105 protein-coding genes and 3 pseudogenes (2 of these 108 cut by a window edge) are annotated in these 113,454 nt (G+C 73.6%); 45 read left to right on the forward strand and 63 right to left on the reverse strand.

What is annotated here, in order from left to right; all coding sequences use genetic code 11:
- Positions 1-1,151, reverse strand: partial view of a hypothetical protein gene (locus tag OG823_RS30165; RefSeq protein WP_371483261.1) — the 5' portion only. 112 nt of this gene lie to the left of the window's left edge; 1,151 of the gene's 1,263 nt are visible here — the first part of the coding sequence; it begins with the start codon at positions 1,149-1,151; the stop codon falls past the left edge of the window.
- On the reverse strand, positions 1,144-2,685 hold the full coding sequence (locus OG823_RS30170) for an alkaline phosphatase (protein WP_371483262.1): 1,542 nt from the start codon (positions 2,683-2,685) through the stop codon (positions 1,144-1,146). Before OG823_RS30170 ends, OG823_RS30165 begins: the two co-directional genes overlap by 8 nt.
- Before the next feature lie 241 nt (positions 2,686-2,926).
- On the opposite strand from OG823_RS30170, the gene OG823_RS30175 reads away from it, so the two are divergent.
- The gene (locus OG823_RS30175) at positions 2,927-4,411 is read left to right on the forward strand and encodes an oxidoreductase (protein WP_371483264.1); all 1,485 of its coding nucleotides are present in this window, start codon (positions 2,927-2,929) and stop codon (positions 4,409-4,411) included.
- A 106-nt stretch (positions 4,412-4,517) separates the two neighbouring features.
- Here the strand turns inward: OG823_RS30175 and OG823_RS30180 are convergent, their stop codons facing one another.
- The 6 genes from OG823_RS30180 to OG823_RS30205 all read right to left on the reverse strand — a co-directional run bounded on the left by OG823_RS30180 (position 4,518) and on the right by OG823_RS30205 (position 10,956).
- Positions 4,518-5,540 carry an LLM class F420-dependent oxidoreductase gene (locus OG823_RS30180; protein WP_371483265.1) on the reverse strand — a complete coding sequence of 341 codons (1,023 nt, stop codon included), beginning with the start codon at positions 5,538-5,540 and terminating at the stop codon, positions 4,518-4,520.
- A 58-nt stretch (positions 5,541-5,598) separates the two neighbouring features.
- Entirely contained in the window at positions 5,599-7,230 is a 1,632-nt protein-coding gene (locus tag OG823_RS30185) for an ABC transporter substrate-binding protein (RefSeq protein WP_371483266.1), read from the reverse strand.
- A 120-nt stretch (positions 7,231-7,350) separates the two neighbouring features.
- On the reverse strand, positions 7,351-8,190 hold the full coding sequence (locus tag OG823_RS30190) for an ABC transporter ATP-binding protein (RefSeq protein ID WP_371483267.1): 840 nt from the start codon (positions 8,188-8,190) through the stop codon (positions 7,351-7,353).
- Entirely contained in the window at positions 8,187-9,110 is a 924-nt protein-coding gene (locus tag OG823_RS30195) for an ABC transporter ATP-binding protein (RefSeq protein WP_371483268.1), read from the reverse strand. Before OG823_RS30195 ends, OG823_RS30190 begins: the two co-directional genes overlap by 4 nt.
- Positions 9,107-10,009: an ABC transporter permease gene (locus tag OG823_RS30200; RefSeq protein WP_371483269.1), complete on the reverse strand. Its 903-nt coding sequence runs from the start codon at positions 10,007-10,009 to the stop codon at positions 9,107-9,109. Before OG823_RS30200 ends, OG823_RS30195 begins: the two co-directional genes overlap by 4 nt.
- A gap of 2 nt (positions 10,010-10,011) precedes the next feature.
- Positions 10,012-10,956 carry an ABC transporter permease gene (locus OG823_RS30205; RefSeq protein WP_371483270.1) on the reverse strand — a complete coding sequence of 315 codons (945 nt, stop codon included), beginning with the start codon at positions 10,954-10,956 and terminating at the stop codon, positions 10,012-10,014.
- A gap of 960 nt (positions 10,957-11,916) precedes the next feature.
- On the opposite strand from OG823_RS30205, the gene OG823_RS30210 reads away from it, so the two are divergent.
- Both OG823_RS30210 and OG823_RS30215 read left to right on the forward strand, forming a co-directional pair.
- Entirely contained in the window at positions 11,917-12,774 is an 858-nt protein-coding gene (locus OG823_RS30210; RefSeq protein WP_371483272.1) for a helix-turn-helix domain-containing protein, read from the forward strand.
- Positions 12,775-13,031: 257 nt separating this feature from the next.
- Entirely contained in the window at positions 13,032-13,301 is a 270-nt protein-coding gene (locus OG823_RS30215; RefSeq protein ID WP_371484706.1) for a hypothetical protein, read from the forward strand.
- Positions 13,302-13,520: 219 nt separating this feature from the next.
- On the opposite strand, the gene OG823_RS30220 is transcribed toward OG823_RS30215, so the two are convergent.
- A complete protein-coding gene (locus OG823_RS30220; RefSeq protein WP_371483274.1) occupies positions 13,521-15,017 on the reverse strand; it encodes a DUF4157 domain-containing protein in 1,497 nt (498 codons plus the stop codon).
- 147 nt (positions 15,018-15,164) lie between these two features.
- A complete protein-coding gene (locus OG823_RS30225) occupies positions 15,165-15,596 on the reverse strand; it encodes a PPOX class F420-dependent oxidoreductase (RefSeq protein WP_371484708.1) in 432 nt (143 codons plus the stop codon).
- Positions 15,597-16,160: 564 nt separating this feature from the next.
- On the opposite strand from OG823_RS30225, the gene OG823_RS30230 reads away from it, so the two are divergent.
- The 3 genes from OG823_RS30230 (at position 16,161) to OG823_RS30240 (ending at position 20,315) form a co-directional block, all read left to right on the forward strand.
- Positions 16,161-17,297 carry an LLM class flavin-dependent oxidoreductase gene (locus tag OG823_RS30230; protein WP_371483275.1) on the forward strand — a complete coding sequence of 379 codons (1,137 nt, stop codon included), beginning with the start codon at positions 16,161-16,163 and terminating at the stop codon, positions 17,295-17,297.
- Positions 17,294-18,811 carry an MFS transporter gene (locus tag OG823_RS30235; RefSeq protein ID WP_371483276.1) on the forward strand — a complete coding sequence of 506 codons (1,518 nt, stop codon included), beginning with the start codon at positions 17,294-17,296 and terminating at the stop codon, positions 18,809-18,811. Before OG823_RS30230 ends, OG823_RS30235 begins: the two co-directional genes overlap by 4 nt.
- Before the next feature lie 85 nt (positions 18,812-18,896).
- Entirely contained in the window at positions 18,897-20,315 is a 1,419-nt protein-coding gene (locus OG823_RS30240; protein ID WP_371484709.1) for an aspartate aminotransferase family protein, read from the forward strand.
- 200 nt (positions 20,316-20,515) lie between these two features.
- Here the strand turns inward: OG823_RS30240 and OG823_RS30245 are convergent, their stop codons facing one another.
- From OG823_RS30245 to OG823_RS30255, 3 genes are all read right to left on the reverse strand, one after another.
- Entirely contained in the window at positions 20,516-21,310 is a 795-nt protein-coding gene (locus OG823_RS30245; protein ID WP_371483277.1) for a hypothetical protein, read from the reverse strand.
- Positions 21,311-21,698: 388 nt separating this feature from the next.
- Positions 21,699-22,043 carry a RidA family protein gene (locus OG823_RS30250; protein WP_371483279.1) on the reverse strand — a complete coding sequence of 115 codons (345 nt, stop codon included), beginning with the start codon at positions 22,041-22,043 and terminating at the stop codon, positions 21,699-21,701.
- A 130-nt stretch (positions 22,044-22,173) separates the two neighbouring features.
- Positions 22,174-22,755 carry an HPP family protein gene (locus OG823_RS30255; protein ID WP_371483280.1) on the reverse strand — a complete coding sequence of 194 codons (582 nt, stop codon included), beginning with the start codon at positions 22,753-22,755 and terminating at the stop codon, positions 22,174-22,176.
- Between the two features lie 342 nt (positions 22,756-23,097).
- On the opposite strand from OG823_RS30255, the gene OG823_RS30260 reads away from it, so the two are divergent.
- The gene (locus OG823_RS30260) at positions 23,098-23,361 is read left to right on the forward strand and encodes an RICIN domain-containing protein (protein WP_371483281.1); all 264 of its coding nucleotides are present in this window, start codon (positions 23,098-23,100) and stop codon (positions 23,359-23,361) included.
- A 163-nt stretch (positions 23,362-23,524) separates the two neighbouring features.
- Here the strand turns inward: OG823_RS30260 and OG823_RS30265 are convergent.
- Together OG823_RS30265 and OG823_RS30270 are read right to left on the reverse strand one after the other, a co-directional pair.
- Positions 23,525-24,193 (reverse strand): annotated as a pseudogene (locus tag OG823_RS30265) (serine hydrolase domain-containing protein); the annotation flags it as partial.
- Positions 24,194-24,368: 175 nt separating this feature from the next.
- Positions 24,369-25,301, reverse strand: coding sequence for a DMT family transporter (locus OG823_RS30270; RefSeq protein ID WP_371483282.1), 933 nt, complete (start codon positions 25,299-25,301; stop codon positions 24,369-24,371).
- Here OG823_RS30270 and OG823_RS30275 point away from each other — a divergent pair.
- Positions 25,300-26,790: a PLP-dependent aminotransferase family protein gene (locus tag OG823_RS30275; RefSeq protein ID WP_371483284.1), complete on the forward strand. Its 1,491-nt coding sequence runs from the start codon at positions 25,300-25,302 to the stop codon at positions 26,788-26,790. The two genes, OG823_RS30270 and OG823_RS30275, sit on opposite strands and share 2 nt — an antisense overlap.
- A 57-nt stretch (positions 26,791-26,847) precedes the next feature.
- Here OG823_RS30275 and OG823_RS30280 read toward each other — a convergent pair whose 3' ends face one another.
- Entirely contained in the window at positions 26,848-28,464 is a 1,617-nt protein-coding gene (locus OG823_RS30280) for an ADP-ribosyltransferase domain-containing protein (protein WP_371483286.1), read from the reverse strand.
- 275 nt (positions 28,465-28,739) lie between these two features.
- Here OG823_RS30280 and OG823_RS30285 point away from each other — a divergent pair, with 275 nt between their 5' ends.
- The 3 genes from OG823_RS30285 (at position 28,740) to OG823_RS30295 (ending at position 30,011) form a co-directional block, all read left to right on the forward strand.
- Entirely contained in the window at positions 28,740-29,417 is a 678-nt protein-coding gene (locus OG823_RS30285) for a macro domain-containing protein (RefSeq protein ID WP_371483287.1), read from the forward strand.
- A 98-nt stretch (positions 29,418-29,515) separates the two neighbouring features.
- Positions 29,516-29,791: a DUF6400 family protein gene (locus tag OG823_RS30290; RefSeq protein WP_371483288.1), complete on the forward strand. Its 276-nt coding sequence runs from the start codon at positions 29,516-29,518 to the stop codon at positions 29,789-29,791.
- Complete coding sequence (locus OG823_RS30295; protein ID WP_371483289.1) at positions 29,778-30,011, forward strand: hypothetical protein; 234 nt, start codon at positions 29,778-29,780, stop codon at positions 30,009-30,011. Before OG823_RS30290 ends, OG823_RS30295 begins: the two co-directional genes overlap by 14 nt.
- 169 nt (positions 30,012-30,180) lie before the next feature.
- Here OG823_RS30295 and OG823_RS30300 read toward each other — a convergent pair whose 3' ends face one another.
- On the reverse strand, positions 30,181-31,116 hold the full coding sequence (locus tag OG823_RS30300; protein WP_371483291.1) for an SDR family oxidoreductase: 936 nt from the start codon (positions 31,114-31,116) through the stop codon (positions 30,181-30,183).
- 151 nt (positions 31,117-31,267) lie between these two features.
- On the opposite strand from OG823_RS30300, the gene OG823_RS30305 reads away from it, so the two are divergent.
- The 4 genes and pseudogenes from OG823_RS30305 to OG823_RS30320 all read left to right on the forward strand — a co-directional run bounded on the left by OG823_RS30305 (position 31,268) and on the right by OG823_RS30320 (position 33,850).
- Entirely contained in the window at positions 31,268-31,849 is a 582-nt protein-coding gene (locus tag OG823_RS30305) for a TetR family transcriptional regulator (RefSeq protein ID WP_371483293.1), read from the forward strand.
- A 254-nt stretch (positions 31,850-32,103) separates the two neighbouring features.
- A complete protein-coding gene (locus OG823_RS30310; RefSeq protein ID WP_371483295.1) occupies positions 32,104-32,397 on the forward strand; it encodes a WhiB family transcriptional regulator in 294 nt (97 codons plus the stop codon).
- A 219-nt stretch (positions 32,398-32,616) separates the two neighbouring features.
- Positions 32,617-33,063 (forward strand): annotated as a pseudogene (locus OG823_RS30315) (SRPBCC family protein); the annotation flags it as partial.
- A gap of 358 nt (positions 33,064-33,421) precedes the next feature.
- The gene (locus tag OG823_RS30320; protein ID WP_371483297.1) at positions 33,422-33,850 is read left to right on the forward strand and encodes a hypothetical protein; all 429 of its coding nucleotides are present in this window, start codon (positions 33,422-33,424) and stop codon (positions 33,848-33,850) included.
- Between the two features lie 63 nt (positions 33,851-33,913).
- On the opposite strand, the gene OG823_RS30325 is transcribed toward OG823_RS30320, so the two are convergent.
- Both OG823_RS30325 and OG823_RS30330 read right to left on the reverse strand, forming a co-directional pair.
- Positions 33,914-36,361, reverse strand: coding sequence for a 3'-5' exonuclease (locus tag OG823_RS30325; protein WP_371483299.1), 2,448 nt, complete (start codon positions 36,359-36,361; stop codon positions 33,914-33,916).
- 485 nt (positions 36,362-36,846) lie between these two features.
- Positions 36,847-37,212 carry a PRC-barrel domain-containing protein gene (locus OG823_RS30330; RefSeq protein WP_371483302.1) on the reverse strand — a complete coding sequence of 122 codons (366 nt, stop codon included), beginning with the start codon at positions 37,210-37,212 and terminating at the stop codon, positions 36,847-36,849.
- A gap of 235 nt (positions 37,213-37,447) precedes the next feature.
- Here OG823_RS30330 and OG823_RS30335 point away from each other — a divergent pair, with 235 nt between their 5' ends.
- A complete protein-coding gene (locus tag OG823_RS30335; protein WP_371483304.1) occupies positions 37,448-38,632 on the forward strand; it encodes an AI-2E family transporter in 1,185 nt (394 codons plus the stop codon).
- A 420-nt stretch (positions 38,633-39,052) separates the two neighbouring features.
- Here the strand turns inward: OG823_RS30335 and OG823_RS30340 are convergent, their stop codons facing one another.
- The 3 genes from OG823_RS30340 to OG823_RS30350 form a co-directional block, all read right to left on the reverse strand.
- Positions 39,053-40,993 carry a YhgE/Pip family protein gene (locus OG823_RS30340; protein WP_371483306.1) on the reverse strand — a complete coding sequence of 647 codons (1,941 nt, stop codon included), beginning with the start codon at positions 40,991-40,993 and terminating at the stop codon, positions 39,053-39,055.
- Positions 40,990-41,769, reverse strand: a complete 780-nt coding sequence (locus OG823_RS30345) for an ATP-binding cassette domain-containing protein (RefSeq protein WP_371483308.1) — start codon at positions 41,767-41,769, stop codon at positions 40,990-40,992. The genes OG823_RS30340 and OG823_RS30345 overlap by 4 nt, the downstream gene beginning before the upstream one ends.
- Before the next feature lie 232 nt (positions 41,770-42,001).
- Positions 42,002-42,421, reverse strand: a complete 420-nt coding sequence (locus tag OG823_RS30350; RefSeq protein WP_371483310.1) for a DUF3040 domain-containing protein — start codon at positions 42,419-42,421, stop codon at positions 42,002-42,004.
- Positions 42,422-42,671: 250 nt separating this feature from the next.
- Here OG823_RS30350 and OG823_RS30355 point away from each other — a divergent pair, with 250 nt between their 5' ends.
- On the forward strand, positions 42,672-43,052 hold the full coding sequence (locus tag OG823_RS30355; RefSeq protein WP_371483312.1) for an STAS domain-containing protein: 381 nt from the start codon (positions 42,672-42,674) through the stop codon (positions 43,050-43,052).
- Between the two features lie 118 nt (positions 43,053-43,170).
- Here the strand turns inward: OG823_RS30355 and OG823_RS30360 are convergent, their stop codons facing one another.
- Positions 43,171-43,581 (reverse strand): hypothetical protein, encoded by a 411-nt coding sequence (locus tag OG823_RS30360; RefSeq protein ID WP_371483314.1) that lies wholly within the window; start codon positions 43,579-43,581, stop codon positions 43,171-43,173.
- Positions 43,582-43,971: 390 nt separating this feature from the next.
- Between OG823_RS30360 and OG823_RS30365 the strand changes: the two genes are divergently transcribed.
- Complete coding sequence (locus tag OG823_RS30365) at positions 43,972-44,340, forward strand: hypothetical protein (protein ID WP_371483315.1); 369 nt, start codon at positions 43,972-43,974, stop codon at positions 44,338-44,340.
- 131 nt (positions 44,341-44,471) lie between these two features.
- Here the strand turns inward: OG823_RS30365 and OG823_RS30370 are convergent, their stop codons facing one another.
- Both OG823_RS30370 and OG823_RS30375 read right to left on the reverse strand, forming a co-directional pair.
- Positions 44,472-44,927 carry a heme-degrading domain-containing protein gene (locus OG823_RS30370; RefSeq protein ID WP_371484710.1) on the reverse strand — a complete coding sequence of 152 codons (456 nt, stop codon included), beginning with the start codon at positions 44,925-44,927 and terminating at the stop codon, positions 44,472-44,474.
- Between the two features lie 107 nt (positions 44,928-45,034).
- Positions 45,035-46,084, reverse strand: a complete 1,050-nt coding sequence (locus OG823_RS30375) for a Gfo/Idh/MocA family oxidoreductase (RefSeq protein WP_371484712.1) — start codon at positions 46,082-46,084, stop codon at positions 45,035-45,037.
- 58 nt (positions 46,085-46,142) lie between these two features.
- Here OG823_RS30375 and OG823_RS30380 point away from each other — a divergent pair, with 58 nt between their 5' ends.
- Both OG823_RS30380 and OG823_RS30385 read left to right on the forward strand, forming a co-directional pair.
- Positions 46,143-47,249 carry an ROK family transcriptional regulator gene (locus OG823_RS30380; RefSeq protein ID WP_371483317.1) on the forward strand — a complete coding sequence of 369 codons (1,107 nt, stop codon included), beginning with the start codon at positions 46,143-46,145 and terminating at the stop codon, positions 47,247-47,249.
- 475 nt (positions 47,250-47,724) lie between these two features.
- Positions 47,725-49,230 carry an alkaline phosphatase family protein gene (locus OG823_RS30385; RefSeq protein WP_371483319.1) on the forward strand — a complete coding sequence of 502 codons (1,506 nt, stop codon included), beginning with the start codon at positions 47,725-47,727 and terminating at the stop codon, positions 49,228-49,230.
- Positions 49,231-49,278: 48 nt separating this feature from the next.
- Here OG823_RS30385 and OG823_RS30390 read toward each other — a convergent pair whose 3' ends face one another.
- The 3 genes from OG823_RS30390 to OG823_RS30400 all read right to left on the reverse strand — a co-directional run bounded on the left by OG823_RS30390 (position 49,279) and on the right by OG823_RS30400 (position 51,344).
- On the reverse strand, positions 49,279-49,782 hold the full coding sequence (locus OG823_RS30390; protein WP_371483321.1) for a MarR family winged helix-turn-helix transcriptional regulator: 504 nt from the start codon (positions 49,780-49,782) through the stop codon (positions 49,279-49,281).
- A gap of 234 nt (positions 49,783-50,016) precedes the next feature.
- Positions 50,017-50,967: a M56 family metallopeptidase gene (locus OG823_RS30395; protein ID WP_371483322.1), complete on the reverse strand. Its 951-nt coding sequence runs from the start codon at positions 50,965-50,967 to the stop codon at positions 50,017-50,019.
- Positions 50,964-51,344: a BlaI/MecI/CopY family transcriptional regulator gene (locus OG823_RS30400; protein ID WP_371483323.1), complete on the reverse strand. Its 381-nt coding sequence runs from the start codon at positions 51,342-51,344 to the stop codon at positions 50,964-50,966. Before OG823_RS30400 ends, OG823_RS30395 begins: the two co-directional genes overlap by 4 nt.
- Before the next feature lie 342 nt (positions 51,345-51,686).
- Here OG823_RS30400 and OG823_RS30405 point away from each other — a divergent pair, with 342 nt between their 5' ends.
- A complete protein-coding gene (locus OG823_RS30405) occupies positions 51,687-52,208 on the forward strand; it encodes a putative immunity protein (protein ID WP_371483324.1) in 522 nt (173 codons plus the stop codon).
- Positions 52,209-52,360: 152 nt separating this feature from the next.
- On the opposite strand, the gene OG823_RS30410 is transcribed toward OG823_RS30405, so the two are convergent.
- From OG823_RS30410 to OG823_RS30430, 5 genes are all read right to left on the reverse strand, one after another.
- On the reverse strand, positions 52,361-52,951 hold the full coding sequence (locus tag OG823_RS30410) for a S26 family signal peptidase (protein ID WP_371483325.1): 591 nt from the start codon (positions 52,949-52,951) through the stop codon (positions 52,361-52,363).
- Positions 52,948-55,032, reverse strand: coding sequence for an ABC transporter ATP-binding protein (locus tag OG823_RS30415; protein WP_371483326.1), 2,085 nt, complete (start codon positions 55,030-55,032; stop codon positions 52,948-52,950). Before OG823_RS30415 ends, OG823_RS30410 begins: the two co-directional genes overlap by 4 nt.
- Positions 55,029-55,646: a hypothetical protein gene (locus OG823_RS30420; protein ID WP_371483327.1), complete on the reverse strand. Its 618-nt coding sequence runs from the start codon at positions 55,644-55,646 to the stop codon at positions 55,029-55,031. Before OG823_RS30420 ends, OG823_RS30415 begins: the two co-directional genes overlap by 4 nt.
- Positions 55,643-56,188 carry a MauE/DoxX family redox-associated membrane protein gene (locus OG823_RS30425; RefSeq protein ID WP_371483328.1) on the reverse strand — a complete coding sequence of 182 codons (546 nt, stop codon included), beginning with the start codon at positions 56,186-56,188 and terminating at the stop codon, positions 55,643-55,645. Before OG823_RS30425 ends, OG823_RS30420 begins: the two co-directional genes overlap by 4 nt.
- 180 nt (positions 56,189-56,368) lie before the next feature.
- Entirely contained in the window at positions 56,369-56,584 is a 216-nt protein-coding gene (locus OG823_RS30430) for a hypothetical protein (protein ID WP_371483329.1), read from the reverse strand.
- A 204-nt stretch (positions 56,585-56,788) separates the two neighbouring features.
- On the opposite strand from OG823_RS30430, the gene OG823_RS30435 reads away from it, so the two are divergent.
- The 6 genes from OG823_RS30435 (at position 56,789) to OG823_RS30460 (ending at position 63,418) form a co-directional block, all read left to right on the forward strand.
- The gene (locus OG823_RS30435) at positions 56,789-59,416 is read left to right on the forward strand and encodes a BTAD domain-containing putative transcriptional regulator (RefSeq protein WP_371483330.1); all 2,628 of its coding nucleotides are present in this window, start codon (positions 56,789-56,791) and stop codon (positions 59,414-59,416) included.
- 225 nt (positions 59,417-59,641) lie between these two features.
- Positions 59,642-59,797 carry a DUF6131 family protein gene (locus OG823_RS30440; protein WP_371483331.1) on the forward strand — a complete coding sequence of 52 codons (156 nt, stop codon included), beginning with the start codon at positions 59,642-59,644 and terminating at the stop codon, positions 59,795-59,797.
- A 250-nt stretch (positions 59,798-60,047) separates the two neighbouring features.
- Positions 60,048-60,878: a YhjD/YihY/BrkB family envelope integrity protein gene (locus OG823_RS30445; protein WP_371483332.1), complete on the forward strand. Its 831-nt coding sequence runs from the start codon at positions 60,048-60,050 to the stop codon at positions 60,876-60,878.
- Between the two features lie 145 nt (positions 60,879-61,023).
- Complete coding sequence (locus OG823_RS30450) at positions 61,024-61,470, forward strand: hypothetical protein (protein WP_371483333.1); 447 nt, start codon at positions 61,024-61,026, stop codon at positions 61,468-61,470.
- A gap of 236 nt (positions 61,471-61,706) precedes the next feature.
- A complete protein-coding gene (locus OG823_RS30455; protein ID WP_371483334.1) occupies positions 61,707-63,083 on the forward strand; it encodes a mycothione reductase in 1,377 nt (458 codons plus the stop codon).
- Entirely contained in the window at positions 63,080-63,418 is a 339-nt protein-coding gene (locus OG823_RS30460) for a substrate-binding domain-containing protein (RefSeq protein ID WP_371483335.1), read from the forward strand. The genes OG823_RS30455 and OG823_RS30460 overlap by 4 nt, the downstream gene beginning before the upstream one ends.
- Before the next feature lie 104 nt (positions 63,419-63,522).
- Here the strand turns inward: OG823_RS30460 and OG823_RS30465 are convergent, their stop codons facing one another.
- The 4 genes and pseudogenes from OG823_RS30465 to OG823_RS30480 form a co-directional block, all read right to left on the reverse strand.
- On the reverse strand, positions 63,523-64,209 hold the full coding sequence (locus OG823_RS30465) for a hypothetical protein (RefSeq protein WP_371484714.1): 687 nt from the start codon (positions 64,207-64,209) through the stop codon (positions 63,523-63,525).
- Positions 64,206-64,529: a hypothetical protein gene (locus tag OG823_RS30470; protein WP_371484763.1), complete on the reverse strand. Its 324-nt coding sequence runs from the start codon at positions 64,527-64,529 to the stop codon at positions 64,206-64,208. Before OG823_RS30470 ends, OG823_RS30465 begins: the two co-directional genes overlap by 4 nt.
- A gap of 73 nt (positions 64,530-64,602) precedes the next feature.
- Positions 64,603-64,896: pseudogene (locus tag OG823_RS30475) on the reverse strand (2-isopropylmalate synthase); the annotation flags it as partial.
- Between the two features lie 331 nt (positions 64,897-65,227).
- The gene (locus OG823_RS30480; protein WP_371483336.1) at positions 65,228-65,818 is read right to left on the reverse strand and encodes a TetR family transcriptional regulator; all 591 of its coding nucleotides are present in this window, start codon (positions 65,816-65,818) and stop codon (positions 65,228-65,230) included.
- 247 nt (positions 65,819-66,065) lie between these two features.
- Between OG823_RS30480 and OG823_RS30485 the strand changes: the two genes are divergently transcribed.
- Entirely contained in the window at positions 66,066-66,977 is a 912-nt protein-coding gene (locus OG823_RS30485) for an SDR family oxidoreductase (protein WP_371483337.1), read from the forward strand.
- 657 nt (positions 66,978-67,634) lie between these two features.
- Here the strand turns inward: OG823_RS30485 and OG823_RS30490 are convergent.
- Positions 67,635-68,492 carry a universal stress protein gene (locus OG823_RS30490; protein ID WP_371483339.1) on the reverse strand — a complete coding sequence of 286 codons (858 nt, stop codon included), beginning with the start codon at positions 68,490-68,492 and terminating at the stop codon, positions 67,635-67,637.
- Between the two features lie 269 nt (positions 68,493-68,761).
- On the opposite strand from OG823_RS30490, the gene OG823_RS30495 reads away from it, so the two are divergent.
- Genes OG823_RS30495 through OG823_RS30505 form a run of 3 tightly spaced genes read left to right on the forward strand, consistent with a single transcriptional unit; the run spans position 68,762 to position 69,638 of the window.
- Positions 68,762-69,007, forward strand: coding sequence for a hypothetical protein (locus OG823_RS30495; RefSeq protein ID WP_371483341.1), 246 nt, complete (start codon positions 68,762-68,764; stop codon positions 69,005-69,007).
- Positions 69,004-69,204 carry a hypothetical protein gene (locus OG823_RS30500; RefSeq protein ID WP_371483342.1) on the forward strand — a complete coding sequence of 67 codons (201 nt, stop codon included), beginning with the start codon at positions 69,004-69,006 and terminating at the stop codon, positions 69,202-69,204. Before OG823_RS30495 ends, OG823_RS30500 begins: the two co-directional genes overlap by 4 nt.
- Positions 69,201-69,638 (forward strand): arsenate reductase ArsC, encoded by a 438-nt coding sequence (locus tag OG823_RS30505; protein ID WP_371483343.1) that lies wholly within the window; start codon positions 69,201-69,203, stop codon positions 69,636-69,638. The genes OG823_RS30500 and OG823_RS30505 overlap by 4 nt, the downstream gene beginning before the upstream one ends.
- A gap of 160 nt (positions 69,639-69,798) precedes the next feature.
- On the opposite strand, the gene OG823_RS30510 is transcribed toward OG823_RS30505, so the two are convergent.
- From OG823_RS30510 to OG823_RS30520, 3 genes are all read right to left on the reverse strand, one after another.
- Positions 69,799-69,966, reverse strand: coding sequence for a hypothetical protein (locus OG823_RS30510; RefSeq protein ID WP_371483344.1), 168 nt, complete (start codon positions 69,964-69,966; stop codon positions 69,799-69,801).
- A gap of 88 nt (positions 69,967-70,054) precedes the next feature.
- Positions 70,055-71,545, reverse strand: coding sequence for an ATP-binding protein (locus OG823_RS30515; RefSeq protein ID WP_371483345.1), 1,491 nt, complete (start codon positions 71,543-71,545; stop codon positions 70,055-70,057).
- Positions 71,542-72,252, reverse strand: a complete 711-nt coding sequence (locus OG823_RS30520) for a response regulator transcription factor (protein WP_371483346.1) — start codon at positions 72,250-72,252, stop codon at positions 71,542-71,544. Before OG823_RS30520 ends, OG823_RS30515 begins: the two co-directional genes overlap by 4 nt.
- Before the next feature lie 276 nt (positions 72,253-72,528).
- Here OG823_RS30520 and OG823_RS30525 point away from each other — a divergent pair, with 276 nt between their 5' ends.
- From OG823_RS30525 to OG823_RS30545, 5 genes are all read left to right on the forward strand, one after another.
- Positions 72,529-73,941: a ferric reductase-like transmembrane domain-containing protein gene (locus OG823_RS30525; RefSeq protein ID WP_371483347.1), complete on the forward strand. Its 1,413-nt coding sequence runs from the start codon at positions 72,529-72,531 to the stop codon at positions 73,939-73,941.
- A gap of 11 nt (positions 73,942-73,952) precedes the next feature.
- A complete protein-coding gene (locus tag OG823_RS30530) occupies positions 73,953-74,456 on the forward strand; it encodes an FMN-binding protein (RefSeq protein WP_371483348.1) in 504 nt (167 codons plus the stop codon).
- Positions 74,456-75,202 carry an FAD:protein FMN transferase gene (locus OG823_RS30535; protein WP_371483350.1) on the forward strand — a complete coding sequence of 249 codons (747 nt, stop codon included), beginning with the start codon at positions 74,456-74,458 and terminating at the stop codon, positions 75,200-75,202. The genes OG823_RS30530 and OG823_RS30535 overlap by 1 nt, the downstream gene beginning before the upstream one ends.
- A 292-nt stretch (positions 75,203-75,494) precedes the next feature.
- Positions 75,495-76,493, forward strand: a complete 999-nt coding sequence (locus OG823_RS30540) for a polysaccharide biosynthesis protein (RefSeq protein ID WP_371483351.1) — start codon at positions 75,495-75,497, stop codon at positions 76,491-76,493.
- A gap of 16 nt (positions 76,494-76,509) precedes the next feature.
- Complete coding sequence (locus OG823_RS30545) at positions 76,510-77,709, forward strand: glycosyltransferase (RefSeq protein ID WP_371483352.1); 1,200 nt, start codon at positions 76,510-76,512, stop codon at positions 77,707-77,709.
- A gap of 42 nt (positions 77,710-77,751) precedes the next feature.
- On the opposite strand, the gene OG823_RS30550 is transcribed toward OG823_RS30545, so the two are convergent.
- From OG823_RS30550 to OG823_RS30610, 13 genes are all read right to left on the reverse strand, one after another.
- Positions 77,752-78,975 (reverse strand): cytochrome P450, encoded by a 1,224-nt coding sequence (locus tag OG823_RS30550; RefSeq protein ID WP_371483353.1) that lies wholly within the window; start codon positions 78,973-78,975, stop codon positions 77,752-77,754.
- The gene (locus tag OG823_RS30555) at positions 78,972-80,507 is read right to left on the reverse strand and encodes a glycoside hydrolase family 3 protein (RefSeq protein WP_371483354.1); all 1,536 of its coding nucleotides are present in this window, start codon (positions 80,505-80,507) and stop codon (positions 78,972-78,974) included. Before OG823_RS30555 ends, OG823_RS30550 begins: the two co-directional genes overlap by 4 nt.
- The gene (locus tag OG823_RS30560) at positions 80,504-81,469 is read right to left on the reverse strand and encodes an SDR family NAD(P)-dependent oxidoreductase (protein ID WP_371483355.1); all 966 of its coding nucleotides are present in this window, start codon (positions 81,467-81,469) and stop codon (positions 80,504-80,506) included. Before OG823_RS30560 ends, OG823_RS30555 begins: the two co-directional genes overlap by 4 nt.
- Before the next feature lies 1 nt (position 81,470).
- Entirely contained in the window at positions 81,471-82,730 is a 1,260-nt protein-coding gene (locus tag OG823_RS30565; RefSeq protein ID WP_371483356.1) for a hypothetical protein, read from the reverse strand.
- Positions 82,727-85,336, reverse strand: coding sequence for a pyridoxal-phosphate dependent enzyme (locus tag OG823_RS30570; RefSeq protein ID WP_371483357.1), 2,610 nt, complete (start codon positions 85,334-85,336; stop codon positions 82,727-82,729). The genes OG823_RS30565 and OG823_RS30570 overlap by 4 nt, the downstream gene beginning before the upstream one ends.
- Positions 85,333-86,055, reverse strand: coding sequence for an isoprenylcysteine carboxylmethyltransferase family protein (locus tag OG823_RS30575; protein WP_371483359.1), 723 nt, complete (start codon positions 86,053-86,055; stop codon positions 85,333-85,335). Before OG823_RS30575 ends, OG823_RS30570 begins: the two co-directional genes overlap by 4 nt.
- The gene (locus tag OG823_RS30580; protein ID WP_371483361.1) at positions 86,052-87,815 is read right to left on the reverse strand and encodes a carbamoyltransferase; all 1,764 of its coding nucleotides are present in this window, start codon (positions 87,813-87,815) and stop codon (positions 86,052-86,054) included. Before OG823_RS30580 ends, OG823_RS30575 begins: the two co-directional genes overlap by 4 nt.
- Positions 87,812-88,783, reverse strand: a complete 972-nt coding sequence (locus OG823_RS30585; RefSeq protein ID WP_371483363.1) for an isocitrate/isopropylmalate family dehydrogenase — start codon at positions 88,781-88,783, stop codon at positions 87,812-87,814. Before OG823_RS30585 ends, OG823_RS30580 begins: the two co-directional genes overlap by 4 nt.
- A 29-nt stretch (positions 88,784-88,812) precedes the next feature.
- On the reverse strand, positions 88,813-90,540 hold the full coding sequence (locus OG823_RS30590; protein WP_371483365.1) for a radical SAM protein: 1,728 nt from the start codon (positions 90,538-90,540) through the stop codon (positions 88,813-88,815).
- Between the two features lie 64 nt (positions 90,541-90,604).
- Positions 90,605-92,029, reverse strand: coding sequence for a class I adenylate-forming enzyme family protein (locus tag OG823_RS30595; protein ID WP_371483367.1), 1,425 nt, complete (start codon positions 92,027-92,029; stop codon positions 90,605-90,607).
- Complete coding sequence (locus OG823_RS30600) at positions 92,026-92,538, reverse strand: 3-isopropylmalate dehydratase (protein WP_371483368.1); 513 nt, start codon at positions 92,536-92,538, stop codon at positions 92,026-92,028. Before OG823_RS30600 ends, OG823_RS30595 begins: the two co-directional genes overlap by 4 nt.
- Entirely contained in the window at positions 92,535-93,776 is a 1,242-nt protein-coding gene (locus OG823_RS30605; RefSeq protein WP_371483370.1) for an aconitase/3-isopropylmalate dehydratase large subunit family protein, read from the reverse strand. The genes OG823_RS30600 and OG823_RS30605 overlap by 4 nt, the downstream gene beginning before the upstream one ends.
- A gap of 14 nt (positions 93,777-93,790) precedes the next feature.
- Complete coding sequence (locus OG823_RS30610; RefSeq protein ID WP_371483372.1) at positions 93,791-94,912, reverse strand: hypothetical protein; 1,122 nt, start codon at positions 94,910-94,912, stop codon at positions 93,791-93,793.
- A gap of 529 nt (positions 94,913-95,441) precedes the next feature.
- Here OG823_RS30610 and OG823_RS30615 point away from each other — a divergent pair.
- Genes OG823_RS30615 through OG823_RS30645 form a run of 7 tightly spaced genes read left to right on the forward strand, consistent with a single transcriptional unit; the run spans position 95,442 to position 103,530 of the window.
- Positions 95,442-97,553, forward strand: a complete 2,112-nt coding sequence (locus OG823_RS30615) for a radical SAM protein (protein ID WP_371483374.1) — start codon at positions 95,442-95,444, stop codon at positions 97,551-97,553.
- Positions 97,540-98,706, forward strand: a complete 1,167-nt coding sequence (locus OG823_RS30620) for a hypothetical protein (protein ID WP_371483375.1) — start codon at positions 97,540-97,542, stop codon at positions 98,704-98,706. Before OG823_RS30615 ends, OG823_RS30620 begins: the two co-directional genes overlap by 14 nt.
- Positions 98,681-99,688 (forward strand): ATP-binding cassette domain-containing protein, encoded by a 1,008-nt coding sequence (locus tag OG823_RS30625; protein ID WP_371483377.1) that lies wholly within the window; start codon positions 98,681-98,683, stop codon positions 99,686-99,688. The genes OG823_RS30620 and OG823_RS30625 overlap by 26 nt, the downstream gene beginning before the upstream one ends.
- Positions 99,681-100,535 (forward strand): ABC transporter permease, encoded by an 855-nt coding sequence (locus tag OG823_RS30630; protein ID WP_371483379.1) that lies wholly within the window; start codon positions 99,681-99,683, stop codon positions 100,533-100,535. Before OG823_RS30625 ends, OG823_RS30630 begins: the two co-directional genes overlap by 8 nt.
- A gap of 6 nt (positions 100,536-100,541) precedes the next feature.
- On the forward strand, positions 100,542-101,390 hold the full coding sequence (locus tag OG823_RS30635) for an ABC transporter permease (RefSeq protein ID WP_371483381.1): 849 nt from the start codon (positions 100,542-100,544) through the stop codon (positions 101,388-101,390).
- Positions 101,391-101,431: 41 nt separating this feature from the next.
- Entirely contained in the window at positions 101,432-102,418 is a 987-nt protein-coding gene (locus OG823_RS30640) for an NAD-dependent epimerase/dehydratase family protein (protein WP_371483383.1), read from the forward strand.
- Positions 102,415-103,530 carry a serine hydrolase domain-containing protein gene (locus OG823_RS30645; protein ID WP_371483384.1) on the forward strand — a complete coding sequence of 372 codons (1,116 nt, stop codon included), beginning with the start codon at positions 102,415-102,417 and terminating at the stop codon, positions 103,528-103,530. Before OG823_RS30640 ends, OG823_RS30645 begins: the two co-directional genes overlap by 4 nt.
- Positions 103,531-103,744: 214 nt before the next feature.
- Here the strand turns inward: OG823_RS30645 and OG823_RS30650 are convergent, their stop codons facing one another.
- Positions 103,745-104,548 carry an exodeoxyribonuclease III gene (locus tag OG823_RS30650; RefSeq protein ID WP_371483386.1) on the reverse strand — a complete coding sequence of 268 codons (804 nt, stop codon included), beginning with the start codon at positions 104,546-104,548 and terminating at the stop codon, positions 103,745-103,747.
- 278 nt (positions 104,549-104,826) lie between these two features.
- On the opposite strand from OG823_RS30650, the gene OG823_RS30655 reads away from it, so the two are divergent.
- Entirely contained in the window at positions 104,827-105,600 is a 774-nt protein-coding gene (locus OG823_RS30655) for a GntR family transcriptional regulator (protein WP_371484716.1), read from the forward strand.
- A gap of 76 nt (positions 105,601-105,676) precedes the next feature.
- Here OG823_RS30655 and OG823_RS30660 read toward each other — a convergent pair whose 3' ends face one another.
- Together OG823_RS30660 and OG823_RS30665 are read right to left on the reverse strand one after the other, a co-directional pair.
- On the reverse strand, positions 105,677-106,855 hold the full coding sequence (locus tag OG823_RS30660) for an ROK family protein (RefSeq protein ID WP_371483387.1): 1,179 nt from the start codon (positions 106,853-106,855) through the stop codon (positions 105,677-105,679).
- 312 nt (positions 106,856-107,167) lie between these two features.
- On the reverse strand, positions 107,168-107,530 hold the full coding sequence (locus OG823_RS30665; RefSeq protein WP_371483388.1) for a DoxX family protein: 363 nt from the start codon (positions 107,528-107,530) through the stop codon (positions 107,168-107,170).
- 106 nt (positions 107,531-107,636) lie between these two features.
- On the opposite strand from OG823_RS30665, the gene OG823_RS30670 reads away from it, so the two are divergent.
- Positions 107,637-108,014: a winged helix-turn-helix transcriptional regulator gene (locus OG823_RS30670; protein ID WP_371483390.1), complete on the forward strand. Its 378-nt coding sequence runs from the start codon at positions 107,637-107,639 to the stop codon at positions 108,012-108,014.
- 81 nt (positions 108,015-108,095) lie between these two features.
- On the opposite strand, the gene OG823_RS30675 is transcribed toward OG823_RS30670, so the two are convergent.
- The 6 genes from OG823_RS30675 to OG823_RS30700 all read right to left on the reverse strand — a co-directional run.
- Positions 108,096-109,208 carry an LLM class flavin-dependent oxidoreductase gene (locus tag OG823_RS30675; RefSeq protein WP_371483391.1) on the reverse strand — a complete coding sequence of 371 codons (1,113 nt, stop codon included), beginning with the start codon at positions 109,206-109,208 and terminating at the stop codon, positions 108,096-108,098.
- A gap of 181 nt (positions 109,209-109,389) precedes the next feature.
- On the reverse strand, positions 109,390-109,920 hold the full coding sequence (locus OG823_RS30680; protein WP_371483392.1) for a flavin reductase family protein: 531 nt from the start codon (positions 109,918-109,920) through the stop codon (positions 109,390-109,392).
- A gap of 137 nt (positions 109,921-110,057) precedes the next feature.
- Entirely contained in the window at positions 110,058-110,879 is an 822-nt protein-coding gene (locus tag OG823_RS30685) for an alpha/beta hydrolase (RefSeq protein WP_371483393.1), read from the reverse strand.
- Positions 110,876-112,057, reverse strand: coding sequence for an LLM class flavin-dependent oxidoreductase (locus tag OG823_RS30690; protein ID WP_371483395.1), 1,182 nt, complete (start codon positions 112,055-112,057; stop codon positions 110,876-110,878). Before OG823_RS30690 ends, OG823_RS30685 begins: the two co-directional genes overlap by 4 nt.
- Before the next feature lie 116 nt (positions 112,058-112,173).
- Positions 112,174-113,376: an acyl-CoA dehydrogenase family protein gene (locus OG823_RS30695; RefSeq protein WP_371483397.1), complete on the reverse strand. Its 1,203-nt coding sequence runs from the start codon at positions 113,374-113,376 to the stop codon at positions 112,174-112,176.
- A protein-coding gene (locus OG823_RS30700) for a molybdopterin-dependent oxidoreductase (protein WP_371483398.1) crosses the window boundary here: on the reverse strand, positions 113,373-113,454 show its 3' end. Its footprint extends 2,333 nt past the window's final position; only the last 82 of its 2,415 coding nucleotides appear in the window; its start codon lies off the right edge, out of view — the gene reads right to left on this strand; the stop codon is at positions 113,373-113,375. The genes OG823_RS30695 and OG823_RS30700 overlap by 4 nt, the downstream gene beginning before the upstream one ends.

The following is a 113,454-nucleotide window of genomic DNA, read 5'->3' on the forward strand; positions in this document are numbered from 1 at the left end:
GCGGCCTGCTCCTGCCGACCGGTCGTGACCTGGCTGACGGACTGGGCCGGCAGCCGGCCGGCGAAGGTGCCGTCGGGGTTGAGGCCCCGGGCCCAGACCGCCGGATCGGTACCGGCGACGCTCCAGCCGACCACGGCGTCGCGCTGGTCGTCGATGCCGACGGTCGGGTTGCCGGCTCCGGCTCCGGCGGAGATCTCGACCTCGGCCGGGCCGGCGGTGCCGGTCGCGGTGAACGATCGGGCCCAGACGCCACGGGTGCCGGTGTGATCGGACTCCCAGGCTACGGCGAAGTCGCCGTTGAAGTCGGCGGCCACGGCCGGGCGCTGCTGCTGCCCGTCGCCGAAACTGTTGGCGCTGCGGCGGCTGAGCGCGACGGCCCCGTTCGCCTTGGCCAGCTTCACCAGACCGATCTGGTAGTAGCCGTTGTTGTCGGTGTCCTCGTCCCAGACGACGACGGCGTCGCCCGAGGCGGAGGTCGCGACGTCGGGGTTGTGGTGCGCGCCGCCGGTGGCGTTGACCGTCACCTCGTAGGCCTTCGTCGTGGTCCCGGTGAACCCGGCGGCCTTCACCGTCGCCGCCGCGGTGCCCTGGATGTCCTCCCACACCACGGAGAACGCGACCGCGGTGGTGCTGCCCGGCGCGCCGTCCGGATCGACCGCGACGCGCGGATGGATCTGCTGGCCGTCGGCGCTCGCGTTGGCCTGCCCGGAGCCGAGGACCGCACCGGCCGGCGACAGGACACGGTAGGCGATGTTGTAGAGCCCGTTGCCGTCCGGGTCCTCCGCCCACACGACGACGGCGTTGCCCCGGTCGTCGAGCGCCACGTCGGGCTGGAGATGCCGCCAGGCCACGCCCGCGGTCCCGCCGGCCGAGAGCTTCGTCTCGTAGGCCGAGACGCCGTTGCGGAACATCCGCACCCACACGTCGCTGTGCGCGTTGTCGCCCGGGTCGGTCGAGTCGCGGTCGTCCTCCCAGACCACCGCGACGTCGCCGAGGCGGTTGGCCGCGATCGAGGCGCAGTCCTGGTCACCGGTGGCGACGCTGTTCGCGGTCACCCAGGAGGAGGGCCCCGCAGCCGAGGCCGGGGCGACCATGGCGAGGACCGCGGCGAAACCGGCGACGGCTGCGCCGAGTACTGAGAGCTTACGCATCGGCCAACCCCGGCTGTCCGTCGTGGATGACAAAGGTCCGGGCGGTGGTCGCCGCCGCGCCGTGCTCGGTCACCGTCGCCACCGACCGGAAGTCGGCTGTGAGCTGCGACGGCGTGACGTGCGTGCGGACGTAGCCGCGCCGGTCGGAGTAGAAGCGCAGATGCGGGTTGAGCGATCCGTTGGGGATCGTGGTGGTGGCGCTTCCGTTGCCGCCGCTGGTGATGGAGGTGCAGACGAGCTCGGAGCCGATCGTCGCCGACGACGGATCGGCGTAGTCGGCCTTGAGGTTGTTGCCCCACGACGCGTGCACATCACCGGTGAGGACGACCGGGTTGCGTACGGCCCGGTCGATGATGCCCTGCTGGATCCGCGCCCGGCCGGCCCGGTACCCGTCCCAGGCGTCCATGTTCATCGCGCCGGCCGAGTTCACGTTGCGGGCGAAGAAGACCTGCTGGCCGATGAGGTCCCAGGTGCTCAAGTGCTGGCCGAGGCCGTCGAGCAGCCATGCCTCCTGGGCCGAGCCGGTGATCGAACGGCCGGCCAGATCGGCGTCGGCGCAGACCTTCGTCCCGTCGCCGCAGGCCTGGTCGTCGCGGAACTGGCGGGTGTCGAGCATGTGGAACGTGGCGAGGGTGCCCCAGCGGACCCGGCGGTAGAGCTGGATGCTGTTGCCGGAGGGCGTGGCGGCGGCCCGCAGCGGCATGTTCTCGAAGTAGGCCTGGTACGCGGCGGTGCGTCGCGCGGTCCACTGGGCCGCCGTCAGCGAAGGGCTGTTGTCGGCGCGGACCATGTCGGCGTAGTTGTTCTCCACCTCGTGGTCGTCCGGTACCACCAGCCACGGCGCGATCGCGTGCGCGGCCTGCAGGTCCGGATCGGTGCGGTAGAGCGCGTAGCGGCGGCGGTAGTCGGCCAGCGACACGATCTCGCTGCCGAGGTGCTGGCGCACCGCGCCGGAGGTGGCGCCGCCCTCGTAGATGTAGTCGCCCAGGTGCAGGATCAGGTCGGGGCGGTCGTCGGCCATGCGGCGGTAGGCGGTGAAGTAGCCCTGCTCGTAGTGGGAGCACGAGGCGAAGGCCATCGTGAAGTCACGCCCGACCGCGGTCGGCGCCGGCGCGGTGCGGGTCCGGCCCGCCGGGGAGATGAATCCCTGGGCCCGGAACCGGTAGTAGTACTCCGAGTCCGGGGCGAGCCCACCGGCCAGCGCGTGCACCGAGTGGGCCTGGGCGTAACGGGCGGTGATCGTCCCGGAGCTGACCAGGGTGGTGAAGTTCTGGTCGGTCGACACCTGCCAGTCGACGGCGACGTCGGCGTTGGGCATGCCGCCCTGACCGTCCGCGTTGGTCGGTGCGGGGGCCAGACGCGTCCAGAGCACCACGCTGCTGTCGTCGGGTTCCCCGGAGGCGACGCCGAGCGTGAAGGGGAAGGGAGTGGAGGCGGCGGCCGACGGTTGGGCCGTCGCCCCGAGTTGGAGCGAGGCGGCGCCTGCGGTGGTGAGCCCGCCTAGGATGAAGATGCGGCGACTGAGGTTGCTCATGGGCGCCCATGGTCGCGGACCCAGGTGAACTCCCGCCCTTGCGATGGGGACCGTCAAGTGACGCTCAAGCGGCGCGAGTTGGTGAGCGTTACTACGGTGACCCTCTTCCGTCGGGTGCCGTCGAGGAGCTCGACCGAACCGCGGGCACGACCGCTGAACCCCGGCCCGGATGACGCCCTGTCACCGCGCACCCGTGCGTTCGCTAAGGTGCATCGGGGCGCGGCTAGGTGGGGAGACGACGGTGCTGGCGGACGAGGACCTGAACGAGGGGGAGCGGCTGGTCCGGGACGCGTTCCCGGTCGGGGCGACGGTCGACCTCGGTGACCGGGCGGAGCCGGAGCGGACGGTGCGGGCCGGTGTGCTCAGGGCGCTGCTGCTCGGCGGCCGGGAGGGCGGGGCGGCGACGGGCGGAGCGCTGCGGCTGGTCGGGGCCCGGATCTCCGGGCAACTGGACCTGGCCGGGGCCAGGGTGGAGCACGAACTGCTCCTGCAGCGCTGCGAGCTGGAGCAGCAGGTGCTGTTGCGCGGAGCCTCGCTGCGCTCCACCGGCTTCCTCGGCTGCCGGATACCCGGGCTGGACGGCTGGCTGGTCACGGTGGACGGCAACCTGTTCTTCGAGGACTCGGTGATCGACGGCCGGCTCACCCTCACCCGCGCCCATGTGATAGGTGAACTTCGCCTGAGCGGCGTGCGGTTGACCGCGACCGAGCTGCTCGGGCCCGACCCGGCGGACCCGGACCGGGCGGCCGCGACCTGGGCCCTGTGGGCGGGCGGGCTGGAGCTCGACGGCGGGTGCTTCGCCCGGCACGGTTTCACCGTCCGGGGCGGGCTGCGCCTGGTCGGGGCCAAGTTCAACGGCGGTCTCTTCATGGAGGGCGCCCTGATCGACAACACCGGCGGCGACGCGCTGAGCGGCGACGACCTGACCGCCTCGACGATGGTGCTGTCCGACGGCTTCACCGCGCGCGGCGCGATCCGGCTGCCGGGCGCCACCGTCCGCAGCCGGTTCTCACTCGCGGGAGCCGTCCTGGACGGCGACGAGACCGCCCTCGACGGCAGCCGGCTGACGGCCGGTGAACTCAGGCTCACCCCCGCCTCGGTGCCGAAGGGCATGGTCGATCTGCACGAGGCCCAGGTCGCCGTCCTGCACGACAACGAGCTGAGCTGGCCGTCCGACAGCCGGCTCGACGGCCTGGTGTACAACTCGCTGCAGAGCGACGCCCCCGGACCGGGGTCGACCACCCGGCGACTGGGCTGGCTGCAGGCACTGCCCGGCTACTCGCCGCAGCCGTACGAGCAGCTGGCCTCCTGGTACCGAAAGACCGGTGACGACGAGGCGGCCCGGCGGGTGCTGCTGGCCAAGCAGCGCCGCAGACGGGGGACCCTGAGCCCGCTCGGACGGGCCTGGGGCCGACTGCTGGACGCCACCGTCGGGTACGGCTACCGCCCATGGCAGGCCGGGATCTGGCTGCTCGGGCTGACCGTCCTCGGCACCACCGTGTTCAGCGCGGGCTCACCCGCCGCCGTGCAGTCAGGGCAGAGCGCCCCCTTCAGCCCGCTGATCTACACCCTGGACCTGCTGCTCCCGGTCGGGGGCTTCGGGCAGCGCACCGCCTGGTACTGGACGGGGCTGCACCAGTGGCTGGGCTACGGCCTGATCGCGGCGGGCTGGGTGCTCACCACGGCCCTGCTCGCCGGAATGAGCAGGTCGCTCAACCGTCAGTAGCGCGCCCGGCCCGCCCGGCTCTCCCGGGCGGGCCGGTCCTCGCGTCGGCCGTCACGGTGTCACGAGGACCGGGCCCGCACGGGCGCTCCCGCCGGCGCGGGAGTGCTCAGCGGGCCCCGGCGGGGCCGAGGCGGGCCAGGGTGTCCAGCAGTCGGGCCCGGTCGGCCACCACCTCGGGCGGCAGCGACACGTACAGCTGGATCGTGGTGACGCCGGGGCGGTGGTACCGCAGGATCCGCTCGCGGCACTCCTCCGGGGAGCCGCTGACGAACAGCCCGTCGACCACCTCGTCCGGCAGAGCCCGCCGGGCGCCCTCCTGGTCGCCGGCCGCCCAGCGCTCGTGTGTGCCGGCGAGCAGGTCGCCGTGGCCGAGCCACTCGTGGAACTTCCGGTACGGCTCCCGGTTGAGGATCCAGGCGAGGAAGGGCCGGGTGGCGCGGCGCGCGTGGTCGATGTCCTCGGTGGGGCAGACGAAGACCTTGACGACCAGTTCCTTGCCGGGCGGCTGCGGGCCGACGGCGTCCAGCACCTTGGGCACGTCCTCGGGGAAGAGCAGGTTGGTGATGGCGCCGTCCCCCTCGGTGAAGCCGAGCCGGAGCATGCCCGGGCGCAGTGCGCCGAGGATCACCTTGACCGGCTCGGCCGGCGGGTGCGGCAGCTGGAAACCGGCGATCGAGAAGGTGTCGAAGTCCCCCGCGACGTGTTCGCCGCGCAGCGCCCGGGTGACGAACCGCAGTACGTCCCGGGTGCGTTTGAACGGCTCGTCGAACGGGATGCCGTTGAGGTCGGTGACATGCGCCGGGACGGACGCGCCGATGCCCAGCAGCAGCCGTCCGGGAGCGAGTTGGGCGAGGGTCGCGGCGGTCTGGGCGAGCACCGCCGGGCCCCGGGTGTGCACCGGGACGATACCGGTGCCGATCCGCAGGCCAGGCGACCACGCGGCGGTGGCGGCCAGTGGGGTGAAGGCGTCGGTGCCGCCGCCCTCCGCACTCCAGACGTCGGTGTAGCCGAGGTCGGGGAGCCGTTCGACGAGGAAGCGGTGCCGGTCGAGGGCCAGTCCGGGCAACGGGAGCGTGACGCCCCACTTGGGCGGTGCGGCGTGGGCGAGCGGTTGGTACGGGGCGGTCATGGGAGTGGCCGTCCTTCCTGTGCTGCGGCGGAGTCCGGGGGAGGGTGGGCGCCGACGGCTAGCGGCGGACCCACACGCCGGTCAGGTCGAGGAACCAGGACTGCGGCTGGACGAGCCCCTGGACCTTCGGCGACAGGGCCCGCGGGTTACGGTCGTTGAGCACGAACAGCCAGGGCGCGTCCTGCGTCACCAGCGAGAGCGCCGTGCGGTAGTCGGCGGTTCGCCTCGCCCGGTCGGGCGACGCGGAGGCGGACGCCAGCAGGGCGTCCACCCGCGCGTTGCCGTAGTGCCCCGTCCAGAACGGGCTCCCGGAGCCGATGAACAGCGGCAGCAGCGCCTCGGACTGGAACAGCGTGGTGGACTGCGCGATGGCGTCGGAGCCGAGCGCGACCTGCCCCTTGGCCTCGGCGCCGATCAGCGTCGTCCAGTCGGTGGTGCGCAGTTCGACCTTGATGCCGACCGCGGCCAGATCCCGCTGGATCGCCTCGGCGATCGGGACGGGCAGCAGATTGCCGGAACCCCCGGTGGGGACGGTCACCGAGGTGGAGAAGCCATCCGGAACACCCGCGGCGGCGAGCAACTGCCGTGCCTTCGCCGGGTCGTAGGAGTAGACGTCGCCCGCCGGGTCGTAGGCCGCGGTGGCCCTGGGGGCCGCCTGGTAGGCGGGGTCCGCGGTGCCCTGGAGCAGCTTGTCGGCGATCGCCGTGCGGTCGATCGCGTAGTTCGCGGCCTGCCGGACCCGCGGGTCGCGCCAGGGCCCCTCGGCGGTGTCCAGGATCCAGTACCAGAGGTGGTCGTAGCTGTTGGTCGCGATGGTGGCGCCGTCGCCCTTCAGCGCCTGGATGTCGTCGGGGTTGGGGTACTCGATCCAGTTGACGCCGCCGGAGCGGAGCGCGGCGGTGCGGGCGGCGGCGTCCGGAAGGGACTTGACGATCAGCCGGTCGAGCTTGGGCGCGCCGCGCCAGTAGTTCCGATTGGCGGTGAGCTCGATCTGCTGGCCCTCGGTCTGCGAGACGAACGAGAACGGGCCGGTGCCGACCGGGTGCTGGGAGAAGTTCGCGGAGCCGGCCTTCCTGACCGCCGAGGGACTGGCGATCAGGACGTGTGCCAGGTCCTCGGGGAAGTGCCCGTTCGGGTCCTTGGTGACGAGCTCGACGTGGTCGGCGTCGGTTTTGCGGTAGGAGACGATGTCGCCGGCGTACTCCTTGGCGGCGGCGCCGAGCGCGTCGGTGTACTCGGGGCTGTTCCTGTCGAGGTAGCGGTCCAGGTTGAAGACCACCGCGTCGGCGTCGAACGCCGTGCCGTCCTGGAACTTCACCCCCTGGCGCAGCTGGAACGTCCAGGTCCTCGCGTCGGCGGCGACCTGCCAGGACTCCGCGAGGGCGCCGGTGACGACCGGCGGCCGGTCGGTGTCCTTCAGCAACTCGTAACGGGTCAGGCCCTCGTAGATCTGGAAGCTCACCAGACGCTTGCCCTCGAATCCGGCCCCGCCGATCACGGTGTCCGTGTTGGGGAGTTTGCCGGTGGCCCCGACAACCAGCGTGCCGCCGCGGTCCGTACCGCCGGCCGCGTCTCCCGCGCCGGGCGCACCACCGCCGGACGCGCAGCCGGTGGCCGCCAGCAGCAGGGCTGCGGCGGCCGGCAGGGCGGCGGCTCTGGAACGGGCGGCGCGGAGCGGTCGGTGCGTCATGGTGTGTCCTCGTTCGGGTCGGGTCGGGTCGGGTGGGCGCGCGTGCGGGTGTGGGTGTGGGTGTGGGTGCGTGTGGCTGGGTGCGGGTGCGGATGTGGTGTGCTGGGGGCGGGTGAGGGGTCAGGTGCGGGAGGTGTGCCCGGTGGCTGCTTCGAGCAGTGCCCGGGTGTAGGGGTGCGCGGGCGCCTCCCAGAGTTCGGCGGTCGGGCCCTCCTCCAGGACCCGCCCGTGCCGCAGGACCAGCACCCGTTGGGTCAGGTGCCGGACCACCGCGAGGTCGTGGGAGATGAACAGGCAACCCAGGCCGTCCCGCTCCCTCAGCTCGGTGAGCAGGTCGAGCAGTCGAAGCTGGGCACCGCGGTCGAGCGCGGAGGTCGGCTCGTCGCAGACCAGTAGGTCGGGGCGGGTGGCCAACGCCCGCGCGACGGCCACCCGTTGGATCTGCCCGCCGGACAGCTCGCGCGGGTACCGCCGGGCCAGCGAGGGATCCAGGCCGACCACCCGCAGCAGACCGGCGACCGCCTCGGCCCGCTCGCGGCGCGGCGTGCCGTGCAGCCGCAGCGCGAAGGCCACGGCCTGCCCCGCCCGTAGGGCGGGGTTGAGCGAACCGCGCGGGTTCTGCGGCACGAACTGCAGGCGGGCCCGGACGGCCCGGTCACGCGCCCCGCGCAGGCGGTGCGGATCCCGTCCGGCGAAGCGGACGGTGCCACTGTCGGGCGCGAGCAGGCCGAGCGCGAGCCGGGCCAGCGTCGACTTGCCGGAGCCGGACTCGCCGACCAGACCGACGGCCTCGCCCGGCCCGACGGCGAGGCCGACCCCGTCCAGGGCGAGTCGGTCGCCGTACCGTTTCACCACGCGGTCCACGATCAGCTGGGCGGGCTGGGCGGGCTGGGCGGGCTGGGCGGGCTGGGCGGCCTGCGCGGGCACGGCAGGCGGGGCGGGCCGGTCGGAGACGGTCATCGGCGCGCTCCCGGGTCGGCGGCGAGCAGGGCCGCGGTGAAGGTGTGGACGGGAGCGGTCAGCACCCGCTCGGCGGGTCCGGCCTCGACCACGCGGCCCTGCCGCATCACCGCGACGTCGCCGCTGATCCGGCGGGCCGCCGCCAGGTCGTGGGTGACCAGCAGCAGGGCGATGCCGCAGGTGGCGCGCAGGGTGGCGAACAGATCGAGGATCCGGACGCGTACGAGTGCGTCCAGCGCGGTGGTCGGTTCGTCGGCGATCAGCAGTTCGGGACCGCAGGCGATGGCGATCGCGATCGCGGCGCGCTGCCGAAGGCCGCCGGAGAGCTCGTGCGGGTACGCCCGGGCGACCCGGTCGGGGTCGGGGATTCCGGCGGTCGTGAGCAGCCTGGCCACCTCGTCGGCGACCATCCGTCGGCCGTCGGCGATCCGGTGGCGGCGCAGCACCTCGGCGAGTTGCGGGCCGATCCGTCGCAGCGGGTCCAGCGAGGCGGTCGGATCCTGCGGGACGTAACCGATCCGTCGCTCGCGCACCCGGGACAGGGCGCGCTCGTCGAGCGCCGTCAGTTCGGTGCCGGCCAGCCGGATCCGGCCGGTGACCCGGGCCCCTCGGCCGGGCAGGCCGAGCACCGTCCGGGCCACGGTGGTCTTGCCGCTGCCGGACTCACCCAGCAGGACGAGAGCCGCACCGGGCTCCACGGCCAGCGACACCCCGTCCACCGCCCGGACGCCGCCCGGGTAGGTGACGGCGAGGTCCGCGATCTCCAGCAGGCTTCTCGGGCTGCCGTCCTCCCCGGTCGTGGGGCGACTCTCGGCCCACCGCGCGGGAGCCTCCTCCGTCCGTGCCTGACGACCGCCGTCCGTCCGTGCCGCGCCGCTGCCGTCCGTCCGTCCCGTCGGGCTGCCGTCCGTCCGGCTCATCGGAGTGCCTCCGGCAGCCCGGCGCCGGTGTCCCCGAGACGGTGGCGCAGCGCTTCGCCGAGAGTGTTGAAGACCACCGACACCGCCAGGACGGTGATCGCCGGCAGCGCCGCGACCCAGGGGTGGGTGAGCAGGCTCGGCCTCAACTCGTCCAGCATGGAGCCCCATTCGGCGGTGGGCGGGCCGACACCGAGGCCGAGGAAGGACAGTCCGGCGGCGTACACGATGGCCAGGCCGACCAGTGAGGAGCAGTACACGAGGACGACCGGGGCGACGACCGGCAGGATCTGGCCCAGCACCAGGGAGAGCCGGTCGGCGCCGCTGACCCGGGCGGCCTCCAGGTACTCGGCGGTCCGGATCCGCTGCACCTCGGTGAAGACCACCCGCGCGACGGCCGGGGTGAGCACCACGGAGAGCGCGAGCACGGTGGCGCCCAGGCCGGGCCGCACCAGGGTGGCGACCGCGATGGCCAGCAGAACGCCGGGGAAGGCGTACAGCACGTCCAGCGACCGCAGCAGAGCCTGTTCGAGCACCCGGCCGCCCAGAGCCGCGGCGACGCCCAGTGCGGTCCCGGCCGCGGCGGCGACGGCGACCGGGGTGATCCCGCCGGTCAGCGACGTCCGGGCGGCCCAGATCAGCCTGCTCAGCATGTCGCGGCCCTGGCCGTCGGTGCCGAGCGGGTGGCCGGGACTGCCCGGATCCAGCAGCCGGTCCTGGAGGTGACCGGCGACCGGGTCGTAGGGGGCGGCCAGCGGGGCGGCCACGGCCAGCAGCAGGAGCAGAACGGCGAGGGCGGCCGGGAGGGCCAGCGGAAGCCGGTGCAGGACGGTCCGGTGCAGGGAGGTTCGGTGCAGGGAGATTCGGTGGAGGGAGGTTCGGTGCAGAAAGGTTCGGTGCATCCTCAGCTCCTCACCCGGGGATCGACGAGGGCGTGTGCGGCGTCCACCAGGAGGTTGACGCCGACGAAGGCGACGGCCACCACCAGCACGCCGCCCTGGACGAGCGGCAGGTCACGGGCGGACAGCGCGTCGTACAGCAGTCGGCCGAGGCCGGGCCAGGCGAACAGGGTCTCCACGAACACCACCCCCTCCAACAGGTAGGCGAGTTGCAGCCCGCCGATGGTCAGCAGGGCGGGCGAGGCGTTGTGCACGCAGTGCCGGAGCACCGCCGCCCGGCTCAGCCCCCTGGCCCGCAGCGCGTCCGCCAACTCCCCTGCGAGCACCGAGCCGAGCGCGGCCCGGAACACCCGGGCGGTCAGTCCGAGCGGCACGAGCGCGGACGCGACGGCCGGCAGCACCAGGTGGCGCAACAGGTCGCCCGCGCCGCCGTCGCCGAACGCGTCGTGGGTGCCACCTGCCGGAAGCCAGCGCAGCCGTACGGCGAACACGGCGATCAGCAGCAGCGCCACCGAGTACTGCGGTGCGGAGACGGCCAGGGTGGACAGCGCGCCGGACAGCCGCCCGCCGATCCCCCGGGGGCGCAGTGCGCCGAGCGCCCCGAGCAGCACGCCGCCGACCAGCACCAGGACGAACGCCGCCGCGGTGAGGGTCAGGGTCTGCCCGAGTGCGGGCAGCAGCAGCCCGCCGACCGGTCGCTGGCCGGTGATCGAGGTGCCGAGGTCGCCGGTCGCGGCATGCGCCAGCCAGGAGAGGTAGCGCACGGGCAACGGCCGCTCCAGGCCCAGGCGTCGGGTCAGCTCGGCGTGGGCCTCGGGCGGCGCGCCGGGGCCGAGGAGGGCGGCCACCGGATCGCCGGGGACGAGCGCCACGGTGGCGAAGACCACGGCGGTGACGCCGAGCAGAGTGGGAACTGCGAGCAGCAGGCGGCGCAGCAGGAAACCGGTCACCCGTCGGCCCTGCGGGGCTGAGCGCCGAACGCGTCGGCGGTGGGCCGGTGGACGGGGGCGGGCATGTGCGGGTTCCTCCCGGGTGTCGGGGACCTCCTCGGCCGGTGGCCGGGCGGGCTGCGAGGTGGGGTTGCTGCGGGGTGGGGTTGCTGCGGGGTGCATCGCTGCGGGGCGGAGCCTTGTCCGGAACGGGGTTGCTGTGGCGTGGAATTGGCGTGGGAGTGGCGTGGGGTCACCGGGCGTGGCCTGCCGCGCTCGGCAGTGCCGGCCGGGACGGGCCCTCGCACGGGGTCGGTCCCGGCCGGCGGTACCGCAGGAGGAGCTTCGGCCGCTCCAGGAAGGGTGCGGGCCGGCGGCTCGGACAGCCAGTCAGGCGTCCGTGCTGTTACCGGTGCTCATAGGAGTGCGGGGCCGCCGAATCGGGCGCCGCCCCGGCCGTGCGGCCCCGGTCCCCTCCTTGACCTGCGGTGAGAGCCGGTCCTAGGGTGGTGGTATGGCGTATCGGCGGACCGGCTTCACCCTGGTCGGGATCGGCGGCTCGTGGCACCGCAGGTGTTTCGACGAGCTGTGTCGACCGCGCGTCGCCCACTGAATCCACCGGACGCCCTGCCGCCGCGTCGCCGGTGTGGCTCCCGGCCGCTGCTCGACATCGGGCCGAGACCCCGCCCCCACCCGTGAGTCGGCCCGACGGAGTCGCTGCGCCCGACCGAGCTGCTGCGCCGGACCGACTCGCTGCCCGAGGGCGACCGGCCGATCGCACCCGGCCGGACCTGACCTGGAGGTGCGAGCACCGGACGACGAGCCGTCGGAGTGGGCTACCGGTCGCTCGGCCCCGCCGCCGTGGGCCGTCACACGGCCGACCCCGCGCCCCGTCCGACCCCGCGCCCCGTCCGACCCCGCGCCCGCACCGAACCGCACCGACGGCGTCCGCCGCGCACGCCCCTCCGAGGAGCCGAAACCGTGTCAACTGCCCCTGCCGGAGCGGAGCTGGGCGCCTTTCTGCGCGCCCACCGCGAGCTGCTCAAGCCCACCGATGTCGGCCTGACCTCGACCGCCCGCCGTCGCACCCCCGGACTGCGACGCGAGGAGGTCGCCTCGCTCTCCGGGGTCGGAATCGCCTGGTACACCTGGCTCGAACAGGGCCGGGTCACCGCCTCGCGGCAGGTGCTGGAGGCGCTCGCACGGACGCTGCGCCTGGACCCGGCCGGTCTCCGGTACGCGATGCGCCTCGCCGGCCACCACGAGCCGGTCGCCCCCGACGACGAGGGCGCGGAGCGGCTCGCCGCCGCCGTCCAGCCCGTGCTGGACTCCTGGCCGGCCAGCCCGGCCGTGCTGGTCGACCGGCACTTCGACCTGCTCGGCTGGAACAGCGCCTGGTCGGCACTGTGGGGCGCGCCGGAGGCGGTGCCCGCCGATCGCCGCAACCTGATGTGGCTGATGGCAGCAGACCGCCGACTGCGCGCCGTGCTGCACGACTGGGAGCCGCTGGCGATGAACGTCTTCCAGCACTTCCGCGCGCAGGCCGGGTCCGCCCTCGCCGACCCGCGCACCGGGGAGGTCTACCGCCACCTGGACACGGACGCGCCGGAGCTCCGCCACTGGTGGGGATGCCACTCGGTGGCTGAGCTGACGGTGCGCACGGTCACCGTGGAGCCGGCCGGTGTGGGGCCCGTGCGGCTGACGCTGTCCTCGTTCCATCCGGTCGACGACCAGTCGGCCCTGGTACTGCTCTTCACCCCGGCCGACGCCGTCGGGCACGAGCGGATGGCCGGGCTCGCCGCCCACCCACCACGCGTCCTCGTCCCGGCGAGTGAGTGAGGCGGTCGCGGTGACGCCCGGTCGTCGAGCCGGGGCGGCCTCCGCGAGCGGTGCGGCGCGGACGGGCTGCCAGGGGCGGAGGCAGGCTTCGGCCGGACCCCGAACGGCCGGCCGCGCTCAGCCCTGGAACGGCCGCTCCGGGGCAGCTGTTCCAGCGGCCCGATCCGACCCGACCCCGATCCGATCCGACCCCGATCCGATCCGACCGTCCCGGCTGCACCGACGGTCTGTCGGTGGTGACTGGAATCCTGGTGGGCATGGACGACGAACTGCTGCGTGGCCGGGTCTACGGCGCGGACCACGACGACCCCGACCCGGGCCCCCGGCCCGGCCACGCCTATCGCGAGCTGGTCGCCGGCCCGCTCGACGGCCTCCTCCTCGACGTCACCGGCTGGAGCGCCGGTGAACTCGCCGACGGCGCCGCACTGCCCACCGAGATCGGCCGGTTCGGTGCGGGTGGCCGGGCCCGCTACACACCCCGGCGCGAGAACCCGCGCCGCTGGGACTGGGCCGGCGACACCCGCTGAGCCGGGCCACCGGGCCCGTCCGTCGGTGGCCTCGCCTGCCGTCCGATCAACCCCGGTCGCCGGCAGACGTCCTGGCCCGGCCGTCCGGTTGTCCGGCCGTCCCGCTGCCCGGCCGTCGCGCCGGTTCGATCGACTGCCCCTTCGGCGCTTGAAGAGCGGTTCGACGTCGGGGCACTTGACGCTCTGCGGGCGCTTCGGAGTCAAGGCGGCCGAGGTCGCTCAGTGTTGGAACAGGAAGTACACGGGCGGGTTCGAGTTGGGCACCTGGATCGCGACGGTGGTGGGGTTGGTCTGTGCCATGGTGCCGGTGTTCATGTTGGCGACGTCGGAGCTCTGCAGCTGGGGTCCGGAACTGAAGAGGTGCACCTGTGGAATCGCGGTTCGGGTGATCAGGTTCCAGATCTGCTCCTCATGCATGGGCGTGACTCGCAGAACATTGGTGGCGACCTGGAGCGGCATGTTCTGGTAGCCGTTCTCGTCGTACACCTGGCTCGTGTCCACGATGGGGGTGTTCTGGCGCAGCAGTTGCGGCGGGCCCACGGAGGTGAGATCCAGTGCTCCCTGAATGGAGCTGTTGGTGTTGGACGCGCCCGGCCGGAGGTTGGCGGGGGAGTTGTTGAGGGCCTTGATCAGGTTGTTCGCGTAGACGTTGGAGGCGTCGAGGACCTGTACGTTTCGCGTCGGATTGGTCAGTAGACTGTCCAAATTTCTCAGGGCGACTTCAGCCTTGTTGAACTCTTCAGCGCAAATTCTCTGCAGCATTGCCGCGTTCGGGTGAATCTGCAGGTTGGGAGGAAGAGTTCCTGCGGTGGGGAAGACCGCATCCGTGATTCCGTAGAGTTCGCCGAGATTTGCGGAAGTCCTGGTCGCCAGGGAATCGTTGACGGCTCTGATCACGCCTTCTGATATGAGCTCGTACGAGACCGTGTGGCAGCGGGCCTGGTTCGGTGCCAGGTTCATCGCCAGGCACAGGTCGTTCCTGAAGTCGTGGCGGCCTCTTTTTATGAGAAGATTTCCGGCCACCACGGATTGTCGTTGCACTGCGGCCGGCGCAGCGGTGGGGGCATTCGGCATGGAGGCATTGGTTGGAGAGGCGACCCCTGTTCCGGTCATGGCCCGTGTGGCGTTGGCCTCCGCCTCGCGCTCGAACCGGTCGGAGGGGTCCGAGACCTTGAGCCCCTGCCCGTTGTCGGTTCCTGCGACGGGACCTCGGCGTTGTTGGATGACGTGGGTGAGTTCGTGGGCGATGGTGTGCTTGTCGGTACCGCCGTCGCCGATGACGATGTGGTTGCCGGAGGTGTAGGCGCGGGCGCCGACTTCGGCGGCGGAGGCCTTGGCGGCACTGTCGTTGTGGACGCGGACGTCGGAGAAGTCCGCGCCGAGGCGGCCTTCCATGTCCGTGCGGGTGGCAGCGTCCAGGGGCCGGCCGCCGGAGCGCAGTACGCCGGGCACGGTGGAGCGCTGCACGGGGGCCCGTTCAGGTCGCTGATGACCACAGCCGCCGTCGTGCAGGTGCCGCTCCGGGGCCTGTGCGCCGAGGTGTCCGGCCTGACGGAGCAGCTGGACGACGGCGGCGTTACCGGCGCCACCTTGCAGGGCGAGCAGCGCCATGGGAGAGAACGGGGCTGCTGCTGCGGCGGCGGCCGTGCCGGCCGGGCGCGCCGGACGGCGGGCCGCCCTCTCGTCCGGCGACCTGCCAGGTTCTTGCGTACGCATGGAAACCGTCCTTCACCGGGAAGTGGATCTGTCCGACTCCCTGGTTAGCACGGCCCGGGCGGCGCGGTGAAGGAGCGATTCGCGCACCTTTGATGCACCTTCGGGCAGGCCGCTCGGCATGGCCGGCCGCCGGCGCCGCAGGAGTGCTCAGCGGAGGCGGGCGCCGTACACGTGATCGACCGTCATGGTCATCAGCACCCTTCGGTCGGAGACCATCGTCGCCCGGTACTCGTCCCAGTCGGGGTGCTCCCCGGCAGCGGTGCGGTAGTAGCGCACCAGTGCCTCGACCTCGGGGCCGTGGGGGTCGGTGCCGGGGCCGACGAGGGTCGCGGTGCCCTCGGCGGTGGCCCAGGACCCGCCGTCGGGGCCGGTGACCTCCAGGGTGGCCCGGGGGCCCCGGCGCAGGTTCGCCGTCTTCGCGCGTCCCTCGGTCATCGAGACGTGGATGACGTCGGCCTCCTGGTCGTAGAAGGGCATGACGGGGGAGAGCTGGGGGCGGCCGTCCGACTTGATCGTGGCGAGGACGCCGAGCCGGCTCTCGGCGAGCAGCGTGCGCGGGTTGAACGCCGTGGTGGTCATGTCGGGTGAAGGCACCGCCTGCCCTTCGCTATTCCCGGCTCCCGGCTCCCGGCCGCTGGCTCCCCGCTTCCGGCTCCGGCTCCCCGCTTCCGGGTCCCGCCGCAGGTCATCCCCGTCCGGCCCTTGTGGGCGGGCCCGGTTGTCGTTCATGATCTGTGCCATGTCAGGCGTCCTCGCAGCTCCCGCCCCCTTCGTGCACCACTCCGGTGATCCGGACGGCTGCCCGGGCGTCTGTCGCCCGCGTTCCTGTCGAACCTCCCGCTGAAGCCGCTGCCCCTGAAGCCGCGGCCACTGCCACCGCTGCCCCTGAAGCTCAGCCCTTGAAGCCCAGCCCCTGAAACACGGCAGACGAGGCACGGCCCGTGAGGTACCGCCCCCCGAACCACCGCCTTCCGCCGCACCCCTTCGCGACGGACGGTGCGGCGGGCTCCCCGGCCCGGGGACCGTGCGCCGCGGGCCCCGCACCGGCCGTGCTCTCCTTCCCTGTCTGTCCCCACCGGCCCCTCCCGGCCGGTCCCGCGTACCCGGCGGCGCCGCCCGCGCGCCGCCCGGCGAGGAGTTCCCGTGCCCGAAGACGAGTCGGCCCGCCCCGGGGAGCCGGTGTTCCACTGGTTCCTGCCCACCGGCGGCGACGGCCGTGACCCCGGCGGGGTGACCGCCGTACAGGGCCGGACGTCCGCCGCGACCCGCCGCCGTGCCGACGTCGGCTACCTGACCCAGGTGGCCCGTGCCGCGGAGCAGTGCGGCTTCACCGCGCTGCTGGCACCGGTCGGCCTGGGCTGCGTCGACCCCTGGATCATCGCGACCGCCGTCGCCCAGCACACCGACCGGATCGGCTTCCTCGTCGCGTTCCGTCCGGGGTTCGCCAGCCCGACCCTGCTGGCGCAGCAGGCGGACGCGTTCCGCCGCTTCGCGGGCGGCCGGCTGGCACTCAACGTGGTGACCGGCGGCGACCCGGCCGAGCAGCGGGCGTACGGCGACGGGCTCGCCCACGACGAGCGGTACGCCCGGACGGACGAGGTGATGGCCGTGCTGCGGGAGCTGCTGGCGGGCCGGAGCGGCGACCTCGGCGGCCGGTACGTCCGGACGGAGGGCGCGGCCCTCGTCGACCCGGCCACCGAGCACCCGGTGCCGCTGTACCTCGGAGGTGCCAGCCCGGCCGCCGAGGCGGTGTCGGCACGCCGCGCCGACGTCCAGCTCTACTGGGGGGAGCCACCGCAGGCGCTGGCCACCCGGATCGGACGCCTCGACGCGCTGGCCGGGCAGGCGGGGCGGGTGCTGCGCCACGGGCTGCGCATCCACGTGATCGCGCGTGACACCTCGGAGCAGGCGTGGGCGGAGGCCGACCGGATGCTGGCCCGGATGGATCCGGTGGCCGTCCGGGCGACCCAGCAGCGGTTCGCTGCGATGGACTCGACCGGACAGGCGCGGATGGCGGCGCTGCACGGCGGGCGCACGGACGCCGCCACCCTGGAGATCGCCCCGAACCTGTGGGCCGGGGTCGGGCTGGTCCGGGAGGGCGCCGGTACGGCGCTGGTCGGCTCGTACGAGGAGGTCGCGCAGCGCCTGGCGGAGTACGCCGCGCTGGGCATCGGCGAGTTCGTCCTGTCGGGCTACCCGCATCTGGAGGAGGCGTACCGGGTCGGCGAGGAGGTGCTGCCCCGCGTCCGCGCGCTGACCTCCCCGGGCGGAGCCCGGTGAGCGCGCCCGTGCGGACCGCGCAGGCAGCGGGCACCGCAGCCGGCCCCCTCCCCGCCGGGGTGCGGATCGGCTACGGCCTCGGCTCGCTGTGCACCGGCACCTTCGGTACGGTGCCCGGGCTGATCCTGCTCTACTACCTGACCGACGTGCTGGCCGTACCGGCCGCCGTGGCGGGCGCCGCCGTGTTCCTGCCGAAGGCGTGGGACGTGCTCATCAACCCACTGGTCGGCGCCCTGTCGGACCGGAGCACCTGGCGTTCGGGGCCGCGGCGGCCGTTCCTGCTGATCGGCGCCTGCACCCTGCCGCCGCTGTTCGCCCTGCTGTTCGCGGCCCCACCGTTGCGAGGGACGGCCGCCGCCGGGTACGTCGCCGTGGTCTTCCTGCTCACGGCGACGGCCTACGCGGTCTTCCAGGTGCCGTACGTGACCATGCCCGCGGAGATGACCGAGGACGACGCCGAGCGCGGCCGGATGCTGGGCTGGCGGGTCGGCTTCCTCGGCACGGCGATCCTGCTGTCGGGGGCGGTCGCGCCGGCGCTCGCACACGCGGGCGGCGACACCCCGGGCGGCTACCGCCTGATGGGGGTCGCGGTGGCCGCGCTGCTGGCGGTGGGCATGTTCGGCGCCTGGCACGCGACCCGCCGGGCCCCGGCCGTGGCGCGCAGCCGCGCCGAACCGTCCCTGCGCGCGCAGCTCGCCGTCCTCCGCGACAACACGCCGTTCCGCTACCTCGCGGGGATGTGGACGGTGCAGGCGCTGGCGGTCGGCGTCCTGCTCGCCGGGGTGCAGTACTTCGCGACCTACACGCTCGGCTCGGCGAGCGCGGTCACGCCGTTGTTCGCCGCGATGATCGGCCCGCTGGTGCTGGTGATGCCGCTGTGGAACCGGCTCGCCCGGCGCCGTGGGACGGGCTACGCGCAGGGCTGCGCGTCCGTCCTGTTCGTGGCGGGCACGGTGGCGCTGGCGCTGACCGGCGTGGTCGGTCCCTGGCTGGGCTACGCCGCGGCGGCCGTGGTCGGTGTCGCGTACGCGGGCCTGCAGCTGCTGCCGCTGACCATGCTCGCCGACACGCTGGCCGAGGACGCCGCGCGGACCGGCAGCCGCCGGGCCGCGACCTTCACCGGGCTGTGGACCGCCGCCGAGACGCTGGCTCTCGCCGTGGGCGCCGGAGCGTTCGCCGCACTGCTGGCGCTGAGCGGATTCCACTCGTCGGACGCGTCGCACCGGGGCGTGCAGCCGCAGGCCGCGCTGACCGCGATCACGGCCGGCACCGGTCTGATCCCCGCCCTGCTGGCGGCGGCGAGCCTGTGGCTGCTGCACCGCTACCGGGCGGAGGGCCGGCGGCCCGGGCAACCGCTGCCCGCACCGGCGACGGAGGCCGCCCCCGCCGCCGAGCCCGGGCGCGCAGCCGCATCCGCGCCGGCATCCACGCCCACATCCGCGCCCACATCCGCGCCCGCATCCCTGCCCGCGCCCGCATCCGCACCCGAGGACGGAACCACCCGTGTCAGCTGATCCCACCACCTCGACCGGCCCCACCGGCCTCACTGGCCTCAACGCCCCCGCGGCGCTCGCGCCCGGCCGCCCGGCCGAGGACGTCCTGGCCGAACTGCGGGCGCTGCGCGGTGGCGACGCTCCGACCCGGGGCGGGCGCACCTTCGCGTACGTGTACGACGCGGGCGTCGACGGCCTGGACTCGCTCGCGGCGGAGGCCTACTCCGCCTACGCGACCGTCAACGGTCTCGACATGACGGTCTTCCCGAGCGTCGCCCGGCTGGAGAACGACATCGTCGGCGCGGTGGCCGCCCTGCTCGGGGCGCCCGGCACGCAGGGCACCTTCACCAGCGGAGGCACCGAGAGCATCCTGCTGGCCGTCAAGACCGCCCGTGACCACGCCCGGGCCACCCGGGGCGTGACGGACCCGCGCCTGGTGCTGCCGTCGACCGCCCACGCGGCCTTCCACAAGGCCGCCGCCTACCTGGGCGTGCGGCCGGTCGTCGTCCCGGTGGACCCGGTGACGTTCCGGGCCGACCCCGCCTCGGTCGCGGCGGCGATCGACGAGCGGACCGTGCTGGTGGTCGCCTCGGCGCCGTCGTACGCCCACGGCGTGGTCGACCCCGTCGCGGAGATCGCCGCGGCCGCCGCCGAGCGGGGCGTGCTCTGCCACGTCGACGCCTGCATCGGCGGCTGGATCCTGCCGTACCTGCGTCGGGCCGGCCGGGAGGTGCCGGCGTTCGACCTCTCGGTGCCGGGCGTCACCTCGCTCTCCGTCGACCTGCACAAGTACGGCTACGCCGACAAGGGTGCCTCCGTGGTGCTGTACCGGGACGCCGAGCTGCGCCGCCACCAGTACTTCGCACACGCCGGCTGGCCGGGCTACCCGGTCGTCAACCCGACCGTTCAGGGCACCAAGTCCGGCGGGCTGCTCGCCCAGGCCTGGGCCGTGCTGCGGCACGTCGGTGAGGACGGCTACACCGCGCTGGCCGGGCGGGTCGCCGACGCGTCCGACCGGCTGCTCGCGGGGCTGCGCGCGACCTCCGGGATCCGGGTGCTCGGCGAGCCCTCCGCCGGGCTGGTTGCGTTCACCCTGGACGGCGCGGACGGCGGGCCCGACCTGAGCCTGCTGCTGCACCTCGCCGACGAGATGCGCGAGCGCGGCTGGTACCTCCAGCCGCAGCTGTCCTTCGACGGCCTGCCGCCGAACCTGCACCTGACGCTGACCCCGGCGACGGCCGGTCAGGTGGACGCCCTGCTGGCCGACCTCGCCGAGGCGCTCAAGGCCGCCCGCGCCCTGCCCCCGGTCGCGGTGGACCCTGCGCTGGCCGAACTCGCGGCCGGTCTCGATCCGGCGGCGCTCGGCCCGGAGGAGATCGCCGGTGTGCTGGCCTTCGCCGGGCTGGACCCGCACGGCGGGCTGCCGGGCCGGATGGCGCCCGTCCTCGTACTCCTGGACGCGCTGCCCGGCCCGTTGAAGGAGCGGCTGCTGGCCGAGTTCGTGGGGTCGATCTTCCGGATCTGAGCGGTTGCGGCAGGCTGCCGCGGAGGTCCGCAGAGGTCCGCAGTGAGCTGCGGGCCCCGGGAGCAGGTACCTCCCGGGCGGTGGGCCGGTGCTCAGTCGGTGGCTCGGCTGCCTGCTCGGCGGCCTGCTGGGCCGGTGGCTCGGTTGCCTGCTCGGCGGCCTGTCGGGTGTCCTGTTCGGCCACCTGCCCGGCGGCCGCCTCAGCCGGCGGCGAGGACCGCCACCGAGGCCGACTCCGTGTGCAGGTGGACGCGGTGATCCGCGTCGGTCCGGTCCGGCAGGGCGATCCGGACGTCCGCCGAGACGGCCTCGGAGGTGAAGGCGTAGTCCTCGCCCGGGCCGCCGGTGGGAAGTCGCAGGGCCACCGACGCGGAGGACGAATCCAGATCGAGGCTGCCCGGCGCACTGGCGAAGCCCACGTCCGCGCTGCCGGAACGGACGTCGAGGGCGACCCGCCCGGACCGCACACCGACGGCCGTGAACCGGACCGAGGTGAGCGCGAGATCGAGATCGCCGGTCACGCCGGAGAGCGAGACCTCGCCGGAGGTCTGCCGGACCGTCAGTGCGGTGCCCTCCGGGACGGAGAGCCGCAGCACACCGTGGCAGGGAACGGACGGGCCGTCGCCCCGGGCGCAGCCCACCGGGACGGCGCCGTCGCCACCCGGGGCGCCGAATACGACCCGGCCGGGAGTGTCGTCCCCGTCGGGGACGAAGTCGGCGGTGGCCCGGGGGCCCGTAGCCGGCGTCACCTCCAGGCGGCCCGAGACCCCGTCGAGGACGAGAGCGCGCGGGTTCGCGCCGGAGGCGAAGGCCGGCGCCGCGCCGAACGGGCCGACGGCGTCCGCCGCGCCGGTGGGCTCGCCGTGCCTCCGGGGCACGGACGGCTCGGCGAGCAGCACCGCGGAGACGGCCAGCCCCGCCAGCACGGCCAGGGCCAGGGCCAGGACGGGAACGGCGATCCGGCGGCGGAGCCGGGCCCCGGCCCGGGGCGGCACCGCCGGCGGCGCGGGTATCGGCGGCGGTGGCTGCGGTGGCTGCGGTGGCTGCGGTGGCTGCGGCGGTGTGGGCGGTTGTGCCGGCGGCGGTGAAGGGGAGACGGCCATGGCCGTCGTCTGCCCGCGCCCGCCGGGCTCACACCCGGCCCACTCCGCCCACCCGGGACTCCGGTCCCGGCCGCACCCGGGGTGCGGCCCGCGTCGCTCCCACCCTCGCGGCTCTACCCGCTCGGCGCCGCCCCGCACGCCTTCGTAAGCCTTTGTATGCCCGCGCGCCCCGTCCGGCTCGACCGCTCCGCCCCGCTCGACCTGCGATGCGGCGTCGGGCGTCGGGTCCGGCACCGTCGGGTCCGGCACCGCCGGGCGCGGTGGCTCGGGGCGCGGTGGCTCAGAGCGCGGCGGTCACGACGATCTCGACCAGCACGTCGGGGTGGTAGAGCTGGGCCTGCAGGGTCGCGCGCGCGGGCGTGGCCCCGGCCGGTACCCAGACGTCCCATTCCTTGTTCATGTCGGCGAAGTGGCCGATGTCGGCGAGGAAGATCTCGGCACGGAGGATCCGGGTGCGGTCGCTGCCGGCCTCCGCCAGCAGACGGTCGATGGATTCCAGGACCTGCCGGGTCTGCCCCTGGGCGTCCTGCGCGGTGTCCCCGGCCACCTGGCCGGCCAGGTAGACGGTGCCGTTGTGCACCACGGCCTCGCTCATGCGCTCGTTCGAGCCGAATCGCTGGATCACCGGGTGGACCTCCTGTAGATCGTCGAAGTCCGCCGATCGTAGCGGTGCCGCCCGGCGCCGGCGGTCCCCGGCCGCGATGTGGACAGCCGGTCGGACCGCGTTCGAATCCGGGCTGCCGCCCGACCGGGGATCACCACCAGTACGCCGGGTAGGCCACCGGGCGGCGCAGCCGGGCGGCCAGGACGCCGGCACCGACCAGGAGCACGGCGGCCGCGAACAGGGTGCCGAGGAACCGCGCCGGCGCCGGGCCCTGGAGAACGGCGATGACGGCGGTGGCGCAGGCGGGGGAGTGCGGCGTGCGGGCGAGCATCGTGGTGCCGAGCGCCAGCCCGGCCGCCGCCGCGGCGGTCCACAGCGAGCTGCCGAACGCGGCGTGCACGGCCAGTCCCACCGCCGCGCACAGCACGTGCCCGCCGATCACGCTGCGGGGCTGTGCGAGGGGAAGCGTGGGGACGCTGTGGATGAGTGCGGCACTGGCGGCCAGCGGCGGGATCAGCAGCGGCTCGTGGATGGCCGCGCCGATCGCGACCAGCAGGAGCAGGACCGAGGTCGCGGAGGCGAGGGTGTGGGCTGCCGCCGCCGGGGTGGGCCGGGCCGGTGCCCGGCTGACGGTGAGCGCCCGAAGCCGGGCGGCCGGGCGCGGACGGGTCGGTGCCGGACGGGTCGGTGCCGGACGGGAGACAGCAGGAGCGGGCTGCTGGTCGATGCTCACGATCACTCTTCTGGCCGTCGCCCAGGGGGCACGGCAGGCAGGTACGGGCGGCGGGCGGGGATCTTCACCGGACGCACGGAGCGGGTCACGCAGGTACGGCCGTACACGGTGCGTCCGATCGGGACCACCGTGGTCCGAAGATCACCCTAACCCCGGCGCGCCCACCGGTGGGACTGGCACTTCTTCCGAGAACACCGCCCTGAACTGGGACGATGGTCCAATTCCGAACCTCGGCGGTGTGGGAGACATCACGGTGCGGCCGGCTGTGACGGGCCGGCTCGCTCGGGCTCGGGGCAGCCACCGGGTGGGCGCCCCGGCGGCCTGGCAGCCAGGCCGGCCCCGGTGTTCGACTCCTTCTCCTTCACCGCCAACGGCACCGGCGGGGGCACCGGTGGCAACACCGTCGTCGGCACAGCCGTCCAGCTCTACGACTGCAACGGCAGCGTCGCGCAGAAGTGGCAGCACACCGGGAACACCTTCGTGAACCCGAACTCCGGCAAGTGCCTGGACGCCGCCGGGCAGGGCACCGCCGACGGCACCCGGCTCCAGATCTGGGACTGCTACGGCAGCGGCACCCAGCCCAACCAGGTGTGGTCCCTGCACTGACCCGGGCGGCCCCCGCGCCGATCCGGGAGCGAGGCCGCCCGCCCCGCGCTTCACATGGTGACGGACCGGGCGTCGACCCGGCCGTGATCAGGTGCGGGGTCGTCTCCGGTGGGCGCCGCTTCGCGAAGGGCGGCCTCACCGCGGGAACCGAGAAGCGGGAGGGTCACTTCACCGCGGGGATGAAGTAGACGTTGTCCCGCGTCACGATGCTGGTGAGGGCCTGCCCGAACAGGGTGCTCGGCTCGATGCCGTCGGTGAGGATGTCCGTGTTCAGGAGCACTACGAGGGTCGCGCCCGTCTCTGGCATGTAGATCGTCAGGCTCTCGTAGCCGGGCAGCGAGCCGTTGTGGCCCACCCAGCCCTGGACGTCGAACAGGCCGAGGCCGTAGCCCGCGCCCGGGAGGCCGGTGTCCAGGAAGTCGGTGCGCTGGGCCTGCGTCCCGGGCGCGGCGACGTTGGGGTGCTTGTACCCGTACGCGAGCAGCTCCTGCGGCGTGGAGGGCCTGGTGGGGTCCGACTCCAGAGCCGTGACGAAGCCCGGGTCCGAGGAGTACGGGAACAGGCCGCTGCGCATCTCGGCGAGGTCGCGCACGGTGATCCGGTCACCGTGCGGGACGCCGCTGACATGGGCGGAGACGGGGTCGTCCAGCCCGATCAGGCCGTCGTCGACCAGTTCGAGCACCACGGTGGCGGTGAAGGTCTTCGTCTCGCTGCCGATCCGCATGTAGAGGTCGTCCGTCATCGGGGCGCCGGTCCTCTTGTCGGCGACGCCGAACGAGCGGACGTAGTGGCCCTGCCCGGGTAGCCACACCCCGACCGTCACCCCCGGAACTGGTGAGATCGTCTGCGGCGAACGCCCGTGACGCCGCGTCGGCGAGCTGTACGGGTGACGCGGCGTCGGAGTGCTCCGGCGGCCCGTTCACGCCGGTCGACGCCCGCCGCTCCCGCCCGGCCGGGCGCGGCGGGCAGGGCGGAGGGCGCGGAGAATCACCCGTGCGGAGGGGGAGTCAGCTGCGGGCACGCTGGGTGACCGCGATGCAGCCGAGGACCACCAGGGCGGTGACGGGAGCGAGGGGGGAGAGCCGTTCCCCGACCAGCAGCACCGACCACACCAGGGTGATCAGCGGCTGGGCGAGCTGGATCTGGCTGGCCCTGGGCACCCCGATGGCGGCCATGCCCCGGTACCAGAGCACGAACCCGCCGAACTGGGACACCGCGGCGACGTACGCCGTGCCGACGATCGCCCGGGCGCTGGGATGCATCGGCTCCGCGGCCAGCGCGAGGGCCGTGACCAGGGCGGACACCGGCAGGGCGGCGACCACGCCCCAGGCGATGACCTGCCAGCCCGGCAGGTGGGAGGCGAGCCGGCCACCCTGGGCGTAGCCGGCGGCGCACACCAGCAGCGCGCCGAAGAGGTACCCGTCGGCGAGGGTCGGCAGGCCGTGGTTCTGCTGGAGCGTGAAGGCGGCCACGGCCCCGGCGCCCACGCCGGCGGCCGTCCAGAACGCGCGCGACGGACGGCGGCCGGTCAAGGCGGCCGAGACGGCGGCGGTGGCCAGCGGCAACATGCCGATGACCACCGCCGAGTGCGCCGTGCTGGATGTCCGCAGGGCGAGCGTGGTCAGCAGCGGGAACCCGAGGACGCAGCCGCCGGCCACCGTGAGCAGACCCGGCCAGTGCCGGCGCGCGGGCACCGGCACCCGGGCGCCGAGCAGGCAGGCCCCGGCCAGCAGCCCCGCCAGCAGGCCCCGCAGACCGCTGGCCGTCCACGGGCCGAAGCCTTCGAGGGCCCACGCGGTGGCCGGGAAACTGGCCGAGAAGGCCAGCACGCCGAGGGCGGCCCGCAGGGTGCCGCCACGGCCGTCGGCACCGCCCTGGGCACCGGCCCCGCCGTCGACCGCTATCGCCGAGATCCGAGTACTGCTACCTTGTATCGTCATGAATGACGGTAGCAGTGTCGCTGTCCTGGCCGCCAGCTTGCGGAACGAGCTGAGCCGCTACCAGGAAGGGGAGAAACTCCCCTCCAGCAGGGTGCTGGTGGCGCGCCACCAGGTCAGTCCGGTGACGCTCTCCCGGGCGATCGCCACCCTGGCCGCCGAAGGGCTCGTGGTCTCCCGGCCCGGCGCGGGCGTCTTCAGGGCTGCCGCCGGCCGCGTCACCGGCACCGTGGGCGACGTCTCCTGGCAGGAGGTGGCGCTGAGCGCGGATCCGCCGCTCGGCGCCGTCGCCGCGGGCGCCGCCGGCGTCCTCGCGACCCTCACCACCCCGCCGCCCGAGGTCGTCGACCTGAACGGCGGCTACCTGAACGCGGTGCTCCAGCCGGAGCGGGCGCTGGCCGCCGCCCTCGCCAGAGCCGGCCGCCGACCCGGCACCTGGTCCCGCCCTCCGGTGGAGGGTCTGCCCGAGCTGCGGGACTGGTTCGCCCGCGACATCGGCGGCCCGGGCGGCTCCCTCAACGCCTCGGACGTCCTGATCACCGCCGGAGGTCAGAGCGCGCTCACCACCGCGCTGCGATCCCTGGCGGCTCCCGGCGCCCCGGTCCTGGTCGAATCGCCCACCTACCCCGGCATGCTCGCGGTCGCCCGGGCCGCCGGACTGCGGCCCGTCCCGGTTCCGGTCGACGCCGACGGCGTGCGCACCGACCTGCTGGCCGAGGCCTTCCGGGCCACCCGGGCCCGGGTGTTCGTCTGCCAGCCGCTGTTCCAGAACCCCACCGGAACCGTCCTCTCCCCGCAGCGCCGCACCGAGGTGCTCCGGATCGCGCGGGCGGCGGGCGCCTTCGTCGTCGAGGACGACTTCGCGCGCCGCCTGGTGCACGCCGACTCGCCGCCGCTACCGCTGCCCCTGGCCGCCGACGACCCGGACGGCGTGGTCGTCCACGTGCGCTCGCTGACCAAGGCGGCCTCGCCCAGCCTGCGGATCGCGGCCCTGTCCGCCCGGGGCCCCGTCCTGGAGCGGCTTCGCGCGACCCAGGTCGTCGACAGCTTCTTCGTCCCCCGCCCGCTGCAGGAGACCACCCTCGAACTGGTCGGCTCCCCCGCCTGGGCCGCTCACCTGCGGGCGCTCGCGGGCGCGCTGCGCGAGCGCCGGACCGCCCTGCTCACCGCGATGGGCCGCGAACTGCCCACGCTCCTCCCGCACCGGCCGCCACTCGGCGGGTACCACCTGTGGCTGCGGCTGCCCGATGGCAGCGACGAGCGCGCCGTCACCGCCGGCGCGCTGCGCCGCGGCGTCGCTGTCACCGCCGGCGGCCCTTACTTCACCGCCGAGGCTCCGGCGCCGTACCTGCGGCTGAGCTACGTGAGCACCCCCGGGACCGCGCAGCTGGAGGAGGGCGTCCACCGGCTCCGCCGGGCCCTCGCCGAGAACGCCGCGCTCCCGGCGGATCGGACGTCCGTCGGTGCGCGGGAGCCGGTGGCCCGGCCGTAAGTCGGGCCCTCGCGAGCCGGCGGCCGTCCGATCCGCCGGGCGGGGCCGGGCGCTCGGTCAGGACACCAGGATCTGCTCCGCCAGTTCGCTCAGCGTCACCGTGCACAGACCGCCGCGTTCGGCCGTCACCTTCGTCACCTCGAGCTGCGTGCCGGGCAGGAGGATGAACTCCTCCTCGCCGGTGAACGCGGAGAAGCGCTGGATGCCCGTGGCGCGCAGGGGACGCACCTCGAAGAGCGTCCGCCTGCCGCGGCCGCCGAGGAACGCCCGCGCCACGGCGAGCTTGGACGTGCAGGAGGAGACGCCCCACCAGGTCACCGTCCGTCCGAGCCGGTACTGCTCCCGCAGGTCCAGCGGCACTCCGCGCCACAGCGGCTCCACGCGCGTGGGAAGGTGCGAGACGGCCGAGAACAGCAGCCGCAGATAGGGGAGGTACGGCACGATCCTCGTCCGGTCCGGGGAGCGCAGGACGGCGTTGATCTCCCGGTAGAACGCGGATTCGCAGGTGTAGAGGTAGAGGGCGGCGATCGCGTCGGCGGACAGGCCGGCGTCCGCCTCGTCGGCCCGCCGCTTGCCGAACTCGTGCGACAGCGTCACGTGCCGGTCCAGACCGGAGAGCAACCCGGCCACCGGCCCCACCGCGTCGCGGAAGTCCATCAGCGGGGTCTCGAACACTCCGGTGATCGCCGGCAGGACGAGGCCCTCGTCCTTCACGCCCGCGAGGCGTTCGAGGTAGAGCTGGTGCAGCTCCATGGTGGAGGCGATGAACGCGCCCATGCGCTCGGCGACGCCGGCGTCCGCTGCGGCGCCCTGCGCGGCCCGCGTGTCCCAGCCCCTGCTCGGAAGCCAGTCGATCGGATCGGCGCCGAACGAGGCGAGCGCCGCGTTCACCGTCCCGAAGTGGTCGCCGTCGCAGAAGATGTCCCCCTGCGCCGCGGGGTTGGCGTGGTCGATGTGGCGGACCTCGACGTCGGGAAACTTCTTCTGGAGCCGCAGGACCACCGTCTTGAGGCTGCGCGCGTGCGCCCCCCACCACGCGAACACCACCCCGCGGTCCTCCTCGTCGGCGTTCTGCTTGGCCCGGAGGATCTCCTCGACGATCCGCTCGGCCACCGGTCGCCAGAACGCGGTGTGCCGGTCCGGCCCGGACGCGCCGTCGCTCCCGGCGGTGAGCGCCGCGTTCAGCAGCAGCACGCCCTGGGTGAGCATGGCCTGGAACCACTCCGGCGGCTGGACGGTGTCCTGCTCGCGCAACAGCGCGCGTACGTCGGCGATCGGCGTCCGCCGGGGAATGCCGTACTTCCACATCGCCGCCGCCTTGATGAGGCAGCGGATGCTGACGACCCGGCCGAACCGGCTGTCCTCCCAGCCGTGGAAGGTGTTGTCGAACATCGCGATGCCGGTGGCGCTCTCCGGCCGGGGGTAGGGGTTCTGGCCGAAGACGACGACCTTCCACCGGTGCGGCGCATGGGGCTTGAGCGCCTGGAAGGTCAGCTCGCGGACGGGGACCACCTCCGCGCCGCGGCCCGGTCCGATGAAGGCGGCCGCGTCGGGCTGTGCCTCGATGACGGGCTTCAGCAGCGGGAGCCACGGCTCACCGCCGCCCTCGAAGAGTTCCGCGAGGGCCAGCGGGTCGTTCGGATCGGGCGTGGCGGGGGAGTTGGCGTCGCTCATGGTGGAGGTCTCCGCGTCGTCGAACCGTGCAGATGGAGGGACGGTCGGCCGGGTGCTCGGTGGCCGTCGTCAGTCACAGGGATACCGGCCGGGTGTGACAACCGACGGACGGCGGTGGGGTCGGCGCCGCCCCACCGGTGCGTTCGGGCACCTCGGGTCGCTGACCGGGGGTCAGGAGCGCCGTCCCGGACGGGCCCGGGACGGCGGTCGCGTTGTCGGTGGGGCGCGCTAGCGTCGTGATCGACAAGGGGACAGTTTCTCGATCGGAGTGGACCGTGACCGAAGACCGCGTGAAGTCGCCGCTCAGGGTGGTACTGACCGACACCGACGTGACGGTGGTCCGGGCCTGGCGGGCGGCGTTCGCCGACACCCCCGGGATCGAGATCCGCCAGGGCTCGATTCTCGACGAGCGGGTCGACGCCTGGGTCAGTCCGACCAACTCCCGTGGCCGGATGGACGGCGGGCTCGACGCGGTCGTCAAGCGGCACCTCGGAGCGGGCATCCAGCTGCGCGTGCAGCGGGCGATCCGGGACGGGTTCGGCGGGCGGCTCCCGGTGGGAAGCGCCGTGTGCGTGCCGTCCGGCGCGGTCAACCCGAGATTCCTGATCTCGGCGCCGACCATGGAGCAGTCCTCACAGAACGTCAGCGAGACCCTGAACGTGGCACTGGCCTGCGCCGCCGCGTTCCAGGCGGTCCACCGGCAGAACGAGGCGGCGCCGGGAAGCATCGGATCGGTGGCACTGGTCGGTATGGGCGCCCGGATCGGCCGGGTGCCGGCGCGGGTCTGCGCCAACCTGATGTGGACGGGGTACACCCTGTTCGGGGATCACACCTTCGAGGACTACGACGAGCTGCGCGGCACGATCATCGCGCAGCTCGACGACATCGAGAAGGCGCCCGACACGGAGCGGGTGCGGATCGCGCCGCCCGTGCGCGGGGGCGCCCGGCGCTGAGCGGCGCTGACCGGGGCGGACCGATCCGTGCCGGTCCGTGCCGCGACGTGGCCGGGAACACATTGACGATGAAGTAAGCCTTGCCTAACCATGGCGGCATGTTCTCGCACAGTTCCCCCTCGGACGGCCGCCCGCCCGAGCTCACAGCCTTCGACCTCGACCTGACCGTCGAGGAGATCCGCCGTCGCACCGAGGTCATGGCCGCGCTCGGGCCCGAGTGGGATCCGGTGGAGGTGCTCCGGGGCGAGGAGGCGGCCTACGCGCTGCTGTACTCCGGTCTCGACGCCGAGCAGCAGCGGATGTACGAGGAGCTGGTGGCCGCCGGTGTGCTGCCCGCCGCGCCGGGAGCCGGGCCGGGCCATGCTGCCCATTGACCCGCAGGCGGACCTCGGACGCCGCGCCTGGGTGGCCTGCCCCGGCTGCGACGACGCCCGCGACTGCGCCCCCTGCCGGGAGCGGCGCACCTGCGGCGACCACTGGCGGTACCTGATCGCCAACACCGGGAGCACGCTGCACCTCCAGTGCCCGGGTTGCACGCACGTCTGGGACCACGAGACCGGCTTCGGTGCCACCCGGGGCGTCCGGGCCCTGTGAGCCGGCCGGGGTGAGCCGACAGGAGTGAGCCGACAGGAGTGAGCCGGGCGCGGGGGACGAGCGGTCCGGACGGCCCGCTCGTCCCCCGGCCCACGCCGCTCCGCGCCGGCCCACATCGCTCCACGCACATCGCGTGGTGACGCCGGCGCCCGGCGCGGCCGGTGGACGGTCAGCCGGCCGCTGTGGCGAAGTAGTGGCCGAGGTCGAGGTCGTCGACGAGGCCGGGCCCGCTCGGCTGCCAGTCGAGCAGCTCGCGGGTCCGCACGCTGGACACGGGACTGTCGAGCCCGAGGAAGCCGCCCAGCCAGCTGAAGTGCTCGGTTGCGTCGTCGGTGGAGACCGAGGCGACGGCCAGGCCGAGGTGCCGCCCGATCACCTCCGCGACGGCCCGGATCGGGACCCCGTCCTCCGCGGCCGCGTGCAGCGTGGAACCGGCCGGAGCGCTCTCCAGCGCGAGGCGGAAGAGACGCGCGGCGTCGGACCGGTGCACGGCCGGCCAGCGGTTCGTACCGTCGCCGATGTAGCCGCTGACCCCCTTCGCGCGGGCGGTGGCGACGACGGCGGCGATGAAGCCGTTGTCCCCGTCCCCGTGCACCGTCGGAGGCAGCCGCACGACCGAGGAGCGCACGCCCCGGTCGGCCAGGGCGATCGTCGCGTGCGCGTTGGCCAGGCGCCGGGCGGGGCCGCCGGTCAACTGCGCGTCGACGGGGTCGGACGGCTGACCGTCCAGCTCCGTCGCGACCCGCCCCGGCGCCAGTCCGAGCGTCCCGGAGGCGATGAGGAACGGACGGTCGGAGCCGGCGAGCGCGTCGCCGAAGGTGTCGATGGCACGCCGGTCCGCCGCGGCGGCGTCCTCGAAGCCGCCGCTGAACGCGATGTCGTGCTTGAAGGCCAGGTGGATCACGCCGTCCGACTCGGCGGCCCCGGCGTGCAGGACGTCGAGATCGTCGATCGTGCCGCGGCGGACCTCGGCACCCGCCGAGAGGAGGGCGGCGGCCGAGGCGTCCGAACGGGCGAGCCCGAGGATCCGGTGGCCGGCGCCGATGAGCTCCGGAACGACGGCGGAGCCGATCCAGCCGGACGCACCGGTGATGAACACACGCATGAGGAGAACCTCCGGACAGGTCCACCACCCGAATCGAGCGGTACCGGTTTCCCGGCACGCAGGGTGAGCGGCGAGACGAAGAGTGATGTCAGTTACTGTCATCGACCGTAACACCGTATGTCAGTCGCTGTCATCACGTATGATTCCGGCCATGGGTCGATGGAAGCCGGACGCACGCGGGCGCCTTGAGCAGGCGGCGATGGCGCTCTACAGCGAGCGCGGCTTCGAGCAGACCACCGCCGCGCAGATCGCCGAACGGGCCGGGCTCACCGAGCGGACGTTCTTCCGGCACTACGCCGACAAACGCGAGGTGCTGTTCGGGGGCGCGGGCGCACTGGAGGAGTTCTTCGTCGACGCCCTCGCCGGAGCCCCGGCCGGAGTCGCACCGATCGACGCGATGGCCGTGGCCCTGGAGAGCGTCGCCGCCCTCTTCCTGGAACGCCACGAGTTCGCCCGGCAGCGCCAGGCCGTCATCACCGCCAACGTGGAACTGCGCGAGCGCGAGCTGATCAAGCTCGCCTCGCTGTCGGCGGCGCTGGCCGGCACGCTGCGCCGACGCGGCGTCGAGGAGCCTGCCGCGAGCCTCACCGCGGAGGCCGGCATCGCCGTCTTCAAGATCGGCTTCGAGCGCTGGGTCGGTGAGGACGGGGCACGCGAACTGGGCGACCACGTGAGCGAGGCGCTCGCCGAGCTCAGAGCGGTGGCCGCGGGCGGGCGACCGCAGGCCCGGTAGGGCGCCACGGGCGCGCCGCCCGTCCGGACGGCGCGGACTCCGAGTGCCGGGGGCTCCGAGTTCCGGCGGCTCCTCGGGTGGGGGCGCTCCGGACGGCGGGGAATCCGGGCGGCGGGGGAATCCGGTGGGACGAACGTGGGTGGGGTCGGCGAAACGGGGCAGGCGGCGGTTGGCCGACCCCTCCACGCCGTCCGGCCGTCGGCCCGAGCGCCCTGCCGACCGTCCCGTCTTCGTCCAGCCGAGGTGAGAACCCCTTGAGCAACATCTCGCGCCTGCCCGGCGCCTTCGACCACCACTGGAACTGGCAGCTCGCCGCCTCGTGCCGCGATGTCGACACCAGCCTGTTCTTCCATCCCTTCGGGGAGCGGGGTCCGGCCCACGACGACCGGGAGGCGGAGGCGAAGAGGGTCTGCGAGGGGTGCCCCGTCCGCCTCCAGTGCCTCTCGCACGCCCTGGAGGTACGTGAGCCGTACGGCGTGTGGGGCGGCCTGTCGGAGACCGAACGCGCTGCGCTCCTGCGCTCCGGCCGCGTCTCGCGGGTGGCTTGACGGCCGCGGCCCGGGGCCCCGGTGCCGTCCGGTCGGCGGCGCCCGCACCACCCCGCGGCGGCCGGACTCCGGCTCCGATGCCCGTCGAGCGGGGGTCGTGCGGGGTCGTGCGGCGGCCGACGGACACCCGACCGCGGCGGCCCGATTGATCGCCCCGGCACGGGGCAGGCGCGCACACAGACGGAACGCCTGAGCTTCCCGATCCGGAAGGAGACTGTTGTGAGCACGGTGATGGAATCCATCGACGTGGATGTCCCGGTGCACAGCGCCTACAACCAGTGGACGCAGTTCGAGGACTTCCCGAGCTTCATGGAGGGCGTGGAGGCGGTCCACCAGACGGACGACCGGCACTGCCAGTGGACGACGAAGGTCGCCGGTGCGCGCCGCGAGTTCTACACCGAGATCGTCGACCAGTTGCCCGACGAGCGGATCTCCTGGCGCACGGTCGGCGGCGACGTCCAGCAGATGGGGATCGTGACGTTCCAGCGCATCGACGACTCCCACACCCGGGTGAGTCTGGCGATGGACTTCGAGCCGCAGGGTCTGGCCGAGAAGGCGGGCGACATGCTCGGTGTCCTGGACCGCCAGGTCAAGGGCGACCTCAAGCGGTTCAAGGGCTTCATCGAGGAGCGGGGCCACGAGAGTGGCGGATGGCGGGGCCGGCTCACCTCGGACGGTGACCCGGCGGCCCCGGGCGCCCCGGCCACCGACGGCCCGGCGGTCCTCGGCGACGCACCGGTGCGCGAGCGGCCCGAGAGCCGGATGACCGCCGAGGGCGCCCCGCCCCCGCCCGAGGACCCGGACGACACGCGACGCGGCTGACCTCCGAGGGGCGCCCGGGCGACGGGGAGTCGCCCCGGGGCGCCCTCCGGCCGTCCCGCCCGGGTGCACCGAACGAAGGCGCCCCCGCCACGGGGAGCACGTGGGACGGGAACTGCCGGAGTGTCGGGCGCTCGGCCCGGCACTGTCGTAGGCCCTTGCTAGCGTCAGTGGCTCGCAGAGGATCCGGACCCAGGGGGAAGTTGTGAGTGACCACGGAACGCGCGAGTTCGGCGTCGGCCTGTTCGACCGGTGGACGGCCATGTGGAACGGGGACGTCGATCTCGTCGACGAGATCATGGCGCCCGCCTTCGTGCTGCGGTACGCACAGGCCGGCACCGACGCGTTCGACGGGATCCGCACCCCTCGGCAGCTCGCCGAGGTCGTCGCCGCCTGGCACCGCTCCCGTAGCGGTCTGCTCTTCGCGGCGGAGGGGACGGCCGTGGTCGATCTCACGCCGGCCGACGGCGGCCCGAGCGGCCTGGTCGCGCGGCCCTACCTCGCGAGCTTCGTCGGCGAGGACGACGAGAAGGTCGCCAGGAGCGGAACCGACGTTCTCAGGGTCTGCGACGGCTTGATCGTCGAGGTCTGGTCGGTCTCCTCCGGCGCCGCCGGGCGGACCTTCTACCACTGAGGCCGCCGCTCCCGCGCGGCGGGCCCGGGCCCGGATCTCCGAGGAGATCCGGGCCCGCCCCGGTCAGCGGGGGTCCAGACCCTCCAGCATCTCCGGCAGCTCCCGGCTGTGGATGACCCCGAGCCGCTTGGTCGCGCGGGTGAGCGCGACATAGAGGTCGTTGGCGCCGCGGGAGTGCGCCGCGAGGATCTCCGCGGGCTCCAGGACGAGGACCGTGTCGAATTCGAGCCCCTTGGCCTGAGCCGCCGTCATCAGGACGACGGGCGAGTCCAGGGCCGACGGGCCGTCGGTGAAGGCGGCGACGGCGTCCGACTCGGTCAGCCCGGCGAGCAGTTCGGGCGGGCAGTCCGCCGCGTGGATGATCGCCGTCCGGCCGCCGTCCAGTGCCGCGATCTCCTTCTCGACGGCGCTGCGCAGCGCCGCTCCCCGGCCGTCCTCGGGAATCCGCAGACTCCACGGACGGTGCCCTCCGGCGCGGACCGCGGTGGGGGCGGCGAGCTTCGGGTCGACGGCCCGCAGGACGCCCTCGGTGACCCGCATGATCTCGGCCGGCGTGCGGTAGTTGACGGTGAGTTCGACCGTGCGCCAGCGACCCGCCGTGTACGCGTCGAGCGCCTCGCCCCAGGAGCTCAGCCCTGCCGGCGCGCCGGTCTGCGCGAGGTCGCCCACGATGGTCATGGAACGGCCGGGGCAGCGGCGGGTCAGCATCCGCCAGTCCATGGGGGAGAGCTCCTGCGCCTCGTCCACGATCACGTGTCCGAAGCCCCAGGTGCGGTCCTCCGCCGCACGGTCGGCCAGCGGCCGCAGCGAGCGCTCGCCGCGGTACTGCCGGGCCAGCATCTGCGCGTCCATCTCCACCAGCCCGACGCCGAAGTCGTCGAGGACGATCTTCGCGAACTCCAGCTCCGCAGCCTCGGCGGCGAGTTCGATCTGTCGGGGGGTGTTGTTGCCGGGGAGCGGACCGAGCAGTTCGGCGGCCTCGTCCAGCAGGGGGACGTCGGCGGCGCTCCAGGTCGTCCAGGTGCTCCAGGTTCTCCGAGCGGTCCGGGACGGGGCTTCGCCGTCCCGGGCCGGCCGCTCGCGCCGGACGGCGGCGCGTTCGGCGCCGGAGAAGTCCGGCATGGCCGTCGCCAGCAGCTCCGGGGAGCCGAACAGGGCGGTGACCAGCTGCTCCGGGCTCAGCAACGGCCACAGCTTCTCGGTCAGGTCCTGGAACTCGGGCTCGTCCACGAGCGCGTCGGCGAGGTTCGCCACGTCGTCCAGGTCCATGTCCCCGCCCCGGTCCCTGGCGATCCGCAGCGCGAGCTCCGAGGAGAGCCGCTCGACCAGGGCGGCCCGGGCCGCGTTGTGGGGCTCGCCGGTCCTGCGGGCCTCGGCGCGGGCCCGCTCGCACATGGCCCGGCTGATCACGAGCTCCACGTGGTAGGGCGAGCGCCGGCCCACCACGATGGTCCAGGACTCCTCCGGAAGCTGTCGGAGCCCCTCCAGCGCGGCCGCGAGGACACCCGTCATCCGCGCGTCGCCCTTGACGGCGGCGGCCTCGGGCGAGTCGGTGCCGGTCGCCGTCACGCCCGGGTAGAGCGTGCCGATGCTGCTCAGCACGACCTCGCTCTCACCGAGGGCGGGGAGCACCTGGTCGATGTAGCGCAGGAACGTCGTGTTCGGCCCGATCATCAGGACGCCCCGCTTGGCCAGCCGGTCGCGGTGGGTGTAGAGCAGGTACGCCGCGCGATGCAGGGCGACCACCGTCTTGCCGGTGCCGGGCCCGCCTTGGACGACCATGACGCCGCCGAGCTCCGAACGGATCACCCGGTCCTGCTCGGCCTGGATGGTGGAGACGATGTCGCCCATCCGTCCGGTCCTGGCCGCCGTCAGCGAGGCGAGCAGGGCGCTCTCCCCGCTGAGCTCGGAGCCGGCCCGGCCCTCCAGAGCGCTGACACCGAAGGCGTCGTCGTCGAAGTCGACGACGGTCCGGCCCTTGCTGCGCAGGTGCCGTCGCGCCGTGACGCCGCCGGGCGCCGCGGGCGTCGCGCGGTAGAACGGCTCCGCGGCCGAGGCCCGCCAGTCGGTGAGGAGCGGCTCGTGGTCCTCGTCCGCCAGCGCGATCCGGCCGATGTACCGTCGCTCGCCGTCGGCGTTCTCGATCCGGCCGAAGCAGAGTCCGTACTCGGCGGCGTGCAGCTCCGACAGTCGACGGGTGTGGTGGGCCTCCATCGCGTCGCGCTCCAGCCGGGACTGCTGCGTGCCGCCGCTGTCCCGGCGATGGATCTCGCGCAGCTGCGCGGTGGCCAGTTCGCGCTGCGTTTCGAGGCGGTCGTACAGCTCGTCGACGTACGCGTTCTCCACCCGCAGTTGCCCGGCCCGCCAGCCGTCGGCGGGTCGCGCACCGTCCTCGCCCCGGCCGCTGCCGCCCCCGGCTCCGGCCCGGGCGACTGAATCGGTCTCGGACGACGGGGACTGCGGCGACGACGGCGACGAGGCCTGCGGCGATGACGGCGGCGTGGGGACCAAAGCTGACTCCGTTTGACTCAGAATTCACAAGCGACCGGCCGATTGAGCGGCGGTGAGAACGACCGCTCCCACGGCACGAAACAATCCGAGGAATGACCTACGCGTGGGCGGTGCCGATGTCGCGGCTCCCGATTCCGCGCATTTCGGGCTCAGGTCGACGATTGTGCGGCATGACCAGGGCCTTGCGGCAAGGCCCCCGGTACGTTATATGTTAGAGGTGGGAAAGGGCGGGTTCTCCCCTTTCCCCTTCGCCCGCCGTCAACGGCCGCGCGCATCACCACCGACACCCGTGTCGCGGGCTCCGCCCTTCTCTCCGCCCCGCTCGATCGGCCCAACGGCGAGCCCGCTCCCCACTCGGGCCTCCCGGGCGGGCGGCGTACGCGGCCCCCGCGGGGGCCGGTGCCGCCAGGTACGTCCCACCGCGCAGCGGCGCGGGCCGTCACCGGTGTCGGTGACGGCCCGCGGCCGGTTGTCGAGCGTCCGGGTCAGACGACCGGGCCGCCGTAGAACGGGCCGTAGTAGCCCACGTACTTCTCCTGGTAGCCGGAGTCCGAGTCGTGCTCGCTCCGGTCGAACTCGGGGCTGCCCTTGATCTCGTCCTTGGTCCGGTCGACGTAGACCTTCTTCTCGTCCTGGTCGACCCGCGCCACCGTGCCGGCGGGGAGCAGGACGTGCTTGCCGAAGATCCACGGGCCGGTGTCCACGACCAGGTACCGGGCGCCGACCTCCTCGGACAGCTTGTCGACCTTGCCGATGGGGCCGTCGGTGGCCTCCACGTGGAAGCCGACCAGATCGGTGCCGGCGACGTGGCCGGACGTGGTGCGGAAGTCCCAGATCTCGCTGCTGCTCATCGCGTCTCTCCTCCACGTTGCGGCGCCGCCCGGGTCGATCCCGGTGCGGCGCGTTCTCGACGCTCCGCCTGCCCCGGAGTCGGGAGGCCACACCTGTCGTCCCCGCGCCTGTCGTCCGCGCCTGTCGGTCGTGGCGGGGGTCGTGGCGCTGGCCATGCGTTCGCGGGCCGAAGCGGGGCAGACGCCCGGCGGCCCGCAGTGGCTGCGGCCGGGCGCGTGAAGGGCGGTGGCGGGCATGAAGCCCTGGAGGCTGAGGACGTTGGGCACGGCGGCGTCCGACGGCGTGAGGCACTACTTCCTGGTTCCGGACGAGATGGCACCGACCGCCGCGCCCGAGGGCGGGGCGCTCCCCGGGGACGGGCGCGGGCCCGGTCGTGGCCGGGGGAGCGGGGGCGGCGGCGCGGTGGCGGTGCCCTGGTTCTCGGCCGGTCTGCTGATGGCCCTCGGGGCGCTGCTCGGCTGGTTCCTGTTCAGGCAACTGGTGCGCCTTGAGCAGGTGTTGACGCTGACGGTGCTCGCGGCGTTCATCGCGGTCAGCCTGGAGCCGGTGGTCGGACTTCTGGTGGGCCGGCGGCTGCGCCGGGGCGTGGCGGTGGCCGCCGTGCTCGGCCTGTTCCTCGCGGTCGTGGCGGGCTTTCTCGCCCTGGTCATCCCGCCGCTGGGGCGGGAGGTCTCGGTGCTGGCGGACTCGGTGCCGGCCTGGCTCCAGCAACTTCACGACCACCAGTCCACCCTGGGCCGGATCGAGGACCACTTCCATCTGGTCGACCGGGCGAAGCAGGCCTTCGGATCGGGCGGTGGTCTGGTCGGCGGCATGCTGGGCGCCGGCCGGATCGTGCTCGACACGGTGACCTCGCTGGTCGTCGTGATCACGCTGACGCTGTACTTCATGGCCGGACTGCCGGAGATCAAGGACTTCTGCCACCGGTTCGTCGTCGGGAGCCGGCGCGCGCGGGCCCGCGAGCTCACCGACGAGATCCTGGCCCGGACCGGCCGGTACATGTTGGGAAACCTGTTCACCTCGGCCATCGCCGGCCTGGCCACCTTCGTCTGGTGTGCGGTCGTCGGAGTCCCGTACGCCGCCGCGCTCGGCGTGTTCGTCGCCCTGATGGATCTGGTGCCCGTGGTCGGCTCCACGATCGCCGGTGTCGTCGTCAGCCTGGTGGCGCTGGCCGTCTCGTGGCCGATCGCCGTCGCCACCGTCGTCTTCTACATCGGGTTCCGTGTGCTGGAGGACTACCTGATCATGCCGCGCACCATGAAGTACGCGGTCGACGTGCACCCCTTCGTCACCGTCCTCGCCGTCCTGGTCGGCGGGGTGCTGCTGGGGATCATCGGCGCCCTCGTGGCCGTGCCGGTCGCCGTCGCCGTCGGCCTCGCCCTGGACGAGTTCGTCTTTCCCCGTCTGGACGACCGCTGAGTGGCGCGCCGCCCGCGCGAGGTCGCCGCACGGCCGTCCCGGCACCTCATCGGCCCCCGCCCGGGGTACCCGCGGCGGCCGGCCCTTCGGGGTCGACGTGCGGCAGCAGCCGACCGCCTCGTGCGGGTCGTGGCCGTCGTGCGGCAGCGCCCGGTGGCGGGTTTGGCCAGGAGGAGCGCGTAGTCGATGCCGACGCCCGGGCCCATCATCGCGGCGAGCGTCGGAGCGGACTGCCGAGCAGGTCGGTGCCGGTCCGCGAGGCGGCGCCGCGTTCACCGTCACCCTGCCGCCGTCACCCGGCTGAGCGACCGCGGGACGGTGCCACGGCGGGGGAGCAGAGCGTGCGGGAGCGCCGGGCGGGGGAGCGCCGGGCCCGCTGCCGGGGAGCAGGTCCACGGGCGAGCGGGGCAGGATCGGGCGTCACAGCTCGACATCGGGGTGCAGTCGGGCCACGGTCCAGGCGCGCTGCCGCCGGACGGTCAGGGACGTGAGCGTCAGGACGGCGAGCCCGAACCCCGCCAGGACGACGACGTCCCGCAGCAGGTGGGAGGTGAGCCCGCCGGAGATCGTCACGCGCAGGCCGTCCACCAGGTAGGTCATCGGCAGGAGTGGATGGAGGGCCTGGAAGAACGCCGGAGTGGTCTGCATCGGGTAGAGGCCGCCGGACGCGGTGAGTTGCAGGATGAGCAGCACCAGGGAGAGCACGTCTCCCACGGTGCCGAAGGCGGTCCGCAGGCAGTGGTCGATCGCGACGAAGGCGGCGGCGCCGAGCAGCAGCAGGGCGAGCGTCTCCAACGGCCGCACCGGGTGGAGCCCGAGGGTCAGGTCGACGACGCCGTAGAGGACGAGGGCGCCGATGCCGCCGAGGGCCGCGCCGGGGAGCCAGCCCGCGAGGGCGATCGTGGCGCTGCGGGTGCGTCCGGCCAGGGCCCGCAGGTTGACCGGCCGCAGCAGGAGGTAGGCGAAGAGCCCGAACACCCACAGGGCGATGCCGAAGAAGAAGGGGGCGAGACCGCGTCCGTACACCCCGGCGGGGTGCAGATTCGAACGGTCGATCCGGACGGGTGTGCCCAGCACCCGGGACGCTTCGGCGAGTTGGTCGTCGCTGAGCGCGGGAACCCGCTCCCGGTCGCCGTTGACGAGATCCGAGAGCTTGGTCGCGCCGGCGTGGGCCTGGTCGGCCGCGGTCTTGAGGGCGCCCGATCCCTGCCGCAGGGTGTCCAGGCCGCCGGTCACGGTGTCGGCGCCCGCGGCCACGCTCCGGGCGCCGGAGTCGATCAGCGCCATCGGGGTCCGCGCGGTGCGGATCTGCTCCTGAAGGGCCGCGGCGGAGCGCCGAAGGTCGGTGGCCTGCTGAAGGGCCTTGTGAGCATCGGCGGCCGCGGTGGCGGCGCGGCTGTCGATCCCTCCGGCCGCGGTGTCGGCGGCGGCGTCCCGTACAGCGCGCTGGAAGACCGGGTCGTCGGTCAGCTCGGGGTGGGCGTCGGCCAGTTGGGACAGGTCCTTCACCGCCGCCGCGGTGCCCTGCTCGGCCTGGCCGGTGGCCTGGCGAACGGCGTCGAGGCCCTGTGCGGCGAGACCCGCGGCGTTCACCAGGGCGTCGGCGGCGGTGGGGAGTTGCTGGGCGGCAGCCGTGTCGAGTGCGGCGGTGGCCCGGTCGACCTCCGTGGTGGCCTGGCTGATCTGCCGCGCCCCGTCCGCCAGCTGGGCCGCGCCGGTGTGAAGGGTGACGGTGGCCTCGGCCGCGGCCGACGTCCCCTGCTGGGCCACGGCGGTCGCCTCCACCAGGGCCTGCGCGCCGTCCGCCGCCGTGCCCAGCGTGCTGCGGACGTCCGCCAGCCGGCCGTACACGCCGCGCACGTACGCCTCGTGCGCGGCGGAGTTGACCTGGTCCTGGAGCTTCGACTGGACCACTTCGGTCATGATTCCGGCGATGTAGTTGTTCGCGTCGTTGAGCTCGATGTGGATCGCGGCCTGCTGCGGCCGGGTGTTCGGGCCGGTGGCGAGCCGGCCGCTGAAGTCGGCCGGGATGTGCACGGTGAAGTAGTAGCGGCCGCTCTCCAGACCGCTCCGCGCCTCGGCCCCGTCCACGAACCTCCAGTCGAAGTCCCGGGAGGCTTTGAGCTGTTCGACCAGTTGGGCCCCGGCGTCGACCCGTTGGCCCTGCGCGGTGTCGGCGGGCCGGTCCTCGTCCACCACGGCGACGGGAATGCGGTTCGTCCTGCCGTAGGGATCCCAGTTCGCCCACAGGTACATCGCGCCGTAGAGCAGCGGGATCAGGCAGAGCAGCAGTGGTATCCACCGGCGCAGCGGCCCCCGGAAGCTCCGAAGTTCCAGCAACGCCAGCCTGATCGCGCTCATGCGCTCTCCTCGTGCTCCGGGGCGGCCTGCTGCTGCGGCGGGTGCGAGTCCTCCGGGGAAGCCCCGTGCTGCGCGGGGTGGGCCGCCGGGTGGGTCGCCGGGTGGGTCGCCGGGGTGGGGCGAAGACGGTCGCGGCTCAGCCGGGGAAGCGCCACCAGGACGGGCTCCGGATCGAGGGCGCCGGGGGCGTCGGCGGCGGCGGCCAGCACGGTGCACCCGGTGGCGCACACCCGGCTCAGCGCCTGCCAGAGGTGCGCGCGGTCGTCCGCCCCGCAGCCGAGGCCGACGTCGTCCACCACGATCGCCGCCGGATGCCCGGCCAGAGCCAGGGCGGTCGCCAGCAGCAGCTCGTCCGCGCGGGACAGGTCCCGGACGAGATCAGAATGACGCGGCCGAACGCCGAGGACCGCGAACGCCTCGGCGACCCGCCGGGATGTCAGGCGCCGGTCCAGCCAACGGCGTTCGGCCACCAGCTCGCTCACACGCAGGTTGCCGTCCAGCCCGACCGCGGGTTCGGCGCGGGCGACCGCGACCAGGTCGCGCACCCGGCGGGCGGCTCGGGGCAGGACGTGCCCGCCGACCCGCACCGTGCCCCCGCTCAACCGCATCCTGGCGGCCAGCGCGAGCAGCAGGGAGGTACGCCCCGACCCGCCCGGCCCGTGCACCACCAGTAGGCCGCCCGCCCCCACCCGCAGGTCCAGGTTCTCGAACACCGCTCCTCGCGGTCCGCGCACGCTCATGCCGTGCGCCGCCAGCTCAACTCCGGAGATCTCCACCTACTGAGCGGTAACCCGAAATGGCGGCCTGATGCCTGTAAGCCGCGTCACACCCGCTTCGCCCGCCGTTCGGGCGAGGCGAGCCCATGAGGCCGGCCGCAGGTCAGCGGCGGCCGACCGGCGGGGGAACGGCCGCTCTCGCCTCGGGCATCACCGGCCCCACGGGGCTCCCCGGGGGGCCCACCACTCCTACCGGCCCCGCACCACTCCCAGCGGCCCCGCCGCTCCGGCGCTACCGGTTGCGCCGCCACCTCGGCCAGGAGCCGCCGCCCCTGACGCGGATCGGCGCCGGGGCCGGGGTCGGGGTCGGGTGGTCCGTACCCGGCGCGTCGTCGCCGTGGACGGTGAGCCCGTCCTGGTAACCGGGGTCGTACCCGGCGGGCGTGTTCCAGTGCGCGGCGGCCCCCGCGCAGGCGACGGCTCCGACGCACGCGGCCGCGCAGACCCACCACAGGACCGGCTGCCGCGCGGTGACGTCCGCCGCCGCCGCTGCCACGCCGACCGAGCCGAGGACGGCCGCCGCGACGGCCGCGGCCCGCGCGCGCCACCACCAGGGCGTCCTGCCCCGGGCGAGTCGGCGCACGAGGCGCCGGTCGCGGCCCAGTTCGCACTCGATCTCCGCCAGTACCTGCCGCTCCTGCGCCGACATCATCGCCGCCACCTCCGTCGCACGACGTCCTCCCCAACCGACACCGGACGCATGCCCGGCTCACCGGTCCTTAACCCCGTACCGGGCGCCGCCTGCCGGTGACCTACGCGCGCGGCCCCGGGGCGCGGTGTGCGGGCGCGCCCGGTTGCGGCGCCACTCGTCGGGGGTGTGCGAGGCGCCGGTGCACCCTACGCTGGTCCTGTCACCCGTTCGGCTGTCGTGTCACCCGTTCGGCAGGCAGGAAGGTGCGCTCATGACCACTCCCGCGGACCAGGCCGCTCCCCTCGCCATCACCGCCCGCGAGAGCTCGGCGGGCCCTGTCGTCGAACCGGTCGGGGCGATCGACTTCGACAGCGCCCCGCTGCTGCGCACCGCCCTCCACAAGGTCCTCTCCCGCCTCCCCGCGCCGAGGGTGGCCGTTCTGGACCTGTCCGGTGTGACCTTCTGCGACTCCAGTGGCCTCAACGCCATACTCCTCGCCCAGCGGCGGGCCCGGCACGCCGGCACCCAGCTCCGGCTGGCCTCACCGGGCACGGTGGTGGCGAGGATGCTGGCGATGACCGGCGTCGACCAGGTGTTCCCCATCGATCGCCACGCCCCGTTGACGGCGGGGCCGGCCGCGGAGGTCGCCTGAGCACCCGGAGCGGTCCCCGGTCGGGCCGGCCCCCGGGGCGAGCTGTGACAGGCCCCGCTCCGACGTCATGCGACGCCGGGGCGGGGCCTGTCCGTCACAGTCGGCGGGTCCGCCCGGGTCAGCGTCCGAAGTGCAGCCGACGCTGTCGGGCGGGCCGGCCCGCCCGTCGCCGCGCGGCCGCCGTGTCCCCGGTGGAGGGCGCTGCGCTCGTGCGGGTGTCCGCCGCCGGACCGGAGTCGTGAGCCGGGGCTCCGGCCTTCGCGGACCGCGTGCGCTCCGCGCGGTAGGCGCGCAGCTCCTTCGACCGGCGGCGCCGGAGGATCCCGCCGCCGGTCGCGAGCACCGTACCGAGGCAGAAGATCAGAGCCAGCGCGATGCCGGATATGAAGATCGTCAGACCGTTCACCGTGGTGAGGTCGTTGCCGAACAGGGTGACCGTGTAGTCGGGGCCACCGTTCAGGTTCTCGGCGATCAGCAGGCCGGCGAACGCGCCGGTCGCACCGAGCAGCAACAGTCCGAGTACGAACATGGAAAGCTCCCGTCGTTGGGTCTTGCGTCCACGGAGTTCATCGAACCGGGTGCGGTGCCGGGCTGCCCGGCGCTGCCGGGTCCGGGTCGGGCGTCGGAGGGATCGGCGGTACGGGCTCGGACCGGCGGCGGCCCGAGCCCCCGTCTACCCGGGCTGCGCGGATGAACACACCGCGGTCGCGTCGGCCGTGACCGGATCCGTCCGTCCGTCCGTCCGCCCGTCCGCCCGTCGGCGGCCGGCCCACCGGCCCTGTCGCCGGGGCGCGCTGTTCCGGCGGCCCGTGGCCGGCGGCCACGGGCCACCGCCGGACGGGTGGCGCGTCCGTGCTCCGCGGCCCGTCGTCGGCGAGGGTCCCCGCCCCGGAGGGCGGCCCGTGCCTACCCTGGCCCGGTGAGCAGCGACAGTGCGGGTGCGGCAGTGGACCTCGCGGACGTCCTGGAGGAGTTCGGAGATCGGGCCGGTACGCCGGGCCAGGGCGGCGGGGTGTGGGTGAGCATCGGCGCACCGCACGCGGCGGAGCGGCGTACGGTGCAGCTGACGGCGGAGGTCGCCGACTGGTTGACCGAGGTGGTCCGCTCCGAGCTGGAAGACCTGCGCGCGGTGGAGGGCGACGACCGGCGCACGGTCGACCAGCGCGACGGCGACCGCGGCTACCTCGACCGGGGTGGTCCGGGCCCGAGTGACCTCGACCAGGGCGGGGGCGGCCAGGACGAAGGCCCCGGGCCCGCTCCGCAGCAGGCCGAGACCTGGTGGGGCTGACCGGCCCGGCTCCTGGCGAGGCGCAGTCCCCCGGAGGGAGCCGGACAGGCCGCAGGGGCAGGACGCCCGGCTGTGAGCGCGTCCTGCCCCTGCGGTCTCTCCGGCCTCTCCGGCCTCTCTCATCCGTCCGGTCAGGCGACTTCGGCGAGGAACCGTTCGACGGCCAGGACCACCAGCCGGTGGTCCTCCAACTGCGGCAGACCGGACACCGTCACGGTGCCGACCGGGCCGACTCCGCGTACCAGGACCGGGAACGCCCCGCCGTGCGCGGCGTAGCGGTCGGGGTCGAGCCGGGATGCGGCCTCGAAGCTGGTGCCCTGGTCCCGGAACTGCTGGCCGACCAGGTAGGAGGCGTGGCCGTAGCGCCGTACGACGCGGATCTTGCGCTCGATCCAGGCGTCGTTGTCGGCGCTGGTGCCGGGCAGCGCGTAGTGGAACAGCTGCTGCTCGCCGCGCCGGACGTCCACCGTGACCGGTAGGTCGCGCTCCCTGGCCAGCTCCACCAGGAGGGAGCCGAGCCGCCAGGCGTCGTCGTTGTCGAAGCGCGCGAACAGCAGGCGCCGCTCCTGGTCGAGCAGGTCGGCCATGGTCGGCGCGGGCTGCGACGGGGCGGGCTGCACCGGCGCGGGCTGCGACGGCGCGGTCGGGGGCGTCGCGGTGGTGGGCGTCGCGGGTCGCGGCGTGTCCTGGGCGGTCACAGCTCCACCGTCCGGCCCTCGACGGCCGAGCGGCGCGCGGCCTCCAGCACGGTGAGCGCCGCCACGGCGTCGCGCGGGTCGACCGGCACCGGCGCGCGGCCGTGCAGCGCCTCGACCATGCCGGCGTAGTACGCCTGGTACCGGCCGGGAAGGGTCGGGAACTCGGCGGCGTCGTCGCCGGCTCCCAGTCGGCCGTGGTGGCCCGCGGGGGTGACGCCCCAGTCGGCCTCCTTCGGCGTCCGTCCTGAGCGCAGGGCGTCCTCCTGGCCGTCCAGACCGAAGGTGACGTAGGCGCCCTCGCTGCCCAGCACCCGGAAGCGCGGACCGAGGTCGGCGGCCGTCGCGCTCATCCAGAGATGGGAGCGGGTGCCGTCGGCATGGGTCAGGGCGACGAAGGTGTCGTCGTCCGTCTGCGCGCCGGAGCGGCGCGCGTCGGTCTCGGCGTGGACGCGGGCGACCGGGCCGAAGAGCGTGAGCGCCTGGTCCACCAGATGACTGCCCAGGTCGTAGAGGAGCCCGCCCGCCTCGGCCGGGTCGCCGAGCTCGCGCCAGCCGCCCTTGAGCTCCGGGCGCCAGCGCTCGAAGCGCGACTCGAAGCGGTGCACCCGGCCCAGGCGACCGGATCGAACGAGCTCGGCGACCGTGAGGAAGTCGCCGTCCCAGCGCCGGTTCTGAAAGACGCTCAGCGGCAGTCCGCGTTCCTCGGCCAGCGCGATCAGCTGTCGGGCCTCGGCCGTGCCCGGCGCCAGCGGCTTGTCCACCACGACCGGCAGGCCGGCCTGCAGCGCGGCCGTGGCGAGGGGGACGTGGCTCCGGTTGGGGGAGGCCACCACCACCAGATCCAGGCCGAGCGGCCACAGGTCCTCGGCCGTCGCGACCACCTCGGCGCCCGGGTGTTCGCGGTGGACCTGTGTCCGGCGCTCGGGATTCGAGGTGACCACGGCCGCCAGGTCGAGGCCGGGGGTGGTCGTGATCAGGGGCGCGTGGAACACCGAGCCGGCGATCCCGTAGCCGATCAGGCCGACGCGCAGAGGATTGTTGTTCACCATGCGCTCCAGTTAAACAACACTGTGGACAAAGTGCAAGGTTCGGCATAATCGGAGGATGTCGACACCTGAAGCCACCCCCGGGACGGTTCGCACGGCGGGCCCCGACGGTGCCAACCTGATGGCGCTGCGGGATCACAACGCCACCGCCGTACTCAGCCGGATCCGCGCGGACGGGGGCAGCAGCAGGGTCGAACTCGCGGCGGCCACCGGCCTGTCCGCGCAGGCCGTCAGTAAGATCGTCATGCGGCTGACCGAGTCCGGGCTGATCACCGACGCCGGACGCGGGCCCTCCACCGGCGGCAAGCCGCGAACGCTGCTCCGGCTGGTCCCGGACGCCCGCTGGGCGGTCGGCGCACAGCTGGGGCGGGACGCCCTCACGGTGCTGCTCGCCGATCTCACCGGTCGGCCGGTGACGGTGCGCACCGTCGCCACCGACATGCGGCGCCCGCCCGGCGAGGTGCTCGACCAGCTGGCGGCCGAGGTCGCGCTGGTGCTCGCGGACCTTCCCCGGGATCGGGTGCTCGGCATCGGTCTCGCCTGTCCCGGTCCGCTGGACCAGCGCGCCGGGGTGCTCCACCGGGTGACCGGCAACCCCGCCTGGAGCGACCTGCCGCTGCGTGACCGGGCCGCGCTGCGCCTCGGCCTGGACGTGGTCATCGAGAAGGACACCACCGCCGGCGTGCTGAGCGGCCTCGGGTCACCGGAGCGGGCCTTCATCTCCCTGGGGGACGGGCTGGACCCGGGGCTGGGGGCCGGCCTGGTCCTGGGCGGCCGGGTCCAGCGCGGGGCGCGTACGAACGCCGGCGAGTTCGGCCACCAGTGCGTCGACCCCGCCGGTCCGCGGTGCGCCTGCGGCAGCCGGGGTTGCCTGGAGGCGCTCTGCGCGGCGGCGCTGGCCGCCGGAGACCCGCAGGAGGCGGCGCGGCTGCTCGGGGTCGGGGTGGTCAACCTGGTGCGGCTGCTGGACCTGGACCAGGTGATTCTGGCCGGGCGGGCGGTCCTGGCGGATCCCGACCGGTACGTCGGGGCCGTGCGGGCGGAACTGGCGCGGCGACTGCCGGATCCGCAGTGGCAGCGGGTGTCGGTGGAGGTCGCCGAGGCCGGCGCGCAGGCGGTGGTGCTGGGCGCGGCGAGCCTGGTGCTGGCCAAGGTGTTCGGCTGAGCCCGGCCCGTGATGGGGGCACGCGGCGGCGCCGGATGTGCCCGGTCGAGCCGGGGGCTCCGGGGCGGCGGCCTTCTGCCCTCGCTCCGCCGCTGTGCCCCCGCCTGCGCCCCCGTCGCTGCGTCGCTGCGCTGCGCCCCGTCGCCCCGTTCGCCGGTCCGTTCTCGGCTGCTGGTCCGACGGCCACGGCGGGCGCCGGGCCGGTGCGGTGCCGCTTCGCGCCAGGGCGCACCTCGCCACCGGGGAAGGACTGCTGACGGACCGTCGGGACGTGCGGTGACGGGCCGTCGATGATCACGAGAAGGTAACGGGTCTGGACCTAAGTTCGGGAGTTGTTCATACAGCCGTGCCTTGAGCGAGGCCGGGGGATCGCCGGGCGGCTCCAAGCTCGTCAGCGGCGGTCACCGGGACCAGCTCCACCCCGGGCCCGCTCGTCCTGCACGTCCCTCCGCCTCCCCCGGGAGTTCCTGTGCGCATGTCCCGTCCCGTCCGGGCCGCCCTCGCCACCGCCACGCTCACCGCGGCCCTGCTGCCGCTCACCGGCGTCCAGGCCTCGGCCGCCACCGGTCCGTACAAGGGCCTGCCCAGCGGCACCAAGACGGCCAAGACGCTGGTGATCGGTGTCGACGGCACTCGGTACGACAAGCTGCTGACCGCCGACGCGCCGAACATCAAGGCGCTGATGGCCGGGGGCCTGACCGCCACCAGCAACCTCTACGCGAACCCGCTGGCCCCCACGCTCTCCGGCCCGGGCTGGTCGACCATCGCCACCGGCGTGTGGCCCGACAAGCACGGCGTGAAGGACAACACCTTCGCCGGCTCGCACTTCGATCTCTACCCGGACCTCGCCACCCGGCTGGAGACGGCCGCGCCCAGCGCCTCCACCCTGGTCGCCGCGTCCTGGAACCCGATCGCGGACAACGTCTTCAACGGCAAGGCCGACCTGCGGATCGACGAGAGCGAGAACGACGCCAAGACCGCCTCGGACGCCGCCGACTACCTCGCCAACGGCAACCCCGACACGACCTTCCTGCACTTCGACCAGGTCGACGAGGCCGGGCACAGCTACGGCGGCACCAGCACCCAGTACGCCGCCGCCATCCACTCGGCCGACGCGCTGGTCGGGCAGGTGGTCCAGGCGGTGCGCAGCCGTCCGACCTACGCGGCCGAGGACTGGCTGATCATCGTCACCACCGACCACGGCCACACCGACGCCGGCGGCCACGGCGGGAACAGCGCCGTGGAGCGCCAGACGTTCCAGGTGGTCGACGGGGCCGGCTACGCCGCCGGGTCCACCCGCTTCGACGTCAAGCCGGTGGACGTCGCCCCCACCGTGCTGAAGCACGAGGGTGTCGCCATCGACCCGGCCTGGCAGCTCGACGGCAAGCCCATCGACGAGATCGTCCCGGACGCCTTCGACGCGCTGCGCCCCGCTCTCCAGACCCGGGTGGACGAGACCGGCATCCCCGCCGCCACCAAGGGCTGGACCCACACCCCGCCGTCCGGCTGGAGCATCGACAACTCCCGGATGCCCACCGGCGGCGTCACCGAGTGGCGCGGCTGGGCCTTCGCCACCGACGAGTTCTGGACCGCCTCCCAGCTCGGGCAGTCCCGGGAGACCAACGTCCGCGCGCGCAACGTCTTCGCGGTCGCGGACTCCGACGAGTGGGACGACAAGTCCCACGGCGCCGGGCAGTTCGACTCCACCCTGATCAGCCCCGCGTTCCCGGTCAGCGGCACCCGGGCCACCGTCTCCTTCGCGAACGACTACAAGGTGGACGGCCCGCAGACCGGCGACCTGTACATCGTCTTCGGCTCCGGCGCCCCGCAGCTGGTGAAGTCCTACCGCAGTGACCTCAACAGCTTCGAGAAGATCGCGGTCACCGTCCCGGCCGGGGCCACCACCGCCCAGCTCCAGTTCCGCTACACCGGCACCAACAGCGCGTTCTGGACGGTGGACCAGGTCTCCGTCACCTCCTGACGCACCCCCGAACCGGCCCGCCGCAGGCGGGCCCGGCTCCCCGGCCGGTCAGCCGCCCGACGCGGGGCCGGCCGGGGAGCCGGGCCCGGACCGTTCGGACCGTTCGGGCCGCTCCGCCGTGGCGCACACCCGGCGCAGAAGGGCGTTCAACTGCGCCCGTTCGCCTCTGGTGAGCGAGCGCAGGAGGTCGTCCTGGGCGGCCGCGGCATCGGCGTGCAGCAGGTCGAGTGTTCCGCGTCCGGCGGCGTTCACCATCACCACCTCGTGGCGGCGGTCGATGTGGACGGGGAAGGCCTCGACGAGCCGGGCGGCCAGGAGGGTCTGCACGATCGGCAACGCGTCGGTGAGGGTCAGCCCTATCCGGGCGGCCAGATCGGGCTTCGCGTGCGGCCCGTGTTCGGCGAGCGCCGCGAGCACCGCCAGGTGCGGCCGGCTCATGCCCCGCTCCGCGAGCCGCTCCGTCAGCCGCAGTTCGGCGGCCCGGCCGGCCAGCGGCAACAGGTGGATGGCCTGCTGGAGTGGGCTCGATGAGCCCTTGCGGCCGTCGTACATCTGCGCTCCCTCCGCACCGTGGGCTGCCTTGAGATCGGCCTCGCCAGGGTGTGTGGCCGGTCCGCTGTGCGGGCCGGACCGCCGCCGTGACCGGGGTGCGCCGTGCACGCACCGATCGCGGTGGGCGCACGCAGGAGAGCGGCACCGCCCCATTGGTCTACCCGAGTGTAGACGAATGGGGCGGTGCCGGGCACTGCCCGGACGCCGTTCCGGGCGCCCCGGAGCGAGCGGCGGCTACGGCTGAACGATCGTCTGGACCTGTTCGACGTACTCGTGCAGACCGTAGGCGGAGCCGATGCTCAGGGTGAGCGAGAGGGCGACGACGGCGAGCAGGGCGAGCGCCGTCGTCCGCAGGAGCCGGCCGTGCGGGGGCGCCGGCGGGGGGTCGAGCAGGGCGCTGACCCGCCGGGGGACCGGGCCGGTGTCGATGGCCGGCAGCAGACCGGGGCGCCGGTCGGGGCTGCCGGACGCCAGGGCCGCGCGGGCGACCGCGGCGGCGGCCAGCCGTCGACTCCCCACCGCGGTGGCCGCGGCCTCGTCCGCCCACCGCTCCAGCTGGAACGACGTCGCGGACGCGAGGCCGCGAACGGCCGGGTGTGCGGCCGAGGCCAGCTGCACCAGTCGCGCGAGCAGGTGGTGGCGCCCGGCGAGATGGGCCCGCTCGTGGGCGAGCAGTACGTCGCGCCCGTCGATGTCGAGGGAGCGCAGCATCGCCGAGGTCACCACGATCCGGCCCGAGCGGCCGCCGTGGCCGGGCAGCGCGAAGGCGTCCGCCGACTCCCCGGGGATCACCACGAGTTCGCCGCTGTCCGGATGCGCCTCCACGGTCCGCCAGGTCCGGTCCAGCAGGCGCCGCTGCCGGCGCCACAGCCGCGCCGTCAGGCCGGCCACGACGACCAGGGCGACCGCGCCGGCGACGGCGGCCGGCACGGCTGGTGCGGCCGGGTCGAGCGACGGGCGCGACGGGCCTCCGGTGGACGCGCGCAGTCGGAGCTGGAGCAGTCCGCCGGCGACCAGGCCGCCCCACGCCCACACCGTGCCGGCGGCCAGCGCCACGGCCGACCCCACGAGGGTGAGGGCGGCGGCCCTCGGCGGGAGGAGGCCGGCCAGCCGCCGCGCCGCGGGGACCGCCGCCCAGGGCCAGAGGAGGGCCAGGAGCACCAGGGCGGCCACGAGGACGCTCACTCGCCACCCTCCCCGGCCGTACGCAGCAGGCGGCGCAGGACGACCTCGTCGTCCGGGGAGAGGGCGGAGACGAAGCGCTCCAGGACCAGATCCCGGTGCGGGTCGCGGTGGAGCTCCCGGTGCATCCGACTGGCGGTCAGGCCGGGCGCGTCGTGCACGGGGGAGTACACGAATCCGCGGCCGTCGCGTTCGCGCCTCAGCGTCCCCTTCTCGTACAGGCGGGTGAGGATCGTCGTCACCGTGGTCCTGGCCTGGCGGCGGCCGAGAGCCTCCCGGACCTGACCGGCCGTGAGCGGCCCGGTCGCCGCCCAGAGTACGGCGAGCACGTCGGCCACGAGTTCGCCGTGCGGCCGCCTGGGGTCGCTCCCGTCCGACATCTGGGTCGCTCCGTTCCGGCTGGGCCCGCCACTCGCGCCGTCGGTGGCCGTCCGGACCGGACGACCACCGACGGCGCGAGCACGCAGGCCTCTTTCATTAAGGTATGCCTAAGCTAACTGTAGTGGGCGCCCTCGCCCGGGGCGACGACGGTCCGGCCCGCCTCGCGGTCGCCGTTCGCGACTCGGAGCCGTGTCCGGAGCCGTGCGAGGCCGACCACCGGCGGCGAAGTGGACGACCAGCCCGTCCCGGTCGGTCGCCGTCAGGCGCGGGCGCCCGGCCCACTCTCCTCGGCGGCCGATGGCGCCGGCGCCGGGGAGCGGGCGGACCGGCATGATGGGCGGGTGGACACGGTGACGATCAGCGACGAGGACCGACGGCTTCTCGGACTCTGGGCCGCCGAGTGCGTCGAGCGGGTGCTCCCGCTCTTCGAGGCGAAGGCTCCCGGCGACACCCGCCCTCGCGAGGCGGTCGAGGGCATCCGGGCGTACGTGCGCGAGGGGACCCGGACCGGGCGCCTGCGATCGCTGGCCTGGGCGGCCCACGCGGCCGCACGCGACGTCGACGATCCGGCCGCCACCGCCGCGGCCCGCGCCGCGTGCTACGCGGCGGCCACCCCGTACATCCACCCACTGGCGACCGCGCACCAGTCGAAGCACGTCCTCGGGCCCGCCGTGTACCAGGCGCGTGCTCGTGAACTCGCCTCGGGCGAGGATACCGTGGTCGGTGACGAGGAGCTCCGCTGGGCGATCGAGCACGCCCCGCCGGCGGTTCGGGAGCTCGTGCGGCGGATGCCGGCCCGCAGCCCCGGTCGTAGTCGGCTGGACACGCTCTACCACCGGCTGGACGCGGCCCTGCGAGGCTGATCGCCGGGGCGGCCCGCCGAGGTGGCGCGCCCGCGTCGGGGGAGCTCCGATTCCAGCGCGGCGGGCGGGGTGAGCGGTACCTCACCTGCCGGGCCCGTCGGCCGTCCCGGTCCCGGTCCCGGTCCCGGTCCCGGGCCCGGTCCCGGTCACCGTTACGATCCCGTCCCCGGCCCGCCGGACACGGCGGCCCGCGTCCCGGAGGGTGACCGGTCGCCGATCGGGTCCGAGTCCTCCGGGTGGGCGCGCTCCGGTCGTCCGGGATCGCGCGGGCACCCCGGGCCCGCCGGCAGCGGGCGCAGCGGCCGCACCGCCACCCCCAGCAACCGCTCCCGGGCCACGTAGCCGAAGTGGCGCGAGTCGAGGCTGACCGTCGGGTTGTCGCCCAGGACCAGGAACCTCCCGGGCGGCACGATCGACCCCGGCGGGCAGCCGAGGGCGCCGGCCAGCGCCTCGGGGACGACGTCACCCGGGACGGCCGCGATCCGCTTGATGAGCAGCCCGCCGGTGTGCGGCGCCCCCGCCCGCAGGACCCGAGTGCCGCCGTCCGGACGGACCGGTGGCACGGGCGACGGGCCCGGCCGCGGTCCGAGCACGACGATGTGCCCCCTGGTCAGGCGGTGCGGGCGCCGACGGATGACGAGCACGCGGTCGCCGTCGCGCAGGGCCGGCTCCATGCTGGGACCGGTCACGGTGACGGCGAGGAGGCGCGCGCCCAGGAGGCGTCGGATGAGCCGTGCGGTCACGACACGCTCTCCCGGCCGCTGATGGCCGAGGACGCTCGCGGTGGGCGCGGCGCCGTCGGTGCGTCCGAGGCTCGTGGCGGCGCCGTCGGTGCGTCCGAGGCGCGCGCCGCCGTCGTCCCGGCCGCCCCTGGCGGACCCGGTGGGAGCGGACCGGCCGCCGGAGCGTCCTCGGCGGCCGCGTATCCGTCGGCCTGCAGGTGGAAGAGCCGTGCGTAGGCGCCGTCACGGCGGACGAGTTCCCGGTGCGGGCCGGTCTCGGTGATGCGGCCGTCCGCCAGGACGGCGATGGTGTCCGCGTCCCGCAGGGCGCTGAGGCGGTGCGAGATGAGGAGCCCGGCTCGGCCCGCGCGGTGCCCGCGCAGGCGGTGGTGGACGGTGTGTTCGGCCTCCGGATCCATGCCGGAGCTGGGTTCGTCCAGGATGAGCAGGTCCGCGTCGCCGCGAACCAGCGAGCGGGCCAGGGCCAGCCGTTGCCACTGGCCGCCGGAGAGCACCAGACCGGTGCCGGCGTCCTTCTTGTCCTGCTCGCTGAAGAAGATCCGGCTGAGCAGCGTGTCGTAGCCGTTCGGGAGCCGCGAGAGCCGGTCGTGGACGCCGGCCAGGGTGGCCGCGTGCTCGACGCGGGGGGCGTCCGCGAGCGCCGTGAGGTCGCCGAGGGCGATGTTCTCGCGTGCCGTGAGGTCGTACTCCATGAAGTCCTGGAAGGTCGCCCCGATCCGTCGGCGCAGCTCACGCGGGCAGAGTTCGCGCAGGTCGACGCCGTCCCAGAGGATCTGCCCCCTGGTCGGGTCGTAGAACCGGCACAGCAGCTTCACCAGCGTGGACTTGCCGGCTCCGTTGAGGCCGACGAGGCCGACGGCCTGCCCGGCGGGGATGACGAGGTCGACGCCCCGGAGCACCCAGGGCGCGTGGTCGCCGTAGCGGAACCACACGTCCCGCAGCTCCACCGCGTGGCGCAGCGGCGGCACGGCTCCGGGCCTTGGGGGGACGGGCAGGTCGGTCGGCGCACCGGTGACGGCGAGGAAGTGACGGAACATCAGCATGGCCTGGTGGCCGCGGGCCAGTTCGAGCGCGAGGCTCGCGAGCGCGGCCTGCACGGCGGGCAGGGCGGCGACCAGGATCGTGACGTCCCCGACGGTGACGGCTCCGGAACGGGCCGCCGCCACCGCCCACAGCAGACCGAAGCCGGCCACCACGGCGGAGAGCAGGGCGAGCCCGGCCTGTACGCCGAGTTCCTGTCGGTCGACCCGCTCCCTTGCCGTGTCGGAGGTGCGGCGTTCCGTGAACATCCGCTCGCGCAGGAAGCGGCCGACGCCGAAGAGCCTGATCTCCTTCGCGGCCTGCAGGTTCGTCAGGAGGGCGCTGTAGAAGAGCTCCCTGCGTTCCGCCGGGCCGACCGTCCGGTGCATGGCCGCCCGGCGCCGACTGAGGGCGATCTCCGCGCACAGGACGGGCACTCCGGAGACCAGGACGGCCGCGGCCGTCCAGGGTCCGAGCAGGGCCAGCGTCCCGAGGAACCCAATGAGGGTCACCAGGGCACCGAGCAGTCCGATCCCGCTGCCGGCCGCGTCCATCGGGGCGGAGCAGCCGAACTGCTGGGCCAGCCGCAGCCGGTCCAGGAAGCGGGGATCCTCGAAGCGGCGCAGGCCCACGAACCGGTCGACGGCGGTGTGCAGTTCGAGCTGGGCGCGTAGTCCCACGGCCCGCCGCAGTCGCGCTTGCAGGTACTGGAGCAGGTGCGGGACGACGGCGACGGCGACGCCGCAGCCGACCAGCAGCAGGGCGGGGACGGCGAGACCGCCCGCGCCCGCGACGGTGACGCCCCCGACCCCACCTCCACCTCCACCTCCACCACCGGCCCCGGCCCCGGCTCCGCTGTCGGTCCCGGCGATGAGGCGGTCGAGCACGGTCCGCAGGATCCAGGCCCCGGCCACCGGCACCACCGAAGCGGCGAGCATGAGCAGCAGCCAGGCGGCCAGGCCGACGGGCGAGGCCAGGTGCACCAGGCGGATCGCGGCGGCCAGGACGCGCGGGGCGCCGCTGGTGGCGTCCTGCTCGCCGTCCGGGCTCGGCGCGCTCACAGTGCGGTGGACAGGGCAGAGGGGGCAGAGGGGGCAGAGGAGGTGGACAGGGCAGAGGCGGCGGTGGCAGGGGTGGCCGCGTCCGGCCAGACGTCGGTCCCGGTGACCACGAGGCGCCCGTCCGGTGCTCGCCCCACGCGCGCGCTCACGGGGAAGGCGCGGACGGCGAACGCACTGGTCAGAGGCCCCTCATGGTCCTCCTGCACGGTGCGCACGACGGGAGCCAGCGCCGCGATCATCGGCTCGGCCTCATCGGCGTCCCCCACCACCACGGCGAGGAGGCGGCGGTCCCCGGCCGGGCGCTCCGCCGCGCGCTCGACGAACCCGGGGAGCTTCTGCCGGCAGGGCCGGCAGGTGGGCGAGAAGAACGCGACCAGAGTCCCGTCGGCCAGGTCCTCATCGGTGATCGGGCCGTCGGACGTCTGCGCCTCGAAGGCGCCGACCGCTGCGCCGACCGGCGCGACGGCACCGTCGGGCGCCCCGGCAGGATGGCCGCCGACGTGCGCGAGCCGCTCCGTGTGCTCGCGCAGCCGCCTGACGATCCCGACGGCGAAAAGGAGGTTGAGCAGGGACAGCACGCCGACTCCGGCGAGGCCGAGAGCGAGGAGCGTCACGGTGATTGGTCCTTTCGGGGCAGCGGCCGGAAGAGTCCGACGAGGTCGTCGAGCGTGGTGGCGAGCAGGCCGAGGACGCCGCCCGCCAGCCACGCCGAGACGGCCGCCACGGGGGTGATGGATCCCGGCTCCGCCAGGGCGGTGGCCGCGATGCCCGCAGCCGCCACGGCAAGGAGTCCGGCGTTGCGTACGGCGTGGACGGCGCCGAACGGCACCGACGATCTCCCGAAGCAGCGGCACGGCGTGCCGGTGGGGGAGCGTGACGCGGCGACGGCGAGCAGGGTGAAGGCGCCGAGCAGCGCGGCGGCGAGGGCCAGGCCGGGGAGGACCGTGCCCGGTACCGCGAGGGCCACGACGGTGGCGGCCTCGGCGGCCACCACCAGCGCGGCGACCTGGCGGGCCCGGTCGGCGACGGCCGGTACCAGGGCGCCCACGGACGCGGTGAACTCCGCGAAGTCGCGCCGGTCGCGTGCTTTCCCCTGTACGGACAGGGCGAACACCAGGGACAGGCAGCCCCGGCTGATCAGGATGACGACGTCCACGAGCTGCGGACTCCTCTCGTACCGGACGATCCCTCTGCGGAACGGGCGCGTGTCGAACGGGCCGGCGGGGTTCGGGCGTGTGCGGAGCGGGCCCCGGCCGAACGGGCCGGCGGGGTGCGGTGCCCGCGCACCCCGCCGGAGCGTCGATCGGTCAACCGGCCCGGTCGGCCCGGGCGTTGATCAGCAGCCGCAGCGGAACGCGCCGTACGTGACGGTGCCGTCCGAGCAGGTCGTGATGGTCTGCGTGTAGCGGTGCCCGGAGGAACCGCAGACCGGCGAGGCGCCGGTGTAGCCGCAGATGGTGTCGGTCCAGCAGTTGGTCGCCGCGGCGGCCTCCGCCTTCGGGACGAAGCGGTCGACCAGGGTGTCGGAGAGGTTCTGGAGCCACTGACGCATGACGGTCCAATCTTCGGGTCGGGCTGGGTTTCGGACGGAGCCTTCGTGGGGCTCCGACGGTGCGTGCCGCGGACCGGACGGGCACACCGGTGCAAGCGACAGGGCAAGATTGCGCGACCGTGCTTGCGGAAACCTTGATCGGACCTGGAATCTGCTGGTGGGACGGCATGAGCCGGGCCCGGGCGCCACAGGGTGGGAGACGCGGTGACGATCAGGTTCGCGGTGCTCGGTGAGATCCGGGCGCATCGGGACGGCGGCCCGGTCGAGCTCGGTCCGGCGCGCCAGCGCACCGTGCTCGCGGCCCTGTTGATGGACGTCAACCGCACGGTGCCGGTGGAGGGACTGGCCGACCGGGTGTGGGGCGCCCGGGCGCCGGCACGGCCCGGGCCCGCGCTGTACAGCTACCTGTCCCGGCTCCGGCAGGCGCTGGACGCGGGGGCGGAGGGCGTCCCGGCCGGTACGGTGCCGATCCGGCGGCCGTCCATCGCGCGGCGCCCCGGCGGGTACGCGCTGGTCGCCGACGCGGACGTCGTGGACGTGCCGCACTTCCGCGACCTGGTCGCACGAGCACGGGTGGCGGACGACGACCTCGCCCTCCCCCTGTACGACCGGGCGCTCGGGTTGTGGCGGGGCGAACCCTTCGCCGGGGTCGACACGCCCTGGTTCAACTCCGTGCGGGAGACGCTGTACGAGCAGCGCCACGCCTGCCGACTCGACCGCCACGACCTCCAGTTGCGCCGCGGGCGCCACACCGCGCTGCTGGCCGAGCTGGCCGCCTGCCACGAGGCACGCCCGCTGGACGAGCGCCTGGCCGCCCAGTTCGTCCTGGCGCTCCACCGGAGCGGGCGGACCGCCGACGCCCTGCGCTGCTTCGAGCGGGTCCGCAGGGCGCTCGCGACGGAGGTGGGCGGCGACCCGGGCCACGACCTGCGCCGGTTGCACGGGCAGATCCTTGCCGGAGATCCGGCGATCGGCGCGCCCGACAGCGCTCCTTCGAGGTCGGCGACCGCCGGGGCCCCGGAGTCCCGCGGCCCGGTCGCGAGCGCCGGCGCACCCACCGCGAGCGGCGCTCCGGGCCGTCCGTCGGAGGGCGCAGCCGCCCCGAGTGGTGACGCCTCGGGGGAGGGCGCCGCCGCCCCGATCGGCGACGCGGGCGAGCGCGCCGTGACGGTCGACCGGCCCGCCATCCGGCCGGGGGCCCTGCGGGAGGCCGTCGTCCCGCGTCAACTACCCCCCACCGCAGCGTGGTTCACCGGACGAGGAGAAGAACTCGCGGTACTCGACCGGGCCCTGGCGCCGGGCGCGCGGGCCGGTGGTCCGATCGCGGTGTGCGCGGTCGGCGGCGCCGGCGGGGTCGGAAAGACCTCGCTGGCCCTGCACTGGGCCCATCGCAACGCGCACCGGTTCCCGCAGGGGCAGCTCTACCTGGATCTTCGCGGCTTCGCCCCGGCCGGCGGGCCGCTGGCGCCGTCCGCCGCGCTCCGGCTGCTCGTCGGCGCGCTCGGCGTGGATCCGGGATCGGCGCCGGCTGACCAGCAGGCGCTGACCGGGCTCTACCGGACTCTGCTCGCGGACCGGCGGGTGCTGATCGTGCTGGACGACGCCGCGGACGCCGAGCAGGTGGCGGCGCTGCTGCCGGGCGGCGCCGGATCCGCCGTCCTGGTGACCAGCCGCCGGTGGCTGACCGGGCTCGCCGTCACCCATGGGGCGCACCTCCTGTCTCTGGAGGAGTTCACCCCCACCGAGTCCCGGGATCTGCTCCGCCGCCATCTGGGGGAGGAAAGGCTCCGCACCAACCCCGAGTGGGTGGCCGCCGTGCTGGAGCACTGCGCGGGCCTGCCACTGGCGATCGGCGTCGCGGGCGCCCGCGCGCGAACCGGGGCCGGGCTGCCCCTGTCGGCGCTGGCGGGGGAACTCCGCGACGAGTCGGCCCGGTTGGACGCGCTGGCCGCGGGTGGCCCGTCGGCCGACGTACGGACCGCCTGTCAGACCTCGTACCGGTCCCTCACCGAGCGGGGCGCCGAGGTCTTCCGGTTCCTCGGGGCGGCGCCCGCCCCGGAGATCGGGCTCGCCGCCGCCGCGAGCCTGCTCGGCCGCCCGCCGGCGGCGACCCGGGCAGCCCTGCGCGAGTTGGAGGCACTGCACCTGGTACGGCAGCACGCACCGGGGCGGTACCGCATGAACGAGCTGATCCGCCTGTACGCGGCCGAGTGCCCGGACGAGGAGGGGCGCTCCGGGCGGGCACTGCGGCGGGTGCTGGACTTCTACCTGCGGACGGCCCACGCCGGCCACCGGTTGCTCCACCCGCACCGGCCTCACCTGGCGGAGCTCGGACCGCCGCCGGCCGGTGTGGCCCCGCAGCCGTTGGCCGACCGGAGCGCCGCCAGGTCGTGGTTCCGGGCCGAGCACGCCTGCCTGCTCGCCGCCCGGCAGTTGGCCGACCAGCGGTGCTGGGACTCCCTCGCCTCGCAGCTGTCCAGCGTGCTGGACGTGTCCGGGCTGTGGCAGGACGAATTCCACGACCGGGCGGCCGCGCCCGACACCGGTCCGGCTGCGGCCGGACGGCTCGGCGGCGGCGGAGCCGCGCACGCCCGGGCACACCACCGTGGCCCGACCAAGCCCCGGGCCCGGCCCGGCGATCGGCGGACCGGTGTTCAGCACGGCCGCCCGGGCCGTGTCCCGGCGCAGGAACCCGCCGGGGCCGCCGGGGCCGCCGTGTTCAACGGGCCCGCCGGATTCACCGGGGAGGAGCGCGCCCACGACCTCGCCGCGGGCGCGCGGGCGCCGCGGCCGCGCGCCGCCCCGGGCCGCCTCTGGCCGTGTCTCGCCTGAGCCCGCCGGCTCCGCCACGCGACCAGCCCGGTGTCCTGACCCCCGGCCGTCCCCGGCCGTCCCCTGTGCAGGCCGGTGTGCGGGTCGACCGACGCGCTGACGGGCGGCCAGGTCGGACGGAGCGGCCCCCGGTCGGGCCCCGGCCGGGGCCTCGGCCCCCGGCGGTTGGAAACCCGCATCCGGGGCAGAAGCCGATGGAGGGGGGCTGAGGTCAGGGAGCGCGACATGATCGTTCTGGGTGTGATCCTTCTCGTGATCGGCATCATCACCGGTCTCGGCTTTCTCTGGTCGATCGGCGCGGTGCTGGTCGTCGTCGGCCTGATCCTCTGGATCCTCGGCGCGGTCGGCCACGAGGTCGGCGGGCGCCGCCACTACTGGTGAACCGGATTCGGACCGGTGGGCCGAGCGCCGACGTCCCCGGTGCAGAAGCCTTCAGTGCCGACGCCCCCGGTGCGGATGCCCCGACTGCCGAGGCCCCGACTGCCGGTGCCGCGAGCGGCGCCGGCCGCCGGTCGTCGGGACCGGATTCGGCAGCGCGGCGATCGGTCGCCGAGACGGGAGGGTCCCGCCCCCGGACCGGATCCTGCCGCCGGGCTGCGCCGCGAAGGCGCCGCCCGAAAGGAGCACCGCGGTGGCGGCCGGACGGGGTGAGCACCGGGCGGGCCGGCTCGGCAGGAGGGGCAGGCAGGCCCGGGCCCTGCTGGTGGACGTGGTCCGCGAGGGCCGGGACCTCGAACTGCTGCACCGGTCGATGGCGTTCGCCGGCCTGTTCTTCGTCACCCTCGTTCCGCTCCTGATCGTCATCGCGGCGGCGCTGCCCGCGCGCGGGAGCGGAATCGCGGACTGGATCACGGACGGGCTGGGAGTGTCCGGCAGGTCGGCCGGCGCCGTGGGCGAGCTGTTCGCCTCCCGCCACGACGTGCTGAGCACCGTCACCGCGCTGGGCCTGGCGGGCCTCGCCGCGTTCGGCCTCTCGCTGATGGCGGCGGTCCAGAAGGCGTACGAGATGATCTGGCACCTGCCCCCGGGTGCCTGGCACAGCCTCTGGCGCCAGGCGGTCGGTCTGGCGGGACTGATCGCCCTGATCCTGCTGAGCACCTGGCGAGGGTCGCCCTGGCTGGGGGTGACGGCCTCGGCCACGCCTCGCGTCCTGCTGGGCGTCTGCTGCGGCGTGCTCTACTTCAGCTGGCTGCCGCACCTACTGCTGGCGGCGCGTGTGCCCTGGGTCCGGCTGCTGCCCGGCGCGCTGGCGACGGTGGCCGCCTTCGCCGGCCTCCGGCTGTTCTCGGAGCTGGTGTTCGCGCCGCTGATCGTGTCCAACGCGGTCTCCTACGGGGCGGTCGGCACCGTCGTGGTGGTGCAGTCCTGGCTGATCGGCGTCGGTTACACCGTCTACGCGGGCGCACTGGTCGGCCGGCTTCTGGTGGCGGGGCCCCGGCCGGGGCCGCCGGAGGAGCCCTGACGGGAGGAGCGCACGACCGGATCCCGGCGGGCCCAGGCCCAGGCCACGGCCCAGGTACGGGCCGGACCAGGTCGACCCCGTGGGAGGCGGATTTCCGGGTAGACGGCCCTTCGGCAGACACGGGACCGGCTTGGGGAGGCAGCACATGGGCAGCAGGAGCACGACGGGTGCGGACGCGGCGCACGCGGTGGCGCGCGGTGCGGAGGTGGTGCGTGAACGAGCCGTCGAGGTCGCCCACGGGGCCCGGCAGGCCGTCGACCCCGCGGTCGCGGTGGCGGCGACGGCCGCCGACCGCACACGGCAGGCCGCCCACCGCGCCGTCGACGTCGCCACCGACCTGGCGGGGAGGGCCGAGGAGGTCGTCGCCGGGGCAGCCGACTCGGGCGTTCGGCGGGTACGGGACACGGCGGCGACCGTGATCCCGCATCGCCGCCGTCGGCGCGGGGCCGTCGGCGGCAGGGTCGTTGCGGTGGTGGCGGCGGCCGCCGTGATCGGGGCGCTGGTGTGGTTCCGCCGAAGCGCCCGTGAGGACATTCCGCCGCAGGGTTGTGAGCTGCAGGACTGCGAGGAGGAGGCCGGGTCGTTGCTCTGACACCCCGCGGCGGCCCCCGCCCAGGGGGCGCACCGGGGCGCACCGGGCCCTCGGCACCTCTGGAGTCCTCGGCCCCGTCGCGGGGCCGGGGACGTTCCCGGTGGGTCCGGCGCTTCCACCGCTTCGGCGGCCCGCACGTCGGACACGGGCCGCCGTACGCCGTGCACCTTCGACACCCGCGCAGGCGTGTCCGAACCAGCGGACACGATCGCCCGTAGGACGGATACCCTCCGCTCATGCATCGTCACGATCTGGTCGTCATCGGCGCCGGTACGGGAAACGCGCTCATCGACGACCGCTTCGCTCATCTGGACGTCGCGGTGATCTCCGAGGGCCCCTTCGGCGGGACGTGCCTGAACGCGGGCTGCATCCCCAGCAAGATGCTCGTGGCGACCGCCGACGTGGCCGACGCCGTCTGCGAGGCGGGCCGGCACGACGTGGACGCCGTCCTCCGGCGGGTGCGCTGGTCCGACGTCCAGCGGCGGATCTTCGGCCGGCTCGACGCCGACTCCCGGCAGGGCGAGGAGGGGCGCCGGGCCTCCCCGTTCGTGACCGTCCACCGGGGGCGGGCCCGCTTCACCGGCGAACGGCGGTTGCGCGTCGAGACCGCGGACGGCCCGGTGGAGGTCGAGGCCGACCGGATCGTCGTCGCGGCGGGCGGCCGGCCGACCGTCCCACCGGTCGTCGCCGAATCCGGTCTGCCCTACGAGACCTCCGACACCGTCATGCGGATCGCGGCGCCCCCCGAGCGGCTGCTGGTCCTCGGCGGCGGCTACATCGCGGCCGAACTCGCCCACGTCTTCCACGCCGTGGGCAGTCGGATCACGATCGTCGAACAGCACGAGCGACTGCTCGCCCAGCAGGACGAAGCGGTCTCCGCCGCGTACACCGACCTCGTCCGCTCCCGCTACGACCTGCGGCTGGGCCGCGCGGCGACGCGGCTGGAGGGCGTCCCGGGTGCGCTGCGCCTGGTGTTGGACGACGGCGCGGTGGTGGAGGGCGACACCCTGCTGGTCGCGGTCGGCCGTCGGCCCAACACCGACCGCCTCGACCTGGCGAAGGCCGGCATCGCCCACGACGAGGACGGACCGATCCGGGTGGACGAGCAGCTGCGCACCAGCGCGGACGGCGTCTGGGCGATCGGCGACGTGTCGACCGGCGTGCCGCTCAAGCACGTCGCCAACCGGGAGGCCGAGGTGGTCGCCCACAATCTGCTGCACCCCGAGGCGCCGCGCACGATGTCGTACGACGCGGTGCCCTCCGCGGTCTTCACCCGGCCGCAGATCGCCCAGGTCGGCCTCACCGAGCAGGATGCCCGCGACCAGGGGCTGGACTACGCCGTGGCCGTCCACCGCTACGAGGACGTGGCGTACGGCTGGGCGATCGAGGACACCCGGGGCTTCTGCAAGATCCTCGCGGAGCGGTCCACGGGACGGCTGCTCGGCGCCCATCTGTTCGGACCGCAGGCCGCCACCCTCGTCCAACCCCTGGTCCTCGCGATGGCCACCGGGATGACCGCCCGTGAGGTCGCGGAGGTGCCCCTGTGGATCCACCCCGCACTGACGGAGGTGGTCGAGAACGCCCTGCTCGCACTCGACACGGGACGGCCGTGACCGGCCCGGCCCGACCGAGGGCGGCGTCGGTCACCCGCCCGGCCGCCGCTCACGCCGGCGGCGACCTCCAGGTCTTCGGTGCCCACACCGCGCTGCGCGAGCGCGGACTGCGCACTCCGGAGGACATCAGCGTGGTCGGCTTCGACGACGTACCCGTCGCCCGGTGGAGCAATCCCACCCTCACCACCGCCCGCCGGCCCCTCCAGGAGACGGCCGCGATGGCCGCCCGGACGCTGCTGCGGGTGATCGACGGCGGGGAGGCCGACCTCCCCCGGGTCGAGTTGGCCACCCGCCTCCAGAACCGCGAGAGCACCGCGCGGCCGCCGACGGGCTGAGCGCGCGGCCCCGCACCGGCGCTGCATCGGCCCCGCACCGGCGCTGCATCGGCGCCGCACCGGCCGGGATCCTCCGACGCCGCGCGGCGGGGCGGTCGGCGGGCCTACCGGCCCCGGATCCCGTACAGCCGCTGGACGTGGTCGAGATACCGCTCGGGGGCCGGGAAGGGCCGGTCGTGCGCGCCGGTGCGGTGCAGCTCGACCCGTCCGTCGGTGTGCAGGCGCAGCGTGGTGGTCGCCGCGCGGGGCTCCTCGGCGGGCCCGTCGGCCGCCGCCGGGGCGTGGTCCAGGGCCAGGACGGGCGTTGCGGGCGCGAACATCGCCACGGCCTGCGCCGCGGTGGCGGCCGGCGGGTGACCGGTGCGGTTGGCACTGCTCACGTACAGGACCGGGAAGGCGTCGAGGACGGGCAGCAGGGGCTCCCACCGGGCGCCGAACAGCAGGGCCCAGCCGTCCCGGCTCGCCGGTGCCAGCCAGTCGGGCCGATTCGCGTCCACGCGCAGGGGCACCAGCAGGGTCACCCGTTCCTCGGCCAGCAGCCGGCGTGCCAGGGCCGTCAGGCTGGTGTCGAGGTCGAGGGCGTCGTCGAGCGCCGTGAGGGTGTCGCGGTGGTGGGCCCACAGGGCGACGGCCTGACCGGCGGGCCGGCCCTTCGCGGTGTTGACCGCCCGCGGGACGGTCGCGGCGACGGTGTGGGTCAGGGGCGCCGGGTTGGGCAGCACCACGGCGCCCCCGCCCCGCAGGGTGCGCCGGGCGCCGTCGGGGTCGACGGTGCCGGGAGCGGGGTTCATCGGGAGCCTTCCGTCGTCGCGGCGCGCAGGCCGTCGAGGTCGCCGGCGAACACACGGTCGTCGACGACCGCCCGGCCCGAGCGGTAGTCCTGCTGCTTGACCCAGCCCATCGCCGCCCGTGCCTGCGCGCGGTCGAGCCGGTGGCCGAGGCGGGCGGCCGCCGCCGTCACCACCCGGGCGCCGGCCGGCTGGGTGAGCGGCACCTCCGGCTCGATCCCCAGCACCTCCCGGGGACCGTAGGGCTGGAACAGCCCGGGTCGGACGAACGGCGTGCCCGTGGAGATCGTACCGACGCCGGTGCCCACGATCGGCGTCGTCACGCTCAACGGCACCCCGCACGCCGGCCCGGACGGCCTCCAGGGTGTTGGCCAGCCCCAGGCCCAGGTCGTTGTGCGCGCGGGAGGCCAGGACCACCTCCTCGCCGGCATCGCCCCGTACCCGGGCGAACATCGCCCCGGCCTCCGCGGGGAGCTGGTCGCCGACGGAGTCCGCCAGGATCACGGTTCCCGCACCGGCCTCGGTCGCCGCGCCGGCGTGGGCGGCCATCAGGCCCTGATCCGCGCGGGAGGCGTCGGCGAGGCACACGTCCACCGCCACCGCGTCGTCCAGCCCCCGGGCGTCCTCGACGAGCGCGACCCCCGTCTCCAGCGCCTCACGGTCGGTCCGGTGGGTCATCACCGCCGCCATCGCCCCTCGTGACGTCCCGTCAGCAGGGTGTTCCGGCCGCCGTGGCCGCTCCCTCGGTGGTCGGCTCGGGAAGTCCTTCGGGGGTTGAGTCCGGAGCCGGGGTTGGCACGGGGTTGGCCGGATGTCGGGGATGGCGAGTTGAGGCTGCGGGTGCAGACCAGCGCTTCCTCGGGGCCGCCGGCGAAGCTGACCGTGGGGGGATGGTGCTTCGTACCCGTGGTTACCGGCGAGGTGGAGGGTGAAGCCCCGGGGGCCGGCGGGGGTTCCCGCTTTCGTCGAGGTCTGGGAACCCCCTTGCTCGCGGCGATAGGTGCTCGCAGGCGGAGCGGCATCAGCTTTCAGGCCGCGCCTGCTCCGGTGGGACGGTCGCGCAGAGGGCGTGAAGGTCGTCGAAGGCTTGGAGGAGATGTGCGTCCAAGCTCCGTGAGGGGTCGTCGATCCAGGCTTGGGCGGCGTGGTGGAAGGTGGCCCAGCCGGTTTGTGCGGCCAGGCCGGCCAGCCGGTCAGGGACATCGCGCTGACGGAGGGCTTCCGCCAGGGCTTCGGTGAGGGCCGCTGCCTTGGCCAGGTCGCGTTCGCGCAGGGCTGGGGTTTCGGCAATGACCGCCAGCCGTGGCTCGGAGAACGGGCGGTTGTCCTCAAGGATTCGTCCGGCCTTCCGGAAGGCGCACAGCAGAATGCCGAGTGGCTGAAGGCCATCGGGGGCGTCGGCGACCTCCTGGATCAGCGCGAGGCGCAGGTCGGCCTCGCCGTCGAAGAGGACCTCGCGCTTGTCCGGGAAGTGCCGGAAGAACGTGCGCTCGTTGACGCCGGCCCGGGCGGCGATCTCAGCGGTGGTGGTCTGATCGAACCCGCGCTCGCGGTACAGCTCCAGAGCCGCCTGCCGAAGGCGGTGGCGCGCTTCTGTTCCGCTTCGTGGCATCTCTCGAGGATACCGCATACGCCAGTGACTGACACTGCTTGACGCCAGTGACTGGCGCTACGTAAAGTCAGCGACTGGCACTACGTAGCGCCAGCGACTGGCACTACGCACCGCCAGCGGCTGTCGTCAACGGCGAGCTTTCGGTCCGACCGCCGTGGCGGCGATCAAGGTCTCCGCCCTCGAAGGCAGGCCATTCCCGCCTCACCCGCATCGGCCCCGGTGCACACACCCACAGAGAGAGCGTTCCATGCATATCTTCGTCACTGGTGGTTCTGGCCAGACCGGCCCTGCCGTGGTCGCCGAGCTCGTCGCGGCCGGCCACGACGTCACTGCTCTGGCGCGCTCGGATGCCGCCGCCGCCCGACTGGAGTCGCTGGGCGCCGCGCCGCACCGCGGCTCCCTGGACGACCACGACAGCCTGCGCCGTGGTGCCGAAGCCGCCGACGGCGTCCTGCACATGGCCTACGGCGGGGACTTCTCCGACCTCGACGACATGATGAGGCGCGACCGGAGCGCTATCGAGGCCCTCGGCCGGCCGTTGGAACTCTCGGGCAAGCCGCTCGTCGTCACCTCGGGCACGCTGGTCATGCCCGCCGGCCGGGAGACCACCGAGCAGGACGAACCCGACGCGGCCGGGATCGCCGCCTTCCGCATCGCGGGTGAGCGAGCATGTCTGGACTTCGCCGCCCGGGGAGTACGAGCGAGCGTGATCCGGCTCGCTCCCACCGTCCACGGTCCCGAAGACCACGGCTTCATCCCCATGCTCATCGCCACCGCACGAAAGACCGGCGTCTCGGCCTATGTCGGCGACGGCGCCAACCGGTGGCCCGCCGTGCACCGGCTCGACGCCGCGGTCCTGTTCCGCCTGGCCCTGGAGCAGGCCCCCGCGGGCAGCGTGCTGCACGGTGTCGCCGAAAGCGGCGTCACCATGAGGAGCATCGCGCGGACCATCGCCCGGGGCCTGGACCTACCGACCGTCTCGCTGACCCCCGACGAGGCCGCCGGGCACTACGCCAGCCCGTTCATGGCCAGGGTCTACGGCTTCGACGCGCCCGTCTCCAGTGCTCACACACAGGATCTGCTCGGCTGGTCTCCCACCCATCCGACACTTCTCGATGACCTGGAGCACGGCGACTACTTGGCCGTGCCGGCCTCCTGACCCCCTCGCGCCCATCCGAACTCCCGTCGTCGGTGTCCTCGGGGGCGTCCGGGTCGTGCAGAGACCGCAGCCCTGGCGGGGACCGACGCTCTGTCCGTCAGCCAGTTCGCCGTCGGCACAGGCGAACCGCCGCGGTGACGGAAGCCCCGGCCCGCGAGCCGGGGACAGGAGCTGCGGGTGGTCAGCTTCTGGGCGCGGAAGGGGACTTGCTCGACTCCGGCAAGGTCGGCATGCGTCCATCCCGCCCGGTCGTCGTGGCGGGGGGTGCCGCAGACCCCCGCAGCTGAAATCCATCCCGAGTTGAAGCGGGATGCGATCGCGCTCGTCCGGTCCTCGCCGCCAGTGGAAGTTCACCACCTCCGCCCTGGACGATCTGCCGGCCCGGCTCGACCGACACACGCTCACCGACCGACACCAGGAATCCTCCGCTGCCCCGGCCGCCTGATCAACCCCCGACGGACTTCAGGAGCCGACCACTCGCTCCCGTGGTCGCTCCAAGTACGCGGGGCGCGCCCCGTCCGTGGGGCCCGGAAGCGGCGGACGGCACCGGAGGACCCGGAGGCCGGGTGACACCGGGAGGACCGGAGGCCCGGAGGCACCCCAGCGCCGGGCGGCCCGGGCCCGACCGGGTGCCCGGACCGCCCGACGGTGCCGACGTCAGCCGGTCGGCACCACGACGACCGGGCACTCGGCGTGCTGGACGACCGCCTGACTCGTCGAACCCAGACGGCCCAGCGGGCCGTGCGGCTCGCCGTGGCGACCCACCACGAGCAGCTGGTGCTCCCGCGACGCGGCCACCAGCTCCTTGGCCGTCGAGGCCCGCACCGACCGCTCCCGGACGACGGTCCCGGGGAAGCGCTCGCGCCGGTCGGCGAGCACCTCGGCGAGCAGCCGGTCGTGCTCGGCGGCGATGTGCCCCTCCTCGTAGACCGGCGGCAGCTCGTGACCCGCGCCGCTGATCAGCGGATAGGCCCAGGTGTGCAGGGCGAGCAGCGGCAGGTTGCGCCGCTGGGCCGACTCCAGCGCGAATTCGAGGACCGGATCGTCGTGGCCGTCACCCCGGATCCCGACCACCACACCACCCCGGCCGGGACCGTCCGCGTCCGGACGCACCACGACGACCGGGCAGGCGGCGTAGGCGGCGGCGTGAAGCGTGGTCGAGCCCAGCAGGAGCCGGGCGAAGCCGCCGGACCCTCGCGCACCGACGGTCAGGAGCTCCGCCCGCTCCGAAGCCGCCGTGAGGGCGTCGCGGGCGCCGCCGTCGACGAGCTCGGTGTCGACCGTCAGACCCGGCCGGCGTCCGAGAGCGTGGTCGCGCGCCGAGACGAGCAGCAGCTCACCGGCCTCCCGGGTGACGCGGACCTCCTGACCGGCGGGCGCCCGCGACGTCTCACCGAACCAGGCGTGCACCAGGCGCAGGGGCCGGTGGCGCTCCCACGCCTCGTCGGCGGCCCAGTCGAGCGCGTGACGGCTTGATTCCGACGAGTCCACGCCTACGACCAGGGGGTCATTCATCGCGGACTCCTTCGGATCCCGGGGACGGTCTCGCTGTGCGGCCGGCCCCGAACGCGGCTGTGAGTCCAGGCTATGTCGCTCCACGGGTCGCAGCAGCTCCGTTGGGCCGGTCGGGCAGCCCGTCGGGGTGGGCGGCGGACCGGCCGCGCGGGATCGGTCCTCGGCCGGCGGACCTGGCGGAGGATCAGGTCCGCCACTGCTCGGACCGCTCGGACGGCTCGGGCCCTTCGGGTGGCTGGACGGCCTGGAGGCGGTCCGCCGTCGCGGCTATGGCGGCGGCCAGGGAGAGCAGTGCCCGGTACTCGCCTTCGTCATCGCGCTCGGCGAGCCTGGAGGCGTCCTGCTCCCGTACGTCCGGCCGCTTCGGGTCGGCCGGTTCGCGCGGCTCTCAGCTGCCGCTGGAGCATCCGGCGGCGGCCGCGGCGGGTTCGGTGCCCTGCTCGCTCTCGGTGCAGCTCGCCCGCCTGTCCTCGCTGCTCGAAGCCCCGGCCGCGATCGCCGAGGGCGCCCGATGACCGGGGCGGCTCCGCTGGGCCGCCGCATCGCCGTCGAGGTCCTCGGCACGGGCGCGCTGGTCGCCCCCTGCTTCGGCAGCCCTGTCCCGGCGGCCGAGGACGTCGCCGTCCCGGAGCGTGACCAGCACCTCGCCGTCGCTGCCCGCCGAACCTCTCCCTCCCTCGATCCGCCCCTGACCAGGAAGAGCCCGCCGTGAGCACCCCCGCCGTCCCGTCCGTCCCGTCCGCCCCGTCCGTGCTGTTCGTCTGCGTCCACAACGCGGGCCGCTCGCAGATGGCCGCCGCCTTCCTCGTCCACCTCGGCCAGGACCGCGTGCTGGTCCGCTCGGCGGGCTCCGCCCCGGCGGGTGCGGTGAACCCGGCCGTCGTCGAGGCGATGCGCGAGGTGGGGATCGACATCTCCGCCGAGACTCCCGAGGTGCTGACCGTCGAGGCCGTTCAGGGCTCCGACGTGGTGATCACCATGGGCTGCGGCGACGCCTGCCCGTACCTCCCCGGCAAGCGGTACCTGGACTGGAGCCTGGCGGATCCGGCGGGGCAGGGCGTGGACGTGGTCCGGCCGATCCGGGACGAGATCGAGCGGCGCGTACGCGGCCTGCTCGCCGACCTCGCCGTCGAGGTCACGGTGTGAACCCCGGCGCGACGTCCTCCTCGTCGAGCGGCGCGGCGCAGTCCCTACCCGAGCTGAGGCGGCCTGCGCCGACCCGGCCTGCGGCGCCGACCGGTCGGCGCCCGGCTCGCCCGGAGGCGGAGGGACCGGGTGGCGGAGGGCCGGGGGCGGCCGCGGTGGGTCAGCCGCGCCCGAACAGCTTGCGGAAGCTGAATCCGCCGGACCGCTCGCTCGTGCGGCAGTCGCACCGGTCGGCCCGGGGCACTCCGGCCAGGACCTGGTCGACGTGCAGGCCGCAGCCGGCATGGGTGATCTTCTTGCAGGTGCGGCACGTGGCGCGTCGGCACACGGTGCACCTCCTCTCCGGGGTGTCTCGTCGGGGGCTCGCGGTAGGCCCACGCCCAGGATACCCCGCCGGGTATTTTTCCGGCCGTCGGTCAGGGTGAGGGAAGGCTCACGGTGACGGTGGTGCCCCCGCCGGGGCGGTCGGCCAGCGCGGCCGTGCCGCCGTGGGCGGTGACGACGGCCTCGACGATCGCGAGGCCGAGGCCGGTGCCGCCGCTGGTCCGCGATCGCGAGCTGTCGCCGCGGACGAAGCGTCCGAAGACGTGCGGTGCGAGTTCGGGCGGGATCCCGGGGCCGTCGTCGGAGACGGTGATGGTCCGCTCCTCGATCCGCACGGTGACGGTGCTGCCGACGGGGGTGTGGCGGTGGGCGTTGGAGAGCAGGTTCGCGATCACCTGGCGCAGCCGGTCCTCGTCGCCGGTCACCACCACGGGCTCCGGCGGCAGTTCAAGGCGCCAGTGGTGGCCGGGTGCTGCGGCCCGGGCGTCGTGGGTGCAGTCGAGGGCGATGCGGGTGAGGTCGACCGCTTCGCGGGCGAGTGGCCGTCCGGCGTCCAGGCGGGCGAGCAGCAGCAGGTCCTCCACGATGGCTCCCATCCGGACGGATTCGGCGTCGATGCGCCGCAGGGAGTGGTGCACCTCGGCCGGGGTCCCGGCGGGGTGGCGCAGCGCGAGTTCCGCGTGGCCCCGGATCGTGGCGAGTGGGGTGCGCAGTTCGTGCCCGGCGTCCGCGGCGAAGGCCCGCAGCCGGCTCTCGGAGGCATGGCGCCGGGAGAGGGAGTCCTCCAGGTGGCCGAGCATCCGGTTGAGGGCGAGGGCGACCCGGCCGGTCTCGGTGCGCGGGTCGGCGTCGGGCACCCGGTCGGTCAGCACCACCTCGCCCTCCGCCAGTGGGAGCGCGCTGATCCGCTCCGCGGTGTCGGCGATACGGTTCATCGGCCGCAGCGAGACCCGGACCCACAGCGCGCCGGCCACCCCGGTGACGCCCAGGGCGATCGCGAAGGAGACCAGCTCCAGGGCGACGGTCCTGTGCTCGGTCTCGTGCACCTGGTGCAGGGGCAGGCCGGTGACCAGGACGTCGCCGTCCTGCCCGGCGACCGCTCGTACCCGGTAGGGGCCCAGGTCGGACAGGCGTAGCGACCCGGGTGCTCCACCCACCGGGAGCCGGGCCAGGCTCTGCCGGTCCCGGTCGGTGAGCGTGACGCCGTCGTCGGTGTCCGCCGGGGCGGTGCCGTTGGCGACGGCCTCGTCGTCGGCGTCGCCGTCCACCACGCCCGCGTTCGTGACCCGGCCGTTCACCAGCCGGGCCCCGAACGTGCCGGGGCTCTGGGCGCGGGTGTCGCTGCGAGCCCCCGAGGCGGAGCCGCCGTGCTCCAGACTGGCGGCGTACCGCCCGCCGGCGTCGTTCAGGCGCTGGTCGAGCTGGCCCACCAGGTAGTGCTCCAGTGCCGTGGTGACGGCCAGGCCGACGCCGGCGAAGGTGATCACCAACAGTGCCAGCAGGCCCGCGACCAGGCGGCTGCGGATGGTGCGCGGCACGAGCCGGCCCAGAGCTCGGCGCGGGCCCGACAGTCCGGTGCTCACGAGACGGGTGCCTTGATCAGGTAACCCGCGCCCCGGACGGTGTGGATCATCGCCGGCCGGCCCGCGTCGATCTTCTTGCGCAGGTAGCTGATGTAGAGCTCGACCACGTGAGCCTGGCCGCCGAAGTCGTAGGACCACACGGCGTCCAGGATCTGGGCCTTGCTCAGCACCTGCCGCGGATGCTGCATCAGATGGCGCAGCAGCAGGAACTCGGTGGGGGAGAGTTCGACCGGGACGCCGCCGCGCAGCACCTCCCTCGACTGCTCCACCAGCACCAGATCGCCCAGGACGAAGGCCCCCTCCGGCACGCTCGCGGCTCCGGCGCCCGGCCCCTGGGCGCGCCGCAGCAGCCGGCGGAGCCTGACCACCACCTCCTGAAGGCTGAACGGCTTGGTGACGTAGTCGTCGCCCCCGGCGTCGATGCCCGCGATCCGGTCCTCGACGGCGTCGCGGGCGGTCAGGAACAGCACCCGTACCTGGGGCTGCTCGGCGTGGATACGCTCCAGCACCGCCATGCCGTCCAGGCCGGGGAGCATCATGTCCAGCACGACGGCGTCCGGCTCCCAGCGCCGGCACTCCAGCACCGCCGCCTCACCGGAGCCGACCCCGAGCGACTCCCACCCCTCGTAGCGCAGCGCGGCGCACAGCACCTCGACCAGATCGGGTTCGTCGTCCACGACCAGGACACGCGGGGTGGGCGGCGGCATGGCATCCAATCCGGTCGGCGGTCCCGGCCGGAGGGGTCGCTCCGGCCGCTCTGCAGGCCATTGTGCCCTGCCCCGGTGAGAATCCACTGAGACCACGAACGGTCGATCATGCCTCTGACCTGCAGAGACGGTTGATCGACCGGCTTCCGACGGCAGAACTCAGAAGGAACTGAGAGGTCCGGATGCCAGGGTGAGGCAGCCGCCCGGTCCTGGCCGAGGTCCACGTCGCCGTACTCCGGCGCAGGAGGCACGGCGTCGCGCAGGAAGGAACAGTCCATGGGTACCGCAGTCCGGCGTACCGCCCGTACGACTCCGGGCGGTCGCCGACCGCCGGCCGTCCACACCCGGCACCAGGGCGCACCACGACGGCCGCTCCTCCCCCCGTGGCTGCTCGCGCGGCTCGTCCCGCCGGCCGTCGCCGCAGGTGCGGCCGCCGTCCTGGTGCTCTGGTGGCAGGACACCTACGCGGTGACCGGCGCCGACCAGTGGCTCACCGGCGCGGGGCGGATCACCGGCCTGCTCGCCGGGTACACCGCGCCCGTCCTGCTCCTGCTGATGGCCCGGATACCCGCCCTGGAGCGCGACGTCGGCGCGGACCGGCTGGCCCGCTGGCACGCGGTCGGCGGACGCTACCTGGTCGGCCTGATCACCGTCCACGTGCTGACCGTCATCTGGGGCTACGCGCTCACCGCGCACCGGGCCGTGGTCGGCGAAGGCGTGCAGATGGTGCTCCACTACCCGGACATGCTCAAGGCCACGGCGGCCACCCTGCTCATTCTCGGCACCGGCGCCGTCTCCGCCCGGGCCGCCCGCCGCAGACTCGGCTACGAGACCTGGTACTACCTGCACCTGGCGACCTACCTCGCCGTCGCGCTCGGCTTCGCCCACCAGCTCACCAACGGCGCCGATCTCGGCCGGGGCGTCGGCCGCGCGGCCTGGTACGTGCTCTACCTCGGCACCATCGCGCTGCTGGGGTGGTACCGCCTGGTCGTGCCCTTCCTGCGCGACCGGCGCCACCGGTTGCGCGTGGTGGAGGTCCGTCCCGAGGGGCCGGGGGTGGTCTCCGTCCACCTGACCGGCGAGCGGTTGGCCGAACTGCGCGCCGAGCCGGGCCAGTTCTTCCGGCTCCAGTTCCTGGCGCCCGGCCTGCGCTGGGCCGCCAACCCCTACTCGCTCTCCGCGCCGCCCACGGACCGGTTCCTGCGCTTCACCGTCAAGGACCTCGGCGGCCACAGCGCCGCCCTCGCGGGCCTGCGCCCCGGCACCCGGGTGCGGGCCGAGGGCCCGTACGGCGCGTTCACCTCCCGGCGCCGGACGCAGCGCCGCGTCCTGCTGATCGCCGGCGGCGTCGGCATCACCCCGATCCGGGCCCTGTTCGAGACCCTGCCGACCGGCTCCGGAGACCTGACCCTCCTCTACCGGGCCCGGGAAGAGGACGACCTGCTGTTCCGACGGGAGCTGGAGCAGATCGCGCGGGCCCGCTCGGCCCGCCTGCACTACCTCCTCGGCCGACGCGCGGAGACGGGTGATCCCCTCTCGGCGGCCTCGCTCGGCCGGTCGGTCCCGCAGCTGGCGCGACACGACGTGTACCTCTGCGGGCCACCGGCGATGACCGCCGCCACGGTGCGCGCGCTGCGCGCAGCCGGCGTGCCCGCCCGCCGCATCCACCACGAGTCGTTCGACCTCTGAAGGGGCCCGCCATGCGCCGTACCGTCCTGGCCAGCAGCGTCACCGCAGCCGGAGTCGTCCTGCTGCTCTCCCTCAAGCCGCACGGCTCCGCCTCCGCGCAGGCCGTCCCGATCATCGGCTCGGACACCGGGGGCGGCTCCCCGGCGCCGACGGCGCCGGTCACCCCGGGACCGTCCCCGTCCGCGGCCTCCGGCGGCTCCTCCCCGTCGGCGGCCGCCGCGCCGTCGACGGCCGCCGGCACCCGGACCGTCACCGGCAACGCGGTCGACACCCGGTACGGACCGGTCCAGGTGAGAATCACCCTCAACGGCAGCCGTATCACCCGGGCCGAGGTCCTGCAGTACCCGTCCGAGGGCCGACGTGACCTGGAGATCAACCAGTTCGCGCTGCCCCGGCTCAACCAGGAGACCGTCTCCGCGCAGAGCGCCCACGTCGACGCCGTCTCCGGCGCCACGTACACCAGCCAGGGCTACCAGCGCTCGCTGCAGAGCGCGCTCGACCAGGCCGGCCTGTGATGCTGAGACACGCCGAGCCCGCCATGGGCACCGTCTTCTCCTTCGCCGTCCGCGACGCCGCACCCGCCGACCTGGCGCCGGCCCTGGCCGAACTGCACCGCCTCGACCGGATCTTCTCGACCTACCGGCCGCAGAGCGACATCAGCCGCCTGGCCCGGGGCGAGCTGACCGGCGCCCAGTGCGACCCGCTGGTGGCCGAGGCCCTCGACCACTGCGCCGTCGTGGAGCGGGAGACCGACGGCTACTTCTCGGTGTACGCCGGCGGCTCCCTCGACCCGTCCGGCTGGGTGAAGGGCTGGGCGATCGAACGCGCCTCCCGCCTGCTCACGGCCGCCGGGTTCCCGCACCACAGCGTGACCGGGGGAGGAGACGTCCAGACGGCGGGGGAGCCGGCCCCCGGACGGCCGTGGCGCATCGGCGTCGCCGACCCGGCGGCCCCGGGCGAACTGGCCGCCGTCGTGGAGGGCCACGGCCCGTTCGCGGTCGCCGGCTCCGGCACGGCGGAGCGCGGCCCGCACATCACCGACCCGCACACCGGGCGCCCGCCGGTCGGCGCCCTCTCGCTCACCCTGACCGGCCGCCACATCGCGCTCACCGACGCCCTCGCGACGGCGGCGTTCGCCATGGGGCCGGCGGCCGCCCTGCACTGGGCCGAGAAGCGGCCCGGCATAGAGGCCCTCGTGATCCTCACCGACGGCACCCGGCTGGGAACGTCCGGGCTGGGCGCCCTCCTCGCCCCTGCCTGACCACCGCGACCACCCGAGCGCGAGCACGGGGGCCGTCTGCCCTCCCTGTCCTCCCCACGGACATGAGGCCAGTGGGTCACGAGACGGACCGGGCGGGGGGAAGTCGCAGGTTTCCCCGTGCGCCGGGGTGGCGAAGATCGTGGTGAGCGGCTCCGCCTCCGTGCTCAGGAGCCGGGCCGTGTCCGACACTTCGGGTCGGACCAGCGTGCGGCGTTGGGCATCCTCCCCGGCCTCCGGCCGGGCGGTGCCCCCGGCACCGGGTGAGATCCATCAAGCGATATGGGGAGGGCACGTGCCAGACGACGCCTGTGTACTGGTGACGGGGGGGACCGGCTCGTTCGGCCAGGCGGTGGTCGAGCGGCTGCTGGCCGGCGACTGCGCCGAGATCCGGGTGTTCAGCCGGGACGAGGCCAAGCAGGACTTCATGCGCCGGCGGATCCGGGATGCCCGGGTCCGCTACATCATCGGTGACGTACGTGACTTCTCCGCCGTCCGCAGGGCCGGCCGGGGCGCCGACGTCGTGCTGCACGCGGCCGGCCTGAAGCAGGTTCCGGCCTGCGAGGACGCTCCGCTGGAAGCGGTGCGGACCAATGTCCTGGGCAGTTCGAACGTGCTGGATGCAGCCGAGTCGAACGGTGTGCGGTCCGTGGTGGCACTCAGCACCGGCAAGGCGGTGCATCCGGCCAGTGCCATGGGGATGTCCAAGGCCCTCATGGAGAAGCTGACCCAGGCGTACGCCCGCACCGCGGGAGCGGGCTCGCCGACGGTCTCCTGCGTCCGCTACGGAAACGTGATGTGTTCGCGCGGATCGGTCATCCCGCTCTTCCTGGAGCAGATCCTCCGCGGTGAGCAGATCACCCTCACCGAGCCGCGCATGACACGGTTCCTCATGTCGCTGGAGGACTCCGTCGACCTCGTCCTGTGGGCGGTGCGACACGCGCGCCCGGGCGATGTCGTCATCGGCAAGGCGGCCGCCTGCACCATGGGGGACCTGGCCGGTGCGCTGCTTCGGCTGTTCGACCGCCCGGACAGCGTTCGCGTCGTCGGGGCCCGCCCGGGCGAGAGCCTGCACGAGGAACTGGTCGGCGCACAGGAGATGGCCCGGGTCGAGGACCTGGGGGACTACTTCCGGTTGCCCCTCGACGCCCCCGTGCGAGCGGACGGCGCAGAGCCGTACGACTCCTCGACGACCCGGCAGCTGAGCCTGGCGGAGCTGGAGGCCGTCCTGGCCGGGCTGCCGGAGGTCAAGGAAGCGTTGAGCACGGCCGGGCGCTCCCCGGCCGGCAGCTGAGACGGCGGGGGCACGCGTGCGTGTTCTCTTCACCACCCTGCCCGGATACGGCCACGCCTACCCGATGATCCCCATCGCCACCGCTCTCCGGGACAGCGGCCACGACGTGCTGTTCTGCTGCGCCCCCGGGTTCGGCCGGGTGATCGGGCAGCACGGCTTCGCCACCCGGCCCTCCGGGATCGACTACCGCGTCGGGCAGGAGGCCGGTCTCGTTCCGTCCTGGCGTGCGGCCCGGGCGGCCGGGGACCGCAGTTATCCCTACACCGGCAAGGTGCTCGTGGAGTTCGCCTCCGCCGCGATGCTGCCCGATGTGCTGCGAACCGCCGAGTCGTGGCGACCCGACCTGATCGTGCGCGACGCCGTGGAGTTCTCCGGCTGCGTCGTGGGCGAGGCACTGGGCATCCCGCACGCCACCGGCCGGGACAACAGGTTCCTGTCGCCGGAGATCTGGCGGGCGGAGGCCGGAGCCGAACTCGACGCCCTGCGTGCCGCCGTCGGACTGCCGCCGGACCCAGGGTGCGCCATGCTCTACCGGCGTCTGGGGCTGGTGTCGATGCCGCCCTCGTTCGTGTCCGCCGTGGGCCCCGACGCGGCTCCTGACGCCCGCGAGTTCAACGTCCATGTGAGCCCGACGATGAGGTTCGTCCAGCCGCGGGTGACGTGCGACCCGGCGCCCGCGCTGCCGGACCACCTCGTGAACGGCGACCGGCCGCTCGTCTTCGTCAGTCTCGGCACCATCATCCGGGACGACGACCTGCTGGACCGGATCGGTGCCACGGCGCGGACGCTGGGAGTGAACATCCTCATCGCGGTGGGTCCGCAGTCCGAGGGCGCGAACACCCCCCGCCCCCAGGTGACCTTCATGGCCAGGGTCCCGGTCGAGGAGGCCCTGCGGCGCAGCGCGGTGGTCATCACCACGGGGGCCAGCGGGCTGACGGTCATGGCCCTGTCGCTGGGCAAACCGGTCCTCACCGTCCCTCTCGCCGCCGACCAGCCGATCAACGCACTGCGTTGTGAGGCACTGGGCGCGGGAGTCCGGGTCTCCCCGCAGGCCCCGACCGCGGAGTTCGCCGAGGCGCTGGGGCGGCTGCTGCACGACCCCGCCGCGGCCGCGGCGGCCCGCGCGATCGAGGCCGAGTGCCGGGCCCTGCCGACGCCCGACCAGGCCGTCGGGCTGCTGGCCGACCTGGTGGCGCAGGGCGGCACCGGGATCTGAACGCGCGGGGGCCGGCCGCCGCAACCGTGCCCCCGCGTCGTCCTACGCCCTCACTTCGACGGGCAGACGGGAGTAGCCGCGCATGTTGGCGCTCGGGCGCCGCTCGCCCGGACCGGCCGGCTCGATCGTCCGCAGGGTCAGCAGGGCGGAGAAGGCGGCTTCCATCTGGGCCAGGGCGAGTGGTGCGCCGAGGCAGTAGTGGATGCCCTGGCCGAAGGAGAGGGGCTGCGGTCCCACCCGGTCGGCCCGGAAGGACTGCGGCAGGCGGTAGCGGTCCGGGTCCCGATTGGCCGCGCCGATGAGCGCCACCACCATGTCGCCCTCCTCGACCTTCTCCCGGCCCAGGGTCAACGGCGTGGTCGCATGCCTCCCGGTGCTCTGGACGGGCGGGTCGTGGCGCAGCACCTCCGTCACGGCTGCCGACAACGGGACCCGCCGCTCCCGCAGTGCGGCGAACTGCTCGGGGTGCTCCATCAGCACCGCGAGACCGTTTCCGAGGAGGCTGCTGACGGTCTGATAGCTCGCGTTGTAGATCTGGAAGACCAGCGGCACGGCCTCCTCCTCCGGCAGCGATCCGTCGGCCGAGGCCCGCGCGATGTGGGTGAGCAGGTCGTCCCCGTCCCCGGTCCGCCGCTCGGCGAGCAACTCGTCGAGGTAACCCGTGATCTCGTCCGTCGCACGGTCCGCGGCGCGGAGCTGCCGGGAGTCCGTCCCGCGCTCGAAGACCAGGTTGAAGGCGAGGATCTGCTGCCGGAAGTGACGGCGATCGGACCGGGGTATGCCGATGAACCGGCTGATCACCTCGGTCGGAAGCAGGTCCGCGAAGTCGGTGACGAAGTCCGAACGGCCCCGGGAGGCCAGGTCCGCGACCAGGCCGTCAGCGATGCCCCGGACCACCGTGGCGCCGCTGGAGACGGCCCTGGAGGACGTGAACCGTCCTTGGAGAGCCCTGCGCAGCCGGCCGTGTCGCGGGGGATTGGCCATCAGCATCATCGACTCCAGCATCCGCAGCGCGCTGTGCCCACGCCACCGAGGCCCTCCCTTCTTCAGCCCGACCGCGTCCATGTCGTTCGCGAACCGCTGGTCCCGCAGGACGAGTTCGCACATGTCGTAGCCGGTCGCCACCCAGAGGCCGGCGTCCACCCGTACCGGCTCGCCCTCGGCGCGCAGGGCTTCGTACAGCGGATAGGGATCACCGGGCGGCGGGTCCGTCGCGAAGAGGAGGGAGAACAGCTGCGACGGGCTGAGACTGTCGGAGGCACTCATGTACGGAGGTCGTCCTTCCTGCTCGGAACCCCGGCCGCCTGCTCCGGCACCGTTCCTGGTGATGGTGTGTCCTGCGGCCAGGCACGGCCGGACAGTGCCTCGGCGGCCGCGATGGCGTTGACCAGGGCGGCGCCGGAGGTGGCCAGCGCGCCGCCTCCGGTCAGCCGCAGGTCCTCGGGCAGGCCCATCGCCACCAGCGTGGTGTCGGGCCTCCGGTCGAGGAAGGCCGCGACGCAGCGGAGCTGCCACGGATCGCGGAAGGCGTCGCGCACGACGAGCACCAGCGGTGAGGCCCCCGCGGGTACCTCCGCCGCGGCCTCATCCGGGCGCCGGATCTCATGGCCCGCGAGGAAGTCCAGCCGGGCGAGCACGGGGGCCAGGCCCCACCGGGCGGCGCCGACGGCCGACGAGGGCGCGCCGTGCAGCTCGACGACGTACGGCGGTCCGGCGAGCCGGCAGTCCCCCCGGGAGCGGAGCGCGAGCCGGGCCGCGCGGAGCCCGACCCCGGCGTGGCCGCCGTGACCGCCCGGGACCGGCTGTGCGGCGGTCCACGCCCGCAGCCCGTTCACCCGCTCGGCCGCCTCCTCCAGTCTGCTCAGGGGGAGTTCTCCGTCCGCGACCGCCTGTCGGACCGCGGCGCGGATCTCCACGCACGGCTGCTCGCCGTCCCGTCCGCCGATGGCGACCAGGTCGACTCCGGCGACCCACGCCAGTACGGCGGCCCGCGCGGTGCCCCAGCGGTCGCGCAGCGCGCTCATGTCGATGCCGTCGCTGACCACCACGCCCCGGAACCCCATCTCCTCGCGCAGCAGTCCTCCGATGATCCGGGGACTGAGGGTGGCGGGCAGCGAGTCGAGTGCGGGATAGCGCACATGCGCGGTCATCACGGCCTTCACCCCGGCGTCGACCGCGGCACGGAACGGAACCAGGTCGCGTTCGCGCAGTGTCCGGGCACTGTGCGCAACGACGGGAAGGTCGTGGTGGGAGTCGGTCCGCGCCGATCCGTGACCGGGGAAGTGCTTGACCGCCGCCGCGACGCCGGCGTCCTGCAGACCGCGCAGGAACTGCACACCGTGCGCCGCCACCCGGTGTGGGTCGGTGCCGAACGAGCGCAGCCCGATGACCGGGCTGCGCTCGTCCGGGAGCAGGTCCAGACAGGGCGCGAAATCGAGGTTCACCTGGTGCGAGCGCAGATCACGGGCCATGGCCCCGGCGACGGACCTGGTCAGCACGGGGTCGTCGACCGAGCCCAGCGCGTGGTTCCCGGGGTAGGCGCTGCCGTGGTCGTAGCCGAGCCGGGTGACATCGCCGCCCTCCTCGTCGAGGCCGATCAGCAGGTCCTGCCGCATGGCCCGGAGCGGGTTGGTGATGCGTTCGGCGATCAGCCCGTCGGCGAGGCGGACGGTGCGCCCGAAGACCGCGATACCGGCCAGTCCGTCGTCCAGCGCCCGGCGGACCCAGTCCGGTGGGGAGCCCGCCACGTAGGCAGGCATGAGGCAGGCGTTGACGAGGCTGTCGGGGAGGGAGGTCATCGGGAGGGCTCCGCCCGGGGGGACTGCGCCGGCGGCTGCCAGGCGGGCCAGCAGTCCGCGACGATGCGGTCGATGCCGGACCGGGTGGGCCGCCAGGCGAGGACGTCGCGGGCCATCGAGATGTCCGCCAGGATGTCGGTCGGTTCGGACTGCGCGGGCAGGTGCCGGACCTGCAGCGGCCGCCCGGTCACGCGGCGCACCGCGGTCACGACGTCGACGACCGACAGCGGCGTGTCGTTGCCGATGTTCAGCACGACGTGGCGGCCGGCCTCGCAGACGCCCAGCGCCCGGGCGCACGCCTCCACCAGGTCCTCGACGTGCAGGTAGCCGCGCTGCGCCGTGCCGTCCCCGTTGATCTCCAGATACGGCCGGGCCCCGGCGGCGACGGCCAGGGCGGCGGGGACCAGCCGCACCTGGTTGGTGTCCAGGGTGCCGGTGGCGTTGAACAGCCGCAGGGTCACCGCGCCGAGTGCGCCCGCGGCCGCGGCACGGGCCACGACCTGCTCCGCGGCCAGTTTGGTGGCGCCGTAGGGGTTCGTCGGAACGGTCGTCGCGCTCTCCGGGATGGGCTGGACCGCCTGGTCGCCGTACACGGCGCAGGACGAGGCGAGGACGAAACGAACCGAACTGCCCTCCGGCCCGTGCCGTCGTGCCAGCGCCGCCACCAGGTTGACGGTTCCGCCCAGGTTCACCTCGCTGTAGCGCGACGCGTGCCGGAAGCTCTCGCGAACATCGCTGAGGCCCGCCAGGTGGACGACCCCGTCCAGCGGACCGGCCTGGGCCACCACCGCCTCGGCCTGCTCCTGGTCGGACAGGTCCGCCCGCAGGACGGTCGCCCCGTGGTGGCGGTACGGCAGCGCGCTGCGGTGCACCAGCGCCAGCACCTCGTGGCCGTCGCGGCGGAGCCGCCGCACGGCGTGGCGGCCTATGAAGCCGGCCGCGCCGGTGACGAGTACGCGCATGCTAGGTCCCCTTCGGTTCGCCGAACGTCAGTCGGTCGCGGAGATAGGCCAGTACGGTCCGCTCCGCGCGGGAGCCCGGCGAGAGCCGGGTGTAGTACGGCGCGACCACCGGCAGGTCGGGCCTGGGCCGGGACCAGATCCCGGTCGGACGCGTCGCGACGTCCTGTCTCAGCCCGTCGCGGACGATCCAGGTGTGCTTGGGCGGGAGCACGGCGGTGAGCCTGAAGCCCCGCTCCCGCAGCAGCGACTGAGCGTGGACCGCGGCGGGGTCCGTCAGCGGGACGTGAGCCACCGCGCAGCACACCGACAGCCGGTCGAGTCGCTCCAGGGCGTCGTCGAAGCTCAGCGGACCGTCGTCGTCCAGCGACACGGTGCCGTGGTTGTCGCGCTCCAGATCGGCCGAGGGCGGAACGGTCAGACGGGAACGCAGGTTTCGGGCGGCGCCGGTCGGGCCCACCCGCACGGGGATCTCGACGTCGAAACTGATGCGGCACAGCGCCGCGGCGAACTCGGCCTCGGCGCCGTCGGCGAAGTGCCAGGTGTCCGTGGAGCCGAGGGCCGCCCGCACGTCCTGCGGATCGCGGTTGCTCTCCCGGAACTCGGTCAGCTCCAGGACGCCGCCCTGCATCACGTACCACGGCGCGTACCCCCAGAAGCGCGACCGTACATGGTGGGTGTGGATGCGGTGAATCGCCTCGCCGCCTCGCACCGTCCCGGTGGAGGGCCGGTTGCGCGGGGTGAGGACCAGCGAGTGGAAGGCGTCCCGCAGGCTGCGCTCCCGGCCGTCCAGGTAGCCGAGAGTGCGCCACATGATGGGTGCCTTGGCGCCGAACTCAGCGCTGGTGCTGCCCGACCTGCACAGCTCGCCGTGCCCGGGGCCGAACTCGGCCTCCGCGTTGAGCACCGTCACGGTGCCCAGGGACGGGTGCCAGTCCGTGGGCAGTCTGCCGTCCCGGAGGGCGTCCCGCAGTCTGGCGATCTCCGGGGAGCCGCCCCAGAACCAGATCTGCTCCCGGTACTCCCGGACCTGCTCGGCGAGCCGCTCGACGGCGAACGAGTCGGTCCGGTAGTCCCCACGGTAGGTGTTCAGCAGGACACGCATCCGGGTCTCCACGGCGGCCGCCGCGGAGGCGGCGCTCTCCTGCGGCGTCACCGTGTTGAGGGCCGGATCGAACTCCGGCATCCGGGACAGCGCCGTCCGCAGATGCGCGATCAGGCCGTCGGCGCCCTCGTCCGGCAGACAGAGCAGCGGCTCGCTCATCGCGGCCCCTCCGGCCCGTGGGACCCGCGGCAGGCGAAGGCCTCGGCCAGGACCTTGGCCATGAGATCGGTCGCGTACTCGCCGCGGTCCCCGACGTAGAGGCGCAGGAACGGCGGCTCGTTCTCGGCCATGCTGGAGGCGGCGGAGATCCGTGGTGTGGAGAACCCGAAACTCACTCCCTTGGTCAGGTGCAGGTCCGCCTCCCGTGCACGGTGCAGCACATCGTCGATGAACGCTTCGAGCTGGCTGCGGTTGTTGTCCCCCTCCGCGACGAACTGGAACGTCACGCAGCCGCCGGCGTGGCCGATCGAGCGCGCGACCTCGTGGTCGGGATGGCCGGGGTGCCCGGGATAGGTGACCCGCACGGTCCGGGAGACGATCGCGTTGGACGTCAGATGCTCCGCCACGGACAGGGCGTTGGAGGAGATCCGGTGCATCCGCTTGAGGAACGTCTCCCGGTCGTAGCTCGGGAACAGGCTGGTGCTGTGCCGGTAGAGGATGGTGCCCGTGTTGCGCCGGAGCCGGTCCAGCCGCGCCCTGAGCGCGACCGGGTGGATCACCAGGCCGGCCATGGTGGCGTCCAGTCCGAGCTGCAGGTACTTCGAACAGCTCTCGTAGTAGATCACCTGCACCCGGTCGTCGCTCACCAGCCAGTCGCCCGGCACCGCGCCCGAGACCACGGTCCCGTCCACGACGACCGTGACCGGATGCCCCAGGTCCATGGTGCGGAGCGCGGCGAGGACGGCGCCGACGTCGGTCATCCGCTGGTCCGGGGTGTTCGCCACCGGATCGAGCAGGATCAGTTCGGGCCGGTGCTCCCGGGCGGCGTCCAGAAGCGCCCGGGTGGAGTAGTCGGCGGCCCGCACGAAGCGCAGGTGGGGGAGCGAGAGCAACTGCTCCGACGCCTCGAAGTAGATGTAGGGGGCGGTCAGGACCGTCGATCCCGCCGCCAGCCGGTCACGGATGAGATAGGACTCGATGAGCGAGTAGGCGGCCATCCCGGAGGAGGTCAGCGTGGCGGCGAAGGTGTCGGCCGGCAGGCCGAGCACCTGGAGCAGCTGGTTCTCGATCTGCCTGACCCGGTTGTTCTCGTACCGCTCGTAGTTGACCGTCGGGTTGTCCTGGGCCCCGATCCCGAAGAACTGCGCGCTGCGCGACTGGTCGTACGCGGCTGAGCACCATTCGAGGCTGCCGCGTACGTGCGCCACGGTGTTCATGCCCCAGCGCAGTTCGGCCTCCAGCGAGGACACCTGCTCCGCGGAGGACTCGGTGCCGCAGCACGGGTCGGCCGCGGCCACCACCGAGGTCAACTGTGCCTCGGCAAGGGTGATCTGGGCCTTCAGGGCGCTGATGATGTCGTCCGGCACGACCAGCCCGCGGGTGGACCGGTACTCGTCGAAATCCGACACCTCGCGTGCGCACTCGCCCAGGTCGGCTATGCAGGTCCGCAGTTGGCCGATAATCAACTCGTGTGCCGAACCGGTGCCCGGTCCCGCGCCGGGCCCGGGCCCGGAGGCGTTATCCGGCAGGCGCCGACGGGACACCTGGATGTCCTGGACCCGCCTGCCGACGAGATCGAGCAGGCGCATCAACCCCTCGTCCCGGTAGGGGTACTGCTGGATCTGCGCCATGGTGGTGTGGTGGACGTTCCCGCCGCACAGGGGCAGCACGACCGGACCGTTCAGCCGGCCCGCCTCGGCGAGCCGCAGGCAGGCGACGACGGACGCGGCGCCGGCCGGCTCCACCAGCAGGCTCTCCCTGACCAGCAACGAGTAGGTGGCCGCGGCGAGTTCCTCCTCCGAGAGCAGGACGATGCCCTCGACGTGCTCCCGGACCAGACCGACGGTGACGGAGCCGGGGTCGAGGTTGACCGCGAGGCCGTCCGCGAGGGTCGGCTGCGGAACCACGCGGACCGCGTGACCCGCGTGACTGCTCCTGGACACGGACGGGTACCGGGCCGGTTCGCACCCGAAGACCGAGCTGTCCGCTCCGCGGGAGGCCGCTCCCAGCGCGATGCCCGAGATCAGCCCGCCGCCGCCCATCGGAACGACGAATGCCGCCGACGGCACCTCGTCGAGGGCCTCCAGGGCGATGGTGGAGTTCCCGGCGATCACCGCGAGATCGTTGTAGGGGGAGAGGAAGTGGTGCCCCTCCGCGGCGGCGAGGGCCTGCGCGTGGCCGATCGCCTCCTCCAGGGAGCTTCCGTACTCGATCAGCCCCGCGCCGGTGTCGATGATGTGCTCGCGCTTGAGGCGGCTCGCGTTGGCCGGGATGACGATGTTGCTGACCCGGCCCAGCCGCCTGGCCACCTCGGCGACGGCGAGGCCGTGATTGCCCGCGGACGCGGCGACGACCGGCACCTTCGGGTCCAGCCGGCTGACCGCCAGGTACGCGCCGCGGTACTTGAAGGAGCCGGTGTGCTGCTGGAGTTCCAGTTTGGCCCAGACGGGCACGCCCACGATCCGCTCCAGCCAGTGGAGCCTGCGCATCGGGGTCCGCAGGACGTGCCCGCGCAGCGCCCGCGCCGCCTCCTCCGGAGCGGGCATGCCCTCCGGTACGCCGGACGGTGCGAGCAGCCGGGTGGAACGTGTCCGTGTGCTCTTCATCCCTCTCCTCCTGCCGTGGGGCGACAGCCGTGGGTGGTCGGTCGGACGGCCGCGGGTATCCAGCGCGGCACCTCGTCGGCGTAGTCGGTGTAGACGTCGCCGAGCTTCTCGGTCAGGGCCCGCTCCTCCACCGCCACCCGCCGGGAGTTGGCGTAGGCGGTGAGGGCCCCGGCCAGCAGGGCGGCGGGACCGCCGACGGCCACCGCCGGAGCGGTGTTCAGCAGCATCAGGCCGAGGTACGACGGGTGGCGGACCACCTTGTACGGCCCCTTGCGGCACAGCGTGTGGCCGGTGCCTACCTGCACGTGGGCGGTGAAGGAGTCCCCGAGCGCGCGCACCGCCGTGACCCGCAGCGCGGCGCCCGCGGAGAGCAGGCCCAGGGCGACCCCGAGCCGCTTGGCGGAAACGGGGGGTCGGCGGCGTCGGACCAGGAGCTCGGCGCACGGCAGCCACCAGGACGCCAGGTGTGCGCCGAGGACGAGATGGCGGGTCCCCTGGTCCTGTGTACTGGCCCGGGCCCCGTCGTTGGCCGGCAGGTCCTCGCTCAGCGCCTCCGCGACCGTCCAGGCGGTGAGCCCCAGCAGCGGAAGCACGACGTCCGGACGCCGCAGCCTGCGCACGCCCGCCGACAGCGCGAGCACGGGGACGGCACGCGTGGCCAGCAGCCGCGCGACCCGGCGGCCGCCGCCGCCGCGCGCGAAGGCGGAGGACCTGCTCATGGTGCCCCTTTCGTGACGAGGAAGGGTCCGAGGAAGAGGCGTTCGAGCCCCGAGGTCGCGAAGCAGCGCAGGGCGTCCTCGGGGCTGCAGACAATCGGCTCGTCCTTCACGTTGAAGGACGTGTTGACCACCATGGGGACGCCGGTCTCGGCCAGGAAGCATTCGACGAGTCGCCGGTAGGACGGAAGGCTGAAGTCGCGCGGGACGGTCTGTGGACGGGCGGTGCCGTCCACGTGCACCACCGCGGGGATCCTGTCGCGCATCCGCTCGTGGACGTCGCAGATCTCGCCCATCCGTCGGCTGACCGCGAGTGAGAAGTACTCGGCGGCGTGCTCCTCGAGGACGGAGGGCGCGAAGGGCCGGTAGGTCTCCCTTCGCTTCACCAGGGTGTTCATCCGTTCCCTGGTGGCGGCGTCGCGCGGGTCGCCGAGTATGCTCCGGGCCCCCAGGGCCCGGTCGCCGAACTCCAGCCGGCCGTCGAACCAGCCGACGACGTGCCCCGCCGCTATCGCGTGGGCGGCCGCCGCGGCCGGGTCGTCGAGCCGTGTGTACGGCCAGCGGGACCGGATCAGCAGGCGTTCGATCTCCTCGTCGGTGTAGCCGGGGCCGAGGAAGGGATCGGAGAGCGACACCCGGTCGGCCGGGGCGCCGCCGCCCGGGTTCAGCGCCCACAGGGCGGCTCCGATGCAGGCCCCCGCATCGGTGGGGGCGAGGGGGACGTGGACGTCGTCCACCAGGCCGGACTCGCGGATGCGGCCGATCGCCCGGGCGTTCATCGCCACACCGCCGACCACGCTGATGCGGCGTGCCCCCGTCCGGCCGACCAGTCGGCGGACCAGCCCCAGCACCGCCTCCTCCAGCCGCTGCTGAACGGCGAAGGCGAAGTCCCGTGCCTCCTGGGTGGGCCTGCCGTCGCTGTCCCAGAAGTCTCCGGTGAGCAGCTCCCGGCCGGACGCACTCAGCCATGACCGGGCGCCCGGGGAGCAGTTCTCGGGTTGCAGCAGGCCGAGGTCGAGCCGGTAGCGCCCGTCGGCCGCGACGCGCAGGAGGCGGTTGACGGCCTGCGCCGCGGACCGGGAGGCGCAGCCGTAGGAGGCGAGCCCCATCACCTTGTACTCGTCGCTGATCGGCGTGTAGCCGAGGGCCTGAGTGGCGGCGCCGTAGAAGACGCCCAGCGAGTGGGGGAAGTCGTACCGCTCCAGCAGCCGCGGCCCGGAGCGACCACGCAGGTCGAACAGCGAGGTGGCGGCGCACTCCCCGCGTCCGTCGATGATGAGAGCCGCACCGCAGTCCGCAGGGGCGCTGTGCAGGGCCGCCGCGAGGTGCGCCTCGTGGTGCGGCACGTACACGATGCGCGGAAGCGATGCGGGGTCGCCGCAGTGCGCGGCCAGCTCGCGGCGCAGCTGCCCCGGCGCCCGGACGGCTGCGGACAGCCTTCGGGCGACGTGGCGGCCCATGCCGACCGGATCGTGGCGCAGCGGCGCCGCCGAGCCCTGGAGCATCGAGGGGACCTGGCCGCGGTCGTCCCAGTAGTAGGAGACGAGGTCCACGTCGGCGAGCGAGGCGAGGCCCCCCTGCCGCAGCAGCCAGTCGATGGACCTGTGGGGGAAGGCGAGCGTGCGCTTCTGCCGGTTGAGCCGCTCCTCCTCGACCGCCCCGACGAGCCGGCCGTCGATGAACAGGCAGGCCGCGGGGTCGTGGCTGAGCGCCGACAGGCCCAGCACCGATCCGGCCGGGGCGGACGTCCTGGAGCCCTTCACAGGGTGATCCGGTCCATGATGTCGCGTTCCACCTCGTCCGTCCCGGCCGGGGGAGAGGACGGGACACGGGCGGCGAGGTGCGCGTGAACGGCGCCGCGGATCGCCGTGGAGGGGCCGGTCAGCCCCAGGTGCTCCAGGAGCATCACGGCGGAGAGAAGCATCGCGGTGGGGTCGGCGATGCCCTTGCCGGCGATGTCGGGTGCCGAGCCGTGGATCGGCTCGGCCAGCGGCGGTCCGTCCCCCAGGGAGAGGGAGGGGACCAGCCCCAGACCCCCCGCGACGGCGGCGCCGACGTCGGACAGGATGTCCCCGACCTGACTGGTCATCATCATCACGTCGTACCGGCCGGGTTCGGCGACCAGATGGTAGCCGGCGGCGTCCGCCAGCGCCTCGTTCCAGGCCAGGCCCTCGGCCTCGACCGTCTCCAGGGCCACCTGCCGGAACAGTCCGTCGGACTGCCGCAGCACGTTCGCCTTGTGGACCACGGTCACCTCGCCCTTGCGCCGGCGTGCGATCGCCGAGGCGGCACGGGCGAGCCTGGCCGTGGCCTCCCGGGTGACGCGGTAGTCGGCGGTCGCGCCGTCGGGCACCAGGTGCTCGCTCTCGCTGTAGAGGCCCTCGGAGCAGTCGCGGAGCATGACGACGTCCATGGGGCCGCCGGGGGCGGAACGGCAGTGCCGGATGTTGACGCTGAGTCCGAGCACCCGGCGCAGTCGCAGGATCGGGCTGCGATAGGTCTCCGGAGGCGGGGAGGGCGTCGCCGTACAGCCGAACAGGACGCCGTCCGCCTGCCTGACGCGGTCGATGAGGTCCTCGTCGATGGTGGACCCCGTGCGCTGCCAGTGCCCGTAGCCGGCCGGAGCCGACTCGACGGTCACCGAGGAGACCCGGCCGAGGATTCGCGTCGTGACGCCCATGACCTCCTCACCAATGCCGTCTCCAGCGATCGCGACCATGTGAACGTTCATGTCCTGTTGCTCCTGTAGCCGTGCGAAGGTCAGTAGCGGGCGGAGGAGTTGATGTGCAGGGCTCCGCCGGTACGGGCGTACGGAGAAGTGAAGGCGCCGACCGAGGCGGCCCCGATGTTGTTGTCCAGGGCGAGCCGGCGGAAGTTCGCCACCGCGGCGGCGGTGGAGGTGCCGTTCATCTCGTCGCGGGCGATCTGGTTGTGGCTGATCGCCAGGTCCTTCACCTGGTCGACCGAGTATCCGTGGTCGAGCAGGACCTTGGTCACGGAGGACCCGCGGTCGATGTAGCCGCACCGAGTGACCTCCTGGAAGATCCGGGAGGACTCCTCGATGGCGGTGCGGCAGTCCATCGTCGGATGGGCCCAGTCGTTGAACCCGCCCGTGAGGCCGAAGGCCTGGGCCTCCTTCGCCACCGGGGAGTTGGGGAAGACGAACAGGGGCGAGTGGACGTACGACTGGATCCCCGAGTTGTTCAGGAAGTCGATGGTCTTGTCCACCGAGGCCCGGGTCTCGCCGGGGAACCCGGTCAGGATGAAGGCGAAGCCGAGGATGCCGTACTTCGCCAGGTTGGCGGCGGCCGTCCAGTTGTGTGCTTCCTTCGTACCCTTGAGCATGTTGTCGAGCACGGTCTGGTCGGCGGACTCGACACCGACCAGGACCAGCTTGCATCCGGCCTCGCTGAGGTAGCGGCAGGACTCGTCGGTCAGCGTCGTGGATCGGAGGTAGGCCGTCCAGGGGAGGTCGAAGCCGATGTCGATCATGCCCTGGCAGACGGAGATCAGGTGCTTGCGATTGAGGAACAGCGTGTCGTCGACGAATCGCACCGACTTCACCTCGGGCATCCGCTGGATCTCGCGCAGCTGGGCGATGACCGACTCGGTCGACATGAGGTCGACCTTCTGGTCGTTGTAGCTCGGGAAGGTGCAGAACTTGCACTTGAACGGGCAGCCGCGACCGGTACGGAGGTTGAGCGAGGACCGCACGATCGACGACGGGAGGTCCGACCACCGAACGAAGTTGGAGTCGATGTCCACCCCGTCCGGAAGGTTCCGGGAGCTGCGGTGGAACTCGCCGTCGTGGTAGGCCACGTTCAGGAGGCCCTCCACGGACCGGCCGTCCATCAGCCGCGGGATCATGCGGAGCAGCGTCTTCTCACCGTTGGGCGAGAGGATCAGGGCGTCGGCGGACCGTGCGGCCTCGACGATCTCCGACTCGTCGGCGTACTGGGTGAGTTTCGCCCCGCCCACGATGACCTTCGCCCGCGGGTTCCACTCCTTCATGAGCCGCGCCAGCCGCACGATGGTGTCGACACTGGTGATGAAGGTCGTCGAGAGCAGCACGATGTCGCTCGTGGTGACGATCCGGCGGGCGCGCTCGATCTCCAGGTCGAGGTTGTCGATGAGCTCGACCTTGCCCTCGTAACCGTTGCGGCTCAGGAAGCTGTACAGGTACACGCCGTTCAGGGAGCAGGAGTTGTGCTCGTCGATCAGGGACTCGCTCCCGGAGGCGGCCCGCATGGCGTTCACCGCGTCGATGATCTCCCGGGGGGCGCCGTCGATCGTCGGGATCATCGCCCGGTAGCGCTCCAGGTAGAACTCGTTGTTGCGGTTGAGGACCTCCTCGTCGTCCGCTGCCATCCGGTAGTGGGCGAGCGTCTCGTCCACGGTCTGGAAGGCGTTGGCGATGATGGCGATACGGGCGTCGGCCGGCCGGATCAGGGCCGTTCCGAACTCGATGTCCACAACGGTGGAACTCACTTGGATCCTCCTCTGTTGGCAGGCTGAGGCGACGGTGCGCCGGGACTGTGCGCGGACGGCCCGTTCACTCGGCCATCCGCCGCAGCAGGTCGTGGTCGACCTTGCCCGCCGCCGTACGGGGCAGGTCGGCCACGAGGCGAATTCGGTCCGGCCTCTTGAAGCGGGGCAGCTCGGCGCTCAGATGGCGATGGACACGGGAGATGCTCAGATCACGGGTGCCGGTGACGAAGGCCACCGGACGCTGCCCCCAGCGGGTGCTGGGAACCGCGACCACTGCGGCCGACACCACGGCGGGTGCGCCTTCGAGGGCCCGACGGACCTCGTCCAGGTCGATCCACTCGGCCCCGCTGCGGATCCGGCTGCCCAGCCGGCCGCGGTGCACCAGGACGTCTCCGGACAGGGACACCAGGTCCCCGGTGTGCAGCCAGCCGTCCCGCAGGGCGCTCTCGGTGGCCTGCGGGGCGTTGAGGTACCGGTCCATGACATGGCCGGACCTGACCAGCAGTTCGGTGCGGCCGTCCCCCGTCGGGGACAGTCGCACGGAGACCCCCGGGGCGGGCCGGCCCAGGGCCGCGATCGGCGGGGCGTCGGCACCGCGGTGGTCCTCGTCGTCGAGGACCGCCACCAGGGGGCCGGCCTCGCTCAACCCGTAGCCGCGGTAGAGCTTGCCGAGGAAGTCCCGCCGGAGGCGCTCCACCAGTTCCGGCGTGGCCTGCTCGCCCGCGTAGTTCAGCAGGCGCAGCACCCGCAGCGCCGCCATGCCCTCGGGATCGCCGGCGAGTTCGCCCAGCAGTGAGGGAACGACGGAGACGACATCCGGGCGGTGGAACCGCAACGCGTCCAGCAGGCGCTTCGACGTGCCGCCCGCCTCCGGCCGCATCAGGGCGAGGGTCCCTCCCACGAACACCGCCGTGTCCTCGAAGAGCGAGCCCGCCGCGTGGTGCGGGGGCAGGGCGGCGAGCACCACATCGCTCGGCCCCAGGCCCCGCGCCAGTGCGTTGGAGCGCGCGGCACTGCGCAGGTGGCGGGCCAGATGCAGGACCGCACGGGGGCTTCCGGTGCTTCCCGTGGTGAACAGGACTCGCGCCGGCGCCTGGGGATCAGGGCCGGCCGGGAACGTCGCGGACGGGCTCGCGCACACCTCGGACACCCGGTCGGGGTCGAGCAGCAGCACGTCGTCGCCGAGGACCGCCAGCCGTCGGTCGACCTCGGCCCGCGGGGAGGCCGGGTCGAGCAGCACGTCGGCGGTGCCGAGCCGGTTCGCGCCCCACCGCAGCAGCCGGGTCTCCAGCGGGTCCGGGGACTGGACGCAGACCAGAGTGCCGCGGCGCACACCCCGGTGCGAGAGTGCGGCCGCGACCGCGTCGACCCGCCGGTCGAGCTGCTGGAACGTCAGGCGCTCGCCGGAAGGCGTGATGAGGGCCGGCCCGTGGGGCCTGAGACGGGCCCAGTGGGACAACCAGGACGCGGGACCGGCGGCCGGCATCATGCCAAGGCGCCCGACTGGTCCGCCAGCAGGCGCAGAATGCCGCCGGCGTCGACGATCCGCTGGAGGTACCCGCCCAGTGGACGGCCCTGGACCTCCTCGCCCGCATCGGTGCGCAGCAGGCCGTCCGCCAGGTTGACGCTGACGCCCACCCCGGTCCGCAGCGCTTCCAGCCCCTGCGGTTCGTCGACCCGGAGCAGCCCCAACCCCAGGTTGAGCGCGTTCCGGAAGAAGATCGAGCCGAAGCTTCGCGCCACGATCACCTGGACGCCGGCGCCCAGGAGCGCTTTCGGGGCCTGCTCGCGGCTCGATCCGCACCCCAGGTTGGACCCGCCGACCAGGACGGTCGCGCCGGCGAGACGCTCCCGGAAGTTCGGCAGCACCCCGTCGAAGGCGTGGTCCCCCAACTGCTCCTCGGGCAGCCGCAGGTAGGCGCCGGGCAGCATGACATCGGTGTTGACGTCGTCCCAGGTGTCCGCCGGAAGCCGGAAGACCGTTCCCGTCAGGCTCATCGTCCGTCACCTTCCCCATCCGAGATACGACCGTCCCTCGCGGCCCGCGCGGCGACGGCCGGGGAGGCGAGATACAGCTCCGAGCGTGAACTTCCGGCCCGGCCGACGAAGTTGCGATTCTGGGTGGTCACCGCCACGTCGCCGTCCCGGAGCGTTCCCACCCGGCCGAGACACGCCCCGCAACCGGGGGGCAGCAGGACCGCGCCGGCCCTGAGCAGCGTGCCCAGCGTGCCGTCGGCCATGGCCAGCTCCTGCACCTGCGCGGATGCCGGGGCGACGAGCAACCGCATGCCCGGTGCGACCGCGGCGCCGTCCAGTTCCCGGGCGGCCTGGTGCAGATCCTCCAGCCGTCCACCCGCGCAGGAGCCGATGAAGACCTGGTCGACGTGCGGGACACGGGCTCCGGCGAGCGGGACGACGTTGTCGGGCTTGGCCGGGAGCGCGAGCATCTGCTCGACCGTCCCCAGGTCCACGTGGAGATCCGCGGTGGCGCCCACCGGGTCATGAGCGGCCAGCCCCATGGCGCCGAGGTCGGCACCGCGCTCGGCCAGCCATCGCTCGCTCGTCCCGTCCACACCGATGAGCCCTGCCACCGCCCCCATCTCGACGGCGTGGTTGCAGAGCTTCATCCGGTCGGCGATCGACAGGTCGGACACGGCGGCCCCGACGAACTCGAGCGCTCGTCCCAGCGCGCCGCGGACCCCCACCAGGCCGACGATGTGCAGGACCGCGTCCTGGAACGAGACGCCGTCCCGGAGCCTGCCCCCGAGCCGGACGGTGAGCACCTCCGGGACCTCGATCCAGAGGCGCCCGGTGGCCAGTACCGCTGCCACGTCGGTCGCGCCGAGCCCGGTCGCGAAGCTGCCGAAGGCGCCCTCCGTACAGGTGTGGGAATCACCGCCGACGAGCACCCTGCCGGGTGCGACCAGCCCGAGCTCCGGTAGCAACTGGTGCGAGATACCCCGGCCGGCGTGCACAGGTATGCCGTACCGGGCGGCGAACTCCCTTGCCAGCGACTGGAGATCGGCCTCGGCCTGGGTGGTCGCGGGATAGTAGTGGTCGAACACCACGACGGCGCGGTCGGCCGCCGCCAGCTGGTGCAGACCGTGCTTCTCCAGGGTTCGTGCCACGACGGGGGTCGAGCCGTCGTGGGCCATGATCCGGTCCACCTCGACGACGGCGATGTCGCCCGCCGTGACCGGATGCCCCGCCGCAGCGGACAGAATCTGGTGCGTCATCGTCATACGGTCCGTCACCTCTCCATCAGTTGTCGCACTGTCTGCGGGTCGACCTGGGTGCCTGCCTCGTTGAGGAGCCTGACCCGGTCGAGCAGTCGGCGGCACTCGTCGTCGTCGAGCTGCTCGCCGGCGCTGCCCGCGAGGTGGCGCAGCGCCGCCCGGCCGCTCGTCTTCCCCAGGACGTACTCGCGGCGACCGCCGACGATCTCCGGGTCGTACGCCTCGTAGCAGGACGGGTGCTGGAGCATCGCCGCGACATGGATGCCCGACTCGTGCCGGAAGCTGTTGCCTCCCACGACGCCCTTGTTCGGCGGGATCGGCACTCCGCTGCACTCCGCGACCAACTGTGACGTGCTGGTCAGGAGTGCGAGGTCGAGGTTCGTGCTGACGCCGTGGAGCAGTTCGAGTGCGGCGGCGCACTCCTCGGTGCTGGCGTTGCCGCAGCGCTCGCCCAGGCCGTTCTGGGTGGTGGACAGCACCTGCGCGCCGCCTTCGACCGCGGCCAGGGAGTTCGCCACCGCCAACCCGAAGTCGTTGTGGCAGTGGGCCGAGATCGGCAGGTCCACGGCCTCGCGCACGCCGGTCACCAGCTTGCGCATGGCGGCCGGCGTCGCCACACCGACGGTGTCGGCCAGGCCGATGCGCATGGCGCCGTGGGCCTGGCCCTCGACGGCCAGGTCGAGGAGCCGGTCGAGCGGCGTCCGGGTGGCGTCCTCCATGGACAGCTGGACGAACAACCCCAGCGAGCGCGCGTACTCGACGGTCTCCAGCGCCTGTGCGCGAACAACCGCGTAGTCCTTGCGGAGCTTGTACGCCAGGTGGAGGTCGGAGACACTCGCGACCAGGATCACGCCGCCCACGCCCGCTTCCACGGCATGGTCCACATCGGCCTTGAGGGGTCGGGCGAGCGACAGCAGACCGGCTCTGAGGCCCAGTCCGGCGATGGCCCGCATGTCGGCCCGCTGTTCGACGCCGGAGGCGGCGAACCCCGTCTCGATCTCGTCCACGCCCAGGGCGTCGAGCGCCAGGGCGATGCGCAGCTGCTGATCGCGGTTGAACGCCACACCGGGCGCCTGGGCGCCGTCACGCAGTGTGCTGTCGTAGAAGCGGACAGTTCTTGGTTCCGACGCGGACAATCGTTCGCCGGTAGCTCCGTGCACAGTATCTCCATGTTTGCTGCATTAGCAGAACAGTGGCTTACCGACTGGGATCATGGCACAGACGGGTCTGCACCGTGAAGAGATTTTCAACGATCCGGAGAATTCTTGACCATATTTCCGGGGCGGTGGGTGACGAGCCGTGCAAAGCAGCACGAGTCGGACATATGTGTACGTATGATGGAGCGGGCGGCATAGTAGATAAACTGGTCCAGACCAGATCAACAAACGCGTGGGCGTAAATCCGGGGTTTGCGGGATGCGGGAATTCGTCTAAGCTCCTGAGCCTGCACCGGCCTTGCTTGCCCACAGGTCGGGAGTGGCCCCTGTTGTCCGGATCGGGAGCACTCAAACCTGTTTTGATGGATTGTCCGGCGCCAGCCCTGGTCACTCAGGGTGACGTAGGCGGGGTTCGGCCAGGACGATCCCTGCCAATCGTCACGCCAAGTAGCTTTCACTGGCGCCCGCGTGCCCAGACTGTTCAAATCGGCCAGCCTTCGGGGGCTCTGATGAACCAGCTTGTTCCAGTCGACCATCTGTTTGGAAAGCCCTGGATATCCCTGCGGGTCTGGCTCGCGGATCTCACCTACACCCAGCAGAGCATCTCCTCGGAGATCATGCCCCAAGCAGTCGGTGGTCTCGCCTCCTATGCGGCGACGAGAATGGACTTCGAGTACCCGGTCAAGATATTCAAATACCCCGAACAGCTTGCCCGGGCTCTCGCGGAGGACGAGGCCCCCGATGTGATCGGATTCAGCAACTACATCTGGAACTCCAGGCTGTCGCTGGGCTTCGCCGAACGCGTCAAGGAAGTCTTCCCGAATATCGTCACCGTGTTCGGCGGGCCGCATTATCCCGTGGCCGAGGCGGAGCAGGCGTCCTTTCTGCGGGATCGCCTGGGCGCGTGCGTGGACTTCTATGTCGACCGGGAGGGTGAGCAGCCGTTCGCCGAGATGCTCCTGGCGATGCACGGGGCCGGTGGTTCGGCCGCTGGCCTGCACGGGAAGATCCGTGGTCTGCACTCGATCGACGGGGAGGGCCGGCCGCACCTGCCGGCGCCGGGGCCGAGGCTGCCCAGCCTCTCGGAGGTGCCGTCCCCCTATGTCGCCGGGCTCATGGACCCGTTCTTCGACGGCAAGCTGATTCCAGCGGTCCAGACCAATCGGGGCTGTCCGTTCTCCTGCTCCTTCTGCGTCGAGGGCACCCGCTATTACTCCAAGGTCGCCAAGACCCCCAGTGAGCGCACCCGCGAGGAACTGCTCTACATCGGCAAAGCCATGGCGCAGGTGATCAAGCAGGACGGAGTCCGCAACGAACTCCTCATCACCGATTCCAACTTCGGGATGTTCCCCGAGGACCTGGACGTCTGCGACGCCATCGTCGAGTGCCAGGACACCTTCGGCTGGCCGCGTTATGTGGACCTGACAACCGGGAAGAACAAGCGGGACCGGGTGCTCGAGGCCATTTCCCGCACGCGGGGCACCATGACGCTCTCGGGTTCGGTCCAGTCCCTGGACCCCGAGGTGCTCAGCAAGGTGCGGCGGAACAACATCAGTGCGTCGCAGCTCATGGAGGTGGCGCTGGCCGCGGCGGAGCAGCAGACGGGTACCTACAGTGAGGTCATCCTCGGCCTCCCGGGGGACAGCAAGCGGGCGCACTTCTCCACCCTGGCCCAGCTCATCGACGCGGGGTTCGACCGGCTGAACATGTTCCAACTGGCGCTCCTGCCGGGCAGCGACATGTGGACCGGGGACCAGCGGGAACAGCACGGGATGGTGACCAGGTTCAGGGTGATACCGCGGTGCTACGGCAGCTACACCGTCCTCGGCAGCCAGGTCTCCACCGCCGAGATCGACGAGGTCTGCGTCTCGCTGCCCTCCATGCCCTTCACGGACTACCTCGACTGCCGGCAGATGAACCTGTTCGTCTCGGCCTGCCACAACGACGGCACGTTCGTGGCCCTGACCCGACTGCTGAGGCAGCGGGACATCCCGGTCTTCCGCTGGCTCGAACTCATGCAGACCCTTCCCTTCGGTGCCCGACTGCGCGCTGTGGTCGACGAGTTCAGGTACGAGACCGGCGAGCAGCTGTGGGAGTCGCGCGAGGAGCTCAGCCGGTTCGCGGTGGAGAACGTGGAGCGCTACATCAGTGGCGAGCTGGGCAACAACCTCCTCTACACCTATCGGGTCCGCATGCTGACCGAAGCCCTGGACGACCTGGTCGCCGTCGCGATCGAGGCAGCCAGGAAGCTGTGCGCCGGGTCGGACGCCGAGGAGCCCGCCCTCGTCGACGCGTTCATCCAGGAGGCGGCCGAGTTCCACCGGCTCACCATGACGGGTCTGCTCACCCCGGAGGCCGGCGCCAGCCGTCTCCAGGGCGCCGCCTTCGACATCGAGGGATTCCTCGAATCACCCGGCGACGTAGCGAAGTTCGCACTCCCCGAGCCCCGGTTGCGGGAGTTCTCCCTGACCCCCGAACAGGTGTCGCTCATCGAGGGCTATCTGAGCCAGTTCGGCGCCGGTCCCTGGGGAGCGGGCCGCATGCTCACCAAGGTGAGGTTCGCCGACCTGCTCCGCCGGGCCGCGTTCGTTCCCGAAGAGGACCGCGATGCTGCTTCCTGACCGGAACGGGGCCGAGCGCGATCGGCACACCGGGGGCGCGGTGCTCAGCTCCGTCGTCATGACCCACCCGAGCCGGGGCGCCCTGGCGGCGGAGCTCGCCCGAACGCTCGCCGTCACCGGGGTCGTGCTGGACCCGGACCCGGACGGGCCGCCGTCCCCACTGCGCACGGCGATCAGGGCCTGGGCCGGCGTGCCGGACTGGGCCACCCACCACGCCGTCATCCAGGACGACATCAGTGCCGCGCCCTCCCTCCTGAGCATCCTGGCCGCCTCGGCGACCCGCCATCCGCACGCGGCTCTCGCGTTCTACGCGAACTGGGACTCCCGCAACGGCGCCCTGGTGCGGTTGGCGGCCCTGGCCGGGTTGAACTGGGTACGCGCGCTCGACGACGACTACACGCCGGCGCTGACCGTGGTCCTCCCGGCCGCCGTCGCACGCGGGTTCGCGGCCTTCGCGGGTGACGAGACCGTGAAGCACGACGACGAGACCTTGACGCGGTATCTGCGCCGGGCGGCCGTCGACACCTATCTGGCGGTGCCCACCCCGGTGGAGCACGAGGGTGATCTCAGCATCTCCGAGATGAACCACCACGGCGTCCGGCGCTCCGCGTGTCATCTGCCGGACCCCCGCGTGGAGTCGCTGCTGTCAGAGGGGGCGTTGGCCGACTCCGTGCCGCGTGTCCCGTACGTCAGGTTCGGCACGGCCTACCTGATCCTGCCGCAGAGCGAGGGCACCCGCATGCTGCCCTGGCGGGAAGCCGCTCAGGGCGGACTCCTCGGCGCGGCGGCGGCGGAGCTCGTCGCCGACGACGCCGGGCCGCGGCCGCCGGAGGGGGCGGGCGGCAGCTGGCGGACCGTCGCCGCCCACCTCGGTGACCGTCACACGGAGTCCCTCTGGGTCCACTGCTATCTGACCGGTTGGTTCGCCCGGGAGCTCTCACTCTCCGCGGGGGCCCGTCGAACGCCCGCCCACAGGGCCCTGGCAGCAACGGTCTGGGAGCGGGCCGCCTCGACGATCGGCATCGCCAGCGTGGACGGTGACAAGCGGGCGGCGCTGCGGCCGGACGTGCGGGAGGCTCTGCGACGGTCCTCCGTCGACCGGGTGCGACAGGGATGGGAGGCCGCGGGTGTCCACGCTGATCGAGGCGCGTGACGTCGGCAAGTCCTTCCGGCTTCGCCGGCGGGGCTCGCCGGGTCTCCGAGGGCTGTTCCGCACCACCTCGTACGAGCGGGTCGCCGTCGACGGTGTGGGCTTCTCGGTCGCGGCCGGCGAGCGGGTCGGCCTGCTCGGTCCGAACGGCGCGGGCAAGTCGACGCTCATCAAGATGCTCACGGGCGTGGTCGTCCCGACGGCCGGCGAGGTCCGGATCCTGGGCCGGCGACCGCACGAGGACCGCCTCGCGGTCTCCCAGGAGATAGGCGTGGTCTTCGGGCAGCGCACCCAGCTCTGGTGGGACCTCCCGGTGATCGACTCGCTGAAGGTGCTGCGCGACATCTACCGGACGGAGGGCAGCACCTTCACCCGGCGGCTGCGGCAGTTCGACGACCTGTTGGAGCTCAGCGCCTTCTGGGACACACCGGTGCGCCAGCTCTCGCTGGGGCAGCGCGTGCGTGCCGATCTGGCGGCCGCCCTGGTGCACGGGCCCCGGCTGCTCTTCCTCGACGAGCCGACGATCGGGCTGGACGTCATCGTGAAGGAGCAGGTCCGGCGCCTGCTGGCCGAGTTCACCGCCGAAGGTGAGAAGAGCGTCCTGGTCACCACGCACGACATGAGTGACGTGGAGCGCGTCTGCGAGCGGGTACTGCTCATCGACAAGGGCAGACTGCTCTTCGACGGCGACCTGGACAGCCTGCGGAAGATGGTCGGGGCGACGCGGCTCGTGCGCGTCGTGTTCGCGTCGCCGGAGCCCGATCCCGTGCTGGCGGGAGCCGCCGCGCTGACCTCGGAGGCCCTCCGGGCGACCTTCCTGCTCCCCGAGTCCATGCGGGCCGGCGAGGCGATCCTGGATCTGACGCGACGCTATGACGTCTCCGACGTCTCGGTCTCGGAGGTCCCGCTCGAGGATGTGATGCGTCAGTACTACTCGTCGCCGTCCCGCGGTCCCGGGAGGACGGTCGGGTCCGGAGATGAGTGAGGCACTCGGGCGCGGCGGACCGCGGCGAAGGACCCTGGCCGAGCCGGGTCTCCTCGTCCGGGCGCGCCTCATGAGGGTGGTGCCGCTGGGCGAGATCCAGTTCCCGGTCTCCCTGGCCAACACGGCGTTCTCGCTGACCGTCCAGCTCTACCTCTACCACTCGCTCTGGCATGCGCTCTACGCCGGTCCCGGACCGCACCAGGCGACCGTGAGGGCGCAGATCACGTCCTTCTCGCTGCTGGGAGTACTCCTCAGCCGGACGCGCTGGGGCTTCTCGGCGAGCCGGCGCGACACGATCGCGCAGCGCGTGCGCGACGGCTCCATCGTCCACTGGTACGTGCGTCCGCTGACGCCACGCAAGTTCGCGTTCTGGCTGTACCTCGGTGACTGCGCGTACCGGCTGCTCTGGCTCGTGCCCGGATGGCTGCTCTGCGTTCTCCTGGGTGCGCTGGTCGTGCCCCACGGCGTCGGACGGTTCGCGGTGGCCGTCCTCTCGATCGTCCTCGGCCAGGTCATCGTCTACCACCTGTCCGTGCTGGTGGACCTCACGTGCTTCTGGACCACCTCGAACACGGGCGTCCAACGGCTCCACCAGTTCGCGCAGGAGATTCTCTCGGGGTCGGTCGTACCCCTGTGGCTCCTGCCGTCCGCCGTCTCCGGACTCGCGTCCGTGCTGCCGTTCGCGGCGGCCGTCAACACTCCGCTGTCCATCTACACGGGGCGGACTCCGGACGCGTCCGTACCGGCCGCGCTGCTCGTCCAGTGCGTGTGGATCCTGGTCCTGGGGACGGCGGTCCGAAGCGTCTGGCGCTCTGCGGGCCGCAGGGTCGCCGTCCAGGGAGGGTGACCGCACGTGTACCGAGAAGGACGGGCCCGGAGAGCGGGCGGGCAGGCGCGCAACGCGCTGCTCTTCGCGGCCAGGACCGTGGGCCCGGGAATCCGGGCGAGGCGGGAGTACCGCACCGACTTCGCCGCCGCGATCGCGGCCGGGATCCTCTACCAGTCCACGGGGCTGCTGCTCGCCGTCGTCGCCTTCGGCGCCCTTCCGGGCTTCGGCCCCTGGAGCCTTTCCGACATCCTGCTCATGGTCGGGCTGCGGTTGGCCGGCCACGCCCTGTACGCCGTCGTCTTCGCCAATCTGCCGCGCCTTCCGCTGATCATCGTCCAGGGCAGGCTCGATCGCATGATGATGCGCCCGGTGCCGGTCCTGATCCAGGTCATCTGCGACGAGGTCAACGTCAACGCGCTGGGGGACCTGGCGATCGCCGCCCTGTTCTGGTGCTTCGCGGTGCCGGGCATGCAGGTCCACTGGGACGCCGGCAGGGTGCTGTTCTGCGGGGCGGCGGCGATCAGCGGCATGCTGATCGAGGCGGCCCTGCAGATCACCGTGTCCGCACTGTGCATCCGCTCCATCGGGTTCGAGAGCGTCTACTACTGGGTGGACAGCACCGTGATGACCTTCGCGGGGTATCCGTTGGGGCTCTTTCACACCCTCGGTTCCTGGATGTTCACCTTCGTGATGCCCATCGGGTTCATCGCCTACTTTCCGGCGGCCCATCTGACCGGAAAGGAATCTGTCGCCCTCTTCGCTCCCTGGATGGCGGTGCTCGCACCGCTGAGCGGTCCTCTGGCGATCTCCGCGGCGCTGCTCCTGTGGCGGAGGAGTCTGAGGTCCTACGAAGGCGGCGGGTCAACCGCCTGATCCCGCTGCCGGTTTCGGCACGGGACGACGAGAGAAGGAACATGATTTCATCGGTACTTGTCACAGGCGGCCAGGGATATCTGGGATCCGTCCTCTCCCGGCATCTGATCGAGCGCGGAGTGCAGGTCACGATCGTCGACTCCGGGACGGTCGTCGGCCCGCGCATCGATTCCGCGCTGGCCACCTACATCGAGGGTGACGTGGTCGACCCGGACGAGTGGCGGGGCGCGCTGAAGGGGGTGGACGCGGTCGTGCACCTGGCGGCCATGGTGGGCGACCCGGCGTGCGAGGTCGATCCCGAACAGGCGTGGGAGATCAACTACCACGGCACCATACGAGTCGCCGAGAGCTGTCGACGCATGGGCGTCGGCTCGCTGGTCTTCGCCTCCACCTGCAGCAACTACGGGGCGACCGGAGAGGTCGAGTGCGACGAGTTCTCGCCGCTCAACCCGCAGTCGGTCTACGCACAGTCCAAGGTCATGGCCGAGCACTACCTGCTCTCCCTGGTACGGGGTGATCTGGCGACCAGCATTCTGCGGTTCGCGACGGTCCACGGCATCTCGCCGCGGATGCGGTTCGACCTCGCGGTCAACGTCATGACGGCGAACGCGGTGGCGTTCGGCGAGGTCGTGGTGAACGGCGGGCTGCAATGGCGTCCCTTCATCCACATCGACGACGTCTCCGCGGTGATCATGAGATCTCTGCACACGGCCCGGGTCGGCCCGCCGGTCCCGCGCATCTACAACTGCGGCTCCGAGTCGGAGAACTACCGGATGATCGACATCGGCAGGATGATCGTCGACACCATTCCCGACGCCAGGCTGACCGTGCGCGCGGAGGCGCTGGACAGGAGGAACTACAAGGTGCGGTTCGACCGTGCGGCCAGCGAACTCGGATTCGTCGCCCGGCACCGCGTGCTGGATTCCGTGAAGGGCATCAGCGCGGCCATGTCGGCCGGCCAGTACGCCGACTTCCTGGACATGCCCTACAGCAATCTCCTCTCGGCGCGGGTCGCCGCGGGGAAGTGAACACGGATCCGATGCAGCGCCGGGTGGAGGAGGCGCTGGCGAGCGCGGTCGGCGAGGGCGGCGAGGTGGGTCTCCAGGTGGCCGCCTACTGGGGCGGGGAGCTGGTGGTCGACGCCTCGGCAGGCCTCGCCGATCCGCGTACGGGTCGAAGAGTGGACAGCGGTTCCCTGTTCCATGTGTTCTCCTGCGGCAAAGCCGTGACCGCGACCGCGGTCCACCTCCTCGCGGAGCGCGGCCGCCTGGACTACGACTCCCCGGTCGCCCGCTACTGGCCGGAGTTCGGGGTGCTGGGAAAGGAGTCGATCACCGTACGGCAGGTGCTGACGCACACCTCCGGGATTCCCCGGCTGCCCGACGCCACGACGCTGGGCGAACTCTGCGACTGGGAGCGTGTCTGCGAGGAGCTGTGCGGCCTCAGTCCACTCTGGCCTCCCGGCGCATCGACGGGCTACCACGGACTGACGTTCGGCTGGATTCTGGGGGAGGTCATTCGCGGAGCGGACGGACGGCACGTCCGGGACATGGTCGCGCAGGACGTCCTCGGCCCGCTGGGGCTCCTCGACTCCGTCGCACTCGGAGGGTTGGCGGAGAGCATGCCGGCGCGGACCGCGGCGCACCTGGAGGACGGGGTGGTACCGGAGTCGGCCCGGCTCGACGCGCCGGCCGACGAGACGCCCTGCGCCGCCTGGGCCAACCACCCCGGCTATCTGGACGCCTGCATTCCCGCCACGGCGACGGCCACCGCCGAAGGCCTCGCGCGCCTCTTCGCCTCCCTGGCCGGCGGGGTGGGGCCGGGCCGTGACCGGCTGCTGCCGGCGGAGCGCGTCGCCGCCGCCGTGCTCCCGGCGGTCGACGCCGTCGACCTGTTCAGCGGGTCCCGGGTGCGCAGGGGCCTCGGATACCTGCTGGGCCGGCTGCGGCTGCCGGCCGGCGACGAGGTCGACGTGTTCGGCCATCACGGCCTGGGCGGGTCCATCGTCTTCGCGGACCCCGTGCGCGGATTCTCCTTCGCGTTGACGAAGAACAACCTGACCGGGCGGCCCTTTGCCGGCGGCGCCGTCGACCTGGCCACCCGGGCGATGGGCATGGCGGTCGACTTCCTGCTGCCGTGAGCCCGGGTCGCTGCCGGTGACGCGCCCGGACGCCTTCGGGGGCCGCGAGGACCGCGGGACGCCGGCCCGGAGCGACGGACCGATCGACGCCGTCCGGCAACGGCCCAGCACGGCCGCGCCCCGGGTACGGTCCGGGTGCGGTCCGGCGCCCGGCAGACGGCCCCCGGCGGCCGGAGGAGCGGCCGGGGCGCCGGCCCGTCCGGCTCTCCCGCGGTCAGACCCCGCGGTCGTAGGCGACGGTCACCGGGGCGTGGTCCGACCACCGCTCGGCGTGAGTGGCGGCGCGCTCCACGGTGGCGCGGACGGCCCGGCCGGCGAGACCGGGGGAGGCGATCTGGTAGTCGATCCGCCAGCCCGAGTCGTTGTCGAAGGCACGGCCCCGGTAGGACCACCAGGTGTACGGGCCGGTGCGGTCGGGGTGCAGGCGGCGGACCACGTCGACGTAGCCGGCCTCGTCGAGGACGCGGTCGAGCCAGGCGCGCTCCTCGGGGAGGAAGCCGGCGGCCTTCTGGTTGGCCTTCCAGTTCTTGAGGTCCTCCGGGCGGTGGGCGATGTTCCAGTCACCGCAGACCACCACCTCGCGGCCCTCTGCGGCGGCCCGCTCGCGGAGCCCGCCGAGGTGGACCAGGAACTCCGCCATGAAGCGCTCCTTCTCCTCCTGGCGCGGGGTGCCGACCTCGCCGGAGGGGAGATAGAGACTCGCGACGGTCAGGCCCGGAATGTCGATTTCGGCATATCTGCCCGAATTGTCGAATTCCTCGGAGCCGAAGCCGATGACGGTCCGCTGCGGTACCGATCGGGAGAGGACGGCGACACCGGCCCGCCCCTTGGCGGCGGCCGGCGCCCATACGGCGTGCCAGCCGGGAAGCTCCCTGAGCTCGGCCGGCAGCTGCTCGGGCTCGGACCGCACCTCTTGAAGGCAGACCACGTCGGCCTCGGTGGCGGCCAGCCACTCGGTGAAGCCCTTCTTGGCTGCGGCCCGGATCCCGTTCACATTCACACTCGTCACCACGATCACCCGGGCAGCCTACCCAGTACCGGGCGTCCGGGGTGGTCGCGGCCGGGGACCGCCTCCTCCGGCATGTCGCCGCTCCTTCATTTCATGAACGCGGCATGAATCCGCGACCGATCCCGACCGAGGTCGCGCATTGGTCTTGACCATCTCTGGACAGACCCCCTAGTGTCACTTACTGCAAAGACCTTTAATAAAGAAGGACGGATAAAGCCCGCTCTCCCACCTGCCGCAACACCGGGCACGGGCTGGCCCACGTCCCTTCAGGCCGGGTGGAGGACATGGTGGGAACGACAGGACAACTCGCAGCCGTACCGGAGCCGAAGTACTGGCACCTGCGGACGGTGTTGCTTCGCGCCATCGACACCGAGTTCTCGACCGGCCAGGTCCTGCCCAACGAGCGTGAACTCTCGGCCCGCTTCGGCGTGGCCCGCGCGACCCTGCGCCAGGCCCTCGACCAGCTGGAGCTGGAGGGCCGGCTGGTCCGCCGCCGTGGCATCGGCACCCTGATCGCCGCCCCCCGGGTCGGCGTTCCGGTCAGCCGCCGCGAGGAGGGCTGGCCCGGCACCGCCCGCACCCACGCCTGGCGCACCGTCGACTGCACCAGCGCCCCGGCCGCCGCGTCGCTCGCACAGGAACTCGGCATCCCGGAGGGCGAGATCGTCCACACCGTGCGCCGGGTGCGCACCGTGCAGGGGCAGACCGTGGCGACCGAGTCGCTGCACGTCCCCTCGTCCGCGCTGCCGCACCTGCCGGGCTTCCGGGCCGAGAACGACCGCGCCCGCTCCGTGCTGCGCCACCTGGAGCGCCTTGAGGTCGACGGGGAGTCCCGCGCGGTCGAGCTGGGCGTGGCCGAGGCCGACCAGGCCGCGCTGCTGGAGCGCCCGCCGGGCACCCCCGTCCTGGTGGTGACCAGCCAGTACGCGGCCGGTGGCCGCCTGGTGGCGCTCGCGGTCTCCACCTACCGCGCGGACACCTGCAAGCTCACCTTCGGGGAGACCGGCCTGGTCGAGGTCACCCCGGTGACCGCCGGCGCCGCGGTGGCCACCGCCTCCTGAGACACCCGCACCACGACGTGGGGCCCGTGCACCGGATCGGTGCACGGGCCCCACGTCGTGGTGCGGGGAGCGGGCCTCAGCCCCGGCCGGCCGACAGCGGCGGGTCCACCGCGAAGAGCAGTTCCTCGACCTGGTCGAGCGCCACCCGCAACGCACCCATGGCGACAACCTCCGAACCCAGAGCGGCCAGTGCGACCTCCGGCGCCCGCAGGGTGAAGAGCGCCAGCTGCTCGCGCAGCGGCTCCAGCACCCCGTCCAGGCCCGCCGCCCAGCCGCCGACCACCACCAGCTGCGGGTCTATCGCCAGGACCAGCGCCGCCACGTCGTGCACCAGCCGCCCGAGGAAGCGGTCCATGGCCACCTGGGCCACCTCGTCGCCCTCGCGGGCGAGCCGCAGCACCCGCGCCACCGCCGCCTCGTCCAACGGGTCCAGTGGTTTGCCGGAGGTGGAGAGCAGCCGCTCGGGGGTGGCCTCCCGGCCGAGCAGGTGCAGGGCGCCGATCTCGCCGGCCGCGCCGCCGAAGCCCCGGTGCAGCTTCCCGTTGATCAGCGACCCGGCGCCGGGGCTCAGCCCGGCCATCACGAACACCACGTCACCCATGCCGACGGCCGCGCCCTGCCAGTGTTCGGCGATGGCGGCCAGGTTGGCGTCGTTCTCGATCAGCACCGGGCAGCGGAAGGAGCGCCGCAGCCGGCCGCCGAGGTCGAGCCCGGTCCAGCCGGGCATCGCGGTGCCGAGCCGCACGGTGCCCTCGCGGTCCACGATGCCGGGGCTGCCGACGCCGACGGCCCACAGGTTGTCCCGCGAGATGCCGGCCTTGCGCAGCACCTCGGCGACGGTGGTCCGCATCGCGCCCAGCCGCTCCTCGGCGTCCAACGACTCGTCCACCGGCTTGAAGTGGCTGCCCACCACCTCGCCCGCCAGGTCGGCCAGGATCACCCGGATGTCGTGCACGCCGATCTCGATGCCCAGGATGTGGCCGGCCTCGGCGCGGAAGCGGAACCAGCGGGCCGGGCGACCGCGCTGACGGCTGCCGCCGGGCTGCGCCGTGCTCAGGGCGGGCTCGACCTCGGCGACGAGACCGGACTCCACCAGGCTCTCGATCACGCCCTCCACGGTGGGCCGGGAGAGTCCGGTGTCACCGACCAGCTGAGTGAGTGTCACCGACTGGCCGGAGCGCAGTGCGCGCAACGTGACCGCGGCGTTGATCCGCCGCAGCAGCGAGGAGTCTCCCCCGGTGAGCCGATCCGACAAGACGCTGCCCTTCCGCAACCACGCGACGTCACTGGCGCGCGCTGCCGAGTCCGAGTGTGCGGCGGCCACCGGGGCCCCGCAGGATTCGTCCGTCCGGCGCGCGCGAGGGTACGGCGGTGACCGGAAGGCGTGTGCCGGATGCTACCGGTGGGCCTCTCGGCGGGCGAGCATTTCCGCAGCTCATAACGGCTTCGGTATCGAAATGGTACGGATCGCCGGGTGCCCCGGTCCAGGCGCGGCCCCGGGCCGAGGGGCGGAGGCTGTCCGCCCGTCAGGCCCCGGGGGCCGCGCGCCCGGCCCCCCGCCGGTGCCTCACCGGACGACGGCGAGCCACGCCGCCGCCGCGGCGAGCGCGACGAGGACGGCGTTCAGAGGGGTGTCCCTGGCCTCGCCCCTGGACAGGTGCAGGGCCGCCGCCAGCACCTGGAGCACCAGCAGGCCGAGCGCGGCCGCCACCGCCAGGGCGGGGGCGACTCCCGTCAGCGGCGGCAGGAGGAGGCCGGCCGCGCCGAGGATCTCTATCACCCCGATGGCTCGGACCGCCGGCATCGGAACCGTGTCGACCCAGCCCATCATGGGCGCCAGCTGCTCCCTGCTCTGGGCGACCTTCTTCCCGCCCCCGTACAGGTACAGGGCCGCCAGCAGCCCGGCGATGATCCAGTAGGTGATGTCCACCGTCGTCCTCCATCATGGTTACGAGTGGTAAGTAAGCACATGATCAGTGACTGTGGGGACGCTTACAAAAGGCACACGGGTGTGCCTGGCGAAGAAGGGGACGCCGATGTCGAAGTACCGGACCACCTGTCTCATCCGCGGTGACGGCGGCCGGGCGATCCGCGGCATCCTGGACCGCGTCGGCGACAAGTGGAGCCTGCTGGTGGTGGCCACCCTCGACGGCGAACGCATGCGCTTCACCGAACTGCAGCAGCGCATCCCCGGGATCTCGCAGCGCATGCTCACCCGTACGGTCCGGCACCTGGAGCGCGACGGCCTGGTGGCCCGCACCGTCTTCGCCGAGGTCCCGCCCCGGGTCGAGTACGAGCTCACCACGATGGGGCGCACCCTGATCCGGCCGGCCGTGGCGCTGGCCGAGTGGGCCGTGGACAACAACCCCGCCATCGAGCGGAGCCAGACGGCCTACGACGCCGAGCACAGCTGAGACGTCGTGCGGGCAGGTCGCACGGTACGGGGTAGGTCACCGGCGCGGGCCACGGGGTTACGGGGTTACGGGGTTACGGGGCTACGGCGCCGGGGCGAGCGGGTGGCGCCAGAGCCCGCGCGCGGAGAGCAGGGGCAGCACGCCCTCGCCGAACCAGTACGCCTCCTCCAGGTGCGGGATGCCGGAGAGGACGAACTCGTCGACGCCCAGGCGGTGGTACTCCTCGATCAGGTCGGCCACCTCCTGGTGACTGCCGACGAGGGCGGTGCCCGCGCCGCCGCGCACCAGCCCGATCCCCGCCCACAGTCCGGGGTGGATCTCCAGCTTGTCGGTGGCACCGCCGTGCAGCTCGCGCATCCGCCGCTGGCCGTCCGACTCGCTCCGGGCCAGCGCGAGCTGGGTGCTGCGGATGCGCTCCCCGTCCATCCCGGCGAGCAGCCGTTCGGTCTCCGCCCAGGCCTGGGCGGAAGTGTCGCGGGCGATCACGTGCAGTCGGATCCCGAAGCGCGGCGTCCGCCCCTCGGCCCTGGCCAGCTCCCTGATCCACTCGATCTTCTCCCGGACCTGCGCGGGCGGCTCGCCCCAGGTGAGGTAGACGTCCGCGTGCCGCGCGGCCACCGCGCCGGCCGCGGTCGAGGAACCGCCGAAGTAGATCTCCGGGACGGGATCCGGCAGCCGGGCCAGCCGGGCCTTCTCCACCCGTAGATGGGTGCCCCGGTGGTCGACGCTCTCGCCGGCCCACAGGCGCCGGACGATCCCGAGGAACTCGTCCGCCCGGGCGTAGCGCTGCTCCTTGTCGAGGAAGTCGCCGTAGGCGCGCTGCTCGGGCGACTCCCCGCCGGTCACCACGTTGAGCAGCAGCCGGCCGTGCGACTGACGCTGGTAGCTGGCCGCCATCTGGGCGGCCAGGGTCGGGCTGAGCTGGCCGGGACGGAAGGCCACCAGGAACTTGAGCCGCTCGGTGACCTGGGTCAGCATCGCCGTGGTCAGCCAGGCGTCCTCGCACCAGACACCGGTCGGGGTCAGGGCGCCGACGAAACCGAGCTGCTCGGCGGTCCGGGCGATCTGGCCCAGGTACTCCACCGAGGGCGGCCGGTCGTCGCCCGCCGTGCCGGGGGTCGACCCGTGGCCGCCGCCGACCACGTGGCGGCTGTCGCCGGTGGTGGGCAGGAACCAGTGGAACGTCAGGGACATGCGGGGCCTCCTTGTTGGCGGGACGGTGGGACGGCGGGTCGCGGGTGCCGGGTGGCGGGTGCCGGGTGGCGGATGTTGGGTGCTGGGTGGCGGGCAGCGGTGTCGGACGTCGGTCAACGGGTGCCGGTGCGGCGGCTCGGCGGCCGGACGGGGCGGAACCCGACGCGGGCGTGGCGGCCGGTCAGCCCCTGCGGTCCGCGGCCGGCAGGGCGGTGAACCGGCCGAAGGTGCCGTCGTGGTGGACCAGCGGGCCGCCGCCCTCCCGCGCCCCGGTGTCGACGACCTCACCGACCACCAGCAGGTGGTCGCCGATCTCCTGGATCAGCACCGGGCGCGCCGTCAGCCAGGCGGCGACACCGGACAGCACGGGAACGCCCCGCTCGTCGGGCACCCAGTCGGTGCCGGCGAAGCGGTCCACGCCGCTGCGCGCGAAACGGGCTGCCAACTCCTGCTGCCCCTGGCCCAGGATGTGCACCGCGAAGCCGTCCGCGGCCCGGACGGCCGGTGCGGCGGAGGCGGTGGACGAGACGTAGAAGGAGACGAGGGCCGGGTCCAGGCTGACGGAGGTGAAGGACGTCGCGGTGAAGCCGGCCGGGCCGGGAACGGTGATGACGGTGACGCCCGCGGCCTGCCGGCGCAGGGTACGGCGCAGTCGGTCGGCCGGGACGGTCGGGCGGACCGTCGCGGTGGGCAGATCCTGAATGATGGTCACGGAGGGATTCCTTCCGATGAGGTGAGGTGTGGTCGGTCGGCGGGTCGGCGGGTCGGCGGGTCGGCGGGTCGGCAGGGCAGCAGGTCAGCGGGGTGGCAGGGCAGCAGGGCGGTCGGGGTGGCGACCGCCCTGCCGGTTCAGCGGGGCGGTTCCTCGACGGTGAGGACTCGCGGGAGGTCCGGGCCGCCGCGCAGGCGTTCGAGCCACTGGACGACCTGCGCCGCCACGCTGCGGTGGGTGGCGTCGTTGAGCACGTCGTGCCGGCCGTCCTCGACCAGCACCAGGGTCGCGGCGGGCAGACCGGCGGCGAACCGGCGGACCTCGTCCACCGGTGCGAGCGGGTCCGCCGCGCCGTGCAGGACCAGCACGGGCACCCGCCGATCCGCCTGAGCCTCCGCCTGGGCCGCGTCCGCCGCCGCCAGGGCCGAGCCGAGCAGTCCGTCCGGGACGGCGGTGGCGAAGCGGCCCCGGTCGAACGCCGGGTCGGCGGCGAGCAGGCCCCGGTGGGCGGGGCAGGAGGTCCGGGCCGTCAGCTCGTCCTCCCAGCTCCCGGGCGCGACGGCGGCGGTCAGCGGCAGGGCGGCGAGCAGCAGACCGTCCGGTCCCGGCCCCGCCTGGCCGGTCGCGGCCAGGGCGTGCAGGGCGCCGGTGTCGGACCCGGCCAGCACCACCGGTGCCGGGGCCTGGGCGGCGATCTCCGCGAAGGCGGCGGCCACGGTGGCGGGGGCCGCTTCGGGGGCGACGTCCAGGGCGTGCACCAGGTATCCGTCGGCGGCCAGTCGGCGCCCGAACCGCTGGTAGACACCGGGGTGTTCACCGCGGCCGGGCAGCAGGACCAGGGTGCCGCGCCGAGCCGCGCCCTCGGCCGGCAGCCAACGGCCGGCGCCCGCCGCCGTGGTGTCGGCCCGGCCGGTGGCGGTGCCGGTGACGTGGCCGGTCGCGGTCGCGGTCGCGGTCATCGGGTGCTCCCCGCCGTCGCCGGGGCGGCGGACGGGGCGGCGGACAGGGCGGCGGCCTCGGCGGCCGCGTCCGCGCGCTCGCGGCGGGCGACCTCCTGGCGGACCAGCGGCAGGAGGTGGCGGCCGTAGTCCAGCGCGTCCTCCAACGGGTCGTACCCCCGGATCAGCAGGGTGCTGACGCCGATGTCGACGTAGTCCAGCAGCGCCTGTGCCACCGTCTCCGGAGTGCCCACCAGGGCGGTCGAGTTGCCCGCGGCACCCGTGGCGGCGGCCGGAGCCGTCCAGAGCGCGCGGTCGTGCAGGTCGCGCTTGGCCGCGGCGGCCAGCAGCCGCTGGGAGCCGGCGTTCTGCGGGCGGGCGTCGGGCCCGACCGGGAGGATGGCGCGCTTGCCGACGAAGGAGCCGCCGGCCCGGCCCCGGTCCTGGATGGTCCGCAGGATGCCGTGCGCGCGCTCCCAGGCCTCCTCCTCGGTGCGGCCCAGGATCGGGCGGAAGGAGACGCTGATCCGGGGCGGGGTACCGCGTCCGGCGGCAGCGGCGCCCGCCCGGACGGAGGCGATCTGCTCGGCGGTCTCGGCGAGCGGCTCGCCCCAGAGCGCGAACACGTCGGCGTGCTTGCCGCCGACCCGGTACGCGGCCTCCGAGGAGCCGCCGAAGTACAGCGGGATGCGCGGCTGCTGGACGGGGCGGACCTCGGCGTGGAAGTCCTCCAGCCGGTAGTGCGAACCGTGGTGGTCGAACGGGCCCTCGCTGGTCCACGCCTTGGTGAGGACCTCCAGGTAGTCGTCGCTTCGGGCGTAGCGCTCGTCCTTGGGCAGGTAGTCGCCGTCCCGGCGCTGCTCGGCGTCGTGCCCGCCGGTGATGATGTGGACCGCGACCCGGCCACCGGAGAACTGGTCCAGGGTGGCGAAGGTACGGGCCGCCAGGGTCGGGGCGACGAAGCCCGGCCGGTGCGCGACCAGCAGGCCCAGGCGCTCGGTGTGCGCGGCCACGTGGGCGGCGACCTGGCCGCCGTCGGGGCTGGAGGAGCCGTAGCCGATCAGGATCCGGTCGAAGCCGGCCTCCTCGTGGGCCCGGGCGAAGCGCCGGGTGAAGTCGGCGTCGACCGCCGGTCCGGTGGCGGGGCGGGTCTCGGAAACGTCGGTGGTGCCGATCATGCCGATGAACTCGACGGGCATGGTGTGGTGGCCTTTCGTGCTGTCGTTCGGGAGCGGGCGGTGGTGCGGTTCGGCCGGGAGAGGCCGGTCGGCGGGCGGGTGCGCCGGGAGCTCGGTCACGGCGTCCGGAGGCGGGTTCAGGGGCGGGTGCGCAGCAGGGCGCTCTGCCCGGCGGCGAGCAGCACGGAGTCGTCCTGCGGGGTGTGGATGCGGCTGCAGAGGACGTCGCGCAGGTGCCGTTGGAGCGGGTTGTGCCGGCTGAGCGCGGCGTTGCCGATCAGGGCGACCGCCTGCTCCACCGCGCCGATCGCGGCCCGGGTGCCGATCACCTTCGCCCCGGGGGCCTGTTCGGCGGCGCCCGGCTCTCCGGCGTCGACCGCCTCGGCGAGCGCGCCGACCAGCCGTTCGGCGCCGTTCAGCGCGATCTCGATCTCGCCGACGGCGCTCTGGAAGCGCTGCAGGCTCGCGAGCGGAGCGCCGAGTGCGGAGGGCACGCGCTCGTGCAGGAACCCGGTCAGCCACTCGCGCGCCGTGCGGGCCACCCCGAGGTAGAGGGCCGTGAGCCCGAGCGAGTTCCAGGCGCCGGCCACCGCGTCCCGGCCGCCGTCCGCGCCGGGGCGGGTGAGCCCGGCGACGTGCCCGAGCGGGACCTGGACGGCGTCCAGCAGGACGTCGTCGCTGCGGCTGGCCCGCAGGCCGAGGTGGTTCCAGGTCGGGTCGACGGTCAGGCCCGGGGTGTCCGCGCGGACCAGGAAGGCGCCGGTCCTGACCTCCTCCTCGTCGGTGCGGGCCCAGACCAGCATCCAGCGCAGCGCCTCGGCGCCGGTGGAGAAGATCTTGCGGCCGCTCACCTCCCAGTGGTCGTCGCGCCGGCGGGCGACGGTGGCGGGCAGGCCGCCGCGTACCGGGCTGCCCAGATCGGGCTCCACCCGGAGCGAGTTGACCAGGGCCGGGCGCACGGCGGACTCGGCCAGCAGTTCGGCGTACACCTCGGCGGGCCAGTGCGGGGCGCGAGCCTGGGCCGCGTGGGTGAACAGCGTCATCGCGGTGACCAGGGCGACCGCCGGATCGCCCGCGCCGAGCGCGCCGAGGATTCGGGTGGTGTCGGCCAGCCCGCCGCCCGCGCCGCCGGAGCGGGAGCCCACGGTGGCGGTGAGCAGCCCGGCGCGGTGCACCGCCTCGATCCCCTCGTAGGGGAAGGTCGCGTCGCGGTCGTGCTCCTCGGCGCGGTCCGCCAGGGCGGCGGTGACGGCCGGCAGCCGGCCGAGATCCGGCCGGACGAGGGCGGGCGTGGCGGGCGCGGTCCCGGAGGGGGTCGGCGGATGCGTCTGCTGGGTCATCGGGGGCGGTCCGTATCGGTCGTGGCGCTGCGGGCGGGGGCGGTCGTGGCGCGCGGGTCGGTGAAGGCGGGCGGGCTG

It is taken from the genome of Kitasatospora sp. NBC_00315 (assembly GCF_041435095.1).
Lineage (GTDB): Bacteria > Actinomycetota > Actinomycetes > Streptomycetales > Streptomycetaceae > Kitasatospora.

Bases quoted from the DNA above. Each gene is read 5' to 3' on its own strand.
- OG823_RS30170 (WP_371483262.1), bottom strand. From the start codon at position 2,685: ATGAGCAACCTCAGTCGCCGCATCTTCATCCTAGGCGGGCTCACCACC.
- OG823_RS30180 (WP_371483265.1), bottom strand. From the start codon at position 5,540: ATGACCGCCCCGTACCAACCGCTCGCCCACGCCGCACCGCCCAAGTGG.
- OG823_RS30185 (WP_371483266.1), bottom strand. From the start codon at position 7,230: ATGACGCACCGACCGCTCCGCGCCGCCCGTTCCAGAGCCGCCGCCCTG.
- OG823_RS30190 (WP_371483267.1), bottom strand. From the start codon at position 8,190: ATGACCGTCTCCGACCGGCCCGCCCCGCCTGCCGTGCCCGCGCAGGCC.
- OG823_RS30195 (WP_371483268.1), bottom strand. From the start codon at position 9,110: ATGAGCCGGACGGACGGCAGCCCGACGGGACGGACGGACGGCAGCGGC.
- OG823_RS30200 (WP_371483269.1), bottom strand. From the start codon at position 10,009: ATGCACCGAACCTTTCTGCACCGAACCTCCCTCCACCGAATCTCCCTG.
- OG823_RS30215 (WP_371484706.1), top strand. From the start codon at position 13,032: ATGGACGACGAACTGCTGCGTGGCCGGGTCTACGGCGCGGACCACGAC.
- OG823_RS30220 (WP_371483274.1), bottom strand. From the start codon at position 15,017: ATGCGTACGCAAGAACCTGGCAGGTCGCCGGACGAGAGGGCGGCCCGC.
- OG823_RS30225 (WP_371484708.1), bottom strand. From the start codon at position 15,596: ATGACCACCACGGCGTTCAACCCGCGCACGCTGCTCGCCGAGAGCCGG.
- OG823_RS30275 (WP_371483284.1), top strand. From the start codon at position 25,300: ATGAATGACGGTAGCAGTGTCGCTGTCCTGGCCGCCAGCTTGCGGAAC.
- OG823_RS30270 (WP_371483282.1), bottom strand. From the start codon at position 25,301: ATGACGATACAAGGTAGCAGTACTCGGATCTCGGCGATAGCGGTCGAC.
- OG823_RS30280 (WP_371483286.1), bottom strand. From the start codon at position 28,464: ATGAGCGACGCCAACTCCCCCGCCACGCCCGATCCGAACGACCCGCTG.
- OG823_RS30290 (WP_371483288.1), top strand. From the start codon at position 29,516: ATGTTCTCGCACAGTTCCCCCTCGGACGGCCGCCCGCCCGAGCTCACA.
- OG823_RS30295 (WP_371483289.1), top strand. From the start codon at position 29,778: ATGCTGCCCATTGACCCGCAGGCGGACCTCGGACGCCGCGCCTGGGTG.
- OG823_RS30300 (WP_371483291.1), bottom strand. From the start codon at position 31,116: ATGCGTGTGTTCATCACCGGTGCGTCCGGCTGGATCGGCTCCGCCGTC.
- OG823_RS30305 (WP_371483293.1), top strand. From the start codon at position 31,268: ATGGGTCGATGGAAGCCGGACGCACGCGGGCGCCTTGAGCAGGCGGCG.
- OG823_RS30330 (WP_371483302.1), bottom strand. From the start codon at position 37,212: ATGAGCAGCAGCGAGATCTGGGACTTCCGCACCACGTCCGGCCACGTC.
- OG823_RS30335 (WP_371483304.1), top strand. From the start codon at position 37,448: ATGAAGCCCTGGAGGCTGAGGACGTTGGGCACGGCGGCGTCCGACGGC.
- OG823_RS30340 (WP_371483306.1), bottom strand. From the start codon at position 40,993: ATGAGCGCGATCAGGCTGGCGTTGCTGGAACTTCGGAGCTTCCGGGGG.
- OG823_RS30350 (WP_371483310.1), bottom strand. From the start codon at position 42,421: ATGATGTCGGCGCAGGAGCGGCAGGTACTGGCGGAGATCGAGTGCGAA.
- OG823_RS30355 (WP_371483312.1), top strand. From the start codon at position 42,672: ATGACCACTCCCGCGGACCAGGCCGCTCCCCTCGCCATCACCGCCCGC.
- OG823_RS30360 (WP_371483314.1), bottom strand. From the start codon at position 43,581: ATGTTCGTACTCGGACTGTTGCTGCTCGGTGCGACCGGCGCGTTCGCC.
- OG823_RS30370 (WP_371484710.1), bottom strand. From the start codon at position 44,927: ATGGCCGACCTGCTCGACCAGGAGCGGCGCCTGCTGTTCGCGCGCTTC.
- OG823_RS30380 (WP_371483317.1), top strand. From the start codon at position 46,143: ATGTCGACACCTGAAGCCACCCCCGGGACGGTTCGCACGGCGGGCCCC.
- OG823_RS30385 (WP_371483319.1), top strand. From the start codon at position 47,725: ATGTCCCGTCCCGTCCGGGCCGCCCTCGCCACCGCCACGCTCACCGCG.
- OG823_RS30390 (WP_371483321.1), bottom strand. From the start codon at position 49,782: ATGTACGACGGCCGCAAGGGCTCATCGAGCCCACTCCAGCAGGCCATC.
- OG823_RS30400 (WP_371483323.1), bottom strand. From the start codon at position 51,344: ATGTCGGACGGGAGCGACCCCAGGCGGCCGCACGGCGAACTCGTGGCC.
- OG823_RS30430 (WP_371483329.1), bottom strand. From the start codon at position 56,584: ATGCGTCAGTGGCTCCAGAACCTCTCCGACACCCTGGTCGACCGCTTC.
- OG823_RS30440 (WP_371483331.1), top strand. From the start codon at position 59,642: ATGATCGTTCTGGGTGTGATCCTTCTCGTGATCGGCATCATCACCGGT.
- OG823_RS30450 (WP_371483333.1), top strand. From the start codon at position 61,024: ATGGGCAGCAGGAGCACGACGGGTGCGGACGCGGCGCACGCGGTGGCG.
- OG823_RS30455 (WP_371483334.1), top strand. From the start codon at position 61,707: ATGCATCGTCACGATCTGGTCGTCATCGGCGCCGGTACGGGAAACGCG.
- OG823_RS30465 (WP_371484714.1), bottom strand. From the start codon at position 64,209: ATGAACCCCGCTCCCGGCACCGTCGACCCCGACGGCGCCCGGCGCACC.
- OG823_RS30480 (WP_371483336.1), bottom strand. From the start codon at position 65,818: ATGCCACGAAGCGGAACAGAAGCGCGCCACCGCCTTCGGCAGGCGGCT.
- OG823_RS30485 (WP_371483337.1), top strand. From the start codon at position 66,066: ATGCATATCTTCGTCACTGGTGGTTCTGGCCAGACCGGCCCTGCCGTG.
- OG823_RS30490 (WP_371483339.1), bottom strand. From the start codon at position 68,492: ATGAATGACCCCCTGGTCGTAGGCGTGGACTCGTCGGAATCAAGCCGT.
- OG823_RS30495 (WP_371483341.1), top strand. From the start codon at position 68,762: ATGGCGGCGGCCAGGGAGAGCAGTGCCCGGTACTCGCCTTCGTCATCG.
- OG823_RS30500 (WP_371483342.1), top strand. From the start codon at position 69,004: ATGACCGGGGCGGCTCCGCTGGGCCGCCGCATCGCCGTCGAGGTCCTC.
- OG823_RS30520 (WP_371483346.1), bottom strand. From the start codon at position 72,252: ATGCCGCCGCCCACCCCGCGTGTCCTGGTCGTGGACGACGAACCCGAT.
- OG823_RS30525 (WP_371483347.1), top strand. From the start codon at position 72,529: ATGGGTACCGCAGTCCGGCGTACCGCCCGTACGACTCCGGGCGGTCGC.
- OG823_RS30530 (WP_371483348.1), top strand. From the start codon at position 73,953: ATGCGCCGTACCGTCCTGGCCAGCAGCGTCACCGCAGCCGGAGTCGTC.
- OG823_RS30535 (WP_371483350.1), top strand. From the start codon at position 74,456: ATGCTGAGACACGCCGAGCCCGCCATGGGCACCGTCTTCTCCTTCGCC.
- OG823_RS30550 (WP_371483353.1), bottom strand. From the start codon at position 78,975: ATGAGTGCCTCCGACAGTCTCAGCCCGTCGCAGCTGTTCTCCCTCCTC.
- OG823_RS30555 (WP_371483354.1), bottom strand. From the start codon at position 80,507: ATGACCTCCCTCCCCGACAGCCTCGTCAACGCCTGCCTCATGCCTGCC.
- OG823_RS30560 (WP_371483355.1), bottom strand. From the start codon at position 81,469: ATGCGCGTACTCGTCACCGGCGCGGCCGGCTTCATAGGCCGCCACGCC.
- OG823_RS30565 (WP_371483356.1), bottom strand. From the start codon at position 82,730: ATGAGCGAGCCGCTGCTCTGTCTGCCGGACGAGGGCGCCGACGGCCTG.
- OG823_RS30570 (WP_371483357.1), bottom strand. From the start codon at position 85,336: ATGAAGAGCACACGGACACGTTCCACCCGGCTGCTCGCACCGTCCGGC.
- OG823_RS30575 (WP_371483359.1), bottom strand. From the start codon at position 86,055: ATGAGCAGGTCCTCCGCCTTCGCGCGCGGCGGCGGCGGCCGCCGGGTC.
- OG823_RS30585 (WP_371483363.1), bottom strand. From the start codon at position 88,783: ATGAACGTTCACATGGTCGCGATCGCTGGAGACGGCATTGGTGAGGAG.
- OG823_RS30595 (WP_371483367.1), bottom strand. From the start codon at position 92,029: ATGATGCCGGCCGCCGGTCCCGCGTCCTGGTTGTCCCACTGGGCCCGT.
- OG823_RS30600 (WP_371483368.1), bottom strand. From the start codon at position 92,538: ATGAGCCTGACGGGAACGGTCTTCCGGCTTCCGGCGGACACCTGGGAC.
- OG823_RS30605 (WP_371483370.1), bottom strand. From the start codon at position 93,776: ATGACGCACCAGATTCTGTCCGCTGCGGCGGGGCATCCGGTCACGGCG.
- OG823_RS30615 (WP_371483374.1), top strand. From the start codon at position 95,442: ATGAACCAGCTTGTTCCAGTCGACCATCTGTTTGGAAAGCCCTGGATA.
- OG823_RS30620 (WP_371483375.1), top strand. From the start codon at position 97,540: ATGCTGCTTCCTGACCGGAACGGGGCCGAGCGCGATCGGCACACCGGG.
- OG823_RS30630 (WP_371483379.1), top strand. From the start codon at position 99,681: ATGAGTGAGGCACTCGGGCGCGGCGGACCGCGGCGAAGGACCCTGGCC.
- OG823_RS30640 (WP_371483383.1), top strand. From the start codon at position 101,432: ATGATTTCATCGGTACTTGTCACAGGCGGCCAGGGATATCTGGGATCC.
- OG823_RS30670 (WP_371483390.1), top strand. From the start codon at position 107,637: ATGTCGAAGTACCGGACCACCTGTCTCATCCGCGGTGACGGCGGCCGG.
- OG823_RS30675 (WP_371483391.1), bottom strand. From the start codon at position 109,208: ATGTCCCTGACGTTCCACTGGTTCCTGCCCACCACCGGCGACAGCCGC.
- OG823_RS30685 (WP_371483393.1), bottom strand. From the start codon at position 110,879: ATGACCGCGACCGCGACCGCGACCGGCCACGTCACCGGCACCGCCACC.
- OG823_RS30690 (WP_371483395.1), bottom strand. From the start codon at position 112,057: ATGCCCGTCGAGTTCATCGGCATGATCGGCACCACCGACGTTTCCGAG.
- OG823_RS30695 (WP_371483397.1), bottom strand. From the start codon at position 113,376: ATGACCCAGCAGACGCATCCGCCGACCCCCTCCGGGACCGCGCCCGCC.